Raw genomic sequence first — 113,779 nt, 5'->3', positions numbered from 1 at the left:
TCACATAAATCGGGATACGAATTTCCGACGGCACCCAGCGGCGCGAGGCGGAAATAAAACTGTTGGTCAGGGTCAGCACCAGCGTGGTCGCCAGTCCTAAACCCAGCGCGTTGGTGGCGGTCGCCGTGACCGCCAGCAGCGGGCAGAGGCCCAGCAACTGCACCAGCGCCGAGTTGTTCTTCCATAATCCACCGACCAGCAGGCTTTTAGCTTCACTCATTTGCGTCTCCACATACCGGTAACGAAGAGAGTCTCTCCGGAAGCGTTTTCATTAACAGCGCGGTGCGTCTGGTTGCATTGACCACCGCGCGTGGGGTAATGGTGGCACCGGTGAACTGATCGAATTCACCGCCATCTTTCTTAACCGCAAAGGCTTTATCCGCCGGACCATGAACCACTTTGCCATTAAAGCTGTTGATCCAGTCAGAGATACGCAGTTCGATCTTATCCCCCAGACCGGGCGTTTCATGGTGTTCAATCACCCGCACGCCCAATACTTTACCCTGGAAATCGGCACCAACCAGCAACTGTATCGCACCAGAATAGCCGTCAGGGGCAGTGGTCTCCAGCGCAGCCGCGACCGGCTGGCCGCCTTTACGCGCCAGGAAGAGATGGTGCGGCGCACTGTTGCCCAACGCTGCATCCGTGACAACGTAACAGTCCTGCTGAATATTGTTATCATAAAGCTCAACAGGCACCACCTGGTCCAGCAGATTTTTCTGCTGCAACAGGGTCTGATGTTCCACCGTCGGCCTGGTTACGGTATTCACCACTGCCGTGGCGGCGGTGGTGATCGCGGCGAATATTGCCAGCGTTACCCCGTTTTTGCGAATCGTCTCCAGCATCGCTTAATCCTTCTGATGGCCGTAAACGCGCGGCTGGGTGTAGTAATCGATGAGCGGCACGCAGATGTTCGCCAGCAGCACAGCAAACGCTACGCCATCGGGATAACCGCCAAAGCTGCGGATCAGCCAGACCAGCAGTCCAATCAGCGCGCCATACACCAGGCGGCCACGGTTGGTGGTCGAAGCGGTCACCGGATCAGTGGCAATAAAGAACGCACCCAGCATAGTGGCACCGGAGAAAAGATGAATCAGCGGGCTGTTCAGCGATTCTGGTGAGAAGAACCAGCCCAGCGTCGCGCAGAAGGCCAGTGACAGCAGCATGGCGGCAGGGACATGCCAGCGGATAGCATTTTTCCACAGCAGGAACAGGCCGCCGGCCAGATAACCCACGTTAACCCACTGCCAGCCGAGGCCCGCCAGCACGCCGCTGTAAATCGGCTGCGCCAGCAGATGTTCGGCACTGTGCCCCGCGCGCAAACCGGTTTTAAACGTATCAAGCGGCGTCGCCTGGCTGATGCCATCAACACCCATCTGTAGCTGCTGCATGGTTTCACCCGCCAGCGTGTGGCCCTGGAACACCATGCTCAGGCTGTCCATCAGCCCGGGTTTGATCGCCTGAAGCGTATCGGGCGGCAACCAGCTGGTCATCTGCACCGGGAAGGAGATGAGCAGGACCACATAGCCGACCATCGCCGGGTTAAACGGGTTCTGGCCCAGTCCGCCATAGAGCTGTTTCGCAATGACAACAGCAAACAGGGTACCGATCACCACCAGCCACCACGGCGCCAGCGGCGGCAGGCTGATACCGATCAGGACGGCGGTCAGCAGCGCCGAGTTATCCGCCAGGGTGCTGGCAACGGGCGCTTTGCGAAGTCGCAGAATTGCCGCCTCTGTCAGCCAGGCAGTCAGCGTCGCCAGTAAGACCTGCAAAAAGGTGCCGTAGCCAAAGAAATAACACTGTGCAGCAAAACCTGGCACCGCGGCCAGCACCACCAGCAGCATGATATTGCCGGTGCTGCGGCGGTTATGGGTGTAAGGAGAACTTGCGATACGAAAAGCCATTTAATCCTCAAGCGTCGTAGACGACTGCGCTTTACGCGCTTTGGCACGGGCGATGGCGGCAGCAATAGCGGCCTTGCGCGCATCATCGGGTTGATTCAGTTCAGGTGCCTGTTCAGGTTCTGCATTGGCGTTATTTGCCTGCTCCTGGGCCTGCTCCGCTTTATCCACCGCAAAATGCGCGGCGGTGGCCAGTGCTGCGGCATCACGAGAAGCGGCATCCGCCTCACTTTCCGCCTGAGCGGCTTTCTTCGCTTTGGCGCGGGCGATGGCGGCCTGAACCGCGGCTTTACGCGGATCGGTCTCAGCGGCGGCGTCCGGCACGGCTTCTGCAGCGCTGTCGGTTGCGGCCTGCGGAGCCTCGGCGTTTTCCGCCTGAGCGGCTTTCTTCGCTTTTGCGCGGGCGATGGCGGCCTGAACCGCGGCTTTACGCGGATCGGTCTCAGCGGCGGCTGGCGCAGCCTCTGCAGCGCTGTCGGTTGCGGCCTGCGGAGCCTCGGCGTTTTCCGCCTGGGCCGCTTTCTTCGCTTTGGCGCGGGCGATGGCGGCCTGAACCGCGGCTTTACGCGGATCGGTCTCAGCGGCGGCGTCCGGCGCAGCCTCTGCAGAGCTGTCGGTTGCGGCCTGCGGAGCCTCAGCGTTTTCAGACTGAGCGGCTTTCTTCGCTTTGGCGCGGGCGATGGCGGCCTGAACCGCGGCTTTACGCGGATCGGTCTCAGCGGCGGCTGGCGCAGCCTCTGCAGCGCTGTCGGTTGCGGCCTGCGGAGCCTCGGCGTTTTCCGCCTGAGCCGCTTTCTTCGCTTTGGCGCGGGCGATGGCGGCTTCTACTGCGGCTTTACGCGGATCGGTCTCAGCGGCGGCGTCCGGCACGGCGTCTGCAGCGCTGTCGGTTGCGGCCTGTGGTGCCTCGGCGCTTTCCGCCTGAGCGGCTTTCTTCGCTTTGGCGCGGGCGATGGCGGCTTCTACTGCGGCTTTACGCGGATTGACACTGGCCTCAGCCTGGTTATCCGCCGCATCAACCGGCACTGTTTTCTTCGCTTTCGCTCGGGCAATAGCCGCTTCAACTGCCGCTTTACGCGGATCGACGGTCTGACGCGTCACCGGCTGGGTTTCAGCCTGCGCCTCAGCCTGACGCAGACGCGCCTGGGCATGGCGGGCTTCACGCTGGGCTTCAAGCGTTGCCTCATCCGGTTCGGCGGCCTGGCGGGCTTTCACTCGCGCTTTGGCCGCAGCCAGTTCGCTGGTATCGGTGCGGGCAACGCGTTGTTTGGCCTCTTCATGACGCGCTTCACGAGCCTGCTTTTCACGCTCAAGCCGCGCCTGGCGGGCTTCGAAGCGTGCTTTGGCTTCCAGCGTGCGTTTCGCTTCCAGATCGATGGCGCGCAGTTCCGCTTTTTCCTGACGGTAATATTGCACCAGCGGAATATTGCTCGGGCAGACATAGGCGCAGGCACCACATTCGATGCAGTCATCAATATGGTGAGCGCGCGCTTTATCATGATCGCCGCCCTGGCTGAACCAGTAAAGCTGCTGCGGCAGCAGTTTGGCCGGACAGGCATCGGCACAGGCTGAACAGCGAATGCAGGACTGCTCTTCGTCGTTTTTGCCCATCTCACTGGCAGATGGAGCCAGAATACAGTTGGTGATCTTCACTACCGGCACATCCAGCGATGGCAGGGTAAAGCCCATCAGCGGACCGCCCATGATCACCATCTGACGCGGGGCAGGTGTGAACCCGACCTGGTGCAACAGATGACTGATTGGGGTGCCGAGACGACTCCAGACGTTACGCGGCTGGGCGATCGCCTCGCCGGTCAGCGTCACAACGCGTTCGGTGATCGGTTCACCATTGATAATGGCCCGTTTAACCGCCCAGGCGGTGCCGACGTTCTGCATCAGCACGCCGATATCGGAGGAACGCCCGCCATGCGGCACTTCCTTCCCGGTCAGGATGCGGGTCAGCTGCTTGGCTCCGCCGGAGGGATATTTGGTCGGGATGACCCGGATTTGCAGATCGCGCTCGCTACCCAGCGCCTGCTTCAGTGCGGCAATGGCTTCAGGCTTGTTATCTTCAATGCCAATCAGCACCTGTTCAGCCTGTAACACCCAGGCGAGAATACGGCTGCCTTCCAGGACTTCGGCAGCGTAGTCCTGCATCAGACGATCGTCAGCGGTGATATAAGGCTCGCACTCCGCCGCATTAATGATCAGGGTTTTAACCCCGCGCAGGCCGCCCTTCAGTTTGGTGGCGGTGGGGAAACCCGCGCCGCCGAGACCGGCGATGCCGGCGTCGTGAATGCGCAGCACAATGTCGGCACGTGGATGCTGACGGTAGTCAGGCAGCGGATCCAGCGGCATCCAGCGGTCGTCGCCATCTGGCGTGAGGAAAATGCAAAGCTCGGAGAGACCCGAAGGGTGCGCGGTCATATGCTGACCGATATCTTCAATCACGCCGGAGGTGGGCGCATGGACCGGCAGCATGCGGCCGGTGCCAAATGTCAGAGGCTGACCGCGCAGCACTTTGTCGCCAGGCGCAACGCAGATCTCACCTTCATGTCCGATATGCTGTTTCAGTGGGATAATAAAACGGTGCGGCAACGGCAGTTCGCTGAGCGGCGTGCCGTTGGACTGGGTTTTCATTTCCGGCGGATGAATACCGCCCTGAAAATCCCAGACCTTCTCTTTTTTCAGGAAGTTAAACAGATTAAGCATGAGTTTCTACCGGGATCACCCGTACAGGAATGGTATTTAAATCCCACTTCCAGTTAGCTGGGGTGGTGGCAACCGGACGCATTTCAATACAGTCAGTCGGGCAGGGCGCGACACAGAGATCGCAGCCGGTACAGACATCGCTCAGCACGGTGTGCATGGCGCGGGTTGCCCCGACAATGGCATCCACCGGACAGGCCTGAATACATTTGGTGCAGCCAATGCAGTTGGCTTCATCAATAAACGCCACGGTGCGCACTGGCTCTTTCGCCGTTTCATCGCCATCAATGGGCTGCGGTTCAACGTTAAGCAGCGCGGCCAGCTTGAGCATGGTCTGCTCACCACCTGGCGCGCATTTATTGATCGCTTCACCATTGTTACCGACTGCATCCGCATAGGGGCGACAGCCCGGATAGCCGCACTGACCGCACTGGCTCTGCGGCAGAATGGCATCAATCTGCTCAACGATAGGATCTTCTTCGACCTCAAAGCGGCGCGAGGCGTAACCCAGCAGCGCGCCGAACACCAGGCTCAGCGCACTTAATACGGCAACAGCAATCCAGATCGCGGTCATCAGAATTTCACCAGACCGCTGAAGCCCATAAACGCCAGCGCCATCAGGCCCGCGGTAATCAGGGCGATGGAGTTACCTTTAAACGGAGCAGGAACATTGGCCAGCACCAGCCGTTCGCGCATACCGGCGAACAGGACCATCACCAGTGAGAAGCCGATAGAGGCACTGAAACCATACAGCGCGGCCTGCATAAAGGTGTGGTTAAGGTTGACGCTCAGCAGCGGCACGCCCAGCACCGCACAGTTGGTGGTGATCAGCGGCAGAAAGATACCCAGAAGACGATAGAGCGACGGGCTGGTTTTACGCACCACCATTTCGGTGAACTGCACCACGACGGCGATCACCAGGATATAGGCCATGGTACGCAGATAGACCAGATCCAGCGGCAACAGGATCAGATGGTTGACCAGCCAGGCGCAGATCGAGGCCAGAGTAATGACGAATGTCGTGGCGAGGCCCATGCCAATGGCCGTTTCCAGTTTTTTGGAAACGCCCATAAAAGGACACAGGCCGAGAAACTTCACTAATACGAAGTTATTCACCAGCACGGTGCCAACAAAGAGAAGCAGATAATCGGTCATTTTTTCGCCTGGGAGCCAGAAAGCGGCTTATTATCATTGATAGCGCGGCGTATCTCAACACCTGCGCCATCCGCTGAGCGGCAGACCGCACTCAGAATTAAATTCCTGACATAACTCACAGCGTTACGGCGCGATAAAGGTCGTTTTTACCCGTTTTGAGCGTTTGAAGTAGGGCGCAAACACCGCAGCGGCCAGCAGTGACAGCAGTAATGTCTGGAGGGCACGGCTATCGGTAACCGGCGTAAAGGCAAAGGTTTTCAGCGCCAGCAGCACGGTAATCAGCAACCAGAGCAGGTAGTGACGCGGCAGGCGGCGGGAGCGCTTAAAGAACAGCCAGCTGATCCAGAGACTATAGGCCCAGACCGCCACGGCGGTGAGCAGGGAAATAGCCCAGTAAGAGAAGAGTGTGCTGCCATGAGAAAACAGCGCCACACGCCATTCCGGATTAAACAGTGGTGTCAGATACATCGCCAGCACCAGAACGGTGGTTAACAGGGTCATTATCAGCCAGGCCAGCGGCAGCAAAAGCCAGCCACCAATACGCGGCGCAGCAACCTGTTCATTCATCGTGGTTATTCCTGTCTTGGAGAGTCGAAGCGCAGCAGAATAACATGTCCAGAGGGGCACGCCCATCCGGACAAGATCAGCGGGATAAACAGCGATAAATCTGCCGGAAATCAGACCACGTAGCGCCACACCGTTTTGGGGACACAGCCGAGATCATATAACCGTCCGCCAGAGACCAGTTCAGCACGTCGGTGATCGGCAGCCCGGTACATATTGATGATCTCCAGATCATTCGTCAGGGAGTAATTAAGATGATCGAAAAGCTTTTCCAGACTGTCTGAATTATTTACTTTGCGGAATTTAAGCAGGTAATCGTGCGCAGTCATCATTGCCATAACAGATAGAAGTAACAAAGGAGTGCTCAGTATAGGGGGGAAGCTTATGCTGTCCAGATCATGCGGCTTAAAAAAGGCGAAAATCAGATAAAAGCACCTTATTAGTCACTAAAACTCCAGATCTGGCTTTTTTACTATTATCTGAGGCAGCAACTCAGCGTCTCTATCTTAAACACCTCACTAACATATTACGGACATAGCCGGCATAAAGCCTTTAAAAGCAGAGGTTAAATATTATTTTTTACTTATTCAGCACTGACAATGCATTAGTGGCTTCTTTCTCACCCTTTTAGCCCGAGAAAATTAACCATTCAGCACTTACTGCCAGAGAAACGTTTCGCGCCTGACCCAGACCAGCAATCTACTGTGCGGACTATCACAAATCCCATTTTTTGTTCATCGCAGGCCAGATAACCCGTTTTGTACGCCTGGCTGTAATCGTTTCCAGGGGCAGTCAGCATAAGCGATTCTGTTTATTACAATTATTTAACGAGGAGATTTTTTCTGCTCAGCCGTTTTATCCATAACTCCCCCGTCAGCCAAACCGTGTGACTACACGTAACCCCTTTAAATTGCTCTATTTTGTGAAGTGTGTCGCCATTATGCACGCTTTTTTAGTCCAGTCTAAGCAGGCTCTCTACCCTAAACAGCAAACGCCTTTCAGAGGATTAAAAACTATGTGGAAACGTTTACTTCTGACCACGCTGGTCAGCGCCGCGTTAACCGGCCCGGTACTCGCTGCAGATATGACGGTCGGCTTCTCGCAGGTAGGTTCGGAATCTGGCTGGCGTTCGGCGGAAACCAACGTAGCGAAAAGCGAAGCCAAAAAACGCGGAATCACCCTGAAAATCGCCGACGGACAGCAGAAACAAGAGAATCAGATCAAGGCGGTACGTTCGTTCATCGCTCAGGGCGTTGATGCCATCTTCATCGCACCGGTGGTGCAGACCGGCTGGGAGCCGGTACTGGAAGAAGCCAAAGATGCCAAAATCCCGGTTTACCTGCTGGACCGCGCCATTGTGGTGAAAGACAAATCGCTCTATCAGGCGGTGGTGACGGCTGACAACGTGCTGGAAGGCAAGCTGATTGGCGACTGGCTGGTGAAAACCGTGGGCGACAAGCAGTGTAACGTGGTGGAACTGCAGGGCACGGTGGGTGCCAGCGTGGCAATCGATCGTAAGAAAGGCTTTGCTGAAGCGATCAGCAACCATCCAAATATTAAAGTGATCCGCTCGCAGTCGGGTGACTTTACCCGCAGTAAGGGTAAAGAGGTGATGGAGAGCTTTATCAAGGCGGAGAACAACGGCAAAAACATCTGCATGGTTTACGCGCATAACGATGATATGGCGATCGGTGCCATTCAGGCAATTAAAGAAGCTGGCCTGAAACCGGGCAAAGATATTCTGACCGGCTCGATTGATGGTGTACCGGATATCTATAAAGCGATGCTGGCGGGTGAGGCTAACGCCAACGTGGAGCTGACGCCAAACATGGCTGGCCCGGCGTTTGATGCGCTGGAAAAATTCAAGAAAGATGGCACGCTGCCGCCAAAAGTGATCAAGACCGAATCTAAGCTGTTCCTGCCTGCCGACGCGCAGAAGGAGCTGGATACCAAAAAAGGCATGGGTTACTGATTCACCGATCAGCCGCAGACCAGCCGCAGACCGCCCTACGGGGCGGTTTTTCATGACGTGAGGCGGAGTGAGCAGAATGACCACGCAAAATGAAACACCGCTGTTATCCATCAGCGGCGTCAGCAAAGGTTTTCCCGGCGTCAAAGCGCTGAATAATGTTTCCTTTGATATCCGTAAAGGGGAGATCATGGCGCTGCTGGGGGAGAACGGTGCCGGCAAATCCACCCTGATCAAAGTGCTGACCGGTGTTTACAGCCGTGATGCAGGGACCATCACCCTGGATGGTGAGCCGATTACGCCGCATAACACGGCGCAGGCGCAGGAGATGGGCATCGGCACCGTTTATCAGGAAGTGAATATGCTGCCGAATATGTCGGTGGCAGATAACCTCTATATTGGCCGCGAACCGCGCCGCTTTGGCATGATCGACCGTCGCCGGATGGTGCGGGAGGCCGATGCGCTGATGCGGAATTATGGTTTTTCCCTCGATGTGACACGTCCGCTGGGTCACTACTCGGTGGCGATGCAGCAGATTATCGCCATCTGCCGCGCGGTCGATCTTTCCGCCCAGGTTTTGATCCTGGATGAGCCGACAGCCAGTCTGGATGCCAGTGAAGTTGAGATGCTGTTTACCCTGATGGCGCAGTTAAAAGCCAAAGGGATGAGCCTGATTTTTGTGACGCACTTTCTCGACCAGGTGTACCGCATTACTGACCGGATTACCGTGCTGCGTAACGGGCAGTTTATCGCCACCCGCGATACCGCCACGCTGCCGCAGATTGAGCTGATTAAGCTGATGCTGGGTCGCGAACTGCTGGAGACCGCACTGCAGCGGCAGGGCAGCACGCTGCGCAGCAATCAGCCGGTAGTGTCGTTTGAGGATTACGGCAGGAAAGGCACCATCGAGCCCTTTAACCTGGAAGTTCGTCCAGGCGAAGTCGTAGGACTGGCGGGGCTGCTGGGGTCGGGCCGCACCGAAACCGCCGAGGTGTTGTTTGGTATTCGTCGTGCCGACCGAGGAACAGCGAAGATCAAAGGCAAGGTGCAGCGCATTACTAATCCGGCGAAAGCCTCGCAGCTGGGTATGGGTTTTTGCCCGGAAGATCGCAAGACTGACGGGATTATCGGCGCGGCCTCGGTTCGTGAAAATATTATTCTGGCGTTGCAGGCGCAGCGCGGCTGGCTACGGCCGATTAAAAAGCGCGAGCAGCAGGCGATTGCCGATCGTTTTATCAAGAGTCTGGGTATTCGTACGCCGCATGCAGAGCAGCCGGTGGAGCTGTTATCGGGCGGCAACCAGCAGAAGGTGCTGCTGTCGCGCTGGCTGGTGACCAAACCGCAGTTTTTAATTCTCGACGAACCGACGCGCGGCATTGATGTGGGCGCGCACGCCGAGATTATCCGTTTAATTGAATCCCTGTGCGCCGACGGTCTGGCGCTGCTGGTGATCTCCTCTGAACTCGAAGAGCTGGTCGGTTATGCCGATCGGGTGTTGATTATGCGCGATCTGAAGCAGGTGGCAGAAATTCCGCTGGAGCAGCTTTCGGTAGCGTCGATCGTCAATGCTATCGCGGACGGAGGGGTAAAACATGCTTGAGTCCCCTATGACATCTGAAAAAACGCCACGTCGTAAGCTGAAACTCCCGCCAGGGATGCCGCAAATCGCCGCGCTGCTGTTGGTGCTGTTGATTGACAGTCTGGTGGCCAATAACTTTTTTGCCGTGCATCTGCAGGATGGGCGTCTGTTCGGCAGTCCAATCGATATTCTTAACCGTGCGGCACCGGTTGCCCTGCTGGCGATTGGGATGACGCTGGTGATCGCCACCGGCGGCATCGATCTTTCCGTGGGTGCGGTGATGGCGATCGCAGGCGCGACGGCTGCGACATTGACCGTAGCCGGACATGGTGTGCCGTTTATTATTCTCTGCACGCTGGGAACCGGTTTAGCCTGTGGCGTATGGAATGGCGTGCTGGTGGCGTTGCTGCGTATTCAGCCATTTGTTGCCACGCTGATTCTTATGGTTGCCGGGCGCGGTATTGCTCAACTGATTACGCAGGGGCAGATTGTGACGTTCGACAGTGACAGTCTTGGCTGGTTTGGTAACGGCTCGCTGTGGATGCTGCCGGTCCCGGTCTGGATCACGCTGGTGGTAGCGCTGGCGGTCTGGTTGCTGACGCGCAAAACCGCGCTGGGTCTGTTTATCGAAGCCGTGGGGATTAACCTGCGCGCGGCCCGTAACGCGGGTGTGACAGGCTGGCTGGTGGTTATGTCAACCTACGCCATAAGTGGCGTTTGTGCCGCTGTTGCGGGACTGATCGTCGCGGCGGATATTCGCGGTGCGGATGCGAATAACGCCGGTTTATGGCTGGAGCTGGATGCGATTCTCGCCGTGGTGATTGGCGGTGCGTCGCTGATGGGTGGCCGCTTTAATCTGGTGTTGTCGCTGATAGGCGCACTGATTATTCAGTCGATGAATACCGGGATTTTGCTCTCCGGCTTCCCGCCTGAGCTGAATCAGGTGGTGAAAGCGGTGGTGGTGATGTGCGTGCTGTTGCTGCAGTCACCACGGTTTATTGCGATGTTGAAACGGAGACGCCCGACATGATTAAACGTCATCTTCCGCTGATGATCACCTTGCTGGTGTTTGTGGCGGGTTACCTGTTTTGTCTGAGTCAGTTTCCGGGCTTTGCCTCCACCCGGGTAATCTGCAATATCCTGACCGATAATGCTTTCCTTGGGATTATCGCCGTCGGCATGACCTTCGTGATTTTATCGGGCGGTATCGATCTGTCTGTGGGTGCAGTGATCGCCTTTACCGGCGTGTTTCTTGCCCGGGCGATCGGTGATTTTCATATCGATCCCTTGCTGGCCTTTGCGCTGATTCTGTCGCTGGGCGCGCTGTTCGGGGCCATGATGGGCTGGCTGATTGATGCGCTGAAGATTCCGGCATTTATCATTACGCTGGCGGGGATGTTTTTCCTGCGCGGATGCAGTTATCTGGTGTCGGAGAACTCAATTCCTATCGATCATCCGTTCTACAGCATGCTTTCCAGTCTGGCGTGGAAAGTGCCGGGCGGTGGGCGTCTCAGCCTGCTGGCGGTGATTATGCTGGTGGTGGTGTTTGGCGGGATTATTCTGGCGCACCGCACGCGCTTTGGTAACCGGGTTTACGCCATCGGTGGCAATATGACATCCGCCCAGCTGATGGGCGTTTCGACCCGCGCGACCACCATTAAGATTTATATGCTTTCCACCACGCTGGCGACGCTGGCCGGGATCGTGTTCTCGATTTATACCTCGGCAGGTTATGCGCTGGCCGGGTTGGGTGTGGAGCTGGATGCTATTGCGTCAGTGGTGATTGGCGGCACGCTGCTGTCGGGTGGTGTGGGTACAGTTTTGGGCACGCTGTTCGGTGTGTTGATTCAGGGGCTGATTCAGACCTGGATTAACTTCGACGGTACGCTGAGTTCCTGGTGGACCAAGATCGCCATCGGAATTCTGCTGTTTGCGTTTATCGCCCTGCAGCGGTTACTGACGGTCATCTGGGATCGTCAGCAGAACGCGCCCGTTAAGCGATTACCTTCCTGAGTTCTTCAGTACTCCGGTCAATGGCGGCTCGCAGGAGCCGCCTTTTACTGCGCAAGATGCAGCACCATTACCGTGACCTCTTCACCCGCGATTTGCCGCTGTTCCACCGCCTGCCACCCTGAACGCTGATAGTACGCCTGTTGATCGGGTGTATAGAGCCACAATTCACCAATCTGCTGTTGTCTGGCTCGCGCAATCGCCTGCTGTATCAACGCTTTTGCCACGCCCTGACCCCGGAATGCCTTGTCCGTCACCACCTCACCAATCCAGAATTCTCGTGCCGGAATGTCATCCAGTTCATAGCGAATGACGCTACAGGTCGCGACCACCGTTTCGCCATCCGGTGTGGCAATAAGAGTAAATTCTGCCGAAGGCTTCTGATTGCGCTGTTTTAAACGCTCAAGGATGGCATGCGAGTGAGACCATGCAGGAAGGTGTGACCATTCAGTGTGCAACAGTTGTGCGGTTTGTCCGGCGAAGCCGGGATGTTGGTTTAGCTCGGCAATTTGCATGGCGCTGGCGACCTTTGTTTTTGTCAGGCTACAAGCAATACAGGCTGGTGGGGGAAAGTGCAAGTTCATGAAAGAGTTACATTTCAGTAAAGGATGTTAGCACCACAGGCGATTAGGGCCTTCTTTTGTATGGCTGGATAAAACAATCGCTTTTAGATGGAGGTGCAGGGTCAGGAAAGGTATGCCTGATCGCAAAGGATTCCCGCATCCATGCGGATCGGCCACGCCATCCCTGGCGCGGACGCTTTGCTCTTCAGGCATACAATTTCTTCCCGGTTGGGCTGATGCATCGCTTTAAGAAGCAGGACAGTGGATATTTCTATTGATGGTGGATTAATACAAATTGCTGTTGGCTGATGAAAAAGGTCAGGAAAGGTATGCCTGATCGCAAAGGATTCCCGCATCCATGCGGATCGGCCGCGCCTTCCCTGGCGCGGACGCTTTGCTCTTCAGGCATACCTTTCCTTCCCGGTTGGGCCGATGCATCGCTTTAGGAAGCAGGACAGTGGATATTTCTATTGATGGTGGATTAATACAAATTGCTGTTGGCTGATGAAAAAGGTCAGGAAAGGTATGCCTGATCGCAAAGGATTCCTGCATCCATGCGGATCGGCCACGCCATCCCTGGCGTGGACGCTTTGCTTTTCAGGCATACCTTTCCTTCCCGATTGGGCTTGATCATGGCTTTAAAAACATGCGCTGAACTATCAAAAGGAGGGGATGACGGGCAGTGGAGTAAAGCGTCGCCGCATGGACAAAAACACCGGGAGCGTTTTTGAACAGCGCGAAGCGTTGGCCCGCTCGCGGGCGAGCCTCATGGATAAGGCGAGTAGACCGGCGGCCGAGCCTACAGGGATGTATTTACGGCGACTTTACGGAACGCCCGCCATTCCCGACTGAATAGCACTGATTTTCAAACAAACGGCGCTTTACCGTCTATGAATCAATCTTTTTCATAGACAATTAAAGCGCCAAAAAACAGTTTTTAACGTTTCAAACGGTAATACGCCTCGTTCCAGCGCAGCGCGTCTTTAAACGCAGGTAAACGCGTGTGCTCATCAATCACCAGCACTTCGATATCGTTCATCTCACCGTACAGATACATATCATCCAGCGTCAGCGCCTGGCTGAACACCGTATGGTGCGCGCCGCCGCCCAGAATCCACGCTTCGGATGCAGTCGCCAGTGACGGCTGGGCTTTCCACAGTGCGCGCGCAACCGGCAACTTCGGCAGCGGTTTCGGCTGTTCGATAGCATCCACCACGTTAACCAGCAGACGGAAACGATCACCCATATCAATTACGCTGGCGTTAATCGCGCGACCCGCTGGCGTGGAGAAAATCATGCGCGCCGGATCGGCTTTATCACCAATGCCCAGGAACTGCACATCGATCAATGGCTTCTCTTCAATGGCAATCGACGGGCAGACCTCCAGCATATGCGAGCCGAGAACCAGATCGTTACCGGGTGAGAAGTGATAGGTGTAATCCTCCATAAAAGAGGTGCCACCTTTGCGATCGCCAGCCAGCACTTTGAAAATACGCAGCAGCGCAGCGGTCTTCCAGTCACCTTCACCTGCGAAGCCATAACCCTGACCCATCAGACGCTGAACCGCCAGACCTGGCAACTGCGTCATGCCGTGCAGCGTCTGGAAGTTGGTGGTGAAAGCGTGACAGCCTTCCGCTTCCAGGAAACGCTTCAGACCCAGCTCAATGCGTGCGGCATCCAGCACGTTCTGACGCTTTTCGCCGCCTGAAGCGGCGACATCGGTAAAGCGATAAAGGCTTTCATATTCGTCGACCAACGCATTCACGTCGCCATCGCTGACGCCATTGATCACCTCAACCAGATCGCCGACACCCCAGCCATTCACCGAATAACCAAACTGAATCTGCGCGGCGACTTTATCGCCTTCGGTCACGGCCACTTCACGCATGTTGTCTCCAAAACGCGCGACTTTCAGCTGCTGACTGGCCTGTTTTGTCAGTGCTGCACGCATCCAGTTGCCGAGGCGCTGCTGGCTGGCGCTATCCTGCCAGTGACCGGTCACCACGCTGTGCTGCAGGCCCATACGTGCGCCGATGAAACCGAACTCGCGGCCGCCGTGTGCGGTCTGGTTCAGGTTCATAAAGTCCATGTCCATGCTGTCCCACGGAATCTCCGCATTGAACTGGGTATGGAATTGCAGCAGCGGCTTATTCAGCACGCTCAGGCCACCGATCCACATTTTGGCCGGGGAGAAGGTGTGCAGCCAGGTAATGATACCGACGCACTCCTTGTCATAATTGGCGTCGCGACACAGGGCCAGCGCTTCATCCGGTGACTTAACCAGCGGTTTCAGCTCCAGACGCAGCGGTAAACCGGCCTGATTTAAACCCTCGACCACCTGACGTGCATTCTGTTCAACCTGGCGTAACGTCTCCGCCCCGTAGAGGTGCTGCGTGCCGATGACAAACCACACGCTGTAGCTGTTTGACTGTTCCATAAACCACTCCTTTACTTTGAGCCTACCCAATAGGCTATTTTATTTGTCAGTCTGAACCTGGACAGTGCTCACACAGGCTGCTTTAGCAACCTGAACGCCCGTCAGGGCGGCCCTGAAAGGGCGAGCGTAGCGAGTAATCCTGTACGCTCCGGTTGTTCCGCGCTGTCCGTGTCCAGACTGCCTGCAACAATTACGCCTGGTGGGATAGGCTCTTAGCGGAAGCGGGGCGGGCGGCATATTGCGGTTCAGCCGCCACGCACCATTGTTGATAGCGTTGATAAAGTTGTTGATAGCGGGCGACGCGCGCCGGATCGGGCTGCAGCGTCACGGCAATCGGACTGGCCATCACCTGCTGGGCGTCGGGAACGCTGGCGTGCACACCGGCGGCGACGGCGGCGAAAATGGCCGCACCCAGCGCACAGCACTCGTCAGAGGCGACGATATCCAGTGGGCGATTCATCACATCGCAGCAGGCCTGCATAATCGCCGGGGATTTCCGCGCGATGCCGCCCAGGGTCAGAATGCTCTCGACCGGGATCTGCTGCTGTTCGAAGCACTCCATAATCGCGCGTGCGCCAAATGCGGTGGCGGCGACCAGACCACCAAACAGCGCGGGGGCATCGGTGCCCAGATTCAGGTCGGTAATCACCCCTTTCAGTCGCTGATTGGCATTTGGCGTGCGGCGACCGTTAAACCAGTCCAGTACCACCGGCAGATGGTCGAGCTGCGGGTTCGCGGCCCAGGCCTCGGTCAGATCCTTAATCAGACTCTTTTGCATCTCAGCCAGCTGAGGCTTCAGCTCCGGATGCTGCTGCGCCGCCAGCTGCAATGGCCAGCCCAGTAAACGGCTGAACCAGGCGTAGATATCACCAAAGGCAGACTGACCCGCCTCCAGCCCGATAGCGCCTGGCATTACGCTGCCATCGACCTGACCACAGATGCCTTTGATGTCGCGATCGCCGACCTTTTCAGTATCCGCAATCAGGATGTCGCAGGTTGAGGTGCCGATCACTTTCACCAGGGTATAGGGTTTGGCACCGCCACCGACCGCGCCCATATGGCAGTCAAATGCGCCACCCGAAAGCGTCACGGTTTGCGTCAGGCCAAGACGCTGCGCCCATTCGGGGCTAAGCGTGCCGACAGGCAGATCAGCGGTCCAGGTATCGGTAAAAAGGGGAGAGTCGAGCTGCTGCGTTAACAGCGGGTCCAGCGCATTGAGAAAATCGACATCGGGCAAACCATTCCAGTCGCCGTGCCACAGCGCCTTGTGCCCGGCCGCACAGCGGCCGCGGCGCAATTTGTCAGGTGCGGTGGTGCCACTTAACAGGGCTGGCACCCAGTCGCACAGTTCGACCCAGGAGACAGCGGCGTCACGCACGGCCGCATCTTCACGCGACACGTGCAGAATCTTCGCCCAGAACCACTCTGAGGAGTAAATCCCGCCAATATAGCGGCTGTAATCCTGGAAGCGGCCGCTGTGGCACAGCTGATTGATCTCTTCCGCTTCTTCTATAGCGGTGTGATCTTTCCACAACACAAACATCGCATTGGGGTTGTCGGCGAACTCCGGACGCAGCGCCAGCACGTTGCCGTCGCGGTCAATAGGGGCAGGGGTCGAACCGGTGCTGTCAACACCAATGCCGACCACGGCGTTGCGCTGATCTTCACTCAGTGCATTCAGCACGCCGAGCAGTGCCTGCTCCATGGCGTCGATGTAATCCTGTGGATGGTGACGAAAACGGTTAGTGTGCGGATCGCTGTATAAGCCCTGTTGCCAGCGCGGATAGCTGAACACCGCACTCTGCAGCTCTTTGCCGCTATGACAATCCACGGCCAGCGCACGCACCGAATCACTACCAAAGTCCAGCCCAAGGGTGATGGCTCCAGCACGCATCGGAATCTCCTGTAGTTAGTTAACTCCTGTATCCTGGGTTCGCCGCGCCAAATCAGTTAGTCATCGCTGGCTGACAATATGCACTTTTCTGTCATCGGCAGTGATTTTGTGATCCATTGCAAAAGTTAAGGTCCGGTTAAATTTGCTGAATATATGGATCATTTTGTCGTGATTTTAAGATGTGATACCGCTCTACATTTTTCTTCGCTAATACCGCTAAAACTAGCCCAGCGTCTGAACAGTCTGTCAGCACATGCCAGCCTAACGCACTGATTTATGGCTGTACCCACAAAACAAAACAAACTGGTAGCGTTTACACCGATTCGTTATTAGCAGAGAAAAATAACCTGGTACCGGAGAGCATCATGCATAAATTCACTAAAGCGTTCGCGGCCATCGGCCTGGCAGCGGTTATGTCACAATCCGCTATCGCCGAGACCATGAAGCTGGGATTCTTAGTCAAGCAACCAGAGGAACCCTGGTTCCAGACTGAATGGAAATTCGCCGACAAAGCGGGCAAAGATCTTGGCTTTGATGTCATTAAAATTGCCGTGCCGGATGGTGAAAAAACCCTGAATGCCATCGACAGCCTGGCGGCTAACGGCGCGAAAGGTTTTGTTATCTGTACGCCCGATCCGAAACTCGGCTCTGCCATCATGGCAAAAGCGCGTGGCTACGGTCTGAAAGTTATCGCGGTCGATGACCAGTTCGTCACCGCCAAAGGCAAACCAATGGATACCGTACCGCTGGTGATGATGGCCGCGACCAAAATTGGTGAGCGTCAGGGGCAGGAACTCTATAAAGAGATGCAGAAACGCGGCTGGGATGTGAAAACCACCGGCGTGATGGCGATTACCGCTAACGAACTCGACACCGCTCGTCGTCGTACCGGCGGCTCTATGGACGCCATCAAAGCCGCTGGCTTCCCGGCAGCGCAGATCTACCAGGTCCCGACCAAATCTAACGACATCCCTGGCGCATTTGACGCCGGTAACTCTCTGCTGGTTCAGCATCCTGAAGTCAAACACTGGCTGATTGTCGGCATGAACGACAACACCGTGCTGGGCGGCGTGCGCGCGACCGAAGGTCAGGGCTTTAAAGCCGCTGACGTCATCGGTATCGGCATCAACGGCGTCGATGCCATCAGTGAACTGTCGAAAGAGAAGGCAACCGGCTTCTACGGATCGCTGCTGCCAAGCCCGGATATCCACGGCTACAAAAGCAGCCAGATGCTCTACAACTGGGTCAGCAAAGGTGAAGAGCCACCGAAATTCACCGAAGTTACCGATGTGGTGCTGATCACCCGTGACAACTTCAAAACTGAACTGGCGAAAAAAGGACTGATGTAACCCTGAGCCTGCCAGGCAGTTTGTCGCCTGGCATCCTTAATAGCCAATTTCGCGCCGCCCGCCATAACTGGCCGGTGGCGCGAAAGAGTGAGGAAAAACATGAACACTGATTCAGCATTTCTGTCGTTTCATGGCATCAGTAAAACCTTCCCTGGCGTCAAAGCGTTGCAGGATATCTCCTTCGACTGCCGTGGCGGTGAAGTCCATGCTCTGATGGGCGAGAACGGCGCAGGCAAATCGACGCTGTTAAAAATACTCAGCGGCAGTTATCAGCCGAGCGGCGGTGAGATTCGTATTAAAGGCCAGCCGATGAGCTTTCAGCGCACCACCGATGCGCTGGACGCGGGCGTCGCCATTATTTACCAGGAACTGCATCTGGTGCCGGAAATGAGCGTGGCAGAGAACATCTATCTCGGTCAGATCCCGCACAAACATGGGCTGGTCAACCGTAAGCTGATGCGTTTTGAGGCGGGCCTGCAACTGAAAAATCTCGGCATGGATATCGATCCCGATATGCCGCTGAAATACCTGTCGCTGGGGCAGTGGCAGATGGTGGAGATTGCCAAAGCGCTGGCGCGTAACGCGCGCATTATCGCCTTTGATGAGCCAACCAGCTCCCTGTCGGCGCGTGAAATCGACAACCTGTTCCGCGTCATCCGTCAGCTCCGCGAGGAGGGCCGGGTGGTGCTCTACGTTTCGCACCGCATGGAGGAGATTTTCGCCCTTAGCGATGCCATCACCGTCTTTAAAGATGGCCGCTACGTGCGGACGTTTACTGACATGGCTAACACCCATCACGACGATCTGGTGCAGGCGATGGTGGGACGAAACCTCGGTGATATCTATGGCTATTCACCGCGTGCCAAAGGCGCGGTGCGGCTGGAGCTGGATAAGGTCGAAGCGAAGGGCGTGCGGACGCCGATTTCGCTGAAAGTCCATGCCGGTGAAATTGTCGGCCTGTTTGGCCTGGTCGGTGCCGGTCGCAGTGAACTGCTGAAAGGGCTGTTTGGCGGCACGCGTCTGCGCGGTGGTCAGGTGATTCTGGACGGCAAACCGCTGCCGCTGCGGGAGCCGATCGATGCCATCCGTGCGGGCATTATGCTCTGCCCGGAAGATCGCAAAGCCGAGGGCATTATTCCGGTGCATTCGGTGCGCGACAACATCAACATCAGCGCCCGCCGTCATAACCTTACTGCGGGCTGCCTGATTAAAAACGGCTGGGAAAATAAAAATGCCGACAGCCATATCCGCTCGCTGAACATCAAAACGCCCAGCGCCGATCAGCTGATCATGAACCTTTCCGGCGGCAACCAGCAGAAGGCGATTCTGGGACGCTGGCTGTCAGAGGATATGAAAGTAATCCTGCTGGATGAGCCAACGCGCGGTATCGATGTCGGTGCCAAGCATGAAATCTATAACCTGATTTATCAGCTGGCGAACCGGGGCATTGCGGTGCTGTTCGCCTCCAGCGATTTACCGGAAGTGATGGGCCTGGCCGATCGCATCGTGGTGATGCGCGAAGGTGCCATTGCCGGTGAACTGCTACACGACGACGCCACGGAGCAGCAGACGCTGAGCCTGGCGATGCCCAAAACCACTCAAGCGGCCGCCGTGGCCTGACAGGAGATCATCATGGCTTCATCCACGACCTCAAATACGCCGCAGCCCGCTTCACGCGGCGGCCTGCAGTTAGGTCGCATCTGGGACAACTTCGGCATGCTGGTGGTATTTGCACTGCTGTTTATTGTCTGTGCGATCTTTGTGCCGAACTTCGGCTCGTTTATCAATATGAAAGGCTTAGGGCTGGCAATGTCGATGTCCGGCATGGTCGCCTGCGGCATGCTGTTCTGTCTGGCCTCCGGTGATTTTGACCTGTCTGTCGCTTCCGTCATCGCCTGTGCGGGTGTGGTTACCGCCGTGGTGATTAACATGACCGAAAGCCTGTGGATTGGTGTGGGTGCCGGCCTGGTACTTGGTATGATCACCGGTTTTATCAACGGCTTCGTGATTGCCCGACTCAAGATCAATGCGCTGATCACCACGCTGGCGACCATGCAGATTGTCCGCGGCCTGGCCTATATCTTTTCTGACGGTAAAGCGGTCGGTATCGAAGATGAGCGCTTCTTTGAACTGGGCTTTGCTAACTGGCTTGGCGTGCCTGCGCCCATCTGGCTGACTCTGGCCACCATGCTGATCTTCGGTTTCCTGCTCAACAAAACCACCTTTGGCCGTAACACCCTGGCGATTGGCGGCAATGAAGAAGCAGCACGTCTGGCCGGTGTGCCAGTAGTGCGTACCCGCATTATCATTTTCATTCTCTCCGGTCTGGTTTCAGCGGCGGCGGGCATCATCCTGGCGTCACGTATGACCAGCGGCCAGCCAATGACCTCCATCGGCTATGAGCTGGTGGTGATTTCTGCCTGCGTGCTGGGTGGCGTTTCGCTGAAGGGCGGCATCGGTAAAATCTCCTATGTGGTGGCAGGGGTGCTGATCCTCGGCACGGTAGAGAATGCGATGAATTTATTGAATATCTCGCCATTCTCACAGTATGTGGTACGCGGTCTGATACTGTTAGCAGCGGTGATTTTTGACCGTTACAAACAGAAAAAAGCCTGATTGAGCGAGCCGTTGGCCCGCAGAGGCAGAAGCCTCTGCGGGCTATCCGAACAATAACAGACTGAGTGAGGACGCTATGTATCACCGCGAATTACCGGCCGAGCAGCAAAACCCCTTGTTGCCGGGCTATTCATTCAATGCCTGGCTGGTGGCGGGGCTGACGCCGATCACCGCCGATGGCCCGCTCGATTTCTTTATCGATCGCCCGCACGGCATGAAAGGTTACATTCTGAATCTCACTATCAAAGGTAAAGGGCGGGTATTTGACGGCGAGCGGGCATTTGACTGCGAACCTGGCGAAATGCTGCTGTTTCAGCCGAAAACGGCTCACTATTATGGTCGCGCGCCGGACAGCCCACAGTGGTTTCACCGCTGGGTCTATTTCCGCCCGCGCGCCTACTGGCATGACTGGCTGCGCTGGCAGGATGAGCAGGAGGGCGTGGGACGTCTGCTGCTGCCTGAATCGCTGCGCGGCGAATTTGACCGCCTGTTTGCCAGTATCGAACAGACCCACAATTCGGGCCGTCGCTTTGCGGAAGAGCTGGCGATGAACCTGCTGGAACGGCTGCTGCTGCGCGCCGTTGAAGAAGATCCACGCAGCCATCAGTTAATTCGCGATCCGCGCGTGATTGAAGCCTGCCAGTACGTCACCAACCATCTCGCCAGCGAGGTTAAGATTGAAGAGGTGGCGCGCCACGTCTGTCTGTCGCCGTCGCGGCTGGCGCATCTGTTCCGCGAGCAGATGGGCGTGAACCTGCTGCGCTGGCGTGAAGATCAGCGCGTAATCCGCGCGAAACTGCTGCTGCAGACCACCCAGGAGCCGATCGCCTCGGTAGGACGTGAAGTGGGCTATGACGATCAGCTCTACTTCTCACGGGTGTTCCGCAAGCGGGTCGGCGTCAGTCCCAGCGACTTCCGCCGCCGTAATCAGGATGCGCACGACAGCCTGGCCGCTCAGACCGCCTGGCCGCTGGCGCGAAGTGCTATCTCTTAGTTTTTTCGGGGAATTCCGGCTTGTCGTCATTTGGTTAATAGTCTTAAATCAATCAGGTTATCAACTAAGAGTCTGGTCAACCAGGCTCTGAGAGGAATCCAAATGAGCGATAAATTACGTGTTGGTCTGATCGGCTACGGTTTTGCCAGTAAAACGTTTCACGCCCCGCTGATTGCGGGGACGCCGGACGTCGAGCTGGCAGCCATTTCCAGTAGCGACGCCAGCAAAGTCCACGCCGACTGGCCCGCCGTTAAGGTAGTGGCCGATCCTCAGGCGCTGCTGGACGACCCGACTCTGCAACTGATCGTTATTCCTACCCCCAACGACACGCACTTCCCGCTGGCAAAAGCGGCGCTTAACGCCGGTAAACATGTGGTGGTCGATAAGCCGTTCACCGTGACGTTGTCACAGGCGCGCGAACTGGATGCGCTGGCGAAAGCCAAAGGGCTGCTGCTGTCGGTGTTCCACAACCGCCGCTGGGACAGTGACTTCCTGACGCTGAAATCGCTGATTGAGGCCGGTACGCTGGGTGAAGTGCGCTACTTCGAATCGCACTTTGACCGCTTCCGTCTGGAAGTGCGTAATCGCTGGCGTGAAATGAAAGGCGCAGGCAGCGGAATCTGGTATGACCTGGGGCCGCATCTGCTGGACCAGGCGATGCAGCTGTTTGGCCCGCCGGTCGCTATCACGGTTGATCTGGCCGAGATGCGTCCGGGCGCGCAGACTACCGACTACTTCCACGCGACGCTGACTTATCCGCAGCGCCGTGTCGTGCTGCACGCCAGCATGCTGGTAGCGGCAGAATCTGCCCGTTATACCGTCCACGGCACGCGCGGCAGTTACGTCAAATATGGTCTTGATCCGCAGGAAGATCGCCTGAAGTCAGGTGACTTCCCGCCGCAGGAAGACTGGGGCTATGACATGCGTGATGGCACTCTGACGCTGGTTGACGGAGATTCCCTGACCGAAACGACCCAGCTGACCCAGCCAGGCAACTATCCCGCTTACTATGCGGGCATCCGCGATGCGATTGCCGGACGTGGTAACAATCCGGTGACAGCGGAAGAGGCGATTCATGTGATGGAGCTGATCGAGCTTGGGCTGCAATCCGCCGAGAAACGCCAGACGATGTCGCTAAAGCGCGTTTAATCGGTCGGTGCTTAAAACGCAATAAGTAAAAAAGCGAAACGGGCCGGATATCCGGCCCGTTTTTTGTCGCTACGCTTCAGGATCACTGCACCCGTGCGCGAAGAGCCGCTTTCTCTGCTTCGCTAAGGAACGCAATCGTCAGACCATTTTCCTGCGCCTGACGAATCTGCGCCGCGCTCAGACCGGCAGCCGGTGCGGCGTGATGATACTCATGCGCCAGTTCAATGCCCTGAACCGCCGGATCATCCGTGTTAATCGTCGCCAGAATGCCATGCTCAAGGAAGGTCTTCAGCGGATGCTGCGCCAGTGATGGCACGGTGCTGGTCTGGATATTGGAGGTCAGGCAGGATTCAATACCAATACGGTGCTCCGCCAGGAAATCCATCAGCGCGCGATCTTCAATCGCCTTCACGCCGTGACCGATACGTTCTGCACCCAGCTCCCGAATCGCCTGCCAGATGCTCTCGGGTCCGGCCGCCTCGCCCGCATGGACGGTAACGCGGAAACCGGCATCGCGCGCCTGGGTAAAGTGGCTCAGGAACTCGCTGCCCGGGAAGCCCAGCTCATCACCCGCCAGATCGACCGCGGTGATGTGATCGCGATGGGCAAGCAAACCTTCCAGTTCGCTGAGGCAGGCATCTTCGCCAAAGGTACGGCTCATAATACCGATCAGACGCACGTCGATATCGTGCTGCTGACGGCCTGCGCGCACGCCCTCGATTACCGCTTCAACCACACCGGCAATCGGCAGGTTGTGGGTCATCGCCATATAACCAGGGGAAAAACGCAGTTCAGCATAGTGAATGCCCGCGCGGGCGGCATCTTCGACATTCTCCTGCGCGATCCGGCGGCAGGCATCCAGATCACCCAGCACTTTCACACCCCAGTCGAGCTTCTGCAGGAAGCTCACCAGGTCAGGCTCATTCTGGCCGACCTGTACATGTGGACGCAGCGTCTCCAGCGTGGAAGCAGGCAGGGCGAGGTTAAACTGGCGACCTAAATCGAGAATGGTTTGTGCACGGATGTTGCCATCAAGGTGGCGGTGAATATCAGTCAGAGGAATTTTAGAATCGATCATGGCGCACTCGCTCAGTTGTCGGTGAAGTGCAGAGCATTATAAAAATATCTTGCGCAACAGCGCCAGCTATTTGCGCAACAGCCGCGCCGGATGCTGCTTAATTACGCATAACCGGCGAGCAATGGTTGCCTCGCCGGTTAATGTCACTTCTGTAAATGATGGATCGCTGCAATCAGGCGTGAAACGCCCTCATCAACTTTGCTGCGCGGACAGCCAACGTTAAGACGCAAAAACCCTTTGCCTGCATCACCGTAGGTCGATCCGGGCATCATTGCGACCCGTTGCTGGATCAGCGCCTGTTGCAGGGCTTCTTCAGGAATGCCCAGCGGATTGATATCGAGCCAGGCGAGATAGGTCGCCTCGGGAATGTGCCAGTTCAGTGCGGGAAACTCAGCGTTAAGGCGATTGGCAACCAGTGTGAAATTATTATAAAGATAGCTGCGTAATGCATCCAGCCAGGGTGCGCCTTGTCGGTAGGCGGCAACGTGTGCCGTGACGGCCAGCACGGCCGGAGACGAAAGGCCGTCAGCATTTTTCAGCGCCTGAAACCAGGCGGCTCTGTCCGCCGCATCCGGGATGATTCCCCACGCACCGGTCAGTCCTGGCACGTTGAAGCTTTTCGACGCCGAGGTAAACAGCGCCCAGTCACTGCGCGCCACGCTGGCCCACGGAGTATGGGGCTGATGACCCACTATCATATCCATATGAATTTCATCGCTGATCACCCGCACGCCGTGACGCTCGCAGAGCGCCGCCATCTGTTGCAGCTCAGCTGCTGTCCACACTTTACCGGTGGGATTGTGCGGGCTGCAGAGCAACAGGGTTTTGCAGCGCGGTCGCGCCAGCCGCGTCTCCAGCGCGGCCATATCACATCGCCAGCTACCGTTATCCCGCTTCAGCGGCATCTCCAGCACCTGTCGCTGATTGCCGCGTACCGTTTTATAAAAAGCATCGTAGGCGGGGGTGTGGAGCACCACTTCATCATCCGGGTTGCTCCAGCGGCGCAGCATCTGCGCCACCATATAGATCACCGAGGGGCCATAAACCAGCGTGTCAGCATCGGGCTGGTAGCCGAAACGGCTGGACATCCAGTGGCAGCAGGCGGAAAGAAAATCGTTATGCTGCCAGCGACTGTAACCCAACACGCCATGTGCTACGCGCTGCGCCAGCGCCTGCTGAACCGCTGGCGCAGTTCTGAAGTCCATATCCGAAATGGTAAACGGCAGCAGGTCGGGGACGCCAAAGCGGTCAGCCACGAAATCCCACTGGGTAGACCAGCTGCCGCGGCGATCGATGACTTCATCAAAGTTAAACATTATCGGCTCCGACACATCAGGCAGTGACATTCATCAGGTGTGACAGTTCATCTTTCACCGACTGCACCTGTGGACCGATAACTACCTGCAGGCTGGTCTGATTAAGATGGACCACTCCTATCGCGCCGTTGGCTTTCAGCGTCGCATCATCCACTTTACTCATATCCGCCAGGGTCAGACGCAGACGCGTCAGACAATTATCCAGCGAGGTAATATTCTCCACGCCGCCAAGTGCCGCCAGAATAGCAGGTGAGTTATAGCCAGATTTACCTTTACCGGCATTGCTGACCTGCTGCGCAACCGCACTGGCACTTTCCACTTCGCGGCCCGGTGTTTTGATATTGAAGTGCAGAATGGCGAATCGGAAAATCAGGTAGTAACCAACAAACCATATCGCTGCGACAACGGGTACCCAGTACCATTTGGTCGACAGCCCGTGCAGCACACCAAACACCACAAAGTCGATGATATTGCCGTCTGTATTGCCGATAGTGACGCCCAGTATCGCCATGATGCTGAAGCCAACGCCGGTCAGCAGGGCGTGGATCAGATAAAGGAACGGGGCGACAAACAGAAACAGGAATTCGATAGGTTCGGTGGTGCCGCCAACCACGCAGGCCACCACGCCGGAGATCAACAGACCTTTGATCTTATGGCGATTCTCCGGTCGCGCGCAGTGATAGATGGCCAGGGCGGCACCTGGCAGACCACCGAGGAAGGCAGGCATTTTACCCTGTGACAGGAAGCGGGTCGCGCTTTCAGCAAAACCGTGGGTTTCCGGGCAGGCGAGCTGCGCCTGGAAAATGGTTAAGGCACCGCTCACGTTCTTGCCACACACATCCAGTGTGCCGCCTGCATCGGTAAAGCGCATGATGGCGACCAGAATATGCTGCAGGCCAAACGGCAGCAGCAGACGTTCGCCGGTACCAAAGATCATCGGGCCAAAATCACCCGCGCTGTTAATCATCCAGCCTAATCCGGTGATACCCCGCGCGAAAAAAGGCCAGATCAGCGGGACGACCAGTCCCAGTAAACCAATCACCAGCGTGGTGATAATCGGCACAAACCGGGTGCCGCCAAAGAAGGCCAGCGCATCGGGCAGTCGGATGTTATGAAAGCGCTCATGCAGCCAGAACACCACAATACCTACAATGACCGCGCCCAGAATGCCGGTATCGATCGACGGGATCCCCAGGATCGGCTGTACGTTGTTAGCTTTCAGCAGGGCGGCATCGTTGGTTGGCAGAATGCCGTGGATGTTGAGCCAGAAGTTGATGCTGAGGTTTAGCACAGCATACCCCACAAAGCCGGCAAACGCTGCCACGCCCTTGTTCTCGCGCGCCATACCTAGCGGAATCGCAATGGCGAACATCACCGGCAGATAGCTAAAGGCGAACGATCCCAGTTTGGCCATCCAGAGAAACAGATATTGCAGCCAGGGGTGATCCAGCACGGGTAACAGGGTCAGGACATCACGACTGCTCAGCGAACTGCCAATCCCGAGCATGATGCCGCAGAAGGAAAGCAGGGCAACCGGCAGCATAAAGGTTTTCCCCAGACTCTGGAAAAATTCCCAGACGGACATTTTTTGGTGAGAGGGTGACATGAACGCTCCTGGATAAACGGACCACTGAGTGAAGTGGCGGGATGATAAAACGTTTTACCTGAATCTTATGCGCGCTGAATCACACTCTTCAGGTCATGGACGATATAATTCTGACGTCATAAGGTGTAACGTTTTACCTTGTTTTCTAATGCTGTAGTTCAGTTGAGTAATCTGATGAGTAAAATCACCATCAATGATGTTGCGGCGGCGGCGGGCGTGTCGGTGACCACGGTATCGCTGGTGTTATCCGGCAAAGGACGGATCTCTGTGGCCACCATGGCGCGCGTGAACGAGGCCATTGAGCAACTCGGTTTCGTGCGTAACCGTTCGGCAACCATGCTGCGCGGGGGGGAGAGTGGCGTGATTGGCTTGATCGTCCGCGATCTCAGCCAGCCATTTTATGCCGAAATGACGGCAGGCCTGAGTGAAGCGCTGGAGAAGCAGGGCAAATTGCTGTTCCTGACGCAGAGCGGTGCCCAGGGACAACATCTGCATCGCTGCTTTGAGTCACTGGTCGCTCAGGGAGTGGATGGCGTAGTGCTGGGAGGCGGTGCCGATAAGGCCAGCCAGATCGTGACGCGGGCCAGAGAGGTGAATATGGCCTTAGTCTGTGCCGCGCGCGCCAGTAGCCTGGAGGAGGTGGATGCTATCCGCCCCGATAATGCTCAGGCTGCGCGTCTGGCCACAGAATACCTGATTCGTCAGGGGCATCAGCGCATTGCCTGGCTGGGCGGCCATAGCGCATCACTGACCCGGGCAGAACGTCTTGGCGGCTACTGCGCCACCCTGCTGCAATATGGGCTGCCGTTCCGGCCTGAGTGGATTATTGAATGCGGTAACACGCAAAAAGAGGCGGCTGACGCGGCGGTACAGCTGTTTCAGCACCATCCGCGGCTGACTGCCGTGCTGGCCTATAACGCCACTACCGCGCTGGGATGCTATTTTGGGCTGTTGCGCACCGGGCGAACATTCGCGCGGGGTGCAGTCGACAGCTATTACGATCAGCAGTTGGCTCTGATGGGCTTTGGCGATGAACCGCAGGCGGAACTGACCGATCCGCCGCTTACGTTTGTCACCAGTTCAGCCCGGGAGATTGGCCGTGTGGCAGCTGAGCGTATCCTGCAACGGATAGCGCAACCCGATGCCGCCCGTCAGAACGTGATTATGCCGCCGCAGCTGGTTATTCGCGGCTCGGCATAAAAAAGGCGACCCGGAGGTCGCCTTTAAAGGAACAGAGAAAAATTACTGCGGCATCCCTTCGCTGGTCGGCATACCCAGCATATAGCGGGAGAGGAACTGCTCCAACGTCATTTTGTCGCCGTTCATGTTCACCTGACCGTTGGTATACTGCAGGCTTGTGACGATATTGTTATCCTGCTGCTGAGTCAGGCGGAACATCTGACCCATCGCCGCCAGTCCTTTCACCTGCTGATCTGCCAGCTTCTGTGCGTCATCGGCCTGATATCCTTCAGCCAGTCCCACTTTATGCATGGTTTCGGTCGCCATTGGCATATTGATGACCAGCTTGCTGTCCAGGCTCTTCAGTACCCGATCAACCATGGCGCTGAGTGTCTGGGCTTCGCCGGTCACCGCAGAGGGATCGTTGAAATTAGCGTTCAGGTTAAAGGTGCTTTCACCTTTATCATTTTTCCAGCTCAGTGGGGCGATACTGATAGCAGGTGAGCCTTTCAGCAGCATCGGCAGGTTGCTCATCAGGATCTGATGCACACCCGCCTGGTAGCGGATAGGATCTTCCGCGACGCCAGGCTGGCTCAGCAGTTCCTGCATCTGGGCGTTGTAACGATCGGAGAAGGCTTTTACCGCCTGCGCATCAAACTGTGACAGTTTCATCTTTAGCGCTGCCTGACCAAAATCCTGCTTCTGCAGCTGAATGCCTTCAACCTTGTAGTCGATATTGCCGCCAATCTTACCGGCGCTGTTATCGAAAGAGGAGGTGCCTTTCATTTTGTGCAGCGTCAGGGCGTCCTGACCATTGATGCTGGCATTGACCTTCTCAATATCCACTGACTGGTCGCCAATGCGTACGCCTTCCGGGCTGAGATGGGTGTTACCGCTCAGCTTCAGTCCATTGATGGTGAACAGCACCGGCTGGCCCATCTCATTTTTACTGGTCAGCGCGAGGCTATCAACGTCACTGTCCAGCGACACTATGTCGCCTTTGTTATCCGCGCTGACGTTGAAGGTGCCCCCATTGGTGGCCAGACGCTCGCCGCTTTGTGCATTCTGATAATCAACCGGCAGAACGCGCAGCGCCGTATCGGTGGCACCGCTGTAGCCGATACGGGTATCGGCATTAATCAGCGACTTGTTGCCGGTCAGCTCAAACAGCTTTTTCACTGCATCGGTGTTAGCCAGTTCGGTATGAACCGACGCCATGCTCGGGATCAGATTGAAATGCTTCAGCTGAGCAAACGGGAAAGGGCCATGATCGATGGTTTCGTTCAGGATGATGCTCTGGCCTGGTTTCAGCAGGGGATTATCTTCCGTCTGCGAGTTGGCCTGAATCACCAGATTCACTTTGCTGCTGAACACGCCGCGCTGATAGTCCTGATAGCTGATCTTCAGTCGGCTGTTAGGGGCATAAGCATTCAGCTGGGCATTGGCGTTCTGCACCAGCTCATCCCTGTGGCTTTCAATCTGCTTGCCGGTGAACCATGCCGCGCCAGTCCAGACTACGCCCAGTGCGATGATGACACCTACGGCAACATTGGTCTTTTTCATTGCTGATTCGTCCTTATCCTTGAGTCCGCTTATGCCGCAGGTTTACCCCAGCGACTGAAGAAAAACGCCCGCAGGCGTTTAAAAGCTAATAGGTTGAAATAATAGCAGTTAACAGGCACTCCGTCAGCCGCTTCACCCTAAGTCGTTAAATACCCGCGCCAGTCGGCCCGTGCCTGCGACCGTTACGGGGGATTCGCTGGCGGCAATGAAGCAGGATTCACCTGGTTTCAGCGTCACCTGCTGCTCGCCTTTGGCGATCACCGTCTGGCCTTCAATGCAGAACAGCACTGCGGCGCTCTGCTGCGCCAGCGGCTGTGGCTCTGCGTTCAGGGTATGAATGGCAAAAGCAAAATCCTCCACCGGAATCGGGAAGCGCAGCGCATTGCCCTGTTGCTCCGGCTCGGTCAGCAGGGTGCTGGCTGGCTTCTCTTCAAACTTCAGGTTCGCCATCAGCTCGGCGATATCGATATATTTCGGGGTTAAACCGGCCCGCAACACGTTATCGGAGTTTGCCATCACCTCCAGCGCCACGCCTTTCAGATAAGCGTGCGGGGTTTCCGCGTAGAGGAACATCGCCTCGCCCGGTTGCAGGGTGATTACGTTCAGCAGCAGCGGCGAAAACAGGCCGCTGTCGTCAGGATACTCGGCCGCAATCATGCGAATGGTCTGCCACGGCTCACCCTGTTGTGCATCAACCGCGGATTTCAGGATGCCCAGCGCCAGCGATTTCGCCTCACCCTCCAGTGACAGCAGGGTAGAGAAGAGCGCGGCCAGCGTATCCTGATCGGGATGCTGCAGAAAATGGGCAATCTGTGGATGTGCGCCCGCAACCGGCTCCAGCAGTGAAACCATCTCCGTCAGGGTGCGAAAGCCATTCATCGCCTGGAAGGGCGTCAGCGCGCAGACCAGCTCCGGCTTGTGGTTGGCATCTTTATAATTACGCTCAGCAGCCGTCAGCGGAATACCCGCCGCATTCTCACGGGCAAAGCCCACTTCGGCCGCGCGTTTGCTGGGATGGACCTGAATCGACAGCGGCTGATCGGCAGACAACACTTTGAACAGGAAGGGCAGTTCACCAAAACGCTGTGCCACCGCTTCGCCCAGCATGGCGGCAGGCGCGGCATCAATCACGTCACGCAGCGAACGCTCGCTGCCCTGGTCAATCACGGTGGAGGGGCTTTTCGGATGTGCACCCATCCAGAGTTCCGCCATCGGCAGCCCCTGTGGATTGGCGATTCCGTAAAGCTCAGTCAACGCAGTTTTGCTGCCCCATGCGTAGTTTTGCAGCGTATTGTTCATTTTTTGCATTGTATAACCCTTTATCACGGGAAATTATTGCCAGTATTAAAGCAGAAACTGCCGGTAAAAATACATCTCCAGCGCAAAAGGACGCTAAGCTCTGATAATGTTAAATTATTGTGTATTACTATCCTGACCGCCCGGCAGTCGATCGTAATGACGTACCGGGCGGTCATTCTTTTAAAAACCAGATGAAGGAGACGTATTCATGGCAGCCAATCGCATTGAGAAAGATTCAATGGGCCCCATCGACGTACCGGCAGACAAACTGTGGGGCGCGCAGACACAGCGCTCACTGGAACACTTCCGCATCTCAACTGAAAAAATGCCGACCGCGCTGGTGCATGCACTGGCACTGACCAAGCGCGCCGCGGCCAGCGTTAACCGCGATCTGGGACTGCTGCCCGCTGACCGCGCCGAGGCGATTGTCAGCGCGGCCGATGAGGTGCTGGCTGACAAGCATGCGGATGAATTCCCGCTGGCGATCTGGCAGACCGGTTCCGGCACCCAGACCAATATGAACATGAATGAAGTGCTGGCGAACCGCGCCAGTGAAATCCTCGGCGGCGAGCGTGGTATGGCGAGGCTGGTTCATCCCAACGACGATGTGAACAAGAGCCAGAGCTCCAACGATGTCTTCCCGACGGCGATGCACGTTGCCGCCGTTATCGCCCTGCGCGAACAGCTGATCCCTCAGATTCAGGTACTGAAAAAGACGTTGAGCCAGAAGTCCGACGCCTTTAAAGATATCGTCAAGATTGGCCGTACTCACCTGCAGGATGCCACGCCGCTGACCCTGGGCCAGGAGATTTCCGGCTGGGTGGCGATGCTGGAGCATAACCTGAAGCATATTGAGCAGAGTATTCCGCACGTGGCGGAACTGGCGCTGGGCGGCACGGCAGTAGGCACCGGCCTGAACACCCATCCGGAATATGCGGTGCGCGTGGCGAAGGCGCTGGCCGATCTCACGCAGCAGCCGTTTGTCACTGCGCCAAACAAGTTTGAGGCGCTGGCAACCTGTGATGCGCTGGTGCATGCACATGGCGCGCTGAAAGGGCTGGCCGCCTCGCTGATGAAAATCGCGAACGACGTGCGCTGGCTCTCTTCCGGCCCGCGCTGCGGCATCGGCGAAATCGCCATTCCGGAAAATGAACCAGGCAGCTCCATCATGCCGGGTAAAGTTAACCCGACCCAGTGCGAAGCGATGACCATGCTCTGCTGTCAGGTGATGGGTAACGATGTGGCGATCAACATGGGCGGCGCATCCGGTAACTTTGAGCTTAACGTGTTCCGTCCGATGGTAATCCATAACTTCCTGCAATCAATTCGCCTGCTGGCGGATGGCATGGACAGCTTTAATCATCACTGCGCGGTCGGTATTGAGCCGGTGCGTGAGCGCATCGATCAACTGCTTAACGAATCGCTGATGCTGGTGACGGCGCTGAATACCCATATTGGCTATGACAAAGCGGCAGAAATTGCCAAGAAGGCGCACAAAGAGGGGCTGACGCTGAAAGGCTCGGCGCTGAAGCTGGGTTATCTTACCGAAGAGGAGTTTGATGCCTGGGTTCGTCCGGAAGAGATGGTCGGCAGCATGAAGTCGTAGGGTTTGAGTGGGTCAGAGGCCAGCGAATGCTGGCCTTTTTGATTTATATCGGACAATCGACCCACAGATGCAGTCTGGGGATTAAAAGATTCAGCGGTTCTGCAGCAGGTTTATAACGATGGTTAATATTATCGGCATCGTAGTTAAGCAATTCGCCCAGTACCGGAACCTGCGTGCGATCGCGACAGATAACCAGAATCGGTGAAGGACAGGCCAGCTGAGTCTGTTTTTGTTCATCCGCGCGCCAGACGCGTGCAACCGGCTGGACTTTGACCGGGCGCTTGATTTTCAGCCGTGCCGAGGCGGGAAGGGCACGCACGCTTGCCAGCTCCTCCTGCACTTTTTCCGCCCACTGTTCACGTGACCACGGCGCTTTTGCACGTCCTGACTTCAGGCTTTTTTCCAGCTGGGCGATCACCTCTTCACGCTTGAGATTCTTGATAATGTGCTTGTTGGCCCAGCCGAAACGCAGGCTATCCGGTGCGCTCAGCAGGGTGATAGTGCGATAGGCATTCAGGGTAATCAGCCCGCGCAAATGCTGGTGGACGAACTCAAAACGCGCCTCACTCGGCAGGCCTGAGTCCACCGTAATCAGCTGCTCAAGCCGTGCTTTCAGCTGATTGATGACGTCGACCAGTGCGCCGATCTCCGCTTCCTGCTGCGCGTCGCATTCGATACAGAGCGCGCCAGGTAAGCGCACGGCAGCCTTGGTGCTCAGCTGTTCTGACTGATGCTGCATAAACAGGCGGCAGTAGTGGTCAAGCGCCATCTTTAACGCGCTCTCCCCGAGATGCTGCTCGACGGCAATCCGGGTGATCGCTTCATGTTCGCGGCCTTTAACCACCGGCGGCAGGCTGAAGACGCGGGCGATCAGCAGAGGCTGCGCTTCAATCTGCTGACGCAATTCACCCAGCGCCAGTTCCAGGTCATTTACACATTGATGCATATCAGCCACTAAGTCGTAGCGCGTCATGTTGTGCCTCCATAGTTACAACGTCCACAATGTGGCAGAAGCCTGGCGAGGATGCAAGCACCATATAGTTACAACATACTAAAAGTGTTTTACTCAAAACCGTGCGGCCTGCCTGGCTATCCAGTCGAAAGGGCTTCACGCATTTTGGCTTATCGCAGAACATGTTATAAAAACGGTTCGCCTGCTAACCAAGAGAACGCTTGTGAATCAGAACAACAAACCCGCTATCGCCGCCATTATTACCCTGGGCTGGGTGCAGATCCTCTCGTGGGGCGGGTCGTTCTATCTGATGGCAGTGATGGCGAATCCGATTGCGGCTGAGACAGGCTGGTCACAGCAGTGGATTTATGGCGCGCTCTCGACCGGGATTCTGGTCTCGGGCCTGCTGTCACCGCTGGCTGGCAGAATTATCGCCCGTACCGGTGGCCGCCTGTTACTGGCGCTGAGTGGGATGGTGATGGCGGTGGGGCTGGTGATCATGGCTTATAGCCACTCTCTGCCGCTGTTTCTGTTTGCCTGGGTAATTATTGGCATCGGTATGGCGATGGGCCTTTATGACGCACTATTTGCCACGCTCGGCACCTGCTATGGCGGTCAGGCGCGTGCAGCGATCACCGGTATCACGCTGATATCTGGCTTCTGCACCACGCTGGTCTGGCCGGGAACGGCGTTGTTAATCCACGGATTCGGCTGGCGAAACGCGTCGCTGATTATTGCGGCACTGATGGTCGTCTGCGTGCTGCCCGCCTATCTGTTTGCCTTACCCGACAGTCATGCTAAGCGGCCGGAGAAACGACTGAGTCCGCAGCCTGGCACGGTGGAGATTGCGCCTGCGCTGTTCTGGCTGCTGTGTGCCATTTTTACCCTGGCGTCAGTGATCATGACGGCTATTTCCGTGCAGCTTATCGCCTTGTTGCAGGCGAGTGGCCATACGCTGACCTCGGCGCTGGCGATCAGCGCCGTACTTGGTCCGTGCCAGGTGGGATCCCGACTCGTCGATATCGCCTTTAAACGCAGTCATCCCATCCGCACCACCTTTTTTTCCGTCGGGCTGGTGGCGCTGGGCTTGCTGTTACTGGCACTGTTTCCGCAGATGGCGTTGCTGAGCATGGTGCTGTATGGCGCAGGAAATGGCTTACGTGCCATCGTGCGCGGAACTTTACCGCTGGCGATGGTCAAACCAGAGTCTTATGCGATTGTGGTGGGTAAAATGGCCCGCCCGGCGTTGATGGGGCAGGCACTGACGCCGCTGATAGGTGGATATGTGTTTGAAAAGATGGGTGCATCGGCGACGCTGTGGTTGCTTTGCGCCCTGGCAATCTTTAACGTGGTACTGGTTATGGCACTGAAGCAGCGATTACTGGCGGCATCGGCCACCACGGCATAGCGGAACGGTTCTTCCTGCTCCGCAGGAAGAGGGCAGTTAGCAGGCTAAGCACCTTGTGCTATCGGGCCTCAGCCTTTGGTGAATACGTGCCTTGTCACCGCCGGTTTGCTTCAAAAAAGCAACAGTGTTTGTTATATTTATTGCTCATTGATTGTTCACTTATGCGGCAATAAAACAATAAGATGCACCGCAACTCAGGATAAAGAAATGCTTGATTACCGCTTCCCGACAGCTTTGCAAATGGTTCTGAGCGTAGCGATGGCGGAGCAAATGGGAAAACGCTCTACCAGCGCGATTCTGGCCTACGGGCTGGAAGCGAATCCCAGTTTCATACGAAAATTAATGGTCCCGCTGACCCGTGACGGCATTATCGTCTCCACGCTGGGCCGTACCGGTTCGATTCATCTGGGCCGTCCTGCTGCGGAAATTACCCTGCGGGATATCTATGTCTCCGTAATCGAAGACAAAAAAATCTGGGCCGCGCGTCCTGACGTCGCGCCGCGCTGTCTGGTCAGTGCTAACCTCTGCTGGTACTTCAAGTCGATAGCCGATGAAGCCGAGCAGGCGTCGCTGGATGTGCTGGCAAAACGCACCGTGGCAGACGCACTGAACGAACTGAAGAAACGCGACACCAGCAACTGCACCGCCGTGCCTGAACCGGAACCCGAAGAGATGGATGATCTCTGCAAAAAGAGCCGCTGATTAGCGGCTTTTTTTATGCCTGCTGGTCAGTAACTTCCTGCCTCAAATCTGCCATAAGCCAATAACTCACTTTCCTGGAGTCGGTTATCACGCTGAACCTGATGAATCATTTGAAAATTCAGCATCCATCACAACATTAATGTTGTATTGATTATCACCAATGTTATTCTTGCTGTTATACACAGCGAGGGAACGCGATGAAGTACAGTGAATTCAGACGCTGGCTCATTCAGCAGGGCGCTATTTTGACTAAGCACCGCAGTGGAAGCAGCCATTTCAAGGTCTTCCTGGGCGACAGGCAATCCATTTTTCCGGATCACGGAGCGAAAGAAATGCCTGAAGGTACGCGCAGAAAAATTTTAAAAGATCTGGGCCTGTGAGCCCGATCAGAGAGGTAACTCTATGTTTAATTATGCCGTCAGATTAACTCATGACGTCAAAACCGATACCTATGAGGTCTCGTGTCGTGATTTGCCGTTACTGCATTCCGTCGGCGACACCGTTGAGGAAGCACTTGCAGAAGCCGAAGATGGACTGGTGACGGCAATCTCTCTCGAGATGGATACGCGTCGTCCGATTCCGGTTGCCAGTAAACCGCTGGAAGGAGAGTACATTGTCTCTGTGCCTGTACTGGTGGCAATGAAAGCGGCACTTTACAACGCAATGATTGAAACTGGCACCCGTAAAGTCGATCTGGCACGCCAGCTGGGCGTGAATGGCCCACAGGTTGATCGACTACTGGATGTAGAGCACTCATCGAAAGTCGAAAATGTGGAGCTGGCGCTGGCTCAGCTGGGACGCAAAGCCCGGATTGAAATTCGGACCTGATCATCTGCCCGCAAGCAGAATGCTGCAGGTCAAAGATGAATAATGATTCAGATCTGGCTAACGTCGCTGGTCAACCCGCCGTGACCACCTATGTTCCTGAACTCAACATGTTCCGTGGGCGCTTTACTGGCCTGTCAGGCTAATGTGATTTTGTCTCTGACAGCGTACAGGGGCTGTACAAAGAGGGCGAGATTTCGCTGCGCGAATATCTGGTAGATTGTGCAGCCTCCGGCATTAATCCCTATGCTGAGCAGGAAAAAATTAAGACCTTTACGCTGCGCTATCCTGAATCGCTGTGAGAGCGCCTGTCTCAGGCTGCCGCGCAAAATGAAACCTCGCTGAATGCGTTTATCATTGAAACGCTGAATGAAAGATTGAAGCGGCGCTAACCTGCAAGGCAGAATCTGCCGGCATCTGTGAATCACAGGCAAAAAAAGGGGGCGATCGTATGATCGCCCCCTTTTAACTTTTATGGTTTACGCCGTCACGGACGATGCACTACCTGACCGGCGCGTCACCAGCTTGCGCAGGGCGACGTAGAACACCGGCGTCAGGAACAGGCCGAACAGCGTCACGCCGAGCATGCCGGAGAAGACCGTAATACCCGTAACGCCGCGCACCTCTGCACCCGCGCCTTCACCCAGAATCAGCGGTATTGTACCGGCGATAAAGGCGATGGAGGTCATCACAATCGGACGCAGACGCAGGCGACACGCTTCCAGCGCCGCTTCCACAATCCCTTTGCCCTGAATCTCCAGCTCTCGCGCAAACTCGACGATCAGAATCGCGTTCTTACAGGCCAGCCCCATCAGCACCACCAGTCCGACCTGCACGAAGACGTTGTTGTCACCGCCAGTCAGCCAGACGCCAAACAGCGCAGAGAGCATGGTCATCGGCACAATCAGGATTACCGCCAGCGGCAGCGTCCAGCTCTCATACAGCGCGGCCAGCACCAGGAACGCCAGCAACACGGCCATCGGGAAGACAATCAGCGCGGTATTGCCCTGCGTTGACTGCTGATAACTCAGATCGGTCCACTCGATGTTCATGCCGTTTGGCAATAGCTGACCGGACATCGCTTCCAGCTGACTCATCGCCTGCGCCGAGGAGAGCACGCGTGGGTCGGCATCACCAATCAAATCCGCCGCCGGATAGCCGTTATAGCGGATCACCGGGTCGGGACCGTAGGTGGTGGTAATGTTGACCATGCTGCCAATCGGCACCATCTCACCACGATCGTTTCGGGTACGCAGGTTAGCGATATCTTCGATGCTGTCGCGGAAATCCCCGTCAGCCTGCGCCATCACCCGCCAGGTGCGGCCAAAGCGGTTAAAGTCATTCACATAAGACGAGCCGAGATAGGTCTGGAGCGTGCTGAACAGCGCGGTCAGCGATACTCCCTGAGCTTTGGCTTTATCCCGGTCTACCTTCACATCAAGCTGCGGAACGTTGGCCTGATAAGAGGAGATGGGGAAGTGCATCCCTGGCGTCTGCATGATGCTGCCCGACAGCGTATTAATCGCCGTCTGCAGTGCGCCATAACCCAGACCCGCGCGGTCCTGCACATAGAGCGAATAGCCCGAGCCCTGGCCAAGCCCCAGAATCGGCGGTGGCATAATCGAGAAGCCAAAGCCCTGCTGGATTTGCGCAATCTTCGCATTGATCTCAGCGTTGATCTCCGCCGCCGTATGTTTGCGCTCATTAAACGGCTTAAGACCGAAGAACACCGTGCCGCTGTTCGGCGTATTGGTGAACTGCAATGCATTCAGGCCGGGGAACGCTACCGCATAGGCGACGCCTTCGGTCTGCATACCGATTTCGCTCATCTTACGAATCACTTCATCCGTGCGCGCCAGAGAGGAACCTTCCGGCATCTTCACGCCACCAATCAGGTAGAGCTTATCCTGCGTCGGAATAAATCCACCCGGCACGGTGTGGAACATAAATCCGGCACCCGCCAGCAGCAGAATATAGACGCCAAACACGGCGCCACGGCGACGCAGCGTACGGCCCACCAGCGATTCATAACCATGGGCACTGCGCTGGAAGAAGCGGTTAAACGGCCGGAACAGCCAGCCAAACAGCGCATCAATGATCCGCGTCAGCCGGTCTTTCGGCGCGTGATGATCTTTCAGCAGCATCGCCGCCAGCGCAGGCGAGAGCGTCAGCGAGTTAATGGCAGAGATCACTGTAGAGATGGCGATGGTAGTGGCGAACTGCTTGTAGAACTGCCCGGTGACGCCAGAGAGAAACGCCATCGGCACAAACACCGCGCACAGCACCAGCGCAATGGCGATGATCGGCCCGGAGACCTCACGCATCGCCTGATGTGCAGCGGCGCGCGGCGACAGCCCCATCTCAATGTTACGTTCGACATTCTCCACCACCACAATGGCGTCATCCACCACGATACCAATCGCCAGCACCAGCCCGAACAGGCTCAGCGTATTCAGCGAGAAGCCAAGCAGATAGAGCACGCTAAAGGTACCGACTATCGAAACCGGCACCGCCAGCAGGGGAATGATCGAGGCGCGCCAGGTCTGCAGGAACAGAATCACCACCAGCACGACCAGAATGACCGCTTCCAGCAGGGTCTGCACCACGGCTTTAATCGAGTCGCGGACAAACACCGTCGGATCGTAAGGCGCGGCCCATTTCACGTCGTTGGGGAAGCGGGTCGCCAGCTCATCCATTTTGGCGCGAACCGCATTGGAGAGGTCGATGGCGTTGGCACCAGGCGCCTGGAAGATACCGATACCGACCGCATCTTTGTTATTCAGCTGCGAGCGCAGGGCATAGCTGCCCGAGCCCATCTCAATCCGCGCCACATCGCGCAGCCGCACCAGCGAACCATCTTCCGAGGTTTTCAGGATGATATCGCCAAACTGCTGCTCGCTCTCCAGTCGTCCCTGGGTGTTGATTGACAGCAGAAAATCGCTCTGTTTTTTCAGCGGCTCGGCACCCAGCTGACCGGCAGAGACCTGCACGTTCTGCTCCTGCATCGCCGTTACCACGTCAGAGGCGGTCAGACCACGCGCCGCCACTTTATTGGGATCAAGCCAGACACGCATCGCATACTCGCCTGCGCCGAAAATCTGGATCTGACCGACACCCGGCAGGCGGGCCAGCTCATCTTTCACCTTGAGGGTGGCGTAGTTACGCAGATAGAGCGAATCGTAGGTATTGTTCGGTGAGAACATGTGGACGACCAGCGTCAGGGTCGGCGACATCTTCTGGGTGGTGATCCCCAGCCGACGCACATCTTCCGGCAGACGGGCTTCCGCCTGCGCTACGCGGTTCTGCACCTGCACCTGCGCCTGATCAGGATCGGTGCCTGGACGGAAGGTGACGGTGGTCACCAGCACGCCGTCAGAACCGGCCACTGACTTCATGTACATCATGTTTTCGACGCCGTTGATTGCCTCTTCCAGCGGCGTCGCCACGGAATCCGCAATCACTTTCGGGTTAGCGCCTGGATATTCGGCACGCACCTGCACGCTGGGTGGCACCACGTCGGGATATTCACTGACTGGCAGCAGTGGGATGGCAATCACCCCGGTCACAAAAATCAGGATCGACAGCACCGCAGCAAAAATGGGCCGGTCGATAAAAAAGCGGGAAAAGTCCATAGCGGCCTCGGGTTATTGAGCGGCTGCCGCACGCATGGCGACCGGCTGAGCAGTGACCGGCATGCCGGGCATAAATACTTTTTGCAGACCGGCGATGATGACCTTGTCGCCGGATTGCAGACCCGATTTAACGATGCGCAAACCATCCACCATCGCGCCAGGCTGGATATCGCGCCGCTGCGCTTTACCTTCGCCATCCACCACGTAGACATACTTGCGATCCTGGTCGGTCAATACCGCTTTATCATCGATCAGCACCGCCTCGAACTGCGCGCTGCCGGGCAGACGCACGCGGGCAAACAGGCCAGGCGTAAACTGACGCTGTTGATTGTCGAGCAGGGCGCGCATACGAATGGTGCCGGTGCTGGCGGTCAGCTGGTTATCCAGAAAGTCAATTTTGCCCTGGTGCGGGAAACCCTGTTCGCCGACCAGCGCAATCTCAACCGGCAGCGCATGGCGCTGCTGGCCCTGACGCGCCATCGCCTGATAGTTCAGGAAGGTGTTCTCATCGACATCGAAATAGACATACATCTGCTGCTGCGACACCAGCGTGGTTAACACACTGGCGCTGTCGCCGGCGGTCACCAGGTTACCGGCGGTGATCATCGCCCGGCTGGCGCGACCATCAATCGGCGCGGTAACGCGGGTAAAGTCGAGGTTCAGCTGCGCCATATCGACCGCGGCCTCTGCGGCCAGCACATCCGCCTGCGCCTGGCTGGCGGCAGAACGACGCTGCTCCCACGCTTCGCGGGAAATCGCCTGCGTGCCGATCAGCTTCTCGCTGCGGCCCGATTCGCTGCGGGCCAGACTCGCCTGACTGCGCGCCCGGGCCAGTTCCGCTTTGGCCTGCTCCAGCGCCGCGCGGTAACTCCGGTCATCAATGGTAAACAGTACCTGACCTTTTCTGACCTCATCGCCTTCACGATAGTTAACGGCATCAATGTAGCCAGAGACGCGCGGACGCAACTGCACGCTCTGCACCGCTTCAACCCGGCCATTGAAATTATCCCACTGACTGACCGGTTTGATCAGCACGGGGGCGGCACTCACTTCAGGCGGCGGGGGAGCGGCGTTTTGCGCCACACCCTTATCGCAGCCGCTCAGTTGCGTGATGAGCAGTACCATCCCTAAGAGGGTTAAACCCTGACGAACCCGGTTCGTAATCATTGTTGTTATTCCGCGATAGATATAAACAGGCGGCCTGCAGGCCAATATTTGCAACTTTTAAGATTGCAATTAATCGCGGTGAGTGTAGGCTTGCGTGGCTGGCAACTGCAAGAATAACAGATACACTTTATGTGCGGTTTAGGGCAGGGCGATGAAAGCCTGAACAACTTAGCTAAAACCCCACAAAGAGTGCGGCATTTAATGTACTAATAAAACTTGCATTAAATGGCATAGTCAGCCACCCTTAAGTGTAACTGCAACTGATACTAATACTTTTCGCTACGGCGACAGGAGAGACTGGAATGATGAGTGATGCTTTTATTCACGATTTAATCGACTGGATTGATAACAACATCGAAGCACGTCTGGATCTGGATACCGTTTCAGAGCGCGCGGGCTACTCCAAATGGCACCTGCAGCGCATGTTTAAAGAGCACACCGGTTATCCACTGGGTGAATACATCCGGGTTAAGAAGCTGAAGAAATCAGCCGACCGCCTGACCAGCACAGATGAACCGATTCTCAATGTGGCGATCTCGTTAGGTTTCGACTCCCAGCAATCCTTTAACCGCAGCTTCAAACGCCAGTATGGCGTCGCGCCGGGTGCATGGCGTCGGCACAGCGGGGATTCGCACGCAGCATAACCTCGCCAGGGCCAGCTTGTCTGGCCCGCGCTTTTCTCTGCGCGCAAAACTGGTATCATCTGCGTCCTGTCGTCACGGATGCCATCATGTCAAAAAAACTCTGGATTGGACTTTTTCTCGTCCTCGCGGCCTGTTTCTACGGCCTAAAACCCTATCTGAATTCCGTTTCAGCCCCTGCCCAGGCGGATATCGCCACCCTGACTGACGCCCATACCGTGGCGCGGTGGGTGCTGCAGCATCAGCAACTGCCGGACTACTACCTCACCAAAAACGACGCGCGCAAGCGTGGCTGGAATCCGGCCAAAGGCAACCTGTGTGACGTGTTGCCTGGCAAAGCCATCGGCGGCGATCGCTTTACGAATCGTGAGAAGCGTCTGCCCGCGCGTGCAGGCCGTCAGTGGTATGAAGCGGATGTGAATTATCGCTGCGGCCATCGCGATGCCGATCGCCTGGTTTACTCCTCTGACGGGCTGGTGTTTCTCTCCACCGATCACTACCGCAGTTTCAGGCAGGTGCCCTGATCATGCTTAATCTGACCTTTGACCTGCGTCAGCTCACCACGCGCGCGGCGTTTTATCAGCAGTTTGCTGAGCAGAGCGGCTGTCCGCAGACCTTCGGACATAATCTGGATGCATTATGGGACTGGCTGACGGGCGGGATGGCGCTGCCTGTCACAATGTGGTTGCAGCACTATGCCGCGCATCAGGCCGATTTAGCGCCGGTGCTGGCGCTGCTGGAAGAGGCGGCGCAGTCGCTGGAGGGCGAACTGCGCCTGATCATTGATTAAGCGCGAAGCGGCTTAAGCAGCGCAACCAGCGCTTCGCGGGCTGCCAGCGGCAGATCGCCGCCGCCAGTGTAACCATTGTTCTCAATGATGACCTGGTTCAGCCCCACCAGCCAGTCGTAGATATAGTAGGCCGTGTGGTTGGCCGGGGCGGCAGAGAGTCTGGTCAGACGCTGACCGGCACTGAAGCTGACGCTGGGAGCCGGAGGACGCGAGAAAATCACCTGACCCCGGTTAACGCGGCTGGCAGGGCGTTCAGTTTCAGGACGCTGTAAAAAGCCGAGCCAGGCTACAAAATCCCCCAGCACCGTCATCGCCCGCGTCACCTGACGATCCGCGCGTGATTCATGGCTGACGCTCTGCGTATCGGGCTCATGCAGCGCCTGCTGCAGCTTTTGCGCGATATCGGTGCGGAATCCGGCCGTGATCAGCTCCTCAACCAGCCACTCCATCGTTGGCTTATCCACGTTCAGCAACGCCAGCAGGCTGCGGTTTTCCGGCAGCTGACGCAGATGATCCAGCCACAGCAGCAGCACCTGACGCGGATACTGCTGAGCGCTCTGCAGACTCTGACGCGGCTGAACCGGTGCTTCAGCCGGGCTCTCACTGAACAGGTCAAATTCAAATCCGATGCCAAACTGATTTTCCGGTGCCTGAATACTGGCCGGTTTGCTGCCTTGTAGGGCGGACTGATTAAGCCACAGCTGACGCAGCGCCTCACGCGGCGGCTGCAGGCGTTCCAGCAGCTCGCCATGCAGGCCGGTCCGATGCTGTAAACACTTCAGTAGCGTATCGGCGATATTCTGTTTGCGTGCCGCCTGTTCCGGGCTGGCACCCGCTTCGGTCCAGGGCAGCAGACGCCGCTCCACCACGGTATGCTGAATCTGCGCCAGCTGAGCCAGCAGCATGTCGCGGCGCGCTTCCGGCTGCATCTCATCCTGCAACCAGCTCGCCATGCGGTCGACGCCTGCGCGATCGAGTGCCAGCATCGACCCCCAGTGCTGACCGGGCTGTCCCATCTGACGCTGCACCGCTTCATCCACATTGACCTGCTGATGGCGGGCATCGAAAGGGGTAATCGCCCAGATCAGGCGCGGTTTCTCTGCAGATTCCTGTGCGGGCTGCTGACGCTGCCATTCGCGCAGCGTTTCGCTGGCGAGGTCGGCATCCTGACGCTGGCTGGCTGCGGTACAGACCAGCAGCAGATCAATTGCCTGACGCGCGGCGTAAAAGCCGGGCAGCAGGGCACGTTTCTGCTCCAGCAGTTGGGCACGCAGCGGATCCTGCTGCTGCAGGCGCTGACGATCTTCCTGGGTTGCCGCGTCACCGGACTGGCCTGGCGCGGGCAGTTCCAGCATATCGGCATCATCATAGAGCGCGGTACGCGGTGTGGAACTCAGCGGCACCAGCACTTCCAGCGTCAGCAGCGCCAGTAATCCCAGCGGCACGTTCTGCGCCTTACCGATGCGGTTACCATTCAGCGGGCAGATTTCCACCAGCTGCTGCTGATCCTGCTCACTGGCTGGCACAATCAGCTGCTCGGCCGGCAGCAGTGATGTGTCGGTCAGCAGGCTCAGTGGAGCAAGCACCCGGCTGCTGTTACGCAGCTGGTGACGCAGATGCAGCAGGGTGCGCAGCATCTCATTAAGTTCAGGCTGACCAGGCCACAGCAGTGAAAAAAGCTGTACCCGGTCGTCAACGCTGAGCCAGGGCGCAAGCTCAACCGCCTGCGGCCAGAAATGACGATCAAGTCGCGCATCGTGGTGCGTACGACGACGGCACCAGGACCAGAGTGTCACCAGCGCATCGCCTTCCAGACCCGCCAGCGGCGTGGCGAGACGATGACGCTGCAGGCGCTGCAGTGCGCTGTCGATCTGTGCGGTGTCGGGCGTTGTCGCGCCGGCACAGGCGACCATCAGCCGTACGATCTCCGCTTCACTCAGCAGCGTCAGTTCAACCGGCCACTCGTTTGAAAGCGGCTCGCGCTGATGGCTGAAACGGGTGGCGGTAGCAAAATCGAGGTTGCCGGGATTGATATGCTGAAACCAGTTCAGCAGTTTATCGCCCATGCGGGTCACTAACTGGCCCTGTGCGTCGGCCACCATTTCGTTCAGCAGCCAGGCTTTACCCGCCTGCGACTGACCAAACAGCGCCAGCGTCACCGGACGCGCCACCTGCTGCGCCAGCGCCTGAGTCTGCACGCGCGCCTGGCGCAGTTGCAGCGTCAGGGTTTCTGCTTCCAGCGCCAGACGCGGCGACTGCTCACGGCTGCTCTCAATCCAGGCCAGACTGTTATTCAGGGCGTCCTGCAACAGGCCAAGACGTTTTGCCAGCGTTTGCGGCTGACGGGGTTTCAGGGCTTTCATCGTTTACACACGCTCCCGCTGTCAATCCAGTATTGCGCATTGGCATTGCCGGTTGCCGACAGGGTATTTAGTTTGAGACTCAACTGCTCCAGCGGTACGCGGGTGCCATCATCCAGGCGGGCATCGCTCAGCACCAGACTTTCCGGGCCGGACGCGTCGGGTCCGGCTTTTACCGCCAGCCGGATGCGCAGCACGCTCTCACCGGCCACTTTTCGCGCCAGGGTGGCGTCGTTCAGCGTCAGGCTATAGAGCGGCGAGGCGGGCCAGCGATCGTTATCGAGCTGGCGGAAGCCGAGACAGACGTTGCCGCGAATACGGAAACTGCGCTTTTTATCCAGCACATAGCCGGGATCGTCGAGGTCAATTTCGCTGTAGCAGAGGTTCTCGTCCGTCAGCGCCTGGTTTTCGTCGAGCATGCCAAGATAGCGAATCGTCGAGTAGGGTTCAAAATCGCCTGCGCGGAACCAGAAGCTGCTGAGGCGCAGATCCAGCGCCAGCAGGCAGAGCATCGCGCCGACCGCCGCGGTCGATTTCGGGTTGTCGATGCGGCCATGTTTGTTAAACGGATACCAGTCGCTGGTGTGATAGCCTTCCAGCGACAGTATACGGCTGCCCGGCAGCGGTTGCAGATGACGCACCAGCGCCTGAATGCCCGGGAAGCGCGACGGGCGACCGGTCAGCAGCAGCACGTCACACTGATAGAGCGACACCACTTCACACATTGAACGCAGCGCCGGGATAATCGCCATCCGGTGCTGCATAAATTCCCCGTGCAGCTGGGACAGGCTCACCACCAGCGGCACCTGCAGCAGGTCAAAGCGGCTGTTACCGCCCAGCTCGCGCTGAATCTCGCCGTTAACGAAGGCCAGTACCGCTTCGCCCGGAGGCTGATCGACCAGCTCGCCAAACAGTGCGTTGATCTCCGCGTGGCTCTCCAGCGGATCCCAGTTTTCGTAGCGTTCCAGTACCGCCTGCGCTAGCGGAATAAACAGTTGTAAGGTGATCTGCTGACGCAGCGTGGCCTGACCGTCCATGCGGCTGTCGTGACCAAACAGCTTGTTCATCAGCGGTTCCGCCAGCGTCAGGCCCGCTTTCTGCAGATGCTGCTGCAGCGCCGGTAAAATCCAGAGCTGAATCACATCCAGCAGGATATCGTCGCCCGCGACTTTAAAGCCTTCGCGGAACAGCAGTCGCGGCGTGATTTTGACGTTGTTGCCCTGACCATCATCCAGACGATACTGGGTGATGGCGAGGTCAGTAGTGCCGCCGCCGATATCAATCGAGGCGATGCGCAGGCTCTTACCTGGCAGTTCGTCAGCATCGCGCGGGCGATCCGGACGGGCCATGCTGCTGAAAAAGTCTTCGGCGCGACCGGCAAAGTTGACCTGGGTTTCATTAAACAGCCAGACCATCTGACCACAGGTCGCTTCATCCCACTCCATCTGAACATCCGGCAGCGGTTTCGGATTCTGACGAGGCAGTGATGGTGAAAGGTCATCTTCGTCAGCCAGCCAGCCTTCCGCTTTCCAGACCAGCGCCAGCGCCTCCTGCATCCGGCGGCGGAAAATTTCACGCTCCGGCTTCGGCATCGCTGACGGCAGCGTCAGGATCACATGGCGCAGCTGACGTGGCGCGTGGCTCTGTGGCATCCGCTGACGCTGTGCCGCGCTGTTCATCTGCATCAGCGCCTGAGCCAGCAGCTCACAGAGCATAAAGGTCATCAGCGAACTGCGGCTGTAGTGCGGAGAAAAGACCGGCAGACGATCGTCGGGTGCCAGCGTCGAGAGCGGCTGGCCTTCGTCGTTGAGCAGGGTGGTAAAGGGCGCGGCATAGGCCAGCGGTTCAGCCTGTTCGCCGGGCGTGTTAAAACGCCAGCCTGGCTGATAGCGCGCCTCATCCCACAGATAACGACGCGGGCTGGAGAGGCCGGTGCTGCCTTCCAGTCCCACACGCTGCAGGGCCAGACGGCTCGCTTCACGGCCGACGCGCGTCAAAGAAGGCCACATAAAGGCCTGCTCACGACCGCTCTCCAGCGAGAAGTTCGCTTTGCCAAAACGGGTCTCGGCAAACTCCAGACGACTGTCAAACAGCTCGTTGTAAACCTGATGCGGCTGCGACAGATCGCGCAGCTGCAGCTCATAGGTCTGCTTCAGGCCGTTGCTCTCTTCCGGGTGATCTTCAACCAGAATGCCGCAGGTATGGGAGTTACCGACATCCAGAATGATATCGACATTGACCGCCGGGGTCTGCAGCGTGGCAGCCTGAATATGGATCTCGCTGAGGTCGAGCTGTTCGCCCAGCAGTTCCAGCAGATTGAGGTAGTGCGCCTGATACTCAAACTCGCGCAGCGCCTGATTAATCGCCTGTTCGCGGCGATCGGAGACGCGGTCGGTAAAGGATTCGCGCAGCCAGCCGTCAACCCAGGTCAGGTCAAGAAAATCACCCAGCTCGTAGTTGTGCCAGGCGAGCGCAAAAGTCACACCGTTCTGAGCATCAGCCGGGCTGAGGCCGAGCTGTTCACCGCCATCCTGTTCCGCCACGCAGCGGGTATCAAAGGCCAGGCTGACGCGATGGGTATTGCCCGCTGCATCGGGCGCGGGCAGCGCAACCAGACGCATCCGCGCCCAGTTTTCAGGACCGCCGATAAAACGACGTCCGCTGGCGCAGCGCAGCATCGGCAGCGGCAGCCAGCAGGCTGACAGCAGGGACAGTGAGTCTGCCAGCGCGATATCAGACTCCGGGCGCACCACTTCCGCAGCGCCGCCATCTTCCGGATAGAGCAGGAACTTACCACTGTTGCCATCGACGTTCAGGCGCAGCAGCGGGCCATTGGCGGTCTGGCGCACAAACTGGCGGCGCGCCGGAGTATCTGAGAGTTGCAGGCCGAAATCCAGAAACTGCACGCCGCTGTTTTCAATCAGCGAAATTTTTTGTTTGTCATCGATCAGGGGAGCCAGCATCGTTATTTACTCTCACGCTTAATCGTCATCGGGAAGACCCGGTCATCAGCATACTGCGCTTCACACACTGCGGCGCCGATACTCGCATGGCAGACCAGCAGTGGCATACGGTAGCGCGAACTGTTCTGGCACTTCGCCGTGTAGCGGCTCTCAATCACCAGGTTACCGGCGCTGGTCATGGCCGAGCTGACATCCGCTTTACAGGTAGTATTGCCCTGGGCGATCTGCACGCTGCCTTTGCCGTTTTTAAACTGGAAGCGCATTACCGGAGGCTTACCGGTTGGCGTCGGCATCTGGTCGATAGTGACACGCCAGCGGCCATCAATCACCCGTACCTGGCCATCGCGCACCGCATCCGGCGTCACGATCAGGTCATCGGGTTTGGCCGGAACCGGCGCCGTCACCGTTGTGGCAAGGGTAGCAGATGAGGTTGCCGGTGCGGTATCGGTGTTAGTGGCCGGTTTCTGCGGCTGCGATTCGGGGAGTTTTTCCGGTGCTGTCTGCTCTGCAGGTGGTGTGACAGACGGTGTTGCCGCAACCGGTGCCGGAGTCGCAGCAGGGGCCGGAGTGGATACCGTCGCCGGGGCTGACGCTGGCTTCGCGGTGGCAACCGGTGTTTTTACGGGTTCTGAACGATGCAGCAACACGGCCACCATCACGGCGGCAGCAATCGCCACCGGCGGTAACAGATACCAGACGCGGAAACGGCGGCGAGCCGCTACAGGCGTCACCGGCTGAGCTTCAACGGGTGCCGCAACCGGCAGCGGTTCAGCCATAGCTTCGGGTTCAGGTTCGGGCTCAGCGATCATCACTGGTTCAGCGATGACCGGTGCAGCAGGCAGCTCAGGCAGCGGTTCAACCAGCGCCACCGGCAGGTTCTCTTCCAGCGTGTCACGCAGGCAGGCCAGCGCGTCATCGCGACTGCGCGCCTGGGCATCGACAAAGCCCCAGAAGGTGATGACCGGTTTGCCATCAACCAGATAGACATACTGCTGGTCGGGGAATTGCAGGGTTTTGCTCAGCAGCGCACCAAACAGCCGCATTGATGGGTTCTCTGCCGCGCGCGCGCGCGTACTGAGATCCTGCATATCCTGCTGACAGGCGGTGAGCTGTTGCAGCGCCGCGCGACGTTCATGATCGCTGGCACCCAGCCAGGATTTCACCCGGCCGCTAAAAGGGGCATACCAGTCGAGGCGATCGCCCCGTTCATTGGCCTGAGGAATGGCCAGGCAATCTGCCAGTGCGCTCTGACGGCGCAGGCGCAGGGTTTCACGAATTTGCAGTGCTGAAGCGTAGACCGGCTGGCCATTTTCACCTAACGCCAGAACTGCATCTAAATTACCGCTGCGCAGAAAAGTTTTTGCCACCTGTTGGGCCCTTATCGGTCGTTGTCTGAGGCAGAAAATCGCGTGTTATCGACGATTAGGTTGATTTTACGCGGGGCAATGACAAATCAAACGGCAGAAAAAGGGGGTAAATCCACTGTTTTTTTCACCGGCTGACGGAAAAACCACCGCTATTTCAGAGAGTATGACGCAATCAGCCGGATTTGCGCACCAGCAGCAGGTGGGCGATGACGCCGCCCGCCAGTCCCCAGAAGGCCGGACCAATGCCCAGCAGCGAAACGCCGGAAGCGGTGATCAGAAAGGTGATCAGCGCGCTGTCGCGTTCGGCAGGCAGATCCAGTGCGCGGTGGAGGCTGCCACCCAGCGTGGCAAGGAGTGCCAGTCCCGCAAGCGCCTCAATCAGCACCGCAGGCAGGGCACTGAACAGCACGGCGATCAGCGCACCGGACGCGCCCGCCAGCAGATAGAAGATCCCCGCCAGCGCCGCCGCGCGCCAGCGTTGCTGAGGATTTGGGTCGACCTCATCGCTCATGCAGATGGCCGCCGTAATCGCCGCCACACAGACCGAAAAACCCCCTAATGGCGACAGCAGCAGCGCAATTAATCCTGTCCAGCTCATCAGTGAAGAGACGGGTGGACGGTAGCCGTGCGCCTGCAGCGTGGCGATGCCGGGGGCGTTCTGCGACGCCATCGTCACCAGGAAATAGGGCACGCCGATCCCCAGCAGCGTGGTGAGGGTAAAGTGCGGCATCACGACTTCCGGCATTGCCAGCCTAATCGGCTGCGGCGGAAAGTGGATGGCGTGCTGTGCCAGCGCGACGGCAACACCTACCAGCAGCGTGACCAGAATTGCATAGCGGGCCAGCCAGCGGCGGGCCAGCAGCCAGGCCAGGCACATGCTGCCGCACAGTACAAAGTTACTTTGCAAATCGGCAAAGGTCTGCAGCCCGAAGCGCAGCAGAATACCTGCCAGCATCGCCGCTGCCAGTGAGGCGGGAATGTAGTTCATCAGCCGGGCAAACAGCCCGGTGACGCCGCACAATACGATCAGCAGATTGGCGAAAACAAAGACGCCTACCGCCTCATTCAGCGAAATGCCGTGAAAACTGGTCGCCAGCAGCGCAGCGCCGGGCGTTGACCAGGCAGCCAGCACCGGCATGCGGTAGCGCAGTGACAGGCCCAGCGAGGCGATCCCCAGCGCGATGCCCAGCACCGACAGCCAGCCGCCAATCTGCGCGGGCGTGGCGCCCGCCGCCTGAAACATCTGATAGATAATCGCGCCACTGCTGCTGTAGCCCACCAGCACAGCCACGAAGCCGGAGACCAGCATCGGCAGGGTAAAACGGGGAGGTTCCGCTCTCGTCATGGTCAGACTCTTTAAGAGGTTGTGCGTTATAGCGCACATGGTCGCATGATGCGCTATAACGCACAAGTGTTACACTATTGCCATAACGTCACTCACCAGGATGACGAGAAAGCAGGAGAAAAAATGGCGGATTTTCAGCAACACCTGAGCAGCGCGCTCAGACAGTTGCGGCAGGCCAATGGCTGGAGCCTGACGCTGACGGCGGAGCGAACCGGCGTCAGTAAAGCGATGCTGGGCCAGATTGAGCGCGGCGAATCGAGTCCCACCGTGGCAACGCTGTGGAAGATTGCCACCGGTTTCAACGTTCCTTTTTCCTTTTTTATCGACGGCAGCGTACTGCCTTCAGGCGCCGCGCCTGGATTCAGTCAGCCCAATGCTGACATGTCGGTACGGTCGCTGCTGCCTTACGATCCGCAACTGCGTTTTGATCTGCTGGCGGTGGAGCTGGCAGCGGGGGCGCAGAGCCATTCTTCGCCCCATGAAGCGGGCTGTGTGGAGCAGGTGGTGGTCATCGAGGGCGAACTATTGCTGGGCGTCGGGGATCTCTGGCGACGTCTGCTCGCCGGGGAGGCGTTCCAGTTCAGGGCCGACGTGCTGCACAGCTACCGGAACCCGCTCAGCACACCGCTGCGCTTCCACAGTCTGATCCACTATCTGCAGCGCCCGGACTTTACAAATTGATACCTGAGCAAACTACACAGTTTACCTTCGTATCTTTATACTTTCGCTTATCGATGGAGACGGGTAATGAGCGATCCGACTGAATCCGCTGCAATGCTGCGTATGCTGGTGGGCAAGCTGGGCCGCCGGTTGCGCGAGTCAGCACCGCCTGGCGAATTAACCTGGTCGCAGGTCGCGGTGCTGGGTCATCTGGTTCGCGATGGAGCGATGACGGTGACGCAACTGGCGGCAGCCGAGGGCGTACGCACCCAGTCAATGGGCGCGACCGTCGCCGGGTTACTGGCGGCCGAACTGGTGACGGGCGAGCCGGATCCCCATGATGGTCGTAAAACCCGCTATTTGCCCACGACGTCCAGCCTGGCGGTGATTACGTCGAGTCGCGCGATGCGCGATGACTGGCTGCTCCGGACGCTGGAAGCGCGACTGAGTCCGGCAGAACAGCAGCAACTGACGGACGTTCTCCCTCTGCTGCAACGACTCACTGACTATTAAATCTGAGGATTCAACATGGCTGTAACCACACTTGATGCAAAAACTGCGCTGATTGTTATCGACCTGCAACATGGCATTGTGGCGTTGCCGCTGGTTCATGAACCGCAGCCGGTAATCGAACGCTGTGCCGGACTGGCTGAGGCGTTTCGCGCGCACGATCTGCCGGTTGTGCTGGTTAACGTGGCCGGTGGGGCGCCGGGCCGCAATGAGCAGGCACGTCACAGCGGCGAACTGCCCGCCGACTGGGCGACGCTGGTTCCGGCGATGACCCCACAGCAGAATGACCTTACGGTCACCAAGAAAACCTGGGGCGCGTTTCACGCCACGGCGCTGCACGATGAGCTGCAGAAGCGCGGCATTACTCAGGTAGTAATTTGCGGTATCGCGACCAGTATCGGCGTGGAATCTACCGCACGACAGGCGTATGAGCTGGGTTACAACGTCACGCTGGCGACCGATGCGATGACCGATCTGAACCTCGATACGCACAACAATAGCGTGAACCTGATCTTCCCGCGCCTGGGTGAAACCGGCAGCTGTGAGGATATTAAGGCGCAGTTAAAATCGCGCGCCTGATTCGCGTGTGACGTTAAGCTTTGGGCCACCGCGACGGTGGCCCGTTGAGGGCAGCCACAGCTCTTATCAAAAAACTGCGCCACGTTTCTCCCCAGGGGGCCGGACGAAACTCTTCACCAGCAATCGCTGACATAATGACATTCAAATCATCATCCTCATTCTGAAGCAGGATGTTTATTTCATTCCGCGCTTCAATAACAGGCATGTCATGATCAATATAGCTCTGGAGCATTTCTTCGAGGGTATTGCCAAAGTCGTCATGGCGGCAGCTTAAAAACACTCTTAACATGCCGGTTAGCGCCGGGTATTGTTTCACGGGTTTATCACCCCATCCACGGATAAGACGTGAGAACATAGTAAGGTTTCCCGTTATAAGTTTGCTTAAGCAGCACCACGCGCACAGCGTAACAGGTTTCTTTTGTCGCTTTACCCTGCCTGAATCCATAACCCACAGCAGCCCTGCTACGATATACCAGTTCCAGAGGACTGGCGTTATTCCCCCAGTTCGCCCAATGAATGATCCTGAGTCGGTTAGCTTTCAGGGCTGAGCTGATCGCTTTTTCTGCAATCTGAACTGAATAATATGATGATACTGAGTGCATATTTGGGCTGAGGGCCAGCCTGGCGAGTAAATCATTATCAGAAATTGCGACGTGCTTAGCAATGGTGTGTCCGCCAGCCCTTACAGAGTTGACAGCCTCATGCTCAGCAATTTTAAACGTACCCGCCCGGACGTATACAACACGGGCTGCACTAACAGTAAGTCCAAAGGCAACTGGAACACCCACATCTATGGCCAGACCGATATTCCATGCTGCTGTGTCGTCAGCGCCAAATTTCTTTGCGAGAGCAACAGCCGTCTGGTAGGTGGCTGTTCGGGTATTCTGGCCGGTCAGCACCCGGTTAGCTGCAGCATTAATGCTATCCATACTGTGAGCACCAACGACAATACATGCTGCCTTGGTTATCCCGGTGGGTTCGGGAGCCATACACAATGCGGTTGCACCAGCCAACTCCAGACTACCCATGAGCAGGTCAAGACCACCCATAAGACGGTTGCTCATTCCTTCGGATTCAGTAACTGACTTATCGGAAAGCACCGCCGCAAGATGTACCGGAGACATTGCAATTTGTAGCTCGTTGTCCATAACAATCAATCCTTAAAAGAAATTCAATTCGCGCGCCTGATTCGCGTGTGAAGGTAAGATCCGGGCCACCACAACCGTGGCCCGAATTGTTTTAGCGGAAGGCATAACCCAGCGTTAAACCGACGCTGTAATTGCGGCCCGGCGCGGATTCGAAATAGCGACCATTACTCTCATTCACAATCACTGAACCCACATAGTGCCGGTCAAACAGGTTATCGACCCGGCCAAACAGATCCAGCGTCCAGTTCTCAACCAGCCACTTATAGCCACTGTTAACCGCTGCAACGGTGTAGGACGGAGTGTTCACGCTATTCTGATCTTCAGCGGCGATCTGGCTCAGATAACGCACCTCGCTGCCTGCATAAAAGCCCTGTTCCGGCAGGTAACCGAGTCCGGCATAAGCCATGTTACGGGCGATGCCGGGAATGCGGTTGCCGTCACAGCTGTCACTGCCGCAGGCGTTGCTGCGATAGCGCGCATCCAGCAGGGTGTAGGCCATCTTCAGCCGCCAGTCCCAGGCAAACTGCTGATCCAGGCTTAATTCCAGACCGCGACGGCGGGTCTGACCGGCATTTTTATAGGTAGTGCGTCCGCCACTGCTGGCATCCGCCACAATCTCATCACGGGTATCGGTCTGGAACAGCGCCGCGCTGATTAGGCCATTGCCGATGCGTTTCTTGCTGCCAATCTCCAGCGTATCGCTGGTGGCCGGTTTCAGCCCCAGATTCAGACCTGCCGCGCCATCTGAACGGTAAGAGAGCTCATTAATGGTCGGGGTTTCAAAGCCGCGACCGGCGGAGATCCACGCGTTCCAGCTCGGGTCAAAGGCATACTTCAGTGCCGCAGCGGGCAGCCATTTGTGATAGCGCGCATCACCGCTGTCGTCGCCGTTACCGGGCTGAATATAGAAGTCATCAGAGTCAAAGTTAACGGTGCTGAACCGTACACCCGCATCCAGCGACAGCTTATCGGTCAGCTCCCAGGCGGTCTGCAGATAGGGATCGAGCGTCCACATCAGGTTGCGCTCGTTGCGGCGCAGATTGCCCTGTTCGCCCAGCTGCGTCACCCCGTTGCTGACCGTGAAATTTTCATAGCCCTTGCGGCGCTCGGACATGGTTTCGTAGTCGAGTCCGCCGGTCAGCGCCACCGGAATTGACAGCAGCGTGTCGCGATGAGTCCAGCGGGTATCGACGCCCTGATAGTGGCGGGTCAGGGCGATCACGCCACCGGGATGAGACGGGTTGCGCTGCACGGCTGCGGGGATCGACTGGAACTGGGTAGTTTCGCGCATGCCCGCGTAGAGCATCACGCTGAGGTCGTCATTTTCACTCATCTGGCGCTGATAACGCAGGCCGCCCTGAGTCTGATCGACAGTCTTACGGGTGTTATAAAGCGGGACGTTGCTGACCACCTGACGTGGATTGTCACGCCACTGTGCCTCGGTTAAGCCGCCGGGATCCTGCGCGTCAATGTGAACGCTGTTAAACAGCAGCGTCAGGGTGCTGACATCATCAATACGCACGCCCAGTCGGGCGTTGCCAAGGTTTTTCTGCGCAGCGCTGTGATCACGATAGCCGTGAGTGGTGAAGCGGGAAGCGGAGACGGTGTAGTTAACATCTCCGGCATGGCTGCCGTCACCGGTCGCGCCGCTGGCTTTGACGCTGTTGCGCCAGCTGCCGTAGCTGCCATACCAGCTGCTGGCTTCAAGCGTGGTCGGCTGCTGGCCCTGCTGAGTGGTGACATTGATCACGCCACCCGAAGCGTTGCCATACAGCGCAGAAAACGGGCCGCGCAGCACCTCGACATGATCAATCGAGCCGATATCGATATTGGAGGTCTGCGCCTGACCATCCGGCATGGTGGCCGGGATGCCATCCACGTAGATGCGCAGCCCGCGTACGCCGTAGGTTGAGCGGGAGCCGAAGCCACGCATCGACAGCTGCAGGTCCTGAGCATAATTCTGGCGGTTCTGGATCTGCAGACCCGGCACGCTGCTGAGATTTTCCGACAGGTTAACGCGCGGCGCTGCCTGGCGCATATCGTCGCCACTGACCACGCTCAGGGCCGCAGGCGTATCGAGTTCGTTAAGGCCCGTTTCCGGCGGTGCAGCCGTGACGACCAGGGTATTGTCATTATCCGCCGCCAGCAGCGGCAGTGGCAAAATGGCAGGCAACATCAACAGCGTCGCCTGGCGCAGAGAGATTATTTTCATTATATGTGGCCTGAAAAAAGAGAGGATATGAACCAGGTGGAACAATTTCCGTATATGGTAAGGGTTTGATGCGCCGGGGTACATCGTTTCGGGCTGGATTTTTTCTCTGTTTACCGCCAGGCTGGAATCCATCTTTTGCAGTGATAAGGCGTCCGATTCACCCGGATGCAGACAAAAAAACTCACGGGAGTCAGCATGAAACAACCTGAAGTGGCGGTTCTGGGATTAGGCGCAATGGGGCACGCATTTGCCGCCAACCTGCTGAAAAAAGGCTTTCGCGTTCATGGCTGGAACCGCACCCGCGCGCGCGGCGAAGATCTGCTGGATGCGGGTTTGCAGCTGGCTGGCTCGCCAGCTGAGGCGGTGCGTGAAGCAGATGTCGTGATCGCCATGCTGTCTGATGGCGACACCACTGAGCAGGTGTTGCATCAGGTCAAAGAGGCGTTTAAGCAGGGCGCGACGCTCTGCCAGATGGGCACCATCGGCGTAGAAAAAACCGACGCGCTGATCGCCTTTTTCGCAGAAAAACGCCCCGATTTGTTACTGATCGATGCGCCGGTCTCCGGCACCAAAGCGCCAGCAGAGAATGCGCAGATTCTGGTGCTGGCCAGCGGCGATCAGAGCCGGGCGCAGGCAGCAGAAGCGGTGTTTGCTGCCATCAGTAAAGGGACAAAGTGGCTGGGTGAGGCGGGCAAAAGCACCCGGATGAAGCTGGTGATCAACAGCTGGCTGATTGGCATGATGCAAAGCCTGGCGGAGAGTACCCGGCTGGCAGAGCAGTTCGGCTTTTCCACCGACGATCTCTGGCAGGTGCTGGAGGGCGGTCCGCTGGCTGCACCGTATGCAAAAATGAAGCTCGGGATGATCGCCAGCGACGACTTCACGCCGCAGATGCATCTGGTCTGGGCGCTCAAAGATGCCCGCCTGGCGCTGGATGCCGCAGAGACGCCGCTGCCGGCGCTGGAGAATATTGCACAGCTCTGGCAGCAGGCGGTGGAGGCCGGACACGGTGAAGAGGACCTGGCGGTGATCTACCGCTACCTGAAGGCGCAATGAGTCAGCAGCATTTTGACTTCAGCACGCGTCCGCTGGTGCCGCTGGCGCACGATTACCTGCACGGTGCCAGCGAACCCTGGCACCAGCACGCCTGTGCCCAGCTAATCCATACCCTGAGCGGCGTGGTGCGGGTGGAGACGGAGTATGGCAGCTGGATTGTGCCGCCGAGTCGCGGCGTCTGGCTGCCTGCGTTTACACGTCATGCGCTGCAGATTACCGGCAGTGTGGCGGCGCGCACGCTGTTTATCGATCCGCTGGCGCGAGCCGATCTGCCCGCCAGTTGTCAGGTGGTGCAAATCTCACCGCTGCTGCGCGAGCTGATTGTCACGGCGCTGAGCCTGCCGGAGCGTTACGCCGCAGGCAGTCGGGCCGAGCGGGTGATGGAGTTGATTCTGGATGAAATCCGCGGCATGGACGTGCTGCCCTTTGCCTTGCCGACGCCCGACAGCCCCCGTTTACAGGCCCTGTGCGAGCTGATTCAGCAGACGCCCGGTGAAAGCTGGACGCTGCTGCGCGCCAGCGCCTACCTGAATGTCTCGGGCCGCACTCTGGCCCGCCATTTTATGCGCGAAACCGGCCTGCAGTTCAGCGACTGGGTGCGGCGCGCCCGCCTGGCTATCGCCCTGACGCGACTGGCGCAGGGCGACTCCGTGCTGCGGGTGGCGCTGGAGCTGGGCTATGAAAGCCCCAGCGCGTTTAGTGCGATGTTTCGTCGTCTGCTGGGCGTCTCTCCGACTGACTACTTTCCGCCTGCAGAAACTGGCCTGCCGCGCTGAGCAGCGCCTGCAGGGCTGCGCGGGCGGTGTCATTGTCGATACTCACTCCCCAGGCTCGCGCGCCACGGGCATCCACGCAGCTGATATAGGCCACCGAGCGGCTGTCACTGCGTCGTCCCAGCGTATGCTCGTGATAGTCCTCAATGGTCAGATGCAGATCAAACGCGCTGCGCAGGGCATTGACCGCCGCCGACAGCCAGCCATTGCCGCTGCCGGTCAGCATCAGCGATTGCGTCTGATAGACCACGCTGGCGCTAATCTGCGTCTGCCCGCCGCTGTCACTCTGGCTGTCAGCCCGCTGTAATGCCACCGCGGGCTGCGTGACGCCATACTGGCGGCAGAAGAGCTGCCACAGCGCGTAGTGCGTCATCTCTCCGCCGTGCCGGTCAGTCTCCTGCTGTACACAGCGGCTGAAATCCTGCTGTAGCGCTCGCGGCATTTGTAACCCGTGATTCTGCTCCAGCAGCCAGGCGGCCCCGCTTTTTCCCGACTGGCTGTTAACGCGGATCACCGCCTCATAGCTGCAGCCAATGTCGGCCGGGTCCAATGGCAGGTAGGGCATCTGCCACTCTGTTTCCTGCTGTTCGCCGCGGATGGCGAACCCTTTTTTAATCGCATCCTGATGAGAACCGGAGAAGGCGGTGAAGACCAGCTCGCCCGCATAGGGATGGCGCGGATGAACCGGCAGCTGGTTGCAGCGGGTTACCACTTCAATCACCTCATGCATCTGGCTGAAATCGAGCTGGGGCGAAACGCCCTGGGTATAGAGATTCAGCGCCAGCGTCACCAGGTCCACATTGCCGGTGCGCTCACCGTTGCCAAACAGACAGCCCTCGACCCGGTCAGCGCCCGCCAGCAGCGCCAGTTCTGCGCAGGCGACGCCGGTGCCGCGATCGTTGTGCGGATGCACGCTGATGCAGACGGCATCACGGCGGCTGAAGTGACGGCAGAAAAACTCAATCTGATCGGCATAAACGTTGGGGGTGTTCACCTCCACCGTGGCGGGAAGGTTAATGATCATCGGGCGCTGCGCGTCCGGTTGCCAGACATCGGCCACCGCCTCGCAGATCTCCAGCACAAACTCCGGCTCGGTAAAGCAGAAGGTCTCGGGCGAATATTCAAAGGTCCATTGAGTTTCCGGCTGCGCCTCGCATTCGGCGCGGATCTGCCGTGCACCAGCGGTGGCCAGCGCCACGATTTCCGCTTTGCTCTGCTTAAATACCCGCTCGCGAAACAGCGGCGCGGTGGCGTTATAGAGATGCACGATGGCGCGTGGCACACCCTGCAGCGCCACAAACGTGCGGGCAATCAGGTCCTCCCGCGCCTGGGTCAGCACCTGTAACGTCACATCCTCCGGGATACGCTGTTGCTCAATCAGGTCGCGGACGAAATCGAAATCCGTCTGCGAGGCAGTGGGAAAGGCGACCTCGATCTCCCGGAACCCGCAGCGCAGCAGCAGATCCCAGAAGGCCATTTTGCGTTCCCGATCCATCGGTTCTGCCAGCGCCTGATTGCCGTCACGCAAATCGGTGGAGAGCCAGCGCGGCGCCTGGGTCAGCTGGCGTGAGGGCCACTGGCGATCGGGCAGGGTGATCAGCGGGGAGGGACGATATTTATCAGTGGGTCGGGTCAGCATAAGAGTCTCCTGTGGTTTTTTTACCAGTCTGCCGACACGCCTCCGGGTCCGCGCGCGCAGGGCTGACAACCTGACGCGCAAAAGTGACAATAACCTGCATGACCTGCATGACCTGCATGACCTGCATGACCTGCATGACCTGCATGACCTGTATGACCTGCGTGGCCTGCGTGGCCCTGCGTGCGCTCTGGTTTGGTGAATCCGCCGGGCAGGGTTAGCATGGTCACCTGTTTATTCGGGTGGACTCTTATGCTGATTTTTGACGGTCACAACGATCTGTTGCTTAACCTCTGGCTGCATCATCGCGATGCGCCCGCGCAGGCGTTTTATCAGGGGATTGAACGGGGCCACCTCGATTTTCCGCGCATTAAGCAGGGCGGGTTCGGCGGCGGGTTGTTTGCGATCTTTGTGCCTCCGCAGGAGTACATTGCCCGCACCGTTCCGGCACGCGCCGACGAGCCGTTTCAACCGCTTCAGATCATGTGGCAACAGCTTGAGATCCTGCAGCAGCTGGCCGATGCGTCAGGCGGGCGGGCGCAACTCTGCCGCAGCCATGACGAAATTGCCGCCTGCCGCGCCGCAGGCGTACTGGCGATGGTGGCACACATCGAAGGTGCTGATGCGCTGGATGAGGAGGGCGAGCAGCTGCACGCCTTCTGGCAGGCGGGGGTGCGTAGCATCGGGCCATTCTGGAACCTGGCCAGCCGCTTTGGTGAAGGCGTCAGCGGCACCTTTCCCGGCTCGCCCGACACCGGGCCAGGCCTGACCCGCGCCGGAGAGAGGCTGATTCAGCAGGCGAGTGACCTGAAGATGATGATTGACGTGTCGCATATGAACGCAAAAGCCTTTTGGGACACCGCCCGGCTCTCCAGCGCGCCGCTGGTCGCCAGCCACTCCAACGCGCATGCTCTCTGTCCGCAGCCGCGTAATCTGACGGATGAGCAGCTGGTGGCGATCCGCGACAGCGGCGGTCTGGTCGGCATTAATTTCGGCAACGCTTTTCTGCGCGCCGACGGTAAACGCGACGCTGATACGCCATTAACAGAAATTGTTAAGCATTGTGATCACTTGTTGAAGATAATGGGCAGCGACCATGTAGCCTTTGGCTCTGATTTCGACGGGATTACCCCACCGGCTGCACTGGGCGATGTCAGCGGATTGCCGCGATTGCTCGCCGCTTTTCAGGAAGCGGGCTATGATCAGACACTGACAGAGAAACTGGCATGGGGAAACTGGCAGCGGGTTTTACATCCGACCGGGCTGTGATAACAATTTCCTGATGTTCCGGGCTTGATCCCGACGCGCCATTGGCGCAACATCTGCCTGGAAATTGTGACGGCGGTCTCATTCAATGCCGGTCACACTGATTTCAGGCAGCTTATTTACTGTTAACCAAGAGGAAGTAACTCATGTGGAAAAAACCAACTTTCGTTGATATGCGTCTCGGTCTGGAAGTGACTCTCTACATCTCCAACCGTTAATCGTTCTGCCCGCCCTCTGAGCGGGCATTTTTTTTCAACTTCTGGTTTTCCTCTATGTTTATCAAAATCCTCGGTTCAGCCGCGGGCGGCGGGTTTCCGCAGTGGAACTGTAACTGCGCCAACTGCCACGGCGTGCGTAACGGCACGATTCAGGCCCAGGCACGTACGCAATCGTCGATTATCCTCAGCGATAACGGCGAAGATTGGGTGTTATGCAACGCTTCACCCGACATCAGCCAGCAGATCCTGCACACGCCAGAACTGACCCGCAAAGGGGTGTTACGCGGCACGGCGATCGGCGCGATTATCCTCACCGACAGCCAGATTGATCACACCACCGGGCTGCTGAGCCTGCGTGAGGGCTGCCCGCATCAGGTGTGGTGTACGCCGGAAGTGCATGGTGACCTCAGCACGGGCTTCCCGATCTTTCCAATGCTCACCCACTGGAATGGCGGCTTACAGCACCGTCCCATTGCGCCACTGACGCCGTTCAGCGTCGATGTCTGTGATGATCTTCAGTTCACCGCGATTCCGATTATCAGTAATGCACCGCCTTACTCGCCGTATCGCGACCGGCCGCTACCGGGCCATAACGTGGCGCTGTTTATTGAAAACCGCGCGAATGGCCAGACGCTGCTCTACGCGCCAGGCCTGGGCGAGCCGGATGCGGTGATCCTGCCGTGGCTGCAAAAAGCGGATTGCCTGCTGATTGATGGCACCGTCTGGCAGGATGATGAGCTGTTAACCACCGGCGTGGGCCACAACACCGGCAAGGCGATGGGCCATCTGGCGCTGGCGGAAGAGCAGGGGCTGATGGCGCTGCTGGCATCGCTGCCGGCAAAACGCAAAATTCTGATCCACATTAACAACACCAATCCGATCCTTAACGAGCAGTCACCGCAGCGTCAGTTTCTGACGGAGCAGGGAATAGAGGTGAGCTGGGACGGAATGGCGATCCACCTTCAGGGCTAAAACATGCAGATCACTGACACGCTGTCGCCGCAGGCTTTTGAACAGGCCCTGCGCGACAAAGGCGCTTACTACCATATCCATCACCCGTATCACATCGCGATGCATAACGGTCAGGCCACGCGCGAGCAGATTCAGGGCTGGGTGGCGAATCGCTTCTATTACCAGACCACCATTCCGCTGAAAGATGCGGCGATCATGGCCAACTGCCCCGATCCGGCTACCCGCCGTAAGTGGGTGCAGCGCATCCTCGACCACGACGGCAGCAATGGCGAAGAGGGCGGCATTGAGGCCTGGCTGCGGCTGGGCGAGGCGGTCGGGCTGACGCGCGAAGAACTACTTTCAGAGCAGCATGTGCTGCCAGGCGTGCGGTTTGCGGTGGATGCGTATATTAACTTTGCCCGCCGCGCCAACTGGCAGGAGGCGGCCTGCAGCTCACTCACCGAGCTATTCGCCCCGCAGATCCACCAGTCACGGCTCGACAGCTGGCCGCAGCACTATCCGTGGATCAAAGAAGAGGGCTATTTCTACTTCCGCAGTCGCCTGGGTCAGGCGAACCGCGATGTGGAACATGGCCTGGCGCTGGCGCTGGAATATTTCACCACCGCTGAGACGCAGAACCGCATGCTGGAAATTTTGCAGTTTAAGCTCGATATTTTATGGAGCATGCTGGATGCCATGACCATGGCGTACGAGCTGAAACGTCCGCCTTATCACACCGTGACTGATAAAGCGGCGTGGCACACCACCCGACTGGTATAACAGATGAATGAAAACTCGATTGCCGCGTTTCGTCGCGGCTACCGCATGCAGTGGGAAGCCGCCCAGGATACTCATGTGGTGCTCTATCCCGAAGGCATGGCGAAGCTGAACGAAACCGCCGCCGCCATCCTTGAGCTGGTGGATGGCAAGCAGGATATCGCCGCGATTATCGCAACGCTGGATAGCCGTTTTCCGGAAGCGGGCGGCGTGGGTGCAGACGTTTTAGAGTTCCTGCAATCAGCCTATGAACAGAAGTGGATACAGTTCCGTGACCCCGCATAAACCTGACGTGAATCCGCCGCTCTGGCTGCTGGCTGAGCTGACCTATCGCTGTCCGCTGCAGTGTCCCTACTGCTCCAACCCGCTGGATTTCGCCCAGCAGGAGAAGGAGCTGACCACCGAACAGTGGATTGAGGTGTTTCGTCAGGCGCGGGCGATGGGCAGCGTGCAGCTCGGATTCTCCGGCGGCGAGCCGCTGGTCCGTAAAGATCTGCCGGAGCTGATCAAAGCGGCGCGCGATCTCGGCTTCTACACCAACCTGATCACCTCGGGCATCGGCCTGACGGAGAAGAAGCTGGATGCGTTCAGCGAGGCGGGTCTGGATCATATCCAGATCAGCTTCCAGGCAAGTGACGAAACCCTGAATGCGGCGCTGGCCGGTTCGAAAAAAGCGTTTCAGCAGAAGCTGGAGATGGCGAAAGCGGTGAAAGCCCACGGCTATCCAATGGTGCTGAACTTTGTTCTGCATCGCCATAACATCGACCAGATCGACAGGATTATCGATCTCTGCATTGAGCTGGAAGCGGATGACGTGGAACTGGCGACCTGTCAGTTCTACGGCTGGGCGCAGCTTAACCGGGAAGGCCTGCTGCCCACCCGCGAGCAAATCGCCCGCGCAGAGGCGGTGGTGAAAACCTACCGCGAGCGGATGAGCACCACCGGCAATCTGACCAATCTGCTGTTTGTGACGCCAGACTACTACGAAGAGCGCCCTAAACCCTGCATGGGTGGCTGGGGTGCCATCTTCCTTAGCGTTACGCCAGAGGGCACCGCGCTGCCGTGTCACAGTGCGCGTCAGCTCCCGGTAGAATTTCCTTCAGTGCTGACGCAAAGTCTGGACGATATCTGGTATAACTCATTCGGCTTCAACCGTTATCGCGGTTTTGACTGGATGCCAGAGCCGTGCCGATCCTGTGATGAGAAAGAGAAAGATTTTGGCGGCTGTCGCTGTCAGGCCTACATGCTGACCGGCAATGCCGACAACACCGATCCGGTCTGCAGCAAATCACCGCATCACGGCAAAATCCTTGACGCCCGGCGTGAGGCGGATTGCAGCGACATTAAAATTGGTCAGCTGCAGTTCCGTAACCGCAGCAACTCACAACTGATCTATAAAACACGGAACCTCTGATGAAAACGCGTTGCCTGGAGATAAACGGTCTGACGGTTGAACTGGTGCATCAGCCCGATGCCAGCCAGGCCGCCGCCCTGATTCAGGTGGGCGCGGGGAGTCACGACGAGCCAGATCGCTGGCCCGGACTGGCGCATCTGCTGGAACATCTGCTGTTCACCGGCAGCACCGGCTGGCCTGATGAGGGCCGGTTGATGAGCTGGATTCAGACGCAGGGTGGCAGGGTTAACGCCACCACGCTGGCCCGGCGCAGCGCGTTCTTTTTTGAGGTTACGCCGTCGCTGCTGGCTGACGGGCTGGCGCGGCTGCAGGATATGGTCTGCCATCCGCTGCTTGATAATCAGGCGATCGGCCAGGAAGTGGCGGTGATTGATGCGGAATATCAGCTATTGCAGCGTCATCAGCCGTCACGCATTGAAGCGGCACTGCTGCACGCCGCCGCGTCACCTGCGGAATTCCACCGGTTCCATATTGGCAGCCGGGCGAGTTTTGGCGATGAGCTCTCTGCACTGCAGCGGGCGCTGCGCCAGTTCCACCAGCGCTACTACTTCGCCAGCAATATGCGGCTCTGGCTGCAGGGGCCGCACTCACTGGATGAGCTGGAACAGCTGGCGCGTAACGTTGCTGCCGTGCTGCCCACAGGGCAGTGGCGACAGGATCTGCCACCGCCGCAGCTGACCAGCGATACCTGCTGGCAGCTGGCAGAGACCGCACCTGCGGCGCTATGGCGCAGCTGGATACTGGATAACAGTGACGGTGTCACGTTATGGCGTGAATTTCTGCTGGATGAAGCACCCGGATCGCTGCTGGCTACCCTGCGTGAGCAGGGGCTGGCGGAGTCGCTGGAGCTGAAGTGGATCTATCAGGCGGGAGGCGCGCTCTGGCTGGCACTGGGCGTTGAAACGCATCAACCTGAAACCGTTAATGTTTTAATCGACAGTTATCTGGATGCACTGCGCCAGACAAATGCGCCACAACATCAACACTATCACCAGCTGGCGCAGCAGCGATTCGTGACGCTGTCACCGATGGAGCAGTTACGCCAGCGCGCAATCGGCTTTGCACCGGATGAAGCCGTGCCTGCGTTACAGCCGCTGCTGGCGCGTCTCACCGACGCGCCGGGCACGTTGCTGTTCTGCACGTCGCACCCGGCTGAGGAAACCCTTCAGACGCAGGGATTCAGCCTGGCGCTGACCGCCTGGCAATCAGCCCCGTCTGAGGCGCTACCTGCGGCCAATTTCACATTCTATCCGTTCGACACCGCCTTAACGTCTGAGCCGCTGCCCGTGCAGGCGGTGGCATTGCCGCATTTTCAGCCTGACGGCCTGCAGGCGACGCTGATCCTGCGACCAGAGTTCTGGTCAACGTTCACCGAAGCGGCAGGCGAAGGGCTGGGGCGGCGGTTACGTCCGCTGTTTGCCGCGTTGCGTCATCAGGGCGGCAACGGCAGCTGGCAGGAAGTGGAGGGCGTGTGGCAACTGACGCTACAACTGACGCCGGATGAGGCGGTGGCTGACCGGGCGATGAGCCAGATCGTCGCCGCACTGACGCTGCCGGTTGAGGCGGCGCAGCCTTCTTCGGGGGAAAGCATCGCGATCCGTGCACTGCTGCGGCAGTTACCCTGGCAGCTGGCCGCCACCATTACGCCACATTGCTGGCGGGCGGCGCTGAAAGGCGGCAACGCGGCACTGCATTCATTAATTGCCCGGCGGCTTAGCGCACTGTCGCTGCCGGTTAACCCTGACACGCCGCCAAAGCGCATGACGACGCAAACCGGTATGACGCGCCTGCCACACGGCAGCGCGGACAATGCTCTGCTGCTGTTTATCCCGCTGCATCGTCCTGAACAGCTGGCGGCGCTTCGCGCGCTGGCGCTGATCTATGAGCCGCGCTTTTTCCAGCGCTATCGCGTTGAGCAGCCTATCGGTTATGTGGTCAGCAGCCGCTATATGCGCTGTGCCGATGAAGATGGGGTGCTGTTTGCGCTGCAGTCGCCCGATTACAGCGCGCTGTCACTGCTGCGCTACTGCCGCAACTTCCTGCGGTCACTGAACGAGACGCTGGCGGGTTACGATCTGGCGGCACTGAAAGCGCGTCTTCTGAGCCGGGAAGTCGATCAGCCACTGGCGTGCTTACGCGCAGACAATGGCCTGGCAGAACCGGATGCGGCGCAGATTGAGGCGCTGACACTTGCGGATCTGCAACAGCTTCACCGCACGCTGATTCAGGATCGCCGCCGCTGGCGGGTGCTGTTCACCGGCGGCGAGAATCTGTAGCGCCCGGTATAAAGTTGCTGAATTTATTTGAAAATTACCGACAAATCTCTTCACTGTCTATTCCGGGCGAACTGGACCACACTCAATTCACTTTGTCCGCATAAGGAATTGACCGTGAAAAACTTCAAACGTATTGCACTGCCCCTGTTAGCCGCTGCCACCCTTTACGCCCCGTTGTCTCAGGCTGAGGCGATGCACTACCAGCTGAATCCTGAGCATACGTCGGTGATTGTTGCCTGGAACCACTTCGGCTTCTCAAACCCTACCGCTGATATCCCTGATGCAACCGGTAACCTGGTGTTTGATAAAGATCATCCAGAGGCATCACGCGTTGACGTGACCCTGCCAGTCAGCAAAATCGACAGCCACGTGGCTGCGCTGACCAAAGAATTCAAAGGCGCTGAGTACTTCGACACCGCTAAATATCCGACTGCGACCTTCCACAGCACCAAAGTGGTGGCGAAGGGCGACAACAAATTTGATGTTGAAGGCAACCTGACCCTGAAAGGGATCACCAAACCGGTTACGCTGCACGCGACGCTGAACAAGCAGGGCGAGCATCCGATGGTGAAAAAGCAGGCGATTGGTTTTGATGCCACCGGCACCATCAAGCGTTCTGACTTCAAGCTGGACAAATATGTCCCAGCGGTAAGCGACGAGGTCACCCTGACCCTGTCAACTGAAGCCTACGCGAAGTAAGCTTTTTGGGGCGTAGCGGCATGCTGCTACGTCCCTTATTCGTTTTTTCTGCGCCTTCTTCCCCTCTGAAATCTATTCTGCCCGCCTGTTTATCTGCCATAAAATAATCCGGATAGCTCCTCATCAATTATCTTCTGAACGCTTTATCTGGCCCGGAACCGGGAAAAATGAGGCGAAAGTCACAAATTTGCAACAGCACGGAATAAGCCACTCTCTGCCGCTGTGTGGCGAAATCAAATTCATATGCCTTCTGAACTAACCCCTTGATTTATATCGTTTCGCTCTAATCTGCCTTCCCGCAAATAGTGTGATTTTGATCTCATAAACCGCCGTTCAGACACCTCTGTCAATAACCCCGCCTAAAAAATACCGCTCGTAACTGTGATCTCCTCTGCAAATAGCAACCCCACTTACCGGAAGAATGGCCCTCAGCAGATTAAGTCCGCGAGGTGAGGGAAATGCGAATTGGAATGGTGATCAGTGGCGGTGATGTGACCGGCATTAATAATTTTGTCTTTCAGTTAGGGAGACTGGCGCAGGCGGAGATGGTGATATTTGACGGCGGCATTCCCGGCCTGCTGGCAAATAACCATCGTGACATCAGCCAGCGTGACCTGCTCGACTTTTCCATCGCCCCGATTCCGGTTATGCAATCGGGACGCACGCAAAAGAAACTGGTGCGCAGCGAATATGAATGTATTGCCCGCCAGCTGAAAAGCGCCCGGATTGACGTATTAATCATGGCGGGCGGTGACGGGTCGCTGCAATTTCTCCATACCTTGTCGGAGTCTGGCGTGAATTGTTTCGGCGTCGGCATGACTATCGATAATGATGTCTTCGGCAGTGATTACACCCTGGGTTTTTCCACCGCCTGCGAGCAGGTATTAAAAGAGGTCGCGAAACTGCGCAATACCGGACGCGCCTTACCAGGCCGGGTATTTATGCTGGAGTTACTCGGCGGCTACTGCGGCGAATTAACCCTGCAGTCGGCGATTAAATCCAATGCGGACATTGCGCTAATTCCGGAGTGCCAGATCCCGCTGCCACAACTGGCGCAGCGCATCACCCAGCGACTGGCAGAGCAGAACAGCGTGATCATTCTCTGTTCAGAAGGCTACACCCGCGAATATTCGCCCGGTTTTCAGGGGGCTATCGACACCTTAATCAAACAGCTTGAGCCACTTATTGGCGTGCGCGTCCGTAAAACTATCCTCGGTTACGGGCTGCGGAATGGTGATCCCACCTGCGAAGAGATTTATCAGGGCACCATTATGGCCAGTGAAGTAGTGCGTTGTATTCAGTCAGGTATGCGGAATAAAGCGGTCATTATCAACGGCAGCAATAAACCGATTCCGATTGATTTAATAAGCATGCAAAAACGCCTGGTCGATATTGACGGGCACCATTACAAACTCGCTAAACAACTCAATATATTGTGAGGAGAAAACCATGCTGAAAATATTATGTGTCTGTGGTTGTGGCTTAGGATCCAGTTTTGCGATTGAGATGAGCGCAAAAGCAGTTTTAAAAAAACTGGAGATTGAGGCCGATATCGATCACACCACCATTTCAGAAGCAAATGCCTTTAAGTCGGACATGATTCTGACGCAAAAAGCCTTTGCCGATGTGTTAAATGCCGACGCCAGTCCGGAACAGATTAAGCGGGTCATTATTCTTAACCGGCTCACCGATAAAGCGGAAATAGAGCAGAAGATCCTGGCCTTTTTAAAAGAACGCAACGTAAAGGTCGCCGCCCATGAATAGTGTGATCGACTTCCTGGTAAAAGATCTGCTGGGGCAGGCGTCGATTCTGATCGCCTTTATTGCCCTGATTGGTCTGCTGCTGCAAAAGAAATCGGCAGGCAAGGTGGTGGAAGGCACCTTTAAAACCCTGCTCGGCTTTTTAATTATGATGGCGGGTATCAATATTATTGTGGGAACCCTGACGTTCCTCAATACCATTTTTACCCACGGCTTTGGCATGCGCGGCTATATCACCGACGTCGCCGCCATTGCCGGGCTGGCTAACCGTGAGCTGGGATCTGAAGTCGCTCTGACGCTGCTGGTGATCTTTATCGTCAATATCATCATCGCGCGACTGACGCCCTTTAAGTACATCTTCCTGACCGGGCAGGCCCTGCTGTGGATGGCGACGATTGGCGCGGTGATTGGCTACAAAGCGGGGCTGACCGGTCTGCCGCTGATCCTGACCGGCGGTATCTTTGGCGGGGTCATGGCCGTGGTGATGCCTGCGCTGGCGCAGCCGGTGGTACGACGCATTACCGATTCGGACGACGTTGCCCTGGGTCACTTCTGCACCATTGGTTATCTGGTCACGGCGGCGGTCGCCAAAGTGGTCGGCAAAGGATCGCGATCCACCGAAGATCTGAAGCTGCCCGATAACTTCAAGTTCCTGCAGGATACCTATCTTTCGATGGCGCTGGTGATGGTGCCAATGTACCTGATCCCCGCCGTGGCGGCTGGTCCGGCGTTCATCGCCCAGTACAGCAACGGCATGAACTACCTGATGTACGCCTTTATGCAGTCGATTCAGTTTGTGGCCGGAGTCTTCGTGCTCTACAGCGGCGTCCGCCTGCTGCTTAACGAGCTGGTGCCTGCCTTCCGTGGTATCGCCATGCGTGTCGTGCCGGATGCCAAACCGGCGCTGGACTGCCCGGTGATGTTTCCCTATGCCCCGAACGCGGTGATTGTTGGCTTTCTCGCCACCACGCTCGGTTCAATTGTCGGCATGCTCGTCTTCCCGATGTTTGGTCTGGCGATGATCCTGCCTGGCCTGCTGACCAACTTCTTTGCCGGTGGCACCGCCGGGGTATTTGGTAATGCCATGGGCGGACGGCGCGGCGCGATGATCGGCGGCTTCGTCCACGGCCTCTTTATCACCATTCTGCCCGCCATCCTGGTGCCGATGCTGGAGAGCTATGGCTTCACCGGTGTGACCTTCAGTGACTCTGACGTTATCAGTACCGGCCTGGTGCTCGGCCACGCCTTCCAGAATAACTGGCTGTTCGTTGCCCTGTTTATTGCCTTTGTTACCGCGCTTGCCTGGTTTGTTAATGGCAAATCCACAAAACCTCAAGAGGAAAAAATCCATGAAACTTTATAACTTCGCCGATTTGTTGAAGCTGGCTAAACAGCGCGACTTTAAAGCGGTGGGTTCTTTTAATCTTCACTGCCTGGAGATGCTGCCCGCCTATTTTAAAGCGGCAGAGAAAACCAATAGTCCGTTAATGATTCAGATTTCCACCGGTACGGCAAAATATCTCGGCCATAAATTACTGGTCGATGCGATTAAATCGCTGTCAGAAAGTATGAATGTACCGACCTGTCTGCATCTCGATCACTGTTCCGATTTAGCGGCGATTCAGACAGCGATTGATGCCGGATTCAGTTCCGTGATGTATGACGGGTCACATCTGTCAATAGAAGAGAATATTGCCAATACCCGCCGGGTGATTGATATGGCGCGTCCGCACAATGTTTCGGTAGAAGCGGAGCTGGGCGCGATTGGCGGCTCGGAAGATGGTAAATGCGTGGAAATGGAGGCGATTGCGTTTACGCCGGTAGAAGATGCGCGCCGCTTTGTCGAAGAGACTGGCGTCGATATGCTGGCGATCTCCATCGGCACCGTGCATGGACTTTACACCGGTAAAGCGCATATTCAGCATCAGCGACTGGCTGATATTACGGCGGCAACCCACACGCCGCTGGTGCTGCACGGCGGCACCGGCGTCAGCGATGAAGATATGCGGCTGGCGGTCAGCAGCGGTATTGAGAAGGTCAATGTCGGCACCGAAATGAACGTTCAATGGGTGGCGCAGTGTAAATCGACCTTTGAAAAAGGCAAGGTCAATGACAGTGTGCGTAATTTCCTGGTGCCGGCCAATGATGCGGTAACCAGTGTGCTGGTAGAGAAGATGCAGTTATTCCGGTAATCGCCCGTTTCGCCATCACCGGCTTATTGCGTCAAACCTTTTATAATTACCTATTAATCTGAGCCACCCCGACATGCTACGGGGCAGGAGAGCCTATGTTTGGATTCTTAAAAAAGTCTCCGGCTGTGGAACAACCCAGCGAGCAGCAGCAGGATCATCTGGCGGAATTAAGTCGCGAGAAAATAACGCAACTGGAGCAGCAGCTGGCTATTAATCCGCGTGATGGCGAAACGCAAAAACAATTAATGCTGGAATATAACCGGGCATTAAGCTTATTTGCGAAAAGCCGTCGCTATCGCAATGAAATTGATGCGCTGTTTGTCAAAATCGATGAATTACGCAATGTGGTTCGCCAGTCGATTTAAGGAGAGCTGATGACGATTAAGCAGTTATTGCAAGAGGCAAACGCTATTCAGATTGGTATCGACGCCACGGACTGGCGTCAGGTTATCGCGCTGGCTGCCGAACCCCTGGTCAGTGGCGGCTATCTCGATGCCTCTTATCCTGATGCGGTAATCGCCAATACGCTGGCCCATGGCGCTTACTACGTGTTTGAGGAGGGGATCGCCATTCCCCATGCGCGACCGGAAGCGGGGGTGATCCGTGACTGTTTCAGTATGATTCTGCTGAATGAACCGATCTCGTTTGAGGGCAGTGATAAAGCGGACATTGTCATCATGTTTGGTGCGCGTGACAGCAATGCCCATATCGAAGAGGGGATCCGCGCGATTGTGTCGCTGCTGGAAGATGAGGAAACGCTGGTCAGATTACGTCAGGCCAGCAGCATCGCGGAGGTCATTGATATTTTATGACGCTAAAAACACCGTTAAAACGCGTGGTGCTGGTTAATGGCATTCCGGCTTCGGGTAAAAGCACCCTGACGCACGCGCTGTCACAACACTTTGGCTGGCCGGTGCTGACGCTCGATAGCCTGAAAGAACCCTTTATGCACGCTTTTGCGCCGGTCGATCGCCAGCGTAACCGGCAACTGGGCTGCGCGGCCTATCAGGCGATCTGGAACATCGTCGCGCAGGCGCCCGCCAGTCAGATCTGGCTGATCGACGCCTGGTTCGGGTTCCAGCCCCGTACGCTGCTGGAGCAGGGACTGAAACAGGCGGGCGTCGAAGAGGTGCTGGAGCTGTGGCTGAAGATTGAGCCGGAGGTGGCGGTGGCGCGCTATCAGGCGCGGCTGTCGCAGCGGCTGCCGGGCCATCCGGGGGCTGAGTATCTGCCGGAACTGCGCCAGCTGGCACAACAGGCCACTCCGATGGCGCTTGGCCAGGTGTATGAGGTTGATGCCTGCGCCCAGGATCACGCTGCCGTCATTCACTGGCTGCAGCAGCAACTGACCAGAACCCGCTACACTTCAGTTCATCATCAGAGGAGTGAGGAGTTGCAGGATGTCGTCGCCCCCTTATCTGCAAACCGGTGAAAGCGCCGTGCTCTACGACGGTGTCTGTAAGCTGTGCAACGGCTGGGTTCAGTTCCTGCTGCGTCGCCATCTGGCGCGGCAGGTCCGTTTTGCCTCGGTGCAGAGCGAGCAGGGCAAAGCGCTGCTGCGCTGGGCCGGACTGCCGGAAGAGAACATCAGCACCATTGTCTACATTGCCGATAACCAGCACTGGCTGCGGGCGCAGGCGGTGTTCCGCGTGATGCAGCACCTGCCGGCACCCTGGCGCGGGCTGGCGGTGCTGCGCCACTTTCCCGACGCGATCAGTAACTTTGCCTACGACCGTATCGCGTTAAACCGCTATAAGCTGTTTGGGCGTTACAGCGCCCAGCACGCTATCCAACCCGATTATCCTGGTCGATTTCTGCATGAGGTGGAGCAGACGGTCACGGAAGGGTAAATACCGTCCGGCAACGGCTGTCGTCGCTCTGCCATTCCTCCGCGATATCACTTAATGGACGCGACCGGAAAGGAATGGTAAAACCGTGCGGTCCGGCGGCCTGCAGCATTTCCCCTATTGAGGCGATCAGTTCACGGTCTGGCACACTGCCCAGCCCGCTTCCCATCAGTGTTAGCCCGGATGAGCGCAGCAGCTTACTGTGCAGGGAAATCTCCTGCCCGCTCAGCGAACCAATCTGCACAAAGCGCACGATTTTTTCGCCACCCCGAACCGCCGCAGTCATGATTGCCAGTGCGCTCTCACCCCACAGATAATCCAGTACTACATCAACGCCCTCTGCCATCAGGGCGGGGAGTTCGGTGGGCAGCGCATCCAGCGTCAGAGTGATATCAGCACCCTCATTGTGCAACTGCTGCAGCGTTTCTCTGTTACGGCCGGTGGCAATGATTTTGCCTGCACCCAGCGCGCGGGCAATGCGGATCGCCAGGCGACCCGAAGTGCCGGTCGCGCCATTGATCAGCACGGTCTCGCCGGGGCGAAGTGCGGCCCGACGGGTCAGCGCTGTCCAGGAGGACATGCCCGGATTCGCGAGAGCTGCTGCCAGCACCGGATCAAGGCCAGAAGGCAGTGGGATGATGTGTTCTCTACTGACCACCGTCCGCTCGGCCATACTGCCCGAGGCGGAGTCAAAAGCCAGAAAGTAGACAGCCTCGCCGTTGTCGAGGTAGCCCGTTCCGTCAATGCCCGGAATAAACGGGAATTGCGAAACGGCGCTGTAGTGGTTGCCCGCCGCCCGGGCTTTCGCCAGCTGGCTGAGTGCTGCGGCTCTGACGGTGATCCGCTGCTGATGCTCACCGGCCTGGGGTTCCGGTCTGTCACCGTAGTGAGGTTTTGCGCCTGCCTGATCGATTATCGCTGTTTTCATGGTTGGTCTGCCTTCTGTCTGGGAGTTATTAGGTGTAAAGTACACACATTATTCCTGCCTCAGGATGGCGTCAATGAAAAGTGTGCAAAATACACATAAATACGATGCGCTGCATAATTGTCTGCTGACGATTGCAGGCGCGCTTAACCGCCCCCAGCGCGATATGGCGATGATTAAAGCGGCGGGTATTGAACTGGATCGGGCGCTGTTTCCGCTGCTGGTTCAGGTCAGCCGGTTCGGGCCGATCGGCGTAGGCGAACTGGCCGATCGGGTGGGGCGTGACTACAGCACGGTCAGCCGTCAGGTGGCGAAACTGGAGGAAACCGGGCTGGTCGTGCGGCAGAAAAATCAGCAGGACAAAAGGATTAACGAGGCAGCCATTACCGCAGATGGCCGGGCGATGACCGATAAAATCGATGCGCAGCGCGTGCAGGTCTATCAGCGCGTTTTCCGGCACTGGCCGGACAGCGATCGCGAGGCGCTGGAGCAACTGCTCAGCAGATTTGTTACCGATTTTACCCTCACGGAAGGTGACGAAAATGATGACAAGCATGATGCGGTTTAAGGGAAGAGGGATTTATGCCGGTTAATTTCGATCTCAACGATCTCTATGCGTTTCGCGCGCTGGTGGAGTTTGGCAATTTTCGCCTGGCGGCAGAATCGATCTGTCTCTCACAGTCGGCGCTGAGCCGCCGGATAGATAAGCTGGAAACCTCGCTGGGGATCAAACTGTTTGAGCGTACCACGCGCCGCGTCACGCTGACGCTGAAGGGGCATGCGTTTGCTCAGCGCTCGGATAAGTTGCTGGCTGATTTTGAGGAGGTCATGGCCGATCTCAGCGAGGTGAGCTTAGCCCGCACGGGACTGATTACCGTAGCCTGCGTGCCGTCAGCCGCCTACTACTTTATGCCCAACATCATCCGGCTATTTCAGGCGCGCTATCCCCGCGTACGAGTCAAACTGATCGACAGCAGTGCGGCTAACGTTTATGACGCGGTGATTGGCGGTCAGGCCGACTTCGGCATCAGTTTTTCCAGCCGCTCGCAGCCGGATGTGCATTTCCAGCCGCTGATGGATGATCCCTATGTGGCGGCCTGTCGGCGTGACCATCCTATAGCCGGCAAAAAGAGTCTGAGCTGGCAGGCGTTTTATCAGTATGAGTGGGTCGGGCTGGATAAAACCTCCGGCAATCGCAACCTGCTGGATCAGGCGCTGCAGGCGATCATGCCGGAGAAACCCTGTATCTGTGAAACCCGGCACGTCACCACCATGCTGGGGATGGTTGAGGCGGGGCTGGGCATTGCTGCCGTCCCCGCCATGTCGATGCCTGGCTACGATCATGCCCTGCTGATGGCGGTGCCATTGACCGATCCGCAGGTGAAACGCACCGTGGGTCTGCTACGTAAAAATGGCCGGACGCTGTCGCACATTGCGGGCGAACTGGAGAACCTGATTATTGAACAGTATCAGCGGCTTTAACCGGTTTTGACGCTTTCACGGTGTGTAGTCCGCTGGCGTGCACCGCCTGTTGTGCCTCAGAAGAGGCGAGCCAGCGCAGCAGCTTAGCCGCCTCATCCGGCTGCGCTGACTTGCGCACCACGGCACCGGCGAAGCGGGTGGTGTATTGCAGCTTGTCCGGCAGTTCGCCAATAAAAGTTACGCCCGGTACCGGCAGCAGCTCACTGACCTGCTGAAAGCCGATAGCGTATTTACCGGCCGCGACCTCTGATGCCACCGGGATGCGCTCAACCTTCACCGCTTTCGCCTTAACCTGATCCTCAATGCCCAGGCGGCTGAACAGCTGGCTGCTGACATATTTACCGCTGGCGCTGTCGGAATAGGCGACAGAGCTGGCGTTCAGCAGAGCAGTACGCAATGCGCTTTCGCTGCCGATCTTAACCGGTGTGGCACCCTGTTTGATCACCGCGCCGATGCGGGAGTCCGCCAGTTCAACCCGTGAACCCGGCAGCGTCTTGCCCTGCTTTTGCAGATCGCTTAACGCATCGCCGACCATAATCACCACATCGGCCGGTTCACCGCGCGCCAGTCGTGCCGGAATGGCCTGCGGGGTTTTACCCATAGATGGACCGGCGACGGTGTTGATAGTGATCCCTTCACGCTGGGCGAAGCGGGGCGAGAGCGTATCCCACGCTGCTTTAAACCCGCCGGAGATCATCACCGTCAGCTCTTTTGCCTGCGCCGTGGCGCTGCCCGCCACGCTGAACAGCAGAGCAACGTACAGCGACATCGTTTTCAGTTTCATTTTACATTCCTCAGCTAACGGTTTCATGGACAGGCGATACGGCACTGCGGGTGCGACGATAGAGATAAAGTGTTGCCCCCAGGGCGCAGACTGCGGCAAAACTCATCCAGTAGCCTGGCGAAGCTTTATCGCCGGTCAGCTCTATCAGGCCGGTTGACATCACAGGGGTAAAGCCACCAAACAGCGCAGTTGCCAGGCTATAGGCCAGCGAGAAGCCCGCCACACGCACTTCCGCTGGCATAATTTCGGTCAGCGCCGGGATCATCGCGCCGTTGTAGAGACCATAGATCATTGACAGCCACAGCAGCACGCCCAGCATCATCGAGAAGCCCGGTGCTGCGGCCAGCATGCTCAGGGCCGGATAGGTGGTGACAATCGCCAGCAGGGTCATGGCAACCAGCACAGGCTTACGGCCAAAACGATCGGAGATCGCGCCGCCAATCGGCAGCCAGATAAAGTTCGATACCGCTACCAGCAACGTCACCAGCAGGCTGTCAGAGGCGCTGAGCAGCAGGACTTTCTTGCCAAAGGTCGGCGCGTAAACCGTAATCAGGTAAAACGCAGTCGTGGTCATTGCTACCATCAGCATCCCGGCAATCACCACCTGCCAGTTGGCGAGCAGGATGCGGAACACCTGCTTCACATCGGGATGGCTGCGACGGTTGTTGAATTCCTGGGTCTCTTCCAGCTTGCGACGCAGCAGGAAGATAAACGGCACAATCAGGCAGCCAAACAGGAACGGAATGCGCCAGCCCCATTCACGGATGGCGCTCTCTTCCAGCACCGCGTTGAGGATAAAGCCCATCGCCGCCGCCACCATAATCGCGACCTGCTGACTACCCGACTGCCAGCTGGTGTAGAAGCCCTTGCGGCCCGGTGTGGCGATCTCTGCCAGATAGACCGACACGCCGCCCAGCTCTGCACCGGCGGAGAAGCCCTGCAGCAACCGACCGATCAGCACCAGCAGCGGCGCCCACAGACCAATACTCTGGTAAGAGGGGATCAGCACGATCATAAAGGTGCCGGCCGCCATGATGGAGAGCGTAACGATCAGCCCTTTACGACGGCCAACCTTATCGATGTACGCCCCCAGCACTACCGCGCCAATCGGGCGCATCAGGAACCCTGCGCCAAACACGGCAAAGGTCATCATCAGTGAGGCGAACTCACTGCTGGCCGGGAAAAAGGTATGGGCGATATAGGTGGCATAGAAACCGAACAGGAAGAAGTCGAACTGTTCGAGAAAGTTGCCTGAGGTAACACGGAATATTGCGCCAATCCTGGCGCGGTGAGTCATGGGTGAGGTTGTCTGCATCAGTAACTCCAGTAAGGTATGACGCTTTTTGCCGCGCCTGTCACTGAAGAGTGGATCAGCGCCCGGCGCTAAATAAGTGCAAAAAGGGCATCGATTAATGTGCCAGCCGCAAGATTGCCAGGCGTTATCACTTAAAGTGATTTTTATTCAAAGGGTTAAGTGGAGAGATGATTTTTTTGTGCCTGTTAGTGGGTCTGAGAGGAGTTTGCGGAAATGTGACAGATTTCATAAGCGTGTTGCAGGTGAACAGGCGGAATCTGGCTTGTCTGAGGCCATCAGCGCAGAGTCTGGCGGCAAAAAGGGTTCAGTACGCAGGCAGCAAGGCGTCAGGGAAAGGTTATGCCAAAAATCTGACGTAAATGTTGGACGCCCGCCACGGTAAACACCACTTCACGGTAGCCAGGCTGCCGGGTTAGCCAGCCTTGCGTTTCAAAGGCACTCAGCAGCGCTGCACCCGCGTAGCCGCCGAGATGGAACCGGCGCTCACTCCAGTCGAGACAGCCACAGCAGGCTCTGCGGCGTCCGGGCTGCGACAGATCAATCTGCAACGCCGCAAACTGCTGCAGACCCAACAGGGTGACAGCGCTGCCTTCCGGCGTGATCCAGCCCTGTTGCGCCATTACGGCATAAATCTGCACCGCAATATCACCGGCCAGATGGTCGTAACAGGTGCGGGCGGTGCGAAGCGATGTTGGGGTGGTGCTCACCGGCGCGGCAATCCGTCGCCACGATACGCCCATCATGTTCTCAATCAGCGCAGCGATGTCACTGCCGGTCAGTCGGTAATAACGGTGACGCCCCTGCGCCACGCAGACGATCAAGCCGCTGTTGATCAACCGGTTCAGATGGGCGCTGGCGGTTGAGGGCGCCACGTCGGTGACGGCACTGAGTTCGGTGGCGGTCCAGGCGCGTCCATCCATCAGCGCGGACAGCATCTTCACCCGTGACGCATCGGCCATTGCGGCGGCGACGCCCACAATCGCATTCTCAAGTGCTTCGCTATCGTCAGGTGCGTTATGCGGTTGTGGTGTTGCCATCAGATAAGCGTGCCCATTCTGTGGTCAGCCCGGCGGCTGATCGATTGTTATCGGTGATCAGGATCAGCTGGTTAGCGTGATCGCTGTATTGCACCAGTATGTTGATTCCGGCATCGGCAAGGCGTGCAGTGATCGCCCCCAGCTCGCCGGGACGCTTTTGCGGTAACCTGCGTATAAGCGGGACGTTAACCGCCTCGACGGCGATACCCCCGGCTTCCAGCACGGCCCGCGCCCGTTCGCCTTCCTCGACCAGAAAATGAGCGTGGCTCTGTTCACCAAAGGAGAACAGGCCGCCGCCTTCCAGTCCAATCCCATGACGGCCCAGCAGCGTGGTGAGCCGGGAAAGTGTGCCTGGACTATTTTGCAGGATGACATGAATATCGAACATGTTAATTTACTCCCTGTTGTGAGGCATATTCTCTGACCAGCGTGACGATGCGAAGACGGTAACCGGCAAAAAGGGTCTCGCGGCCTTCACGCTGTGCGGCCTGGTGACAGAGGTTGCGCTTCCAGGCCAGCACCGATTCTTCATCACGCCACCAGGAGAGCGAGAGAATTTTTTTCTCATCGGTCAGGCTTTGAAAGCGCTCAAGAGAGATAAACCCGCTGTTTTGCATCAGCAGCGGTTTAAGGTCGGCAGCCAGTTGCAGGTAACGCACCTGGTGTTCGGGTCGGGCTTCGGCTTCAAATAGTACGGCAATCATCGCTATCCTCCTTTGGGTGATATAGCGCAAAAATAGCGGGCGGGGCGAGTTGATGCTTCGGCCGGTAACGAAATATGGCTGCAGGGGCGACCTCAGGCCGGTGCAATCTCGTAATGGAGCAGATGATATGTTCAGCGGACTCAGTGCGTTCCCCCTTACTCCCTTTGCGGCAGGCAAGCCCGATGAGGCGGCTTTTTTGCGGCTGCTGCGCAGGCTGACTGATGCAAAAGTCGATTCCCTTGGCGTGCTGGGGTCCACCGGCAGCTACGCCTATCTCACCCGCGCGCAGCGCAGGCGCATCGCAGAACTGGCGGTGGAACATGCAGAGTCGATTCCGGTGATGATCTGCATTGGTGCGGTGGGCACTGACGAGGTGCTGGCGCTGGCGGAGGACGCGCAGCAGGCGGGCGCGGCCGCCTTACTGCTGCCGCCGCTGGGTTATCAGGCGTTGAATGAAGATGAGGTGTTCACGCTTTTCGAGACCGTGACGCGACACGCCTCGGTGCCAACCTGTATCTATGACAACCCCGGCACCACCCATTTTACGTTTTCCGATGCGCTGCTGAGCCGGATCGCCACACTTTCCGGTGTCGGGTCAGTGAAAATTCCTGGGGTACCGGCAGATCAATCTGCGGCTAACGATCGCCTCGCTCAACTGCGCGGCACGCTGCCAGATGCCGTGTCGATTGGCGTCAGTGGCGATGCCTCAGCCGCCAACGGGCTGATTGCGGGCTGTGATGGCTGGTATTCGGTGTGCGGCGGGCTGTTTCCGCGCGTCGCAAAAGCGATGACCGAAGCGGCGGCCGCAGGTGACCATCAGAGCGTCAGAGCGCAGTCCGATCGCCTGCAGCCGTTATGGGCGCTGTTCCGCCAGCATGGCGGCAGTTTCCGGGTGATCAGCGCCGCGGCGGGGCTGCTGGGACTGACCGAACGCGACTGTCTGCCGCGCCCGCTGTTACCGCTCTCTGCGGCGGACTGCCAGCTGATTGCTGACGTGCTCGCGGCACTCGACCTCTCTTAAGATCCCGCGCCAGAAGGCATTAACCGTGGCGCACCAGGTTAAAGCCTTCTTCCTCCTGCGGTGCTTCGAAATAGCGGGTAATCAGCGCGAACTGCTCGTCCGTTGCGGCAAAGGCGTGTTCGCCGTCCTGATTTCGGGCGTGCAGACGCGATTTACACAGCGCATCCGGTACGTCCAGATAATGCAGGCGATGGTCGGCAGAGGATGCCTTAATCACCGACATCATCCAGTCTCGATTCGCCCGGGTGTTGGCAGGAAAATCGAGCACCACCGACACGCCTGCGTTAAGCAGCGCGACCAGATGAGGCGTCATCGCCTTTCTGAGTTTTGCTGCATGGCGCACGTAATCGGCCACTGACTGCATCTCGTCCTTATAGAGTGCGGCGAGCCACTGATCCTCGCTGATCACCACGCAACCGGGGGCGGCGCTCAGCTCCGCCGCCAGCGTCGATTTCCCGGAGGCAATTTTTCCACACAGCAGATGCAGCGTGGCGGGGGCAAAGGTCATGGTCATATCACTCCTGTGTCAGCCTGATAGTGAACCGCGCGCATTACGCGAAGGGAAGGTAAAGCGATTCTCGCCGAAGCGGGATTCAGGCTAACAAAACAGGGGAGAGATAAGCAATGAGAGGCATAAAGTTGCTGGTGAGTAAAACCCGGATTTACCGCGCGTAACAGTCTCTGCTGCTGCGGGCGTTACTGCATTCAGAAAAAACCGCGGCTTTCGCTGGGCACGTTGACACGCCTGAACGGGGAAGTGCGCTCAGGCGTAGCGTGGGATATCAGATACGCTTTCAGAAAGGGGTGAATCTGCGCTGAACAGCTGGCAACTGGCTTCATTTTTGTGCCATCAGCAACGTCAACAGTTCGCGGCAGCATGCCTCTTCTTCTGCACTGTCTGCGGATGCCAGATGGCGCAGCAGTTCCATACAGCTTTTTTCCTTGCCCGCTTCCAGTAACTCTTCGATCAGAAAGTTGAGTTTGTCCTGTTCAGACACGGCAAAGGATGAACTAAACTCATTTTTGACCGGGCCACTGTGATTCACCGGCAACGTGAGGGTGTTTTGCATTGGCATAGTATTGTCCTGTTTCGGGTTAAAAAATGTTCGGCGGTTGCTATTAAACTTATACAACGATTCGGAATTTGTACAGAAATCTGCCCGATTGATTTTCAGGGCGAAGCTAAGCGCAGCGCGGTTGCGGCGTAAATGTCAGCTAATCATTAAGTTAGCGGAAGATGGAATTTCAGAAAAATTATGCGGGCCTGAAGCAGGATACGGAGGCGGGGAAATCAGGTCAGTCATGCGTCAGTTCAACAGGCGGCCCACCGGGCCGCATGCATTATTTAGCGGTCAGGAAATCTTCGCGCTGCGGTGTAAACGTATCCAGTAAGGTGCCCGCCTCAAGACAGACACAGCCATGAACCACATTGGGCGCTTTATAGAGCGTATCTCCTGCGCCCACCTCACGCGTTTCACCATTGATGGTGAAGGCAAAACGTCCGCTCAGCACATAGGTCAGCTGCTCGTGGGGATGGTGATGCAGCGGGCCGACAGCCTCTTTCTCAAAAATCACTTCTACCGCCATCATGGTGCCGCCGTACGCCAGCACGCGGCGGGTCACGCCGTTGCCCAGATCTTCCAGTGGTCGCTCTTTATGGTAGATAAACATCGCAATCCTCCTGCGGTTGCCCCTGCTGCGGTGACCGTTTTGTGATGGATCTCACAGCGCTCGGGTGAATTAGTTTATGCACTTTAGTGGTTTTTCACTAAAATGAAACGGTGTTTCAATTAATTTATAAGGGTAGATCATGAAAATCGCGTTAATGATGGAAAACAGCCAGGCCGCTAAAAACGTTACCGTGCTGAAAGAACTGGAAGGCGTCGCACAGCCACTGGGCCATCAGGTCTTCAACGTCGGTATGAGCGATGAGCAGGATCACCACCTGACCTATATTCACCTCGGCATTCAGGCCAGCGTGTTGCTCAACAGCCAGGCCGTAGATTTCGTGGTCGCGGGCTGCGGCACCGGGCAGGGCGCGCTGATGTCGCTTAACATCCATCCGGGCGTCGTCTGCGGCTACTGTATCGATCCGGCGGATGCCTACCTGTTTGCCCAGATCAACAACGGTAATGCCTTATCTCTGCCGTTCGCCAAAGGCTTTGGCTGGGGCGCTGAACTTAACCTGCGCTTTATCTTTGAAAAAGCCTTCACCGGCGAGAAGGGCAATGGTTATCCCCCAGAGCGTAAAGAGCCGCAGGTGCGTAACGCCGGTCTGCTGAATCAGGTTAAAGCTGCCGTGATTAAAGAGAACTACCTCGACACGCTGCGCGCCATCGATCCTGAACTGGTGCGTACTGCCGTTAGTGGCCCACGCTTCCAGCAGTGTCTGTTTGAGCATGGCAAAAATCAGGAAATCGTCGCTTTTGTGCGTCAGCTGACCCACTAACGCATCCGGGGTCATAAGGCCGGTCTGACCGGCCTTTTTTTATTCTCTCTTTCCCGACGTCAGCTGAACGTCAGCTCTGCTGCGCCAGCGCCGGGTTGTAATGACGACTCGCCTCTACCAGCATCCGCGTGTAGGGCATCGCGGCGCGGTCGGCCACCAGCGTCGGCACATCCAGCGTCTCCAGTACCTTGCCCTGTTGCATAACCGCCACGCGATGGCAGAGGTGCGCCACCACGCCGAGATCGTGCGTCACCATCAGATAGGTCAGATTCTCCTGCTGCTGCAGATCGCTGAGCAGATTGAGGATCTCCGCCTGCACCGAAACATCCAGGGCGGAGGTCGGTTCATCCAGCAGCAGCACGCGCGGCTCTAAAATCAGCGCCCGGGCAATCGCCACGCGCTGACGCTGACCACCAGAAAGCTGGTGCGGATAACGCGTCTGCCAGGCGCGATTCAGCCCGACCTTATCCAGCATCGCCACGACGCGCTGCTGGCGCTGCCCGATACCCTGAATCTGTAATGGCTCTTCAAGGATATCGCCCAGCGTATGACGCGGATGCAGCGAGCCATAAGGGTCCTGAAACACCATCTGCACCTGACGGCAGCGCGCCCGATCGATGCGGTGCGCCAGCGGCTGGCCATCAATGGTCAGTTCTCCCTGCCAGTGATTAAACAGGCCCGCCAGACACTTCAGCACCGTGGTTTTGCCCGAGCCTGACTCACCGACCAGCCCGAAGATTTCACCCTGTTTAACCTGCAGGCTGACGTCGAACAGCACCTGATTACGGCGACCCTCTTCACCAAAACTCAGGTTGAGATTTTTCACCTCAATCATCGTAACTCCTTAGTCAGTTAACCAGCTGGCGTGACGTTGTAACACTGGCAGGCGCGTGCGCCGCCGATCAAGGTCGGGCAGTGCTGCCAGCAGTCCCTGAGTGTAGGGATGCTGCGCGTGGTCAAGTTCGCTGGCGGCCAGCGACTCCACCACGCGCCCGGCGTACATCACCAGCACCCGATCGCAGAAGCTGCGCACCAGATTGATATCGTGACTGATAAAAATCAGTCCCAGACCGCGCGCTTTCACCAGATCATCCAGCAGCGCCAGCACCTGCATGCGAACCGAGACATCCAGCGCAGAGGTGGGCTCATCGGCAATCACCAGTTCCGGCTCGGTGATCAGCATCATGGCGATCATCACGCGCTGCCCCTGGCCGCCGGAAATCTCATGGGGATAGAGCTGATATACCCGTTCAGGATCGCGGATCTGCACCTCCTCCAGCATCGCCAGCGCCCGCTGACGTGCCGCCGATTTCTGGCCGCGATGGTGACTGCGCCAGGCTTCGGCAATCTGCTCGCCAACCCGGATCACCGGATTCAGCGAATATTTCGGGTCCTGCATAATCATTGAGATGCGTTTGCCTCGAATGGCGCGCATCTCTGCCGGGGTGGCGTGCAACAGGTCGATATCGCCAAACTGCATCCGGCTCGCCTCAATGCGCGCCTTAGCCGGATGCAGCTGCAGCAGGGCGCGACCCACGGTCGATTTACCGGAGCCGGACTCACCGACAATCGCCAGCTTCTCCTGACCGAGCTGAAAGGAGACGCCACGCACCGCCGGCGTAATCTGGCGTCCGTTAACAAAGTTCACGTGCAAATCGCGCACGTCGAGCAACGGCGAGGCGTTACTCACTGCGGGGATCGAGCAGGTCACGTAGGCCATCTCCTAAAAAGTTAAATGCCAGGCTGTTAATCAGGATCGCCAGCCCGGGCACGGTCACCACCCACCAGCACTCCAGCATGTAGGTGCGGCCACTGGCGATCATCGCGCCCCATTCCGGATCCGGCGGCTGCGCGCCCAGCCCGAGAAACCCCAGCCCGGCGGCGGTGAGGATAATGCCCGCCATGTTCATGGTGATGCGGATAATCACCGACGGCAGGCAGAGCGGAATAATGTGCTTCCAGAGCACCCGCAGCGGCGACGCGCCCTGTAAGCGCACCGCCGAGATAAAGTCCGCCTGACGCAGCGACAGCGTTTCAGCGCGGGCCAGACGGGCAATGGGTGGCCAGGCGGTGAGCGTAATCGCGATCACCACATGCTCCAGTCCTGGCCCCAGCGCGGCAACAAAGGCCAGCGCCAGTACCAGGCTCGGGAAGGAGATAAAGATATCGGTGACACGCATCAGCACGCCGTCGACTTTGCCGCCAAAATAACCGGCGGTGACGCCCAGCAGCAGGCCCAGTGGCCCCACGGTGACCGACACCAGCAGCACGATGTAGAGCGTGATGCGTGCGCCCCACACCAGACGACTGAAGATATCCCGGCCAAACTCGTCGGTGCCGAACCAGTGGGCCGCGCCGGGGGGCGTCAGCGCATTATTCAGATCCTGAACCAGCGGGTGATACGGCGCGATCCAGGGTGCGAAAAGTGCCACGATGCAGAGCAGCAGCACAATGCCACCACCAATTGCGGTCAGGGGATTACAGGCCATGCGCCAGAGGAAATGGCCGCAGCGGGCAGCAAAACGCTGACAGCGCACCAGCCGCTCACGGGAATGACTCACAGACGCAGCGTCAAAAGAGATCGTCATACTTTGGTCCTCGGATCGAACACCTGATAGAGCAGGTCGGAGATCAGGTTAAGCAGCACAAAAATCAGACCCACCACCAGCACACAGCCCATCACCGCATTCATATCGCCCAGCATCAGGCTGCCGGTGAGGTAGGAGCCAAAGCCGGGCCAGGAGAAGACGGTTTCAATCAGCACTGCGCCCTCCAGCAGCGAGCCATAGGCCAGCGCCACCACGGTCAGCAGCTGCACCAGGATATTGCGGAAGGCGTGCTGCCAGATCACCTGCCATTCAGTCAGGCCTTTGACCCGCGCGGTCAGAATGAACTCCTGCGACAGCTGCGCGAGCATAAAGCTGCGCGTCATGCGGCTGATATAGGCCATGGAGTGAAAGCCGAGCAGCGAGGCGGGCAGCACCAGATGATTCAGCGCATTCCAGAACACCTGACTGTTGCCCGCCAGCAGGGCGTCAATCAGCATAAAGCCGGTGCGACGTGGCACGATGCCATCCAGGCTGAAGTCCACCCGACCTGCGCCGCCAACCCAGCCGAGATGGGCATAGAACAGCAGCAGGCCAATCATGCCGACCCAGAAGATTGGGGTGGAGTAACCGGCCAGGCTGAGCATCCGCACCACATAGTCGATGACGCTGTTGCGACGCGCCGCCGCCAGCACACCCAGCGGCACGCCCAGTCCTGCGCCAATCACAATCGCCAGCGTGGCCAGCTCTACGGTTGCCGGAAAGACGCGCACAATGTCATGCACCACCGGCTGACCGGTGAGCAGCGCATGGCCGAGATCGCCATGCAGCAGCGCGTTAAGGTAGATGCCAAACTGCACCCACAGCGGTTTATCAAAGCCGAGCTGGTGATAAACCTGCTGATAGGTGGCCTGATCGGCGTCGGGGCCGACAATCGCCAGCACCGGATCCAGCGGCATCACCCGGCCAATAAAAAAGGTCAGCAGCAGCAGGCCGAACAGGGTTATCACTACCTGCACCGCGCGATGGCTGATGCGGCGGCACTGAGTTCGGGTCAGGGTCAGGATCATAGGGTGCCTCCCGCTTTGGCTTCAGGGGTTTTCCAGACATCGCGGAGGAAGGTGGTCGCTGAGGGATGCGGCTGATAAGCCTGCACCCGGTTGCTGACCACCACGGAGTCGAGCATTTGTGAAATCGGCATCAGTGCAGGCACCAGCTGGTCATAGCGCTGCTGGATGGCGTAATAGGCCTGCTGCTGGCGGGTTTTGTCGCGCTCCACCAGCGCCTGATCGATCATGGTGTTGAGCTGCGCGTCATAGAAACCGGTGCGCCAGCCCTGGAAGTTGGTCAGCCGGGCGCTGTCAGCATTATTCGGGTTATAGACCAGCGCGCGCAGGCTGGAGTGGGGATGCGGCTCCACGCCGCTGCCACCGCGCCCGACCAGCAGACTGAACTGGCGATCGCGCATCGCGCCATAGATCTGGTTACCGGTGCCGGTGATGATTTTTGCGCGGATCCCGCCCTGGAGCAGCGTGGACTGCACCGCGATGGCGATATTCAGAAATGGCTGATCGGCCAGCACCCGCAGCGTGGTGTCGAAGCCGTCCGGATAACCCGCTTCAGCCAGCAGTGCGCGGGCGCGCGGCACATCGAGCCGGTAACCGGGATCGGGCAGCGTGGCGGGCATGCCAGCCTGAATCGGGCGCTGATGCAGCTCGCCATAGCCGGTCATCAGGCTTTTATTGATGCCCTGATAATCGACCAAATAGCGTACCGCCTCCCGCACTTTGATATTGTCGAAGTGCGGATCTTTCATGCTCATCGCCAGGTAGTAGATTGTTCCTTTTCTTACCGCATCAATGGTGAGGTCGGGGTCGTGCCGCAGGGCGCGCACGTCGGGGATCGCCATGTTACTGGCGATATCCAGATCGCCTTTCTCCATCATCAGCCGCAGGGTCTGCGACTCCTGCAGATGGCGGAATACCACCCGCGACATCTTCGCCTCGCCGCGCCAGTAATCGGTCGCACGGCTCATGCGCAGCACATCTTTTGCCTGCCATACATCCAGCCTGAACGGGCCGGAGCCCGCTTCATGGGTGGTGAGCCAGCGGTTGCCCCAGTCGCCATCCACCTCATGCTGCTGCACGGTTTTGCTGTCCAGCACCACCATGCTGCCCAGCGCCGCCAGCGAGTAGATCACCAGTTGCGGATCGTTAGGCTTCGGCAGGGTGATCACCAGCGTGCGGTCGTCGGGCGCGGTAATCATCTGGTCTACATTGTCGCGGCTGAAGCCGTACGATTTCCACACCGACGCCTGCGCGAGGTTCAGATGCAGCACCCGCCGCATCGACCAGACCGCATCGGCGCTGGTGAGCGGATTGCCGGAGTGAAACCTGACGTTGTCGCGCAGGTGAAAAGTCAGGGTGCGGTTATCCGGACTGACTGACCAGCGTTCCGCCAGCGCCGGGCGCACCTCGGTGAGTTGCTGCGGGTTCAGCTCGACCAGTCCGTCATAGAGATTTACTACAATGCCGACCACTTCGTTGCCGGTCATAGCGGCCGGATCCAGGGTGAGCAGGTTATTCATATTCATGCCGACGATCAGCTGGTCATCCGGGGTCTTTGCCTGGATTGACGCGCTGCCCGTCAGCACCAGCAGCGTGATCAGCCACGCGCCACATCGTTGTGTCAGGGTCATAGGTTAAGTCCAGCAGGTCAGAGGTTTTCCCGTTTACGACTCTGCCTGCTGCTGACCACCGGGATGGCAGGCAGCAGGCGGGCGACGGGGTTATTATTGTTTGCCGTACTTCGGTAGTGCGATTTACCAGCGGTTCAGCGTGTGCGTCTCAATCCAGCTGAAGTTAATATCCTCACCCAGCCCGCTACGGGTGGGCAGGGTGACAAATCCCTGATCGTCCATCGGATCGATCAGGCTGTTGAGGTAGGCGGGCGGTGTTTCATAATCCAGGAAGGGATGCAGCAGGCCGCGCTCATACCAGCGGCAGTTACGGATCGCCCCGACCACCGCCAGGCTGGCCGCACCGTTGCCGTGCACTTCGCAATCCATGCCAAAGGCTTCAGCCAGGTTCGCCACTTTCAGGGTGGGCGAGATGCCGCCTACGCCGTTGGCACCGGCCCGCAGAATGTCGCAGGCTCCGGCACGCACCCAGTCGGCGCGGCTGTGATGTTTACCGCCCAGGCTCTCCGGGCCAAGCACGTCAATAGAGAGGTTTTCCGCCAGCCAGGCGTAAGAGGCCATGCTCTCTTCCTCCATCGGCTCCTCGAACCAGGCGAAATTAAGCTTTTCCAGCGCCTTGCCGATGGTCAGCGCGTCACTGCGGCTGTACCAGTGATAGCCGTCCAGCATCAGCGCGATATCGGGTCCCACCGCTTCACGCACCGCCGCGCAGGCTTTGATATCCATCGCCGGGCTGGGTGCGAAGGAGACCGGCGGCATCCAGGTGTGAAGCTTGATCGCCTGATACCCGCGCGCCACCAGCTTTTCCGCGAACTGCGCATACTCATCCGGCGTTGATAATCCACCGCTCAGCTCGTCACCACACATGGTGCTGCCGTAAGCCGGGATCTTCTCGCGATAGCCGCCCAGCAGTTTGTGGACAGGCTGTTTCAGCTTCCGTCCAATCATATCCCACAATGCCTGCTCCACAGCGGAGAGCGCCCGCTCGGTGAGCTGATGGGCGCTGCCGCGCTGCCAGTGCACCAGATCCTGCCACAGACGCTCCCGGTCAAAGGCGTTCTGACCGATCAGCACTTTGCGGAAAAAGGCATTAACCACATGGGATCGCACCACTTCCGGCGGCGCAAAGGCGTAACCACAGTCGCCTTCCTCGCTGGTCAGGGTCAGTAGCGCCATCTGCGCATCATTTTCCGGGCCAGGGTGGGAGTGTCCGGCGCTGTCGGCGCAGCGTTGGGTGGGATAGGTAAAAAGGGTGACATCAATGGCGCTGATCTTCACGGTTAAGCTCCTGTGGCAGTCTGTCCTGATGAATTATTAAAACGCTGTTTCATTTTTAATCTAGCCTTCACAATTCATTAACGCATTAGCCAAAACGATACGATTAATGGCTAATATGTGTGCAACTGCCCAGGGTGTTGTGAACATATTCACGAAAGCTGACCGTTTTGTGAGCAGCGACACGCTGCGCTTTTTCCTCTTTAGGGATCGCTATGAGCGCAACTCCGACAGTTAACCCCGCCGCAAAAAACATTTAACCGGATGACTTCCCCTGACCCCTGTTTTAGGTGATAGTAACGCCGCTTTACATTAATAATTCTCATTATCATTTGTGCGGGCTTTTACAATGAAAAAATGGTTTTTAGCGCTGGGGCTGCTCACGCTGGCAGGGACGGCTTCGGCCAAAATGATTACCGATGTCGCAGGCCGTCAGGTCGAGGTGCCGCAGGAGGCAAAACGCATCATTCTGGGTGAGGGCCGTCAGATGTATCTGCTGGCGGCATTTGATACCGATGCCCCATTTAAACGGGTGATTGGCTGGCGTGACGATTTCCCGAAAGCGGATTGGGACGGCTATCAGGCTTACGAAAAACGCTATCCGGAAATTAAAAAATTGCCGACCTTTGGCGGTGCGAAAGATGGCACTTTCAACGTCGAGCAGGCGTTAACCCTGAAGCCCGATCTGGTGCTGATGAATCTGGAATCCAAAGCCGCCACCGATGAAGGCAAGCTGATTGAAAAACTGCAGGCAGTAGGCGTGCCGGTGGTGTTTATCGATTTCCGCGAAGCGCCGATGGTGAATGCTGAGAAAAGTATCCGCATCATGGGCGAACTGGTGAACAAACCGGCGCGTGCCCAGGAAATTATCACCTTTCGCCAGCAGCAGATTGACCTTGTCACCTCGCGTCTGAAGAACTTTACCGGCTACCGCCCGAAAGTGATGATTGACCGTGCAGGCGGCTACAGCGACGAGTGCTGCATGTCGTTTGGCAATGAAAACTTTGGCCAGATGGTCGAGATTGCGGGCGGTCGTAACATCGCTAAAGATCTCATCCCTGGCACCTTCGGCACCGTTAACCCGGAACAGATTATCGCCAGCCAGCCGGATGTGGTGGTGGTGACCGGCGCTAACTGGAAGAATTACAACACCGTGGGCAAATGGGTCGGCGTCGGTCCGGGTGCCAATGTCACCGAGGCTACCGCGCGTCTTAAGGGGCTGATGATGCGCGATGCCTTTAAAACCCTGCCGGTGGCGCACAACGGCAATGTTCACGCCATCTGGCATCAGTTCTACGACAGCCCTTACCAGTTTGTGGCTATCCAGGCGCTGGCGAAATGGCTGCATCCCGATCTGTTTGCCGATCTGGATCCGGACGCCACCTTCCGCGCGTTCCACGAGAAGTTCCTGCCGCTGCCTTATCAGCCAGGATACTGGGTCACTTTACCCGCTGATAAGCCCTGACTGACCGGCGATGACAGGGACGTCATCCGCCTGATTTGCAATTCCTCCCGAATAAACCCTCTGTTTCTCTTCAGATTTACTAATCTTTTACAGGCGCGGGGTCGGTTGCTCTGAGCAGCGCGACGTCTGACCTGGTTCGCATTCACGTTAAAAATGGAGAGAAACATGCGCAATACCCTGGGAAGATCGGCCTTTGCCGTGACGCTGTACGCTCTGCTGGAGCCGGTGCCGCTGGGCTTTTTTGTCGCGGCCTGGCTGTTCGATATTCTCTATAGCCAGACCTTTGTGCTGTTCTGGACGGATGCCGCAGGCTGGCTGATTGCGCTGGGACTGATACTGGCGATTGTGCCGCGACTCATCGCGCTGGTTTATCTGTTCCGCGGCAGTGACAGTGCGGAAAAGAGTCATTTCTGGCTCTGGCTGGTGGCAATTGTGATCGCTATCGTCAATGCGTTTATTCACAGCCGTGATGCCGCCGCTGTCATCCCGCTGGGCGTGACGCTTTCGACGCTGGTGGTAGCGCTGCTGCTGCTGGCGAATGTGCAACTTGCGTTACGTCAGCGTAGCGCTTAAGGAGGAGCCACCATGAAGATACCGCATAAAACGTTGCTCGCGCTTACCCTGACAGCACTGCTGGCAGGCTGTGATGATGGTGCGCTGGTCGATCCGCAAAAGCAGATCGGACCGAATCCCGAACTGCCGCAGGCACAGAACTTCTTTATGCCGCCGATGCAGGTGCCGGAAGGCACGCCGTGGAAAGCGGGCGAAATGCCAAAAGTGGCTGACGGGCTGAAAATCGAAAAGATCGCTGACAATCTGCAGCATCCGCGTCAGGTTTATGTGCTGCCGAATAATGATGTGCTGGTGGCGGAATCCAATGGCCCGGCCAAACCCACCACCCGGCCTAAACAGCTGATCATGGGCATTGTGCAGAAAGCGTCAGGTAAGGGCGGCGCTGGCGGCAACCGGATTACGCTGCTGCGCAACGTCAATGGCAAATGGGAGCAGCACCGCTTTATTGAGAATCTGCACTCGCCGTTTGGCATGCAGCTGATTGGCAATACCCTTTATGTCGCGAATGCTGACAGCCTGGTGAAGTTCCCCTATCGCGAAGGGGACACAGAGATCCGCACCGCGCCTGAAGAGGTGACGGAACTGCCGGGCGGGCCGATTAACCACCACTGGACCAAAGCGCTGTTGGCCAGCCCCGATGGCAGCAAGCTCTATGTGGGTGTCGGTTCCAACAGTAACGTTACCGAGAACGGCATTGGCGCAGAGTATCGCCGTGCCGCGGTGCTGGAAGTGGACGCGGCCAGCGGTGCCAGCCGGATCTACGCCAGCGGGTTGCGCAATCCGACCGGCTTACAGTGGGAACCGCAGAGCGGAAAACTGTGGGCCATCGTCAATGAGCGTGATGAAATCGGCTCCGATCTGGTGCCTGACTACATGACCTCAGTGCAGGACAAAGGCTTTTACGGCTGGCCCTATAGCTACTTTGGTCAGCATGTGGATACCCGTGCCGAACCGCAGCGTCCCGATCTGGTTGAGAAAGCGATTAAGCCTGATTATGCCCTGAGTTCGCATGTCGCTCCGCTGGGGCTGCTGTTCTACGGCGCAGATAACATGCCGCAATACCAGGGCGGTGCGTTTATCAGTGAACATGGCAGCTGGAACCGTACGCCGCTGAATGGCTACAAAGTGGTGTGGGTGAAATTTGAAAACGGCAAGCCGGTGGGTCAGCCGCAGACGGTGGTCTCGGGCTTCCTGACGGACGATGAAAAGCAGGTGCGTGGATTACCGGTCGGTCTGGCCAGCGACAAACAGGGCGGTGTCCTGATTGCTGACGATGCGGGTAATACCATCTGGCGAATCAGCGCCGCGAAGTAAGCATTGCGCTGCTTTTTTAAGCAGAAGGCAGGCATAAAAAAAGGATTTGGCATTTCGCCAAATCCTTTATTTTTTGTTCGCTACCCGGCTGGTAACCGCGCTGCGAACGAGGTGCTCAGCACTCTCCACAAACAAGATTGTAAAATGTGCGGCTAAGGATTTCAAGTTTCGCCAAAATGCTGTATGTTTATACAGGTGTTGAGTGTTGAGTATCGCCTCATTGTCGACTGGCCGCTCCCAGGGGCACGGTTTTAAAATCCCGGCAGGCATCAGGTGGTGCTGGCCTGTGGCTTTAACCATGAGTGCCGCTCAGCTCTCTCCACAAAGATGTGCTTAGGCGCCCGGCGGGTAGAGTCAAAGCCCTGGTTGCCGAACAGCGCGCTCCTGTAAAAGGAGAAGGAAAGTGATGGAACTGACTAAGCTGATTCTGGATCTTATCCGGGTCATCTTGCAGATCATCGTTGCCCTTATGCAACTGACCGGTCACGCAGGTTAACCGGAACTTGAAACAAGGCGGAGCTAACCACTCCGCCTTTTTTCTTTGTCAATTCTCTGTCATCGGACGCGGGTAAGGTGGTGCGGCAAAAGCACGCCGCCGGGGCGCTGCTTATCCAGACCGGGAGTTTTATGTCCATTGCCGCCGTTATGCCCGCCCGATTAGCGCACACCTGGATTGATGAGAGTGTGAAGATGCGCGAAACCACTGTGGGTCAGCAGTGTGAGATCCTGGCGCACAGCACGCTGGAGTATAGCGAGCTGGGTGACTTCTCCTATGTCGGCGAACACTGCTGCCTGGCCGATACCCAGGTGGGGCGCTTCTGCGCCATTGCTAATCAGGTGCGCATTGGCGCGCCGAATCATCCTATGGACCGCGCCTCCCAGCATCGTTTTACCTACTGCCCGGAGTATTACCACCCCGACGCCCGGCGCGATCAGGGCTTCTTTTCCGCCCGTCGCGCCGATCGGGTGATAATCGGTCACGATGTGTGGATAGGTCACGGCGTAATTGTGCTGCCTGGCGTTACCATTGGTGATGGTGCGGTGCTGGCTGCGGGTGCTGTCGTGACGAAAAACGTCGCGCCCTACAGCGTAGTGGGCGGGGTTCCGGCCAGGCCACTGCGGGTGCGCTTTACACCGGCTATCGCCGCCCGTCTCCAGCGCATTGCCTGGTGGAACTGGCCGCTGGAGAAACTGCTGGCGAATCTGCCCGATTTTCAGCACGGTGACATCGAAGCGTTCTGCCAGCGGCACGGTGCATAGTCACCCCACGGCGCCGTCAGCCGGTTTGTACGCCGAAATAGCGCACAACCCGCTGCCCATAGAGCCCGACGGCCAGTCCGGCGACGATCAGCAGCAGCGCCGCGATTTTCTGAGGTGAAACCGTTTCGCCAAATATCGCCACTGAACCCAGGATGCCGAAAACCGGCACCAGCAGCGACAGTGGCGCGACCGTTGAAACCGGATAGTGTTTCAGCAGCCAGTTCCACACCCAGTAGCCCAGCAGGGTATTGGGATAGACCTGAAACAGTATCGACAACACCGCCTTCACATCCAGCTGGGTGAAGAGTGCCTGATAGCCCGCGCTGCCATTGACCAGTCCATCCAGCAGGAAGAGCGGAATGGGTGCAAAGGCGCTCGACCAGACCAGAAAAGCAAAAACCTGTCGGGTGCCCGCTTTTTTATTGATGATATTGGCAATACTCCATGCGACCGCGCCTGCCAGCACCAGCAGCATGCCGGAAAACGTCACCGAGCCATCGGTAATGAAAAAAATGCTCAGCAGACCGGCGCAGGCCAGCGCACACCCGGCGAGCTGATAGCGGCTGAGACGCTCTTTAAATACCCAGCCACCGAGCAGCAGCGTGAAGAAGGCGCTGAACTGCAGCAGCAGCGAGGCGATGCCCGCCGACAGTCCGGTTTTAATCCCCAGATTCACCAGACCCCACAGGCCAATCCCGAAGACCAGGCCATAGCTGATCAGGTAGCGCCACGGTACATCCGGTTTCTTAATAAAGAACAGCGCTGGCAGGGCGCAGAGCGTAAAGCGGATGCCTGCCAGGATAAACGGGTCGACCGCCTGCAGGCCGAGTTTGATAACCGAAAAGTTAACCCCCCAGATGGCGGTGATCATGACGGCGAGCAGCAGATGCGTTAATTTCATGAGTGACGTACTCCGGACCAGCAGAGAAAGGCAGAGGCACTGACCGCTGCACCGGCATAGCAGACAGCCTGCCATCCCCAGTGCGTATAAAGCTGAGTGGCGGCTATAGCCCCCAGCGCACTGCCCAGCGAGTAAAAGCACATATAGGCGCCGACCAGACGACTTGCCGCCTCAGGTCGGGCGGCCACGATCAGGCTCTGATTAATCACATGTACCGTCTGGACGGCGAAATCGAGCAGGATCACTCCGAAAATCAGCAACAGTAACGAGGTCTGAAGCGCGGCTATCGGCAGCCAGGAGAAGGTCAGCAACGCCAGTGCCAGGCCGGTGGCACGCTGCCCCAGGCCCAGGTCAGCCCATGCACCTGCCCTGGAGGCTGCCAGCGCACCGGCAAGGCCGGCCAGGCCGAACAGGCCGGTCTGGGTGTGTGACAGTGACAGGTCGGTAAGTGGCAGAACCATCGAAGACCAGAGCATACTGAAGGCCGCAAAAATCAGCAGCGCCAGGATCCCGCGTCTGCGCAGCTGCGGTTCCGTGAGGAAGAGACGGAAAACAGATAATAAGAGGTGAGGATAAGATGTGCGCTGCGTCTGACCTGCTGTGGCGGGCAGCACTTTCGCCAGGATGAGCGAGATCAGGAGTAACAGGCAGGCAGCCGTCAGATAGACTGCCCGCCAGCCCGCCAGGTCAGCAATCATCCCGGAAACAAACCGCGCCAGCAGGATGCCGATCACGATGCCGCTGGTCACGCTGCCCACCACCTGTCCGCGCTGTTCTGGCGATGCCAGCATGGCGGCCCACGCCACCATCAGCTGCGTGACCACCGCCATTAATCCCACCAGCAGCATTGCGCAGAGCAGCGTCATCAGGTCTGGCGCAACCGCAGCAATGATTAACGCCAGCACGGAAAGCAGCAACTGGGTAATTACCAGCTTTTTGCGGTTCACGCAGTCGCCCAGCGGCACCAGAAAGATCAGCCCGAGGGCATAGCCGCTCTGCGTGGCCGTTACCACTGTGCCAATGGTACCAGGGGAAACCTGCAGGCTGGCGGCTATCGACTCCAGCAGAGGCTGTGCCGAGTAAACATTGGCGACCGCCAGCGCAGAGGTGAGTGAGAACAAAAAGATCATCCGGGACGAGAGCACCGGGATCGCGGCTGGGGGCGAATCGGCTTCAGGATCACGCGCCTTGCCAGTCGTACAGGTCATGTTGCTTTCCTTTCTGGTTTTTATTTGAAACTGGATTGGCGATATCTTTAACCGGGCTGGTTTTTTTTTGCAACTTCTTTTCGGAGTGGCTAAACTGCCATCATGTGACAGGTAGTGTGAGAGAAGAGCATGGCTAAGCAGGAATCCCTGAGAACCAGCGAGTGTCCGGTCGCCAGAACCCTGGAGTCGATAGGTGAGCGCTGGTGCATGATGATCGTGCGTGAAGCCTTTGATGACGTCCGCAGATTCAGTGACTTCCAGCGGAATTTAGGGCTGGCAAAAAATATCCTGGCGTCACGCCTGAAGCAGCTGGTGGAGATAGGGGTGTTTGAGATTGCTCCGGCCTCCGATGGCAGCGCCTACAGCGAATATGTCCTGACCGAAAGAGGCCGTTCGCTGTTTCCGGTTGTGGTCGCGATGCGCCAGTGGGGCGAGCGTTACCTGTTTGAGAAGGGCGAAACCCACTCCGTGCTGCTGGATAATGCGGAAGGAAAGCCGCTGCCGCGCCTGGAGGTTATCTCCTCACAGGGGCAAAAACTGGAACCGGCCGACTGTCATCGTCAGCGGGTAGTGGCTGAAGGGTAACCGTCAGGGTATTTTCTCCTCCGCACACTCTGAGACTGGCAGGCCTGACATCGCACGCGTTACCCGATCATCGCTGCCGCCTGTGGCGGTGATCGAACAAAATGCCTCACTCCCGTTTTACGCCTCCATTATGGCGTTATCCCCGGAAACAGGTCCGCGCGCTCCCTCATCTTTTCCTGCCCCGCATCATGACAGGCCTGTCGATATCATCACATTTTCCAATGACCGGTTGCCTTGTAACTTCCCGATGCGTATGACAATATCGCTGCTTGTATAGACATGTACTATCAACCATAGATTGAGCAAATCACGCTTTCAGTCAAACACGTCTCTCACTGTTCCAGCGAGGAATCTATGTCGGTCAAATCATCTGTATCAGATTATTCAGGCTCAGAGAAACAGGACCTGTCAGAAACCCGCTCCATTGATTACATCCCGTTGGGTGAACGTCATGGTCATCCCTTTAACCAGTTCACGCTCTGGTTTGGTGGCAATCTGCAAATCACGGCTATTGTCACGGGTGCGCTGGCCGTGGTGCTCGGTGGAGACGTCGTGTGGTCTCTTATCGGCTTACTGGTGGGGCAGATTCTGGGTGCAGCGATCATGTCTTTGCATGCTATCCAGGGCCCGCGCCTGGGTTTACCGCAGATGATCACCAGCCGTATGCAGTTTGGCGTGTTTGGTGCTGTTATTCCTCTGGTGCTGGTGTGCATGATGTATGTTGGATTTTCAGCCAGCGGGACAGTATTAGCGGGGCAGGCACTGGCTAAACTTATCCATGTCAGCCATTCAACCGGGATGATCCTGTTCAGCACCCTCATCGTGATCATTGCGGTGCTGGGCTATCGCGTGATTCATCAACTGGGCAAGCTGGCGAGCGTGATTGGCGTTTTAGCCTTTGCTTATCTGTTTATCACGCTGTTCTCTGCGCATGACTTATCAGCCGTGTGGCAGAATCAACACTTTACACCGGCAAATTTCCTGCTGGCGGTCTCCCTGTCTTCATCCTGGCAAATTGCCTTCTGTCCTTATGTCTCTGACTATTCACGCTATCTGCCAGCTGATGTCTCCGCGAAGAAACTGTTCAGCTCGGTCTTTTTTGGCACCGTACTTGGCACGCAGGCTTCAATGACGCTGGGGGTGATTGTTGCTGCCATTGCCGGAAGTGCATTTGCAGGCAATGAGGTCGGTTACATCGTGAGCATGGGCAGCACGGCGACTATGGCCATGGTGATTTATTTCGCCATTTGCTTTGGAAAAATCACGTTTACCACGCTGAACGCCTACGGCAGTTTTATGTCACTGACCACCATTGTCTCTGGCTTTCGTCAGCAAACCACGCTGAGTCGGAGCGGGCGCATTCTGTTTGTGGTGCTTATGGTTACGCTGGCCTGCGTCATTGCTCTGCTCAGTGAACCGGCCTTTCTGAAATCCTTCACCCACTTCCTGCTGTTTCTGTTGGCTTTCTTTGTGCCGTGGAGCGCGATCAGCCTGACCGATTTCTATCTGATCACCAGGGGCAGGGTTGATGTCCCGGCACTGTCGCAGCCGGACGGGCGCTATGGACGCTGGAACCTGGCCGGTATTACCGTCTATTTTCTGGGCGTGCTGGTGCAACTGCCGTTTATCGATAATCCGCTGCACCATGGATCGCTGACCTGGATTTTTGCCGGTAATGATGTCTCGTGGATCATCGGCTGGTTTGCGACGGCACTATTATGGCTGATCGCCAGCCGCTGGGATCGCCGGGGCAACCCCGAACAGCCAATCTATCCCGCCCAATAACAAGGTCAGGCCGCCTGAGCGGCTGTCGTTCAGGGGCTGTCACTCTTCGCGGGTGTGTGATCACCCGCGTGTCAGGAAATCCCCTTTTAAGATCAGGCGGCAGAAACGTCCGCTGCGCCGGTCTGCGCCTCGGCCACCAGCGGCTTCTCCGGTTGCAGCAGCGTCATTGCCAGCATACTGCCAAAGGCGATCAGTGCGGTGACGGTAAACATTGCGTTGTAGCCGTAATATTCCGCCAGCCAGCCGCAGAGCATCGGAGAGATAATCGCTGCCAGATTGGCTATCGCCAGCGTCATGCCGCTGTAGGTGCCCACTGACGCTTTAGGGGTGACATCAATCACCACCGACCAGTAGACATTGTTCACCAGCGCATTCAGCGCATTGCCCAGCGTCATCAGTGCAATAATCCCGGCAGCCGACTGCACATAGGGGATCGCCATAAAGCAGCATGCGGTGCCGCACAGCGTGACGGCGGCAAACAGATTGCGCGCCAGACGCAGATTACGGAAGCGGGCCAGCAGCGCGTCGGCAATGCGACCGCCCAGCAGCACCGTGATACAGGCGCCGCTCCACGGGATCATCGCGACGTACCACAGTGAGTGCAGGTCGTAATGGAAATTATCCTGCAGATATTTCGGCATCCAGGTCACCAGGGTAAAGGTGATGTAGAGGAATGAGAAGTAGCCCAGCGCGTTGCAGACCAGGGTGCGGCTGGTAAAGAAGCGCCACCAGGGCAGTGGTACGCTGTCGCCCGCACTGCGGCGCTGACCGGTCTGGATAAGCTGACGTTCTGCGGCGTTGGTATGTGGACTTTTCTCCGGGCTGTCGCTGAAGGTGCGGGCAAACAGCGCCATCGCCAGCAGGGAGAAAACACCGAGCAGGATAAACATCATGCGCCAGTCATGGGTCAGCAGCAGCAGGCCCACCGCAATCGGGGCGGTCAGCAGCGCGCCAACCTGGGTCGAAAGCAGGCCGATGCCCAGCGCAAAGCCGCGCTCATTATCGGGCGCCCAGTGGGCAATCGCCTTGTTCATCAGCGCATAGGCCGGGCCTTCGGAAAAACCAAACATGATACGCAGGGCAGCAAAGCCCATAATGGCGGATCCGCCAAACAGCGCCATGCCCAGTTCCCCCGCCCAGGCGGTGGCGATCTCCAGCAGTGACCAGAGCACGCCTGCCAGCAGCCAGACCTTTTTTGTGCCGATACGGTCGGCAAGAAAGCCGCCACACAGTGAACCAAACAGATAGCCAAAGCCAAAGTAGCCCAGCACGGCTCCGAGCTGGACTTTGCTGAAGTGGTATTCCGCCGCAATAGCGTTGGCCGCAAACGACAGGGCACCGCGATCGATATAGTTGATCAGAGCGATCAGGAACAGCAGTGAAAATATGGTGTAACGGTAACGGCTGGTTGTCATCTCACTTCTCCTGATTAAATGTCTCAGGAGAGCAGAAGCAAAATTGATGCCGGAAAGGGCATTTATCCGGCAAACAGGGGACGGGCACAGGATAGGGGCCGCTGATGGCGCCCCTGTAGGGTTAACTGATCCCGCTAATAATTCGCCTGCGCATCAATGCGGTGCAGACGCTGCCTGACGGTGGTGAGGCTCAGGCGGCGTTATGATGATCAGGGCTGACGTGTGGCAGCGGGATAACCACGGCTTCCGTGACTGCTTCTGCATCAGCTCTCACGGCCTGTGGCATTTCGCCAACGTGTTGTAAAATCTGCTTCTGATAAGTTGCATCTGCCACCGTAGTCTGTTCACTCAGCAGCACGCCCGCCTCATTGACGTTTTTTCCGTCCACTTTTATTTTCGTGGTGGCACTGGCCAGCATCCACTCATATTCAATATCGACATGGCCGCTATCAATACAGCGGATACCGTGCTGACTTAAGTCATAAGCCAGCACGGTTGCGGTCGGCCCTAATGAAATCAAGACCAGGTCAAAGTTGACGGCATTCTCTAAAACGGTATCAAACAGACGCTCATAAACGGAAAAGGCATTACGGTTCAGCGTCGTAATACGTTTCACTTCGCTGGCTCCCTCCAGTAAATCATTGCCTAATCCCAGACGCGTTCCACTGCCTTCCACAATTAATACCCGGCGGCCCTGATAGAGCTGTTTGAATTTATCAAATATCGTCCGGGATAATTGCTTGCCTTTATAATCGTGATAGGGACGGGTCACCGAAGTGTTTCCATACTGGTACTGTTTATTCAGCAGAGCCTCATAATATTTAAAATAAAATGATTTATGGAAGAACCAGAACAGGGCCGATCCGCTCCGCATATTATGGGTGGTACGAAAGGCATCCGGCAGACAGATCAGACAGTTCGGGTTGGCTCCTGAATCCTGCTGCAGCAAGGCTTTGAGCCGTGCAGAGAGATTGGGGTCAAATGGCTGAAAGCCGATGTTTTTATACCAGGTCATTTCCAGTTCACCGTCGCCGTAACGGGCCAGGGATAATTGTGGGTTACGTAATAACAGATCGACAGTCTCTTCTATCGACATGACGGAATAACGCTTTACCCGTGCCTGCGCAGCAGGATAGCGAATGGCAGCATTAAGAAACTTAAAAGGGAAACGAAACTTGCGATAAATAGCGTGAAGTGCGGACATAGTTAACCTGCCTGGGTCATTGCTGCCAGAAAAATCCCGCCTGCTGGCCGGATAAAAGAATATAAGAGAGCTGATATATATCACAGATAAAATAAGCGTCATGCTACGGAATATCTGAAATGGTTTTCACCAGCAAAATCCCTTTTTTCATTAATCTATTCCCTGTTTTTTATTTTCCTGAAAATTAATAAAATCGCGACATGCCCGGCACCATTAAATGATTTTAAAATTCATCACACCGCGTCGGCATTGATGATTATCCTGATAGAAACAGCAGGGCAATTACTTTCCCGATCTCAGCATTAAGAGTTATTGCAGGGCAAGGCGAATAAACCATTATGATTATTTGACACTAAAAATCTTTCGTCGTGCACACTTAAGCCGGCGTTACAGAAGCGCGGCTTGTCTGATAATTGATCGCCTTTGAACAAAAGGTGCGGTCGTTAGCAGCCTATGGTTAATTTTTTGTGATGGATATCCCGTATTTAACCCTTCAGAAAGTAAAAAAAGCGGCCTGACCGCCTGAACCGGTGACATTTATAATAAATATTTCTAATGATTAACGCTTATACACGTTTTTACATATTTCGTGTGTAAGTTAAAATCTCGTTGAATTTATGTTTCCAGCTTAACCTTTCACTTGCCGCTAATGACCCGAGGATGGCTCATGATCAATAAAATAACCAGTATAATCATGGTGATATTCGCTATCGCCCTGATTTATATGGGAGGACAACTCCTGCTTGCAGGAGGCAGCGCGTTCTATGCGCTGATGGGCGTGGGCGTCCTGCTCAGCGCGATTCTGCTGTTGATGAACAAACGCAGTGCGCTGACGCTTTATGCGCTGCTGATGTGGATCACTCTGTTCTGGACTATCTGGGAAGTGGGCTTCGACAAATGGCAGTGGATCCCGCGCGGCGACCTGTTTGGTGTGCTGGGTCTCTGGCTGGCACTGCCGTGGGTGGTGCGTCCGCTCTATCAGGGGCAGCGTCGCTTCCATCCTTTCCTCGGGGGTTCCGTCGTCCTGATGGTACTGCTGGTCATCGGTCTCTGCTTCTACGATCCGCTGCCGCAACAGGGCACCATTAATACGCCGCGCAACGCATCTGCGACCGGCGGTGCCGCTGAAGAGTGGAGCGCCTATGGCGGAACCACAGATGGTCAGCGCTTCTCGGCGCTGAAGCAGATCACCAAAGATAACGTGAAAGATCTGGAAGTGGCCTGGACCTATCACACCGGCGACCTGCGTCAGGGTGATGATGCGACCGAATACACTTTTGAAGCGACACCGCTGAAAGCCAACGGCATGCTCTACTTCTGTACGCCGCACAACGAAGTCCATGCCCTCGACCCGGAAACCGGTGCGGTGAAGTGGAAAACGGCGCCGGATAAAAACCGCTCCTATCTGCAGCAGCACCAGACCTGTCGTGGCGTGAGCTACTTCGATGCCGGTCAGCAGGCGCAGCAGCAGACGGGCGCATCGCCGGCCATCTGCCGCAAGCGTATTTTCAATGCCACCACCGATGCCCGCCTGCTGGCGCTGGATGCCGATACCGGCAAAGCCTGTGCTGACTTTGGTGACAACGGTGTGGTGGATCTGCGCGCCAACATGGGCGAGGTGCGTCCGCACGCGCTGATGCAGACTGCCGCGCCACTGGTGGCGGGCAACCTGGTGATTGTCGGCGGTTCGGTGATGGATAACGGCTTCAACAGCGGTAACCCATCAGGTGTGATCCGTGCCTATGATGCCGTCAGCGGTCGTCTGGTGTGGAACTTCGATCCGGCTAACCCGGATAACACCGCACCGGTCGCTGAAGGTGCAACCTATCCGCAGGATACCCCGGTCGCCTGGGCCACCCTGAGCGCCGATCTGAAAAACGGCCTGGTCTATGTGCCGTTTGGTAACGCCTCGCCGGATGAAGTGGGACTTGAACGCGATCCTGCCAGCAACACTGAAAAATTCCGTGATGCGCTGGTAGCACTGGATCTGAAAACCGGTGCGTTCAAATGGCGTTATCAGAGTTCGAACCACGACCTCTGGGATCGCGATAACCCGTCACAGCCGTCGCTGGTGGACATCAACTATCAGGGCAAACCGCAACCGGCGGTGATCCTGCCGACCAAAACCGGCAACCTGTTTGTGCTGAACCGCCTGACCGGCGAACCGGTTTATCCGGTAGAGCAGGTTAAGGTCTCCACGGATGGCATTAAAGGCGAGCAGTATGCGGCGACCCAGCCGGTCTCCAGCCTGAACTTCATTCCGCAACCGCTGACAGAGAAGTCAATGTGGGGCATTACGCCGTTTGACCAGATGGCCTGCCGCACCACGTTCCGCGAGCTGCGCTATGACGGTAACCCGTGGACGCCGCCAACGGAGAAAGGCTCGCTGATCTTCCCGGGCAACATCGGGGTGTTTAACTGGGGTTCAGTAGCGGTTGATCCACAGCGTCAGATGCTGATTGCGGCACCGGTGCGCCTGGCTTACAAATACAACCTCATCAGACGCACGCCGGAAACCGAAACCCAGCGTACCTTCACCAAAGATGGTACGCCGTACTGGAATGAGAACTTCCACGGTGACTACGCTATCCACATCCAGCAGATGGCATCGGGTCTGGGTATTCCCTGCATCGCGCCACCGTGGGGACGGATGGTCGGTGTGGATCTGACCACCGGCAAAACCGAATGGCTGCGTCGCGTCGGCACCACCAAAAACCTCAAGACCAGCTTCCTGCCTGGCCGCTTCCCGCTCGGTTTCCCGATGGGAATGGTGGCGCACGGCGGACCGCTGCTGACGGCGGGTGATCTGGTGTTCCACGGCGCAACGGCAGATAACTTCTTCCGTGCTTACGACAGCACCACCGGCGAACTGCTGTGGCAGACTGAACTGAGCGCGGGTGCGCAGGCCACGCCATCCACCTTTATGGGCAAAGATGGTAAGCAGTATGTGGTGATTGCCGCGGGCGGCCACGGCTCACTCGGCACCACGGCGGGTGACAGCGTTGTCGCTTTCCGTCTGAAGTAATTTTTTAAAAAACCGACCCGCTGAGCGCCGCCCTGGCGCTCAGCTTTTTTCACACCTCTGCCTGCCAGATCTCACGCCCGGCTTCGCGCGACAACCTGTTGTATTTCATCTCAATTGTTTCATCTCCGCATTCACATCATCTGATAACGCATCGAAACCATTTCGTGACAGCGCTCCCGGTTTAATGATTTCTCCTGCCTGACAGACTTGCGCATTAAGCCGCGAGGCGTAGATTAATATATGACTTCACAATTAATCGTGAATACGAAAAGTACTTCACAATACGCACTCTGAAGGATTGATGCTCATGTCGGAACTGAAATTTGCTACCCGTCTTAACTCTTTCGCCTCGGGGGCACACCTCTACTGGCCCGATCAGCAGGGCAAGCCCTCTGTGCTGCAGATGGTTGCCCGTGCAGGCAAGGTCAAAGGCTTAACGCATCTCGACCTCAACTTTCCGCAGCATCTCACCAGCGATATCCCCACACTGCGCCAGGCGATCAGTGATGCGGGTCTGGCCGTCAACGGCATGCAGATGCGCTGGGACGCGCCGCAGTTCAAAATCGGCGCGTTTACCCATCCCGACGCGAAAGTGCGTCGCGAAGCGATTGAGCTGACCAAACGGGGCATTGACGCGGGTCGGGAATTTGGTTCACGGCTGATGACGCTGTGGATGGGGCAGGACGGTTTCGATTACTGCTTCCAGGCGGACTATAAGAAGATCTGGGAGGATGCGGTCAGCGCCGTGCGTGAAGTGGCGGAGTATGCACCGGACGTTGACGTCAGCATCGAATATAAACCCAATGAGCCACGCGCCTACAGCATCTTTCCCAACGCCACCACCTGTCTGCTGGCCGTGGAAGAGGCGGGCTGCGCCAACCTGGGGATCACCCTGGATTTTGCTCATGTACTGTTTGCCAATGAGATCCCGGCTTACGCCGCCGCCATGGTGGCGCGCCGCTCACGGCTGCTGGGGCTGGACCTTAATGACGGCTGGGGCAAGCGTGATGACGGCCTGATGGTCGGCTCAGTTAACCCACGCGCCACGCTGGAGTTTCTCTGGCAGATGCAGCGTGATGGCTACCGCGGTGCCTACTACTTCGATACCTTCCCGGATGCCAGCGGTCTTGACCCGATCCGTGAAGCAGAAAGCAATATTGCGACCGTGACCCGTCTGCTGAGGCTGTGTGACCAGCTGCACGACAACGCGGCGTTACTGGCGGCCATTGAGCGTCAGGATGCGGTGGCCTCTCAGCAGATCGTCAATGACATCATGCTGGCGCGCTGACAGCCGATTAATCATAAAAACATCACACCTCTACCCAACACCCTGAGAATAAAAAATGAAAAAACGCCTGCTTGCTCTTATCGCCTCCTCACTGCTCTGCAGCACGGTTTATGCGGCAGAACTGGCACCGCTGCAATCCGATACTGAACCGGATCGCACCGACTGGACCCAGCTCGACACCAAATATGGCGCACTGCCAAAAGTCGATAAGTCGCTGAAGATTGGCGGAGTATCGAAAACCCTGACCAATGAGTACTGGCGCTCACTCGGCCAGGGCTACCAGAACGCGGCGAAAAAGTATGGTTTCACTGTCGCTTATCAGGCGGCGGCCAATGAAGACGATCAGCTTGGTCAGCTTTCCATTGCGGAAACCCTGATCTCGCAGGGCTTTAACGGCCTGCTGGTTTCGCCGCAGACCGATATCAACCTGGAGCCTGCACTGGAGAGTGCCAACAGTAAAAATATCCCGGTGGTGAACGTTAATGATGCGGTAATGCCGAATGCGCGCTACTACGTCGGCAATGTCCAGAAAGACAATGGCGTGCGGGTGGCGAAATGGTTTATTCAGCACCATCCGCAGGGCGGCAAAGTGGCGGTAATTGAAGGGCAGCCAGGGGTTTATGCCGCCGGACAGCGCACCCGTGGCTTTAAAGAGACGCTGGACAGCGCCGGTAAGTTCACCATCGTGGCCAGCGTACCCGCTAACTGGAGTCGTGAGCAGGCCTTTAACGCCGCATCAACCATTCTGCAGCAGCATCCTGATTTGATCGGCTTCTACGCCAACAACGACACCATGGCGCTGGGTGTGGTGGAGGCGGTACGCGCGCAGAACAAAGCATCACAGGTGGCCATCTTTGGCACTGACGGTATTTCCGATGCCTACGCCTCGATTAAGCGCGGCGAGCTGACCGGCACGGTCGACAGTTTCCCGGTGCTGACCGGTGAAGTGGCGATGGACGTCATTATCCGTCTGATCAACGGACAGAAACTGTCGCGCGTTGTCTCGACACCCCAGGCGCTGATCACTAAAGAGAATGTCGAGGCGTTCTCAACCAAAGACAACAACCGGTTGCGTCAGCTGCTGGCTCAACAATAAGTCAGCGGGAGCGGGTATGGAACAGTTTCGCTTAATGATGCGTGGCATCAGCAAAAGTTACGGTAACGCCGCCGCGCTGCAGGATGTCGATTTCTCAGTGCGTCCCGGCGAGGTACACGCGCTGATTGGGGAAAACGGCGCGGGTAAGTCGACGCTGCTGAATATCCTCTCCGGCGTTCGCGGTGCGGACAGCGGGGAGATCAGCGTCAATGGAAACCGGGTGCAGATCCGCAGTCCGCTCAGCGCCCGTCAGGCCGGGATCGCGATGATCCATCAGGAGTTGCAGCATGTGCCTGAGCTTTCCGTGGCGCAGAACATGTTTCTGGGTCGCCCGCTGACCCGCGCCGGGGGCTGGTGGGTGGATAAAAAGGCCCAGCTGGCGCGGGCTACCCTGATTCTGAAGACGCTGGATCCCACTATCGATCCCGATACGCCGATCAGGAACCTCAAGGTATCGCAGCAGCAGATTGTTGAGATTGCCCGGGCGCTGCTGGATGACGCCAAAATCATCGCCATGGATGAGCCGACCTCCAGCCTGACGCCACGCGAATTTGACCGGCTGGCGGAGCTGATTGGCGATCTGAAGTCGACCGGCGTCTCGCTGATTTATGTCTCGCACAAGATGAATGAGATTTTCCGGGTCTGCGACCGCGCCACCATTATGCGTGACGGAAAGCAGGTGGGGGTGGTCAACATCAGTGATGAGGATGAGGAGAGCATCGTCGCCAAAATGGTCGGACGGAAGATCGACAAGCTCGACCATCAGGCATTTGTCACCGATCGCGAAGTACTGCGGGTAGAGGATCTGACGCGTGGCAATGAGGTGGTGGCGGCAAACTTCAGCGTTCGTGCGGGCGAAGTGCTGGGGATTGCCGGGCTGGTCGGCGCGGGACGAACCGAACTGCTGAAGCTGATTGCCGGTATCGACAGGCGCACCCGTGGCACGGTGAGCGTCAACGGTGCCGCGGTGAAGAACCACAACGTGCGTGCGGCGATCAAGGCGGGCATTGGCCTGGTACCAGAAGACCGCAAGAAAGAGGGCATTATCAAAGAGCGGGCGGTGAAGATGAATATGGCGCTGCCGTCGATGCACCGCTTCACGTCGGCGGGGCTGATGAACCAGGCCCGGCTGGACCGCGAGGCGCTGAAGGTCATGGGCGACCTGAAACTGCGCCCGCTCGACATCGAGAAAACCATCGGCACGCTGAGCGGCGGCAATCAGCAAAAAGTGATCATTGGCCGCTGGGTTGCGGCAGATGCCAATGTGTTTCTGTTTGATGAGCCGACGCGCGGTATCGATATTGGTGCCAAGTCTGAAATCTATCACCTGATTGAAAAACTGGCCCAGGCGGGCAAAGCCATTGTGGTGGTGTCGTCAGAAATGACCGAGATCATGCGCATCTCCGATCGGGTGCTGGTGATGCGCGAGGGCCGGATCACCAAAGAGTTGACCGGCAGCGCGATCACCGAAGAGAACATTGCCCGTTATGCCATTAAAGATATCGACCAGACCGCCTGACCGCTTACCTGACACTATTTAAGGTTATAACTATGACAACTCAGACATCTACCGGGCCGGATACCCGCCCCGCGCTGCGGCTTAAATTTAATCTGCGTGATGCCGGTACCTTAATTGGCTTACTGATTATCGTGGTGACATTTTCGTTTCTGTCGCCGGTCTTTTTCACCCTGCCTAATCTGCTGAATATTCTGCAGCAGTCCTCAATCAACGCCCTGATCGCACTGGGCATGACGCTGGTGATTATCTCCGGCGGGATTGACCTCTCGGTCGGCCCCACGGCGGCGCTCTCTGCGGTGCTGGGTGCAACCCTGATGGCATCGGGCGTGCCGGTGCCGCTGGCGATCCTCGCGACGCTAGGTGTGGGCGCGATGTGCGGGCTGTTCAGCGGCACGCTGATCGCCTATGCCGGACTGCAGCCGTTTATTGTCACGCTGGGCGGCCTGTCGCTGTTCCGGGCTATTGCGCTGATCTACACCGGTGGCAATCCCATCTTTGGTATTCCGCTGGAATTTCGCAGCCTGATCAACAGTACGCTTTTCGGTATCCCCACGCCGATTGTGATTGTGGCAGTGATTGCGCTGCTGCTGTGGACGGTGATGAATAAGACCCCGCTGGGGGAATATATTCTGGCGATTGGCGGCAATGAAGAGGCGGCGCGGGTCGCGGGTGTGCCGGTTAAGCGCACCAAGGTCACGGTCTATATCTTCTCCGGCCTACTGGCTTCACTGGCCTCGCTGATTCTGATTGGTCGTCTGGGGGCTGCCGAACCGACCATCGGCAACCTGTGGGAACTGGATGCGATTGCGGCGGCGGCCATTGGCGGTGCGTCGTTAATGGGCGGCAAGGGCAGTATCTTCGGGACGCTGATCGGCGTGGTTATCCTCGGTGCGTTACGTAATGGCTTGACCTTACTGAACATTCAGGCCTTTTACCAATTGCTCGCTACCGGCCTTATTATTATCATAGCGATGTTGATTGACCGGGCGACCCGAGGCAAGTAATGAAGCAAGATCCGCGAGCCATTGGCGCTCAGATTCGTATGCGTTTGCCCCAGCTGACGCCGTTAGAACGTCGGGTAGCTGAGGCGATAATTGCCCGAACCGACATTACCGAGCAATCCTCATTAAAGGAGATTGCGCGGGAGAATAATGTTTCTGAAGCGATGATCGTTAAGATTACCAAAAAACTTAACTTTACCGGCTTCAGGCATTTCAGAAGTGGCCTGATCTATTACAACCAGTCTGAAGTGGCAGGGCTGCATGCGGAAATTGAGCCGGATGATTCGTCGGAGCAGTTGCTGGCCAAAGTTTTCAGAACCTCTATCCAGGCGATTGAAGAGACCTTATCGATTCTGGATGTTTCTGAATTCAATCGTGCGGCGGACATTATCTTTAAAGCGCGTCATATCGATCTCTATGCCGTGGGCGGTTCTGCCGCTGTGGCGCGGGACCTGTCACACAAGATGCTGAAGATTGGCATCAAGTCGACTGCCTATGACGACGCCCACATCATGCTGATGTCAGCCGCCGTGTTATCTGATGACGATGTGGTTATCGCCATCAGCCATTCGGGTGCTACGCGTGCGGTGAACGATCCGGTGAAACTGGCAGGAAGGAATGGTGCGAAGGTTATCGCCATTACCAACTACGCCGAATCCCCGATCGCGCAGAGTGCGCATGTGGTCCTCAATTCAACCTCTCAGGGATCGCATCTGCTGGGTGAAAACGCCGCGTCACGCATCGCCCAGCTCAATATTCTGGATGCGCTGTTTGTCGCTATCGCCAAGAAAGATCTGAAGCGGGCGGAGAAGAACCTGATGAAAACCCAGCATGCGGTTCAGGATCTGCGGGAATTCTAGCTATGAGCAAAATTGCAGTCACCGGCAGTCTTCACTACGACATTATGCTGGATGCACACCATCGCCCGGAAAAAGGCGAAACGGTGATGGGCAGCGCCTGTCGCTATAAGTTTGGGGGCAAGGGGGGTAATCAGGCCGTCGCAGCGGCACAAGCGGGCGCTGCCGTGCGCTTTGCCGGTTCAGTGGGGCGCGATCAGCAGGGACAATTCCTGCTGGATCATCTGCAGCAGGCCGGGGTCGATTGCACCGCCGTCAGCATCATTGATGCACTTCCCTCCGGGATGAGCGTGGCGATTACCGATGCCGAAGGAGATTACGGTGCGGTGGTGGTCTCCAATGCCAATCAGCAGATCCCGCTGGAGACCTTTGAACAGCCTGGCTTCTGGCAGGAGGTGTCGCTGCTGGTGCTGCAAAATGAAGTTCCGGAAGTGGTGAACCTCTGTGCTGCCCGGGCGGCACAGCAGCGGGGGATTAGGGTCTGTGTCAATGCCGCGCCCGCCCGGCCGTTGTCAGCCGCGTTTGAAAACTGTATCGATCTGCTGGTGGTGAACGCCATTGAAGCGCGCGATATGTGCGGGATTAGCGTGCAGGATCTGACATCGGCGCGCTCAGCGGCGGAATCGCTGGCCAGCCGGTTTGCCAGAGTGGTGGTTACCGCTGGTGAACATGGTGTTGCTTACAGCGAGGCGGGAGAGACTCATACACTGGCGGCGCAGAAGGTGACACTGGTGAGCACCCACGGTGCCGGGGATTGTTTTGTCGGCGTGTTATGTCAGCGGCTGAGTAGCGGGGCAACGCTGGCAGAAGCGGTGAGTGCGGCAAATCGTGCAGCTGCCGAACACGTTTCCCGGCAGCCACACTGATTAATGGCGTGCCACGTCAGTGACGCGGCACGCTAACGTCATCCGGCGCCGACGTTCACCACGGTCTTACCGAAGTTTTTGCCATTCAGCATATCGATAAACGCCTGTGGCGCGTTCTCTAATCCTTCAATCATGTGCTCGCGATAGTGGATTTTTTTGTTCTCCACCAGCGGACGCATCGCCTCCAGGAACTCAGGGTAACGGTCACCATAATCCTGGAAGATGATAAAGCCCTGCATACGGATACGGCGTTTCAGAATGCCCGCCATGATCAGAGAGGTTCTGTCCGGGCCTTGCGGCAGCTCACGCTGGCTGTATGCCGAGACCAGACCACAGACCGGCACGCGTGCGGCGGTGTTCAGCAGCGGGAACACGGCATCAAACACTTTGCCGCCGACGTTTTCGAAATAGATATCGATGCCATCCGGGCAGGCATTTTTCAGCTGCTCTTCAAAGTCGGCGCTGTGGTGATCGAGGCAGGCATCAAAACCTAGCGTATCCACCGCGTAACGGCATTTCTCTTCACCGCCCGCCACACCAACGACACGGCAGCCTTTCTGTTTACCCAGCTGGCCGACCGTTGCGCCCACCGGACCGGTTGCGGCGGCAACGACCAGGGTTTCACCCGCTTTCGGCTGACCGATATCCATCAGACCCATGTAGGCGGTAAAGCCTGGCATACCGAGAATACCCAGCGCCCATGAGGGATGAGGCAGATCGTTGCCCAGCTTCGCAATCTCTTTGCCATCGGAGACGGCATATTCCTGCCAGCCGCTCTGCGCCAGCACCCAGTCACCGGTCTTAAAGTCGCTGTTTTTCGATTCGGCGACCTGACAGACGGTGCCGCCCACCATCGGCTGATCCAGCTCTGCCGGCGCGGCGTAGGATTTACCCTCGTCCATCCGCCCACGCATGTAGGGGTCAAGCGAGAGATAGATGGTCTTCAGCAGTACTTCACCCTCTTTAATTTCCGGGACGGGCTGCGCCACATGGCGGAAATTCTCTTTGGTCGGCTCACCGTGAGGGCGTGAAGCCAGTAACCAGGCGTGGTTCTGGGTTGCTTGTTCAGTCATATTGTCATCCTTTTATAGCCGGGCAATGCTCAGGGCATCGCCTTATGAATACCAGGAAAGTGTAGATGACCACGGCGGGAATGCGTTTAGCGCTGTGAGCGGTATGCTGATTTACCGATAACAGGGCATAGGGTGCTAACCACGGGGACACAGCGGATGCAGGACCATTCGCGTCACGGATTCAGTCTGACGGCTGTTCACATCCGCTTGCAAAAAACGGGCAGGCGAGCCATCAGCAGTGCGGCATGACACGCATCCAGGTCAGAGGGAGGCGACTATCATTACGCTTCACCACAAGGCTTACAGGGCCAGGGCATATTTTGCGATTGCAGAAACAGAGAAGCTAAAACGCTTCTATGACCGGGTTTTACAGCATCCGCCCCGTGATGTAATGTATGAAGTGAATACCGCCATAGGCGAAGGAGGAAGAGGTTATGTACTCAACACACGATATTTCAACCCTGAAGAAAATGACAGTTGCAGAGCGTAAAGCGGAAGCAATGCGTCAGCTCAAAGAATCTTTTGATCTTGCGGAGCGCTCAGGCACAGTGCGTTCACGCGAAGCAAAGGCTGGTTGACTGTCAGCTTCCTCCCAAACCCGCTAAGGCGGGTTTTTTTATGCCTTCAATCTGTATCAGGGTTTAACAAAAGCAACACCGAAAGAGTTAATGGCTCCATGGATGACAGAGGATTCCTGCATTGAATCCTTACTGGGACCAACGGGGCGTGACATTTATCGACAGGGATGGTTATCGTGTTGTTATCCAGCATGCAGCCTGGCAATCCGCAATCTGACCTGTACCGGAGTTCACCCTGAACATTCTTTGCTTTCACACCGCGGCCAGTAATATCGCGATATTTGATGATGCCGCCCGCGCACTGGCGCGTAACAATCCACCGCTGAATCATCTGGTGATGCCTGCGCTGCTGGCAGAAGCGGAACGCAGCGGCGGGATGACGACTGCGTTACGCCGCCGTATTGCCCAAATGATTGAAACGCTGCTGCCACAGTTCGATGCGGTGCTGATCACCTGCTCGACGCTGGGGCCGGTTGCCGGTGATTTCAGCGCGCAGGATCGGGTTATGCGCACCGACGGAATGCTGGCAGAGGCGCTGCAGCGGCAAGCAGGGCGCGCAGTCGCGCTCTGTGCGGCAGAATCAACGCTGGCGGCGACGCGGACACTTTTCTGTCAGCCCGGCAGCCAGGTGGAGGTTGCGCTGGTGGAGGGAGCGTGGGCGGCGTTTAAAGCGGGGGAGACAACACGCTATTTTGCGCTGATTGCAGCAGCAGCAGAGCAGGCTTATCAGCAGGGAGCCGTTGCGGTGGCCCTGGCGCAAAGCTCAATGACGCCAGTAGCACAGCAGTTTCCTGACACACAGCGACCCTTGAGCGGTCCGCATCTTGCGCTGCAGGCCTGCTACGAACTCAGATGATCGTCACACCCTGCTGACTCAGCGCCTGTCGCAGCGCCTCGTCCGGCTGCGTTTCCACGACCAGCGTGCTGGCCAGCGACAGGTCGCCAATGGCAAATGCCGAGGCTGAGTTCAGCTTTTCCGCTGACGCCAGTACCACGGTTTCCGCTGCGCGTCCTGCCAGCGCACGCTTGACCGTCGCCTCTTCGAAATTCCCGGTGGTCAGGCCTGCCGCCGGATGCACGCCGGTGACACCCATAAAAAAGAGATCGGCATTGATGCGGTTGATCGACTCCAGCATCGCTGCGCCCACCGTCACCACTGAATGTTTATAGAGCTGCCCGCCAATCAGTATGATCTCCACGAGTGGATGATCGGCTAACGCCAGCGCCACGCTGGGACTGTGCGTAACCGCGGTAAAGCTCAGCGTGGCGGGTAACCGTCGCACCAGTTCCGCGCTGGTGGTCCCGCCATCAATCAGTACGATCTGTCCCGGCTGGATCAGTGAAACCGCTTTTTGCGCTATAACCTGTTTAGAAGCAGTCTGCACGCTTTTGCGTGTTTCAAAGGTTGCCAGCGCAGCGGAAACCGGCAGCGCGCCGCCATGTACCCGCTGCAATAATCCTTCAGCCGCCAGTTCACGCAGGTCGCGGCGGATAGAGTCTTCGGAGAGGCCAAAGCGCTGGCTGAGTTCGCGCGACTGCACCTGTTTTTCCTGGGCGAGCAGGGCGAGAATCGTCTGTTTTCGCTGGCTGGATAGCATCACTTGTCTCTGCATGTTTTTTCTTGAAGTTGCACGATTGTGCATGATAGCGTGATGGCTGTCTACCTATCCTGGAGAGCATAATGCAGCAGAACCATCCCCGCGTGCGCATCATCAATGAGCAGTTGCTGTCAGACAACTGGTATACCCTGAAGAAATATACGTTCTCACTGCTGCGCCGTGACGGTCGCTGGCAGGAGCAGAGCCGTGAAGCCTATGACCGCGGTAATGGCGCAGTGATCCTGCTCTACAACCGTGACAAACGT

107 protein-coding genes and 2 pseudogenes (2 of these 109 cut by a window edge) are annotated in these 113,779 nt (G+C 57.4%); 61 read left to right on the top strand and 48 right to left on the bottom strand.

The window, feature by feature from the left end:
* The 8 genes from ACR8BN_RS10305 to ydgT all read right to left on the bottom strand — a co-directional run.
* Positions 1-220 carry the beginning of an electron transport complex subunit E gene (locus tag ACR8BN_RS10305; protein ID WP_010245400.1) on the bottom strand. The gene continues 485 nt to the left of window position 1, outside the view, so only the first 220 of its 705 coding nucleotides appear in the window; it begins with the start codon at positions 218-220; its stop codon lies beyond the left edge, outside the window.
* Entirely contained in the window at positions 213-845 is a 633-nt protein-coding gene (gene rsxG, locus ACR8BN_RS10300; RefSeq protein ID WP_039391889.1) for an electron transport complex subunit RsxG, read from the bottom strand. Before rsxG ends, ACR8BN_RS10305 begins: the two co-directional genes overlap by 8 nt.
* Before the next feature lie 3 nt (positions 846-848).
* Positions 849-1,907 (bottom strand): electron transport complex subunit RsxD, encoded by a 1,059-nt coding sequence (gene rsxD, locus ACR8BN_RS10295; RefSeq protein ID WP_010670076.1) that lies wholly within the window; start codon positions 1,905-1,907, stop codon positions 849-851.
* The gene (gene rsxC / locus ACR8BN_RS10290) at positions 1,908-4,616 is read right to left on the bottom strand and encodes an electron transport complex subunit RsxC (protein ID WP_434746895.1); all 2,709 of its coding nucleotides are present in this window, start codon (positions 4,614-4,616) and stop codon (positions 1,908-1,910) included.
* Positions 4,609-5,187 carry an electron transport complex subunit RsxB gene (rsxB, locus tag ACR8BN_RS10285; RefSeq protein WP_010245386.1) on the bottom strand — a complete coding sequence of 193 codons (579 nt, stop codon included), beginning with the start codon at positions 5,185-5,187 and terminating at the stop codon, positions 4,609-4,611. Before rsxB ends, rsxC begins: the two co-directional genes overlap by 8 nt.
* Positions 5,187-5,768 (bottom strand): electron transport complex subunit RsxA, encoded by a 582-nt coding sequence (gene rsxA, locus ACR8BN_RS10280; protein ID WP_003853423.1) that lies wholly within the window; start codon positions 5,766-5,768, stop codon positions 5,187-5,189. Before rsxA ends, rsxB begins: the two co-directional genes overlap by 1 nt.
* Before the next feature lie 123 nt (positions 5,769-5,891).
* Complete coding sequence (locus ACR8BN_RS10275) at positions 5,892-6,335, bottom strand: DUF2569 domain-containing protein (RefSeq protein WP_010245382.1); 444 nt, start codon at positions 6,333-6,335, stop codon at positions 5,892-5,894.
* A gap of 110 nt (positions 6,336-6,445) precedes the next feature.
* On the bottom strand, positions 6,446-6,661 hold the full coding sequence (gene ydgT, locus ACR8BN_RS10270) for a transcription modulator YdgT (protein WP_003853427.1): 216 nt from the start codon (positions 6,659-6,661) through the stop codon (positions 6,446-6,448).
* 686 nt (positions 6,662-7,347) lie between these two features.
* Here ydgT and ytfQ point away from each other — a divergent pair.
* The 4 genes from ytfQ to yjfF all read left to right on the top strand — a co-directional run bounded on the left by ytfQ (position 7,348) and on the right by yjfF (position 11,893).
* The gene (ytfQ, locus tag ACR8BN_RS10265; RefSeq protein WP_010245380.1) at positions 7,348-8,304 is read left to right on the top strand and encodes a galactofuranose ABC transporter, galactofuranose-binding protein YtfQ; all 957 of its coding nucleotides are present in this window, start codon (positions 7,348-7,350) and stop codon (positions 8,302-8,304) included.
* Between the two features lie 76 nt (positions 8,305-8,380).
* Positions 8,381-9,901 (top strand): galactofuranose ABC transporter, ATP-binding protein YtfR, encoded by a 1,521-nt coding sequence (gene ytfR, locus ACR8BN_RS10260; protein WP_109650264.1) that lies wholly within the window; start codon positions 8,381-8,383, stop codon positions 9,899-9,901.
* Positions 9,894-10,910 (top strand): galactofuranose ABC transporter, ATP-binding protein YtfT, encoded by a 1,017-nt coding sequence (gene ytfT / locus ACR8BN_RS10255; RefSeq protein ID WP_010245375.1) that lies wholly within the window; start codon positions 9,894-9,896, stop codon positions 10,908-10,910. The genes ytfR and ytfT overlap by 8 nt, the downstream gene beginning before the upstream one ends.
* Positions 10,907-11,893: a galactofuranose ABC transporter, permease protein YjfF gene (gene yjfF, locus ACR8BN_RS10250; RefSeq protein ID WP_010670080.1), complete on the top strand. Its 987-nt coding sequence runs from the start codon at positions 10,907-10,909 to the stop codon at positions 11,891-11,893. The genes ytfT and yjfF overlap by 4 nt, the downstream gene beginning before the upstream one ends.
* 44 nt (positions 11,894-11,937) lie before the next feature.
* Here yjfF and ACR8BN_RS10245 read toward each other — a convergent pair whose 3' ends face one another.
* From ACR8BN_RS10245 to ACR8BN_RS10235, 3 genes are all read right to left on the bottom strand, one after another.
* Complete coding sequence (locus ACR8BN_RS10245; protein WP_434746894.1) at positions 11,938-12,405, bottom strand: GNAT family N-acetyltransferase; 468 nt, start codon at positions 12,403-12,405, stop codon at positions 11,938-11,940.
* Between the two features lie 985 nt (positions 12,406-13,390).
* Positions 13,391-14,890, bottom strand: coding sequence for an L-arabinose isomerase (gene araA, locus ACR8BN_RS10240; protein WP_010670082.1), 1,500 nt, complete (start codon positions 14,888-14,890; stop codon positions 13,391-13,393).
* Between the two features lie 190 nt (positions 14,891-15,080).
* Positions 15,081-16,784, bottom strand: coding sequence for a ribulokinase (locus ACR8BN_RS10235; protein ID WP_031591459.1), 1,704 nt, complete (start codon positions 16,782-16,784; stop codon positions 15,081-15,083).
* 365 nt (positions 16,785-17,149) lie between these two features.
* Between ACR8BN_RS10235 and ACR8BN_RS10230 the strand changes: the two genes are divergently transcribed.
* The 5 genes from ACR8BN_RS10230 to ACR8BN_RS10210 all read left to right on the top strand — a co-directional run bounded on the left by ACR8BN_RS10230 (position 17,150) and on the right by ACR8BN_RS10210 (position 22,892).
* A complete protein-coding gene (locus tag ACR8BN_RS10230; protein WP_010245365.1) occupies positions 17,150-18,133 on the top strand; it encodes an arabinose ABC transporter substrate-binding protein in 984 nt (327 codons plus the stop codon).
* Positions 18,134-18,232: 99 nt separating this feature from the next.
* Positions 18,233-19,753, top strand: a complete 1,521-nt coding sequence (gene araG, locus ACR8BN_RS10225) for an L-arabinose ABC transporter ATP-binding protein AraG (protein WP_010245364.1) — start codon at positions 18,233-18,235, stop codon at positions 19,751-19,753.
* A 12-nt stretch (positions 19,754-19,765) separates the two neighbouring features.
* Complete coding sequence (gene araH, locus ACR8BN_RS10220) at positions 19,766-20,749, top strand: L-arabinose ABC transporter permease AraH (protein WP_010245363.1); 984 nt, start codon at positions 19,766-19,768, stop codon at positions 20,747-20,749.
* A 76-nt stretch (positions 20,750-20,825) separates the two neighbouring features.
* Positions 20,826-21,743: an arabinose operon transcriptional regulator AraC gene (araC, locus tag ACR8BN_RS10215; RefSeq protein ID WP_003853440.1), complete on the top strand. Its 918-nt coding sequence runs from the start codon at positions 20,826-20,828 to the stop codon at positions 21,741-21,743.
* A 102-nt stretch (positions 21,744-21,845) separates the two neighbouring features.
* On the top strand, positions 21,846-22,892 hold the full coding sequence (locus tag ACR8BN_RS10210) for an oxidoreductase (RefSeq protein ID WP_434746893.1): 1,047 nt from the start codon (positions 21,846-21,848) through the stop codon (positions 22,890-22,892).
* 82 nt (positions 22,893-22,974) lie between these two features.
* Here the strand turns inward: ACR8BN_RS10210 and add are convergent, their stop codons facing one another.
* The 3 genes from add to malX form a co-directional block, all read right to left on the bottom strand.
* On the bottom strand, positions 22,975-23,970 hold the full coding sequence (gene add / locus ACR8BN_RS10205; protein ID WP_010245359.1) for an adenosine deaminase: 996 nt from the start codon (positions 23,968-23,970) through the stop codon (positions 22,975-22,977).
* Between the two features lie 143 nt (positions 23,971-24,113).
* Complete coding sequence (locus ACR8BN_RS10200; protein WP_434746892.1) at positions 24,114-25,286, bottom strand: MalY/PatB family protein; 1,173 nt, start codon at positions 25,284-25,286, stop codon at positions 24,114-24,116.
* A 16-nt stretch (positions 25,287-25,302) separates the two neighbouring features.
* Positions 25,303-26,892 carry a maltose/glucose-specific PTS transporter subunit IIBC gene (gene malX, locus ACR8BN_RS10195; protein WP_434746891.1) on the bottom strand — a complete coding sequence of 530 codons (1,590 nt, stop codon included), beginning with the start codon at positions 26,890-26,892 and terminating at the stop codon, positions 25,303-25,305.
* A 174-nt stretch (positions 26,893-27,066) separates the two neighbouring features.
* Between malX and malI the strand changes: the two genes are divergently transcribed.
* Positions 27,067-28,092, top strand: coding sequence for a Mal regulon transcriptional regulator MalI (gene malI / locus ACR8BN_RS10190; protein WP_115758588.1), 1,026 nt, complete (start codon positions 27,067-27,069; stop codon positions 28,090-28,092).
* A 42-nt stretch (positions 28,093-28,134) separates the two neighbouring features.
* Here the strand turns inward: malI and ACR8BN_RS10185 are convergent, their stop codons facing one another.
* Together ACR8BN_RS10185 and manA are read right to left on the bottom strand one after the other, a co-directional pair.
* A complete protein-coding gene (locus ACR8BN_RS10185) occupies positions 28,135-29,634 on the bottom strand; it encodes a YdgA family protein (protein WP_434746890.1) in 1,500 nt (499 codons plus the stop codon).
* Positions 29,635-29,766: 132 nt separating this feature from the next.
* Positions 29,767-30,942, bottom strand: a complete 1,176-nt coding sequence (manA, locus tag ACR8BN_RS10180; protein ID WP_109650278.1) for a mannose-6-phosphate isomerase — start codon at positions 30,940-30,942, stop codon at positions 29,767-29,769.
* 199 nt (positions 30,943-31,141) lie between these two features.
* Between manA and fumC the strand changes: the two genes are divergently transcribed.
* The gene (gene fumC, locus ACR8BN_RS10175) at positions 31,142-32,539 is read left to right on the top strand and encodes a class II fumarate hydratase (protein ID WP_010245332.1); all 1,398 of its coding nucleotides are present in this window, start codon (positions 31,142-31,144) and stop codon (positions 32,537-32,539) included.
* Positions 32,540-32,582: 43 nt separating this feature from the next.
* On the opposite strand, the gene tus is transcribed toward fumC, so the two are convergent.
* Positions 32,583-33,512, bottom strand: coding sequence for a DNA replication terminus site-binding protein (gene tus, locus ACR8BN_RS10170; protein WP_033771708.1), 930 nt, complete (start codon positions 33,510-33,512; stop codon positions 32,583-32,585).
* 202 nt (positions 33,513-33,714) lie between these two features.
* Between tus and ACR8BN_RS10165 the strand changes: the two genes are divergently transcribed.
* The 5 genes and pseudogenes from ACR8BN_RS10165 to ACR8BN_RS10145 all read left to right on the top strand — a co-directional run bounded on the left by ACR8BN_RS10165 (position 33,715) and on the right by ACR8BN_RS10145 (position 36,818).
* The gene (locus ACR8BN_RS10165; RefSeq protein WP_434746889.1) at positions 33,715-34,899 is read left to right on the top strand and encodes an MFS transporter; all 1,185 of its coding nucleotides are present in this window, start codon (positions 33,715-33,717) and stop codon (positions 34,897-34,899) included.
* 207 nt (positions 34,900-35,106) lie between these two features.
* Positions 35,107-35,601 (top strand): RrF2 family transcriptional regulator, encoded by a 495-nt coding sequence (locus tag ACR8BN_RS10160; protein WP_031593600.1) that lies wholly within the window; start codon positions 35,107-35,109, stop codon positions 35,599-35,601.
* Positions 35,602-35,798: 197 nt separating this feature from the next.
* Positions 35,799-35,981, top strand: coding sequence for a type II toxin-antitoxin system HicA family toxin (locus tag ACR8BN_RS10155; RefSeq protein ID WP_010245321.1), 183 nt, complete (start codon positions 35,799-35,801; stop codon positions 35,979-35,981).
* Positions 35,982-36,003: 22 nt separating this feature from the next.
* Positions 36,004-36,429, top strand: a complete 426-nt coding sequence (locus ACR8BN_RS10150) for a type II toxin-antitoxin system HicB family antitoxin (RefSeq protein ID WP_163657490.1) — start codon at positions 36,004-36,006, stop codon at positions 36,427-36,429.
* 35 nt (positions 36,430-36,464) lie between these two features.
* A pseudogene (locus tag ACR8BN_RS10145) lies at positions 36,465-36,818 on the top strand (type II toxin-antitoxin system HicB family antitoxin).
* An 87-nt stretch (positions 36,819-36,905) separates the two neighbouring features.
* Here the strand turns inward: ACR8BN_RS10145 and oqxB are convergent.
* Positions 36,906-40,058, bottom strand: a complete 3,153-nt coding sequence (gene oqxB, locus ACR8BN_RS10140; protein WP_031593601.1) for a multidrug efflux RND transporter permease subunit OqxB — start codon at positions 40,056-40,058, stop codon at positions 36,906-36,908.
* A gap of 12 nt (positions 40,059-40,070) precedes the next feature.
* Positions 40,071-41,225, bottom strand: a complete 1,155-nt coding sequence (locus ACR8BN_RS10135) for an efflux RND transporter periplasmic adaptor subunit (protein ID WP_010245312.1) — start codon at positions 41,223-41,225, stop codon at positions 40,071-40,073.
* Positions 41,226-41,527: 302 nt separating this feature from the next.
* Between ACR8BN_RS10135 and ACR8BN_RS10130 the strand changes: the two genes are divergently transcribed.
* From ACR8BN_RS10130 to ACR8BN_RS10120, 3 genes are all read left to right on the top strand, one after another.
* Positions 41,528-41,869, top strand: a complete 342-nt coding sequence (locus ACR8BN_RS10130; protein ID WP_009090299.1) for a helix-turn-helix domain-containing protein — start codon at positions 41,528-41,530, stop codon at positions 41,867-41,869.
* Positions 41,870-41,955: 86 nt separating this feature from the next.
* A complete protein-coding gene (locus ACR8BN_RS10125) occupies positions 41,956-42,390 on the top strand; it encodes a ribonuclease domain-containing protein (protein WP_010245306.1) in 435 nt (144 codons plus the stop codon).
* 2 nt (positions 42,391-42,392) lie between these two features.
* Positions 42,393-42,656: a barstar family protein gene (locus tag ACR8BN_RS10120; protein WP_434746888.1), complete on the top strand. Its 264-nt coding sequence runs from the start codon at positions 42,393-42,395 to the stop codon at positions 42,654-42,656.
* On the opposite strand, the gene ACR8BN_RS10115 is transcribed toward ACR8BN_RS10120, so the two are convergent.
* From ACR8BN_RS10115 to ACR8BN_RS10100, 4 genes are all read right to left on the bottom strand, one after another.
* Positions 42,653-45,019, bottom strand: a complete 2,367-nt coding sequence (locus tag ACR8BN_RS10115) for a virulence factor SrfC family protein (protein ID WP_434746887.1) — start codon at positions 45,017-45,019, stop codon at positions 42,653-42,655. The two genes, ACR8BN_RS10120 and ACR8BN_RS10115, sit on opposite strands and share 4 nt — an antisense overlap.
* Positions 45,016-47,979, bottom strand: a complete 2,964-nt coding sequence (locus ACR8BN_RS10110; protein ID WP_061703987.1) for a virulence factor SrfB — start codon at positions 47,977-47,979, stop codon at positions 45,016-45,018. Before ACR8BN_RS10110 ends, ACR8BN_RS10115 begins: the two co-directional genes overlap by 4 nt.
* Before the next feature lie 2 nt (positions 47,980-47,981).
* Complete coding sequence (locus ACR8BN_RS10105) at positions 47,982-49,346, bottom strand: SrfA family protein (protein WP_434746886.1); 1,365 nt, start codon at positions 49,344-49,346, stop codon at positions 47,982-47,984.
* Positions 49,347-49,518: 172 nt separating this feature from the next.
* Positions 49,519-50,691, bottom strand: coding sequence for a benzoate/H(+) symporter BenE family transporter (locus tag ACR8BN_RS10100; RefSeq protein ID WP_240323530.1), 1,173 nt, complete (start codon positions 50,689-50,691; stop codon positions 49,519-49,521).
* Positions 50,692-50,814: 123 nt separating this feature from the next.
* On the opposite strand from ACR8BN_RS10100, the gene ACR8BN_RS10095 reads away from it, so the two are divergent.
* From ACR8BN_RS10095 to ACR8BN_RS10085, 3 genes are all read left to right on the top strand, one after another.
* On the top strand, positions 50,815-51,372 hold the full coding sequence (locus ACR8BN_RS10095) for a helix-turn-helix domain-containing protein (RefSeq protein ID WP_434746885.1): 558 nt from the start codon (positions 50,815-50,817) through the stop codon (positions 51,370-51,372).
* Between the two features lie 66 nt (positions 51,373-51,438).
* Entirely contained in the window at positions 51,439-51,864 is a 426-nt protein-coding gene (locus ACR8BN_RS10090) for a MarR family winged helix-turn-helix transcriptional regulator (protein ID WP_434746884.1), read from the top strand.
* A 15-nt stretch (positions 51,865-51,879) separates the two neighbouring features.
* The gene (locus ACR8BN_RS10085) at positions 51,880-52,440 is read left to right on the top strand and encodes an isochorismatase family protein (RefSeq protein ID WP_109650288.1); all 561 of its coding nucleotides are present in this window, start codon (positions 51,880-51,882) and stop codon (positions 52,438-52,440) included.
* Positions 52,441-52,453: 13 nt separating this feature from the next.
* Here ACR8BN_RS10085 and ACR8BN_RS10080 read toward each other — a convergent pair whose 3' ends face one another.
* From ACR8BN_RS10080 to pqqU, 3 genes are all read right to left on the bottom strand, one after another.
* Positions 52,454-52,795 carry a contact-dependent growth inhibition system immunity protein gene (locus ACR8BN_RS10080; RefSeq protein ID WP_109650290.1) on the bottom strand — a complete coding sequence of 114 codons (342 nt, stop codon included), beginning with the start codon at positions 52,793-52,795 and terminating at the stop codon, positions 52,454-52,456.
* Entirely contained in the window at positions 52,764-53,588 is an 825-nt protein-coding gene (locus ACR8BN_RS10075) for an RNase A-like domain-containing protein (protein WP_434746883.1), read from the bottom strand. The genes ACR8BN_RS10080 and ACR8BN_RS10075 overlap by 32 nt, the downstream gene beginning before the upstream one ends.
* 91 nt (positions 53,589-53,679) lie before the next feature.
* Positions 53,680-55,800: a TonB-dependent receptor PqqU gene (pqqU, locus tag ACR8BN_RS10070; RefSeq protein ID WP_434746882.1), complete on the bottom strand. Its 2,121-nt coding sequence runs from the start codon at positions 55,798-55,800 to the stop codon at positions 53,680-53,682.
* Between the two features lie 195 nt (positions 55,801-55,995).
* Between pqqU and ACR8BN_RS10065 the strand changes: the two genes are divergently transcribed.
* Positions 55,996-56,856: an NAD(P)-dependent oxidoreductase gene (locus ACR8BN_RS10065; RefSeq protein ID WP_434746881.1), complete on the top strand. Its 861-nt coding sequence runs from the start codon at positions 55,996-55,998 to the stop codon at positions 56,854-56,856.
* Positions 56,853-57,632, top strand: coding sequence for an AraC family transcriptional regulator (locus ACR8BN_RS10060; protein WP_033771733.1), 780 nt, complete (start codon positions 56,853-56,855; stop codon positions 57,630-57,632). The genes ACR8BN_RS10065 and ACR8BN_RS10060 overlap by 4 nt, the downstream gene beginning before the upstream one ends.
* Here ACR8BN_RS10060 and leuA read toward each other — a convergent pair.
* A complete protein-coding gene (gene leuA / locus ACR8BN_RS10055) occupies positions 57,553-59,268 on the bottom strand; it encodes a 2-isopropylmalate synthase (RefSeq protein WP_434746880.1) in 1,716 nt (571 codons plus the stop codon). The genes ACR8BN_RS10060 and leuA overlap by 80 nt on opposite strands.
* A 249-nt stretch (positions 59,269-59,517) precedes the next feature.
* Here leuA and ACR8BN_RS10050 point away from each other — a divergent pair, with 249 nt between their 5' ends.
* From ACR8BN_RS10050 to ACR8BN_RS09975, 16 genes are all read left to right on the top strand, one after another.
* Positions 59,518-60,534, top strand: a complete 1,017-nt coding sequence (locus ACR8BN_RS10050; protein WP_434746879.1) for a dipeptidase — start codon at positions 59,518-59,520, stop codon at positions 60,532-60,534.
* 143 nt (positions 60,535-60,677) lie between these two features.
* Positions 60,678-60,749 carry a pyrroloquinoline quinone precursor peptide PqqA gene (pqqA, locus tag ACR8BN_RS10045; protein ID WP_010245082.1) on the top strand — a complete coding sequence of 24 codons (72 nt, stop codon included), beginning with the start codon at positions 60,678-60,680 and terminating at the stop codon, positions 60,747-60,749.
* A 54-nt stretch (positions 60,750-60,803) separates the two neighbouring features.
* Positions 60,804-61,721: a pyrroloquinoline quinone biosynthesis protein PqqB gene (gene pqqB / locus ACR8BN_RS10040; protein ID WP_061901461.1), complete on the top strand. Its 918-nt coding sequence runs from the start codon at positions 60,804-60,806 to the stop codon at positions 61,719-61,721.
* 3 nt (positions 61,722-61,724) lie between these two features.
* Entirely contained in the window at positions 61,725-62,480 is a 756-nt protein-coding gene (gene pqqC, locus ACR8BN_RS10035; RefSeq protein WP_010245074.1) for a pyrroloquinoline-quinone synthase PqqC, read from the top strand.
* Positions 62,481-62,483: 3 nt separating this feature from the next.
* Entirely contained in the window at positions 62,484-62,762 is a 279-nt protein-coding gene (gene pqqD / locus ACR8BN_RS10030; RefSeq protein ID WP_010245072.1) for a pyrroloquinoline quinone biosynthesis peptide chaperone PqqD, read from the top strand.
* Positions 62,725-63,891, top strand: coding sequence for a pyrroloquinoline quinone biosynthesis protein PqqE (pqqE, locus tag ACR8BN_RS10025; RefSeq protein ID WP_161793189.1), 1,167 nt, complete (start codon positions 62,725-62,727; stop codon positions 63,889-63,891). Before pqqD ends, pqqE begins: the two co-directional genes overlap by 38 nt.
* Positions 63,891-66,167, top strand: a complete 2,277-nt coding sequence (gene pqqF, locus ACR8BN_RS10020; RefSeq protein WP_434746878.1) for a pyrroloquinoline quinone biosynthesis protein PqqF — start codon at positions 63,891-63,893, stop codon at positions 66,165-66,167. Before pqqE ends, pqqF begins: the two co-directional genes overlap by 1 nt.
* 114 nt (positions 66,168-66,281) lie before the next feature.
* On the top strand, positions 66,282-66,866 hold the full coding sequence (locus ACR8BN_RS10015; protein ID WP_010245067.1) for a YceI family protein: 585 nt from the start codon (positions 66,282-66,284) through the stop codon (positions 66,864-66,866).
* A 458-nt stretch (positions 66,867-67,324) separates the two neighbouring features.
* On the top strand, positions 67,325-68,305 hold the full coding sequence (locus ACR8BN_RS10010; RefSeq protein WP_039392028.1) for a 6-phosphofructokinase: 981 nt from the start codon (positions 67,325-67,327) through the stop codon (positions 68,303-68,305).
* Positions 68,306-68,315: 10 nt separating this feature from the next.
* Positions 68,316-68,630 (top strand): PTS sugar transporter subunit IIB, encoded by a 315-nt coding sequence (locus tag ACR8BN_RS10005; RefSeq protein WP_010245062.1) that lies wholly within the window; start codon positions 68,316-68,318, stop codon positions 68,628-68,630.
* Positions 68,623-69,990 carry a PTS sugar transporter subunit IIC gene (locus tag ACR8BN_RS10000; protein ID WP_050679525.1) on the top strand — a complete coding sequence of 456 codons (1,368 nt, stop codon included), beginning with the start codon at positions 68,623-68,625 and terminating at the stop codon, positions 69,988-69,990. The genes ACR8BN_RS10005 and ACR8BN_RS10000 overlap by 8 nt, the downstream gene beginning before the upstream one ends.
* Positions 69,977-70,819, top strand: coding sequence for a class II fructose-bisphosphate aldolase (locus ACR8BN_RS09995; protein WP_039392032.1), 843 nt, complete (start codon positions 69,977-69,979; stop codon positions 70,817-70,819). The genes ACR8BN_RS10000 and ACR8BN_RS09995 overlap by 14 nt, the downstream gene beginning before the upstream one ends.
* A 95-nt stretch (positions 70,820-70,914) precedes the next feature.
* Positions 70,915-71,184, top strand: a complete 270-nt coding sequence (locus tag ACR8BN_RS09990) for a hypothetical protein (RefSeq protein WP_010245053.1) — start codon at positions 70,915-70,917, stop codon at positions 71,182-71,184.
* Positions 71,185-71,193: 9 nt separating this feature from the next.
* Complete coding sequence (locus ACR8BN_RS09985) at positions 71,194-71,631, top strand: PTS sugar transporter subunit IIA (protein ID WP_031592905.1); 438 nt, start codon at positions 71,194-71,196, stop codon at positions 71,629-71,631.
* Complete coding sequence (locus tag ACR8BN_RS09980) at positions 71,628-72,251, top strand: AAA family ATPase (RefSeq protein WP_425010800.1); 624 nt, start codon at positions 71,628-71,630, stop codon at positions 72,249-72,251. The genes ACR8BN_RS09985 and ACR8BN_RS09980 overlap by 4 nt, the downstream gene beginning before the upstream one ends.
* Positions 72,220-72,669: a thiol-disulfide oxidoreductase DCC family protein gene (locus tag ACR8BN_RS09975; RefSeq protein ID WP_129062917.1), complete on the top strand. Its 450-nt coding sequence runs from the start codon at positions 72,220-72,222 to the stop codon at positions 72,667-72,669. The genes ACR8BN_RS09980 and ACR8BN_RS09975 overlap by 32 nt, the downstream gene beginning before the upstream one ends.
* Here ACR8BN_RS09975 and ACR8BN_RS09970 read toward each other — a convergent pair.
* A complete protein-coding gene (locus tag ACR8BN_RS09970; RefSeq protein WP_425010799.1) occupies positions 72,656-73,594 on the bottom strand; it encodes a quinone oxidoreductase family protein in 939 nt (312 codons plus the stop codon). The two genes, ACR8BN_RS09975 and ACR8BN_RS09970, sit on opposite strands and share 14 nt — an antisense overlap.
* A gap of 73 nt (positions 73,595-73,667) precedes the next feature.
* Here ACR8BN_RS09970 and ACR8BN_RS09965 point away from each other — a divergent pair, with 73 nt between their 5' ends.
* Positions 73,668-74,159, top strand: coding sequence for a MarR family winged helix-turn-helix transcriptional regulator (locus ACR8BN_RS09965; RefSeq protein ID WP_010670119.1), 492 nt, complete (start codon positions 73,668-73,670; stop codon positions 74,157-74,159).
* A gap of 14 nt (positions 74,160-74,173) precedes the next feature.
* The gene (locus ACR8BN_RS09960) at positions 74,174-75,073 is read left to right on the top strand and encodes a LysR family transcriptional regulator (protein WP_010245041.1); all 900 of its coding nucleotides are present in this window, start codon (positions 74,174-74,176) and stop codon (positions 75,071-75,073) included.
* Here ACR8BN_RS09960 and ACR8BN_RS09955 read toward each other — a convergent pair.
* The 5 genes from ACR8BN_RS09955 to ACR8BN_RS09935 form a co-directional block, all read right to left on the bottom strand.
* A complete protein-coding gene (locus tag ACR8BN_RS09955) occupies positions 75,048-75,857 on the bottom strand; it encodes a substrate-binding domain-containing protein (protein ID WP_425010798.1) in 810 nt (269 codons plus the stop codon). The two genes, ACR8BN_RS09960 and ACR8BN_RS09955, sit on opposite strands and share 26 nt — an antisense overlap.
* A gap of 10 nt (positions 75,858-75,867) precedes the next feature.
* Positions 75,868-77,172, bottom strand: a complete 1,305-nt coding sequence (locus ACR8BN_RS09950) for an MFS transporter (protein ID WP_039386697.1) — start codon at positions 77,170-77,172, stop codon at positions 75,868-75,870.
* 326 nt (positions 77,173-77,498) lie between these two features.
* Positions 77,499-78,209, bottom strand: a complete 711-nt coding sequence (locus ACR8BN_RS09945) for an ArsR/SmtB family transcription factor (protein WP_069026258.1) — start codon at positions 78,207-78,209, stop codon at positions 77,499-77,501.
* Positions 78,187-78,597: an amino acid-binding protein gene (locus tag ACR8BN_RS09940; RefSeq protein WP_039386689.1), complete on the bottom strand. Its 411-nt coding sequence runs from the start codon at positions 78,595-78,597 to the stop codon at positions 78,187-78,189. The genes ACR8BN_RS09945 and ACR8BN_RS09940 overlap by 23 nt, the downstream gene beginning before the upstream one ends.
* Position 78,598: 1 nt before the next feature.
* Positions 78,599-78,913 (bottom strand): antibiotic biosynthesis monooxygenase family protein, encoded by a 315-nt coding sequence (locus ACR8BN_RS09935; RefSeq protein ID WP_193585520.1) that lies wholly within the window; start codon positions 78,911-78,913, stop codon positions 78,599-78,601.
* Positions 78,914-79,040: 127 nt separating this feature from the next.
* On the opposite strand from ACR8BN_RS09935, the gene ACR8BN_RS09930 reads away from it, so the two are divergent.
* Positions 79,041-79,934, top strand: a complete 894-nt coding sequence (locus tag ACR8BN_RS09930; RefSeq protein WP_434746877.1) for a dihydrodipicolinate synthase family protein — start codon at positions 79,041-79,043, stop codon at positions 79,932-79,934.
* A gap of 19 nt (positions 79,935-79,953) precedes the next feature.
* Here the strand turns inward: ACR8BN_RS09930 and ACR8BN_RS09925 are convergent, their stop codons facing one another.
* The 3 genes from ACR8BN_RS09925 to ACR8BN_RS09915 form a co-directional block, all read right to left on the bottom strand.
* A complete protein-coding gene (locus tag ACR8BN_RS09925) occupies positions 79,954-80,448 on the bottom strand; it encodes an AAA family ATPase (protein WP_109650339.1) in 495 nt (164 codons plus the stop codon).
* Positions 80,449-80,770: 322 nt separating this feature from the next.
* Positions 80,771-81,010, bottom strand: coding sequence for a hypothetical protein (locus tag ACR8BN_RS09920; protein ID WP_010245020.1), 240 nt, complete (start codon positions 81,008-81,010; stop codon positions 80,771-80,773).
* Between the two features lie 265 nt (positions 81,011-81,275).
* Positions 81,276-81,605 carry a cupin domain-containing protein gene (locus ACR8BN_RS09915; protein WP_010245017.1) on the bottom strand — a complete coding sequence of 110 codons (330 nt, stop codon included), beginning with the start codon at positions 81,603-81,605 and terminating at the stop codon, positions 81,276-81,278.
* 139 nt (positions 81,606-81,744) lie between these two features.
* Between ACR8BN_RS09915 and ACR8BN_RS09910 the strand changes: the two genes are divergently transcribed.
* Positions 81,745-82,383: an RpiB/LacA/LacB family sugar-phosphate isomerase gene (locus tag ACR8BN_RS09910; RefSeq protein WP_003853539.1), complete on the top strand. Its 639-nt coding sequence runs from the start codon at positions 81,745-81,747 to the stop codon at positions 82,381-82,383.
* 70 nt (positions 82,384-82,453) lie between these two features.
* Here the strand turns inward: ACR8BN_RS09910 and ACR8BN_RS09905 are convergent, their stop codons facing one another.
* From ACR8BN_RS09905 to ACR8BN_RS09880, 6 genes are all read right to left on the bottom strand, one after another.
* Positions 82,454-83,218 carry an ABC transporter ATP-binding protein gene (locus tag ACR8BN_RS09905; RefSeq protein ID WP_010245009.1) on the bottom strand — a complete coding sequence of 255 codons (765 nt, stop codon included), beginning with the start codon at positions 83,216-83,218 and terminating at the stop codon, positions 82,454-82,456.
* Between the two features lie 9 nt (positions 83,219-83,227).
* Positions 83,228-84,094 carry an ABC transporter ATP-binding protein gene (locus ACR8BN_RS09900; RefSeq protein WP_434746876.1) on the bottom strand — a complete coding sequence of 289 codons (867 nt, stop codon included), beginning with the start codon at positions 84,092-84,094 and terminating at the stop codon, positions 83,228-83,230.
* Entirely contained in the window at positions 84,066-84,971 is a 906-nt protein-coding gene (locus ACR8BN_RS09895; protein WP_039386673.1) for an ABC transporter permease, read from the bottom strand. The genes ACR8BN_RS09900 and ACR8BN_RS09895 overlap by 29 nt, the downstream gene beginning before the upstream one ends.
* Positions 84,968-85,999 (bottom strand): ABC transporter permease, encoded by a 1,032-nt coding sequence (locus ACR8BN_RS09890; protein WP_010245000.1) that lies wholly within the window; start codon positions 85,997-85,999, stop codon positions 84,968-84,970. The genes ACR8BN_RS09895 and ACR8BN_RS09890 overlap by 4 nt, the downstream gene beginning before the upstream one ends.
* Entirely contained in the window at positions 85,996-87,627 is a 1,632-nt protein-coding gene (locus ACR8BN_RS09885) for an ABC transporter substrate-binding protein (protein WP_434746875.1), read from the bottom strand. Before ACR8BN_RS09885 ends, ACR8BN_RS09890 begins: the two co-directional genes overlap by 4 nt.
* A 123-nt stretch (positions 87,628-87,750) precedes the next feature.
* Positions 87,751-88,905 (bottom strand): mandelate racemase family protein, encoded by a 1,155-nt coding sequence (locus tag ACR8BN_RS09880; RefSeq protein ID WP_434746874.1) that lies wholly within the window; start codon positions 88,903-88,905, stop codon positions 87,751-87,753.
* A 346-nt stretch (positions 88,906-89,251) separates the two neighbouring features.
* On the opposite strand from ACR8BN_RS09880, the gene ACR8BN_RS09875 reads away from it, so the two are divergent.
* From ACR8BN_RS09875 to ACR8BN_RS09860, 4 genes are all read left to right on the top strand, one after another.
* Positions 89,252-90,367, top strand: coding sequence for an ABC transporter substrate-binding protein (locus tag ACR8BN_RS09875; protein ID WP_115064784.1), 1,116 nt, complete (start codon positions 89,252-89,254; stop codon positions 90,365-90,367).
* 165 nt (positions 90,368-90,532) lie between these two features.
* A complete protein-coding gene (locus tag ACR8BN_RS09870) occupies positions 90,533-90,940 on the top strand; it encodes a hypothetical protein (protein ID WP_010244987.1) in 408 nt (135 codons plus the stop codon).
* A 12-nt stretch (positions 90,941-90,952) separates the two neighbouring features.
* Complete coding sequence (locus ACR8BN_RS09865) at positions 90,953-92,254, top strand: PQQ-dependent sugar dehydrogenase (protein ID WP_275102234.1); 1,302 nt, start codon at positions 90,953-90,955, stop codon at positions 92,252-92,254.
* A 627-nt stretch (positions 92,255-92,881) separates the two neighbouring features.
* Complete coding sequence (locus ACR8BN_RS09860; RefSeq protein ID WP_010244979.1) at positions 92,882-93,514, top strand: DapH/DapD/GlmU-related protein; 633 nt, start codon at positions 92,882-92,884, stop codon at positions 93,512-93,514.
* 16 nt (positions 93,515-93,530) lie between these two features.
* On the opposite strand, the gene ACR8BN_RS09855 is transcribed toward ACR8BN_RS09860, so the two are convergent.
* Complete coding sequence (locus ACR8BN_RS09855) at positions 93,531-94,415, bottom strand: EamA family transporter (protein WP_434746873.1); 885 nt, start codon at positions 94,413-94,415, stop codon at positions 93,531-93,533.
* Positions 94,412-95,623: an MFS transporter gene (locus tag ACR8BN_RS09850; RefSeq protein ID WP_434746872.1), complete on the bottom strand. Its 1,212-nt coding sequence runs from the start codon at positions 95,621-95,623 to the stop codon at positions 94,412-94,414. Before ACR8BN_RS09850 ends, ACR8BN_RS09855 begins: the two co-directional genes overlap by 4 nt.
* 129 nt (positions 95,624-95,752) lie before the next feature.
* Here ACR8BN_RS09850 and ACR8BN_RS09845 point away from each other — a divergent pair, with 129 nt between their 5' ends.
* Positions 95,753-96,208 (top strand): winged helix-turn-helix transcriptional regulator, encoded by a 456-nt coding sequence (locus ACR8BN_RS09845; RefSeq protein ID WP_033767222.1) that lies wholly within the window; start codon positions 95,753-95,755, stop codon positions 96,206-96,208.
* A 354-nt stretch (positions 96,209-96,562) separates the two neighbouring features.
* Positions 96,563-97,993: a purine-cytosine permease family protein gene (locus tag ACR8BN_RS09840; protein ID WP_434746871.1), complete on the top strand. Its 1,431-nt coding sequence runs from the start codon at positions 96,563-96,565 to the stop codon at positions 97,991-97,993.
* Positions 97,994-98,085: 92 nt separating this feature from the next.
* Here the strand turns inward: ACR8BN_RS09840 and ACR8BN_RS09835 are convergent, their stop codons facing one another.
* Positions 98,086-99,408: an MFS transporter gene (locus ACR8BN_RS09835; RefSeq protein ID WP_010670137.1), complete on the bottom strand. Its 1,323-nt coding sequence runs from the start codon at positions 99,406-99,408 to the stop codon at positions 98,086-98,088.
* 190 nt (positions 99,409-99,598) lie between these two features.
* Positions 99,599-100,612: a GT-D fold domain-containing glycosyltransferase gene (locus ACR8BN_RS09830; RefSeq protein WP_434747579.1), complete on the bottom strand. Its 1,014-nt coding sequence runs from the start codon at positions 100,610-100,612 to the stop codon at positions 99,599-99,601.
* A 667-nt stretch (positions 100,613-101,279) separates the two neighbouring features.
* Here ACR8BN_RS09830 and ACR8BN_RS09825 point away from each other — a divergent pair.
* From ACR8BN_RS09825 to ACR8BN_RS09795, 7 genes are all read left to right on the top strand, one after another.
* On the top strand, positions 101,280-103,637 hold the full coding sequence (locus ACR8BN_RS09825) for a membrane-bound PQQ-dependent dehydrogenase, glucose/quinate/shikimate family (protein ID WP_064704338.1): 2,358 nt from the start codon (positions 101,280-101,282) through the stop codon (positions 103,635-103,637).
* 307 nt (positions 103,638-103,944) lie between these two features.
* On the top strand, positions 103,945-104,925 hold the full coding sequence (locus ACR8BN_RS09820) for a TIM barrel protein (RefSeq protein WP_010244956.1): 981 nt from the start codon (positions 103,945-103,947) through the stop codon (positions 104,923-104,925).
* A gap of 55 nt (positions 104,926-104,980) precedes the next feature.
* Complete coding sequence (locus ACR8BN_RS09815) at positions 104,981-106,021, top strand: sugar ABC transporter substrate-binding protein (protein WP_031592324.1); 1,041 nt, start codon at positions 104,981-104,983, stop codon at positions 106,019-106,021.
* A gap of 16 nt (positions 106,022-106,037) precedes the next feature.
* Positions 106,038-107,540, top strand: a complete 1,503-nt coding sequence (locus tag ACR8BN_RS09810; protein ID WP_031592323.1) for a sugar ABC transporter ATP-binding protein — start codon at positions 106,038-106,040, stop codon at positions 107,538-107,540.
* A 32-nt stretch (positions 107,541-107,572) separates the two neighbouring features.
* Positions 107,573-108,544 (top strand): ABC transporter permease, encoded by a 972-nt coding sequence (locus tag ACR8BN_RS09805; RefSeq protein ID WP_115387543.1) that lies wholly within the window; start codon positions 107,573-107,575, stop codon positions 108,542-108,544.
* Positions 108,544-109,401, top strand: coding sequence for a MurR/RpiR family transcriptional regulator (locus tag ACR8BN_RS09800; RefSeq protein ID WP_099257399.1), 858 nt, complete (start codon positions 108,544-108,546; stop codon positions 109,399-109,401). Before ACR8BN_RS09805 ends, ACR8BN_RS09800 begins: the two co-directional genes overlap by 1 nt.
* 2 nt (positions 109,402-109,403) lie before the next feature.
* Entirely contained in the window at positions 109,404-110,264 is an 861-nt protein-coding gene (locus ACR8BN_RS09795; protein ID WP_434746870.1) for a PfkB family carbohydrate kinase, read from the top strand.
* Positions 110,265-110,302: 38 nt separating this feature from the next.
* Here the strand turns inward: ACR8BN_RS09795 and ACR8BN_RS09790 are convergent, their stop codons facing one another.
* A complete protein-coding gene (locus tag ACR8BN_RS09790; RefSeq protein ID WP_207874288.1) occupies positions 110,303-111,337 on the bottom strand; it encodes an NADP-dependent oxidoreductase in 1,035 nt (344 codons plus the stop codon).
* A gap of 434 nt (positions 111,338-111,771) precedes the next feature.
* On the opposite strand from ACR8BN_RS09790, the gene ACR8BN_RS09785 reads away from it, so the two are divergent.
* The 3 genes and pseudogenes from ACR8BN_RS09785 to ACR8BN_RS09775 all read left to right on the top strand — a co-directional run bounded on the left by ACR8BN_RS09785 (position 111,772) and on the right by ACR8BN_RS09775 (position 112,771).
* A complete protein-coding gene (locus ACR8BN_RS09785) occupies positions 111,772-111,915 on the top strand; it encodes a hypothetical protein (RefSeq protein ID WP_166672977.1) in 144 nt (47 codons plus the stop codon).
* A gap of 109 nt (positions 111,916-112,024) precedes the next feature.
* Positions 112,025-112,132: pseudogene (locus ACR8BN_RS09780) on the top strand (VOC family protein); the annotation flags it as partial.
* 120 nt (positions 112,133-112,252) lie between these two features.
* Positions 112,253-112,771 (top strand): glutamate racemase, encoded by a 519-nt coding sequence (locus ACR8BN_RS09775; RefSeq protein WP_143990457.1) that lies wholly within the window; start codon positions 112,253-112,255, stop codon positions 112,769-112,771.
* Here the strand turns inward: ACR8BN_RS09775 and ACR8BN_RS09770 are convergent.
* Positions 112,764-113,513 carry a DeoR/GlpR family DNA-binding transcription regulator gene (locus tag ACR8BN_RS09770; RefSeq protein ID WP_109650364.1) on the bottom strand — a complete coding sequence of 250 codons (750 nt, stop codon included), beginning with the start codon at positions 113,511-113,513 and terminating at the stop codon, positions 112,764-112,766. The two genes, ACR8BN_RS09775 and ACR8BN_RS09770, sit on opposite strands and share 8 nt — an antisense overlap.
* A gap of 83 nt (positions 113,514-113,596) precedes the next feature.
* Here ACR8BN_RS09770 and ACR8BN_RS09765 point away from each other — a divergent pair, with 83 nt between their 5' ends.
* Positions 113,597-113,779 carry the 5' end (the start) of an NUDIX domain-containing protein gene (locus ACR8BN_RS09765; protein ID WP_434746869.1) on the top strand. It continues 402 nt past the right edge of the window, so only the first 183 of its 585 coding nucleotides appear in the window; it begins with the start codon at positions 113,597-113,599; the stop codon falls past the right edge of the window.

This window comes from Pantoea sp. Lu_F5_004 (assembly GCF_051136245.1).
Classification (GTDB): Bacteria; Pseudomonadota; Gammaproteobacteria; order Enterobacterales; family Enterobacteriaceae; genus Pantoea; species Pantoea agglomerans.
This window is presented reverse-complemented; position numbering and strand designations above follow the sequence as displayed.

Coding starts and splice junctions, on each gene's coding strand:
- araG (WP_010245364.1), top strand. CDS start 18,233: ATGAACACTGATTCAGCATTTCTGTCGTTTCATGGCATCAGTAAAACC.
- ACR8BN_RS10185 (WP_434746890.1), bottom strand. CDS start 29,634: ATGAAAAAGACCAATGTTGCCGTAGGTGTCATCATCGCACTGGGCGTA.
- ACR8BN_RS09975 (WP_129062917.1), top strand. CDS start 72,220: ATGTCGTCGCCCCCTTATCTGCAAACCGGTGAAAGCGCCGTGCTCTAC.
- ACR8BN_RS10110 (WP_061703987.1), bottom strand. CDS start 47,979: ATGCTGGCTCCCCTGATCGATGACAAACAAAAAATTTCGCTGATTGAA.
- ACR8BN_RS10085 (WP_109650288.1), top strand. CDS start 51,880: ATGGCTGTAACCACACTTGATGCAAAAACTGCGCTGATTGTTATCGAC.
- ACR8BN_RS09875 (WP_115064784.1), top strand. CDS start 89,252: ATGAAAAAATGGTTTTTAGCGCTGGGGCTGCTCACGCTGGCAGGGACG.
- yjfF (WP_010670080.1), top strand. CDS start 10,907: ATGATTAAACGTCATCTTCCGCTGATGATCACCTTGCTGGTGTTTGTG.
- ACR8BN_RS09845 (WP_033767222.1), top strand. CDS start 95,753: ATGGCTAAGCAGGAATCCCTGAGAACCAGCGAGTGTCCGGTCGCCAGA.
- ytfT (WP_010245375.1), top strand. CDS start 9,894: ATGCTTGAGTCCCCTATGACATCTGAAAAAACGCCACGTCGTAAGCTG.
- ACR8BN_RS10230 (WP_010245365.1), top strand. CDS start 17,150: ATGCATAAATTCACTAAAGCGTTCGCGGCCATCGGCCTGGCAGCGGTT.
- ACR8BN_RS09860 (WP_010244979.1), top strand. CDS start 92,882: ATGTCCATTGCCGCCGTTATGCCCGCCCGATTAGCGCACACCTGGATT.
- ACR8BN_RS09885 (WP_434746875.1), bottom strand. CDS start 87,627: ATGACCCTGACACAACGATGTGGCGCGTGGCTGATCACGCTGCTGGTG.
- oqxB (WP_031593601.1), bottom strand. CDS start 40,058: ATGGACTTTTCCCGCTTTTTTATCGACCGGCCCATTTTTGCTGCGGTG.
- ACR8BN_RS09815 (WP_031592324.1), top strand. CDS start 104,981: ATGAAAAAACGCCTGCTTGCTCTTATCGCCTCCTCACTGCTCTGCAGC.
- ACR8BN_RS10005 (WP_010245062.1), top strand. CDS start 68,316: ATGCTGAAAATATTATGTGTCTGTGGTTGTGGCTTAGGATCCAGTTTT.
- ACR8BN_RS09995 (WP_039392032.1), top strand. CDS start 69,977: ATGAAACTTTATAACTTCGCCGATTTGTTGAAGCTGGCTAAACAGCGC.
- ACR8BN_RS09920 (WP_010245020.1), bottom strand. CDS start 81,010: ATGCCAATGCAAAACACCCTCACGTTGCCGGTGAATCACAGTGGCCCG.
- ACR8BN_RS10080 (WP_109650290.1), bottom strand. CDS start 52,795: ATGTTCTCACGTCTTATCCGTGGATGGGGTGATAAACCCGTGAAACAA.
- malX (WP_434746891.1), bottom strand. CDS start 26,892: ATGTCACCCTCTCACCAAAAAATGTCCGTCTGGGAATTTTTCCAGAGT.
- ytfR (WP_109650264.1), top strand. CDS start 8,381: ATGACCACGCAAAATGAAACACCGCTGTTATCCATCAGCGGCGTCAGC.
- ACR8BN_RS09800 (WP_099257399.1), top strand. CDS start 108,544: ATGAAGCAAGATCCGCGAGCCATTGGCGCTCAGATTCGTATGCGTTTG.
- ACR8BN_RS09810 (WP_031592323.1), top strand. CDS start 106,038: ATGGAACAGTTTCGCTTAATGATGCGTGGCATCAGCAAAAGTTACGGT.
- ACR8BN_RS10000 (WP_050679525.1), top strand. CDS start 68,623: ATGAATAGTGTGATCGACTTCCTGGTAAAAGATCTGCTGGGGCAGGCG.
- ACR8BN_RS10075 (WP_434746883.1), bottom strand. CDS start 53,588: ATGGACAACGAGCTACAAATTGCAATGTCTCCGGTACATCTTGCGGCG.
- ACR8BN_RS09970 (WP_425010799.1), bottom strand. CDS start 73,594: ATGAAAACAGCGATAATCGATCAGGCAGGCGCAAAACCTCACTACGGT.
- ACR8BN_RS09965 (WP_010670119.1), top strand. CDS start 73,668: ATGAAAAGTGTGCAAAATACACATAAATACGATGCGCTGCATAATTGT.
- ACR8BN_RS09775 (WP_143990457.1), top strand. CDS start 112,253: ATGCCTGCGCTGCTGGCAGAAGCGGAACGCAGCGGCGGGATGACGACT.
- ACR8BN_RS09935 (WP_193585520.1), bottom strand. CDS start 78,913: ATGATTGCCGTACTATTTGAAGCCGAAGCCCGACCCGAACACCAGGTG.
- ACR8BN_RS10210 (WP_434746893.1), top strand. CDS start 21,846: ATGAGCGATAAATTACGTGTTGGTCTGATCGGCTACGGTTTTGCCAGT.
- pqqC (WP_010245074.1), top strand. CDS start 61,725: ATGCAGATCACTGACACGCTGTCGCCGCAGGCTTTTGAACAGGCCCTG.
- leuA (WP_434746880.1), bottom strand. CDS start 59,268: ATGCTGACCCGACCCACTGATAAATATCGTCCCTCCCCGCTGATCACC.
- ACR8BN_RS09835 (WP_010670137.1), bottom strand. CDS start 99,408: ATGACAACCAGCCGTTACCGTTACACCATATTTTCACTGCTGTTCCTG.
- malI (WP_115758588.1), top strand. CDS start 27,067: ATGAGTAAAATCACCATCAATGATGTTGCGGCGGCGGCGGGCGTGTCG.
- ACR8BN_RS10090 (WP_434746884.1), top strand. CDS start 51,439: ATGAGCGATCCGACTGAATCCGCTGCAATGCTGCGTATGCTGGTGGGC.
- ACR8BN_RS10010 (WP_039392028.1), top strand. CDS start 67,325: ATGCGAATTGGAATGGTGATCAGTGGCGGTGATGTGACCGGCATTAAT.
- ytfQ (WP_010245380.1), top strand. CDS start 7,348: ATGTGGAAACGTTTACTTCTGACCACGCTGGTCAGCGCCGCGTTAACC.
- tus (WP_033771708.1), bottom strand. CDS start 33,512: ATGACGCGCTACGACTTAGTGGCTGATATGCATCAATGTGTAAATGAC.
- ACR8BN_RS09795 (WP_434746870.1), top strand. CDS start 109,404: ATGAGCAAAATTGCAGTCACCGGCAGTCTTCACTACGACATTATGCTG.
- ACR8BN_RS09925 (WP_109650339.1), bottom strand. CDS start 80,448: ATGACCATGACCTTTGCCCCCGCCACGCTGCATCTGCTGTGTGGAAAA.
- ACR8BN_RS09805 (WP_115387543.1), top strand. CDS start 107,573: ATGACAACTCAGACATCTACCGGGCCGGATACCCGCCCCGCGCTGCGG.
- ACR8BN_RS10115 (WP_434746887.1), bottom strand. CDS start 45,019: ATGAAAGCCCTGAAACCCCGTCAGCCGCAAACGCTGGCAAAACGTCTT.
- manA (WP_109650278.1), bottom strand. CDS start 30,942: ATGCAAAAAATGAACAATACGCTGCAAAACTACGCATGGGGCAGCAAA.
- ACR8BN_RS10060 (WP_033771733.1), top strand. CDS start 56,853: ATGAGTCAGCAGCATTTTGACTTCAGCACGCGTCCGCTGGTGCCGCTG.
- ACR8BN_RS10065 (WP_434746881.1), top strand. CDS start 55,996: ATGAAACAACCTGAAGTGGCGGTTCTGGGATTAGGCGCAATGGGGCAC.
- ACR8BN_RS09850 (WP_434746872.1), bottom strand. CDS start 95,623: ATGACCTGTACGACTGGCAAGGCGCGTGATCCTGAAGCCGATTCGCCC.
- araA (WP_010670082.1), bottom strand. CDS start 14,890: ATGGAACAGTCAAACAGCTACAGCGTGTGGTTTGTCATCGGCACGCAG.
- pqqF (WP_434746878.1), top strand. CDS start 63,891: ATGAAAACGCGTTGCCTGGAGATAAACGGTCTGACGGTTGAACTGGTG.
- rsxB (WP_010245386.1), bottom strand. CDS start 5,187: ATGACCGCGATCTGGATTGCTGTTGCCGTATTAAGTGCGCTGAGCCTG.
- rsxA (WP_003853423.1), bottom strand. CDS start 5,768: ATGACCGATTATCTGCTTCTCTTTGTTGGCACCGTGCTGGTGAATAAC.
- ACR8BN_RS10275 (WP_010245382.1), bottom strand. CDS start 6,335: ATGAATGAACAGGTTGCTGCGCCGCGTATTGGTGGCTGGCTTTTGCTG.
- ACR8BN_RS09870 (WP_010244987.1), top strand. CDS start 90,533: ATGCGCAATACCCTGGGAAGATCGGCCTTTGCCGTGACGCTGTACGCT.
- ACR8BN_RS09825 (WP_064704338.1), top strand. CDS start 101,280: ATGATCAATAAAATAACCAGTATAATCATGGTGATATTCGCTATCGCC.
- fumC (WP_010245332.1), top strand. CDS start 31,142: ATGGCAGCCAATCGCATTGAGAAAGATTCAATGGGCCCCATCGACGTA.
- araH (WP_010245363.1), top strand. CDS start 19,766: ATGGCTTCATCCACGACCTCAAATACGCCGCAGCCCGCTTCACGCGGC.
- ACR8BN_RS09895 (WP_039386673.1), bottom strand. CDS start 84,971: ATGACGATCTCTTTTGACGCTGCGTCTGTGAGTCATTCCCGTGAGCGG.
- ACR8BN_RS09770 (WP_109650364.1), bottom strand. CDS start 113,513: ATGCTATCCAGCCAGCGAAAACAGACGATTCTCGCCCTGCTCGCCCAG.
- rsxG (WP_039391889.1), bottom strand. CDS start 845: ATGCTGGAGACGATTCGCAAAAACGGGGTAACGCTGGCAATATTCGCC.
- ACR8BN_RS10160 (WP_031593600.1), top strand. CDS start 35,107: ATGCTTGATTACCGCTTCCCGACAGCTTTGCAAATGGTTCTGAGCGTA.
- ACR8BN_RS10050 (WP_434746879.1), top strand. CDS start 59,518: ATGCTGATTTTTGACGGTCACAACGATCTGTTGCTTAACCTCTGGCTG.
- ACR8BN_RS09940 (WP_039386689.1), bottom strand. CDS start 78,597: ATGTTCGATATTCATGTCATCCTGCAAAATAGTCCAGGCACACTTTCC.
- rsxD (WP_010670076.1), bottom strand. CDS start 1,907: ATGGCTTTTCGTATCGCAAGTTCTCCTTACACCCATAACCGCCGCAGC.
- ACR8BN_RS09915 (WP_010245017.1), bottom strand. CDS start 81,605: ATGTTTATCTACCATAAAGAGCGACCACTGGAAGATCTGGGCAACGGC.
- ACR8BN_RS09890 (WP_010245000.1), bottom strand. CDS start 85,999: ATGATCCTGACCCTGACCCGAACTCAGTGCCGCCGCATCAGCCATCGC.
- pqqE (WP_161793189.1), top strand. CDS start 62,725: ATGAACAGAAGTGGATACAGTTCCGTGACCCCGCATAAACCTGACGTG.
- ACR8BN_RS09790 (WP_207874288.1), bottom strand. CDS start 111,337: ATGACTGAACAAGCAACCCAGAACCACGCCTGGTTACTGGCTTCACGC.
- ACR8BN_RS10130 (WP_009090299.1), top strand. CDS start 41,528: ATGATGAGTGATGCTTTTATTCACGATTTAATCGACTGGATTGATAAC.
- ACR8BN_RS09985 (WP_031592905.1), top strand. CDS start 71,194: ATGACGATTAAGCAGTTATTGCAAGAGGCAAACGCTATTCAGATTGGT.
- ACR8BN_RS10200 (WP_434746892.1), bottom strand. CDS start 25,286: ATGTTTAACTTTGATGAAGTCATCGATCGCCGCGGCAGCTGGTCTACC.
- ACR8BN_RS10150 (WP_163657490.1), top strand. CDS start 36,004: ATGTTTAATTATGCCGTCAGATTAACTCATGACGTCAAAACCGATACC.
- ACR8BN_RS10235 (WP_031591459.1), bottom strand. CDS start 16,784: ATGCGTGCTGGAGCCATCACCCTTGGGCTGGACTTTGGTAGTGATTCG.
- ACR8BN_RS10245 (WP_434746894.1), bottom strand. CDS start 12,405: ATGCAAATTGCCGAGCTAAACCAACATCCCGGCTTCGCCGGACAAACC.
- ACR8BN_RS10155 (WP_010245321.1), top strand. CDS start 35,799: ATGAAGTACAGTGAATTCAGACGCTGGCTCATTCAGCAGGGCGCTATT.
- ACR8BN_RS09960 (WP_010245041.1), top strand. CDS start 74,174: ATGCCGGTTAATTTCGATCTCAACGATCTCTATGCGTTTCGCGCGCTG.
- pqqU (WP_434746882.1), bottom strand. CDS start 55,800: ATGAAAATAATCTCTCTGCGCCAGGCGACGCTGTTGATGTTGCCTGCC.
- ACR8BN_RS10095 (WP_434746885.1), top strand. CDS start 50,815: ATGGCGGATTTTCAGCAACACCTGAGCAGCGCGCTCAGACAGTTGCGG.
- ACR8BN_RS09855 (WP_434746873.1), bottom strand. CDS start 94,415: ATGAAATTAACGCATCTGCTGCTCGCCGTCATGATCACCGCCATCTGG.
- ACR8BN_RS09820 (WP_010244956.1), top strand. CDS start 103,945: ATGTCGGAACTGAAATTTGCTACCCGTCTTAACTCTTTCGCCTCGGGG.
- ydgT (WP_003853427.1), bottom strand. CDS start 6,661: ATGACTGCGCACGATTACCTGCTTAAATTCCGCAAAGTAAATAATTCA.
- ACR8BN_RS09955 (WP_425010798.1), bottom strand. CDS start 75,857: ATGAAACTGAAAACGATGTCGCTGTACGTTGCTCTGCTGTTCAGCGTG.
- ACR8BN_RS10100 (WP_240323530.1), bottom strand. CDS start 50,691: ATGACGAGAGCGGAACCTCCCCGTTTTACCCTGCCGATGCTGGTCTCC.
- ACR8BN_RS09950 (WP_039386697.1), bottom strand. CDS start 77,172: ATGCAGACAACCTCACCCATGACTCACCGCGCCAGGATTGGCGCAATA.
- araC (WP_003853440.1), top strand. CDS start 20,826: ATGTATCACCGCGAATTACCGGCCGAGCAGCAAAACCCCTTGTTGCCG.
- rsxC (WP_434746895.1), bottom strand. CDS start 4,616: ATGCTTAATCTGTTTAACTTCCTGAAAAAAGAGAAGGTCTGGGATTTT.
- pqqD (WP_010245072.1), top strand. CDS start 62,484: ATGAATGAAAACTCGATTGCCGCGTTTCGTCGCGGCTACCGCATGCAG.
- ACR8BN_RS09840 (WP_434746871.1), top strand. CDS start 96,563: ATGTCGGTCAAATCATCTGTATCAGATTATTCAGGCTCAGAGAAACAG.
- ACR8BN_RS09930 (WP_434746877.1), top strand. CDS start 79,041: ATGTTCAGCGGACTCAGTGCGTTCCCCCTTACTCCCTTTGCGGCAGGC.
- ACR8BN_RS10120 (WP_434746888.1), top strand. CDS start 42,393: ATGCTTAATCTGACCTTTGACCTGCGTCAGCTCACCACGCGCGCGGCG.
- ACR8BN_RS10135 (WP_010245312.1), bottom strand. CDS start 41,225: ATGATTACGAACCGGGTTCGTCAGGGTTTAACCCTCTTAGGGATGGTA.
- ACR8BN_RS09990 (WP_010245053.1), top strand. CDS start 70,915: ATGTTTGGATTCTTAAAAAAGTCTCCGGCTGTGGAACAACCCAGCGAG.
- ACR8BN_RS09910 (WP_003853539.1), top strand. CDS start 81,745: ATGAAAATCGCGTTAATGATGGAAAACAGCCAGGCCGCTAAAAACGTT.
- add (WP_010245359.1), bottom strand. CDS start 23,970: ATGATCGATTCTAAAATTCCTCTGACTGATATTCACCGCCACCTTGAT.
- ACR8BN_RS09865 (WP_275102234.1), top strand. CDS start 90,953: ATGAAGATACCGCATAAAACGTTGCTCGCGCTTACCCTGACAGCACTG.
- ACR8BN_RS09785 (WP_166672977.1), top strand. CDS start 111,772: ATGTACTCAACACACGATATTTCAACCCTGAAGAAAATGACAGTTGCA.
- ACR8BN_RS09905 (WP_010245009.1), bottom strand. CDS start 83,218: ATGATTGAGGTGAAAAATCTCAACCTGAGTTTTGGTGAAGAGGGTCGC.
- ACR8BN_RS09830 (WP_434747579.1), bottom strand. CDS start 100,612: ATGTCCGCACTTCACGCTATTTATCGCAAGTTTCGTTTCCCTTTTAAG.
- ACR8BN_RS09980 (WP_425010800.1), top strand. CDS start 71,628: ATGACGCTAAAAACACCGTTAAAACGCGTGGTGCTGGTTAATGGCATT.
- ACR8BN_RS09945 (WP_069026258.1), bottom strand. CDS start 78,209: ATGGCAACACCACAACCGCATAACGCACCTGACGATAGCGAAGCACTT.
- ACR8BN_RS10125 (WP_010245306.1), top strand. CDS start 41,956: ATGTCAAAAAAACTCTGGATTGGACTTTTTCTCGTCCTCGCGGCCTGT.
- pqqB (WP_061901461.1), top strand. CDS start 60,804: ATGTTTATCAAAATCCTCGGTTCAGCCGCGGGCGGCGGGTTTCCGCAG.